General features: G+C 63.9%; 102 protein-coding genes and 3 pseudogenes (1 of these 105 running past the window's edge). 47 read left to right on the top strand and 58 right to left on the bottom strand.

From position 1 onward, the window contains the following. Both U873_RS0125010 and U873_RS0125005 read right to left on the bottom strand, forming a co-directional pair. Positions 1-26, bottom strand: the start of a protein-coding gene (locus tag U873_RS0125010) for a Mu transposase C-terminal domain-containing protein (RefSeq protein WP_025130854.1). The gene continues 1894 nt to the left of window position 1, outside the view; 26 of the gene's 1920 nt are visible here — the first part of the coding sequence; it begins with the start codon at positions 24-26; the stop codon falls past the left edge of the window. Next, on the bottom strand, positions 23-529 hold the full coding sequence (locus U873_RS0125005) for a TnsA endonuclease N-terminal domain-containing protein (RefSeq protein WP_371261349.1): 507 nt from the start codon (positions 527-529) through the stop codon (positions 23-25). The genes U873_RS0125010 and U873_RS0125005 overlap by 4 nt, the downstream gene beginning before the upstream one ends. Positions 530-806: 277 nt before the next feature. On the opposite strand from U873_RS0125005, the pseudogene U873_RS0125000 reads away from it, so the two are divergent. Then, a pseudogene (locus U873_RS0125000) lies at positions 807-1457 on the top strand (ATP-binding protein); the annotation flags it as partial. Between the two features lie 331 nt (positions 1458-1788). Here U873_RS0125000 and U873_RS0124990 read toward each other — a convergent pair. After that, complete coding sequence (locus U873_RS0124990; RefSeq protein ID WP_025130850.1) at positions 1789-2367, bottom strand: TetR/AcrR family transcriptional regulator; 579 nt, start codon at positions 2365-2367, stop codon at positions 1789-1791. A gap of 113 nt (positions 2368-2480) precedes the next feature. Between U873_RS0124990 and U873_RS0124985 the strand changes: the two genes are divergently transcribed. Continuing rightward, positions 2481-3407 carry an ABC transporter six-transmembrane domain-containing protein gene (locus U873_RS0124985; RefSeq protein WP_025130849.1) on the top strand — a complete coding sequence of 309 codons (927 nt, stop codon included), beginning with the start codon at positions 2481-2483 and terminating at the stop codon, positions 3405-3407. Between the two features lie 3 nt (positions 3408-3410). On the opposite strand, the gene U873_RS0124980 is transcribed toward U873_RS0124985, so the two are convergent. The 4 genes and pseudogenes from U873_RS0124980 to U873_RS0124970 all read right to left on the bottom strand — a co-directional run bounded on the left by U873_RS0124980 (position 3411) and on the right by U873_RS0124970 (position 7593). Then, positions 3411-4379 (bottom strand): Ca2+-dependent phosphoinositide-specific phospholipase C, encoded by a 969-nt coding sequence (locus tag U873_RS0124980; RefSeq protein ID WP_025130848.1) that lies wholly within the window; start codon positions 4377-4379, stop codon positions 3411-3413. Between the two features lie 122 nt (positions 4380-4501). Continuing rightward, on the bottom strand, positions 4502-5224 hold the full coding sequence (locus U873_RS37710) for a methyl-accepting chemotaxis protein (RefSeq protein WP_371261351.1): 723 nt from the start codon (positions 5222-5224) through the stop codon (positions 4502-4504). A 180-nt stretch (positions 5225-5404) separates the two neighbouring features. Beyond that, positions 5405-6478: pseudogene (locus U873_RS37705) on the bottom strand (Cache 3/Cache 2 fusion domain-containing protein); the annotation flags it as partial. A gap of 194 nt (positions 6479-6672) precedes the next feature. Then, positions 6673-7593 (bottom strand): LysR substrate-binding domain-containing protein, encoded by a 921-nt coding sequence (locus tag U873_RS0124970; protein ID WP_025130846.1) that lies wholly within the window; start codon positions 7591-7593, stop codon positions 6673-6675. A gap of 150 nt (positions 7594-7743) precedes the next feature. Here U873_RS0124970 and U873_RS0124965 point away from each other — a divergent pair, with 150 nt between their 5' ends. Then, the gene (locus U873_RS0124965; RefSeq protein WP_025130845.1) at positions 7744-9150 is read left to right on the top strand and encodes a NorM family multidrug efflux MATE transporter; all 1407 of its coding nucleotides are present in this window, start codon (positions 7744-7746) and stop codon (positions 9148-9150) included. Positions 9151-9214: 64 nt separating this feature from the next. On the opposite strand, the gene U873_RS0124960 is transcribed toward U873_RS0124965, so the two are convergent. After that, a complete protein-coding gene (locus U873_RS0124960; RefSeq protein ID WP_025130844.1) occupies positions 9215-10888 on the bottom strand; it encodes a bifunctional diguanylate cyclase/phosphodiesterase in 1674 nt (557 codons plus the stop codon). 268 nt (positions 10889-11156) lie between these two features. Between U873_RS0124960 and rep the strand changes: the two genes are divergently transcribed. Together rep and U873_RS0124950 are read left to right on the top strand one after the other, a co-directional pair. Beyond that, positions 11157-13166: a DNA helicase Rep gene (gene rep / locus U873_RS0124955; RefSeq protein ID WP_025130843.1), complete on the top strand. Its 2010-nt coding sequence runs from the start codon at positions 11157-11159 to the stop codon at positions 13164-13166. A 212-nt stretch (positions 13167-13378) separates the two neighbouring features. Further along, a complete protein-coding gene (locus tag U873_RS0124950) occupies positions 13379-13951 on the top strand; it encodes a xanthine phosphoribosyltransferase (protein WP_011064203.1) in 573 nt (190 codons plus the stop codon). Positions 13952-14112: 161 nt separating this feature from the next. Here the strand turns inward: U873_RS0124950 and U873_RS0124945 are convergent, their stop codons facing one another. The 6 genes from U873_RS0124945 to dadA form a co-directional block, all read right to left on the bottom strand. After that, entirely contained in the window at positions 14113-16044 is a 1932-nt protein-coding gene (locus U873_RS0124945) for an acetyl-CoA hydrolase/transferase C-terminal domain-containing protein (RefSeq protein WP_025130842.1), read from the bottom strand. Between the two features lie 136 nt (positions 16045-16180). Beyond that, the gene (locus U873_RS0124940; RefSeq protein WP_029978637.1) at positions 16181-16597 is read right to left on the bottom strand and encodes a cytochrome c5 family protein; all 417 of its coding nucleotides are present in this window, start codon (positions 16595-16597) and stop codon (positions 16181-16183) included. Positions 16598-16779: 182 nt separating this feature from the next. Continuing rightward, positions 16780-17328 carry a cupin domain-containing protein gene (locus U873_RS0124935; RefSeq protein ID WP_015637462.1) on the bottom strand — a complete coding sequence of 183 codons (549 nt, stop codon included), beginning with the start codon at positions 17326-17328 and terminating at the stop codon, positions 16780-16782. A gap of 131 nt (positions 17329-17459) precedes the next feature. Beyond that, the gene (gene alr, locus U873_RS0124930) at positions 17460-18533 is read right to left on the bottom strand and encodes an alanine racemase (RefSeq protein ID WP_025130840.1); all 1074 of its coding nucleotides are present in this window, start codon (positions 18531-18533) and stop codon (positions 17460-17462) included. A gap of 90 nt (positions 18534-18623) precedes the next feature. After that, the gene (locus U873_RS0124925) at positions 18624-18977 is read right to left on the bottom strand and encodes a RidA family protein (protein WP_025130839.1); all 354 of its coding nucleotides are present in this window, start codon (positions 18975-18977) and stop codon (positions 18624-18626) included. Next, positions 18949-20250, bottom strand: coding sequence for a D-amino acid dehydrogenase (gene dadA, locus U873_RS0124920; protein ID WP_025130838.1), 1302 nt, complete (start codon positions 20248-20250; stop codon positions 18949-18951). The genes U873_RS0124925 and dadA overlap by 29 nt, the downstream gene beginning before the upstream one ends. A gap of 157 nt (positions 20251-20407) precedes the next feature. On the opposite strand from dadA, the gene U873_RS0124915 reads away from it, so the two are divergent. After that, entirely contained in the window at positions 20408-20896 is a 489-nt protein-coding gene (locus tag U873_RS0124915) for an Lrp/AsnC ligand binding domain-containing protein (protein ID WP_011064210.1), read from the top strand. 49 nt (positions 20897-20945) lie between these two features. On the opposite strand, the gene U873_RS0124910 is transcribed toward U873_RS0124915, so the two are convergent. Next, a complete protein-coding gene (locus tag U873_RS0124910) occupies positions 20946-21299 on the bottom strand; it encodes a YkgJ family cysteine cluster protein (protein ID WP_025130837.1) in 354 nt (117 codons plus the stop codon). Between the two features lie 149 nt (positions 21300-21448). On the opposite strand from U873_RS0124910, the gene U873_RS0124905 reads away from it, so the two are divergent. Continuing rightward, complete coding sequence (locus tag U873_RS0124905) at positions 21449-22762, top strand: FAD-binding oxidoreductase (RefSeq protein WP_025130836.1); 1314 nt, start codon at positions 21449-21451, stop codon at positions 22760-22762. A 143-nt stretch (positions 22763-22905) separates the two neighbouring features. On the opposite strand, the gene U873_RS0124900 is transcribed toward U873_RS0124905, so the two are convergent. After that, entirely contained in the window at positions 22906-23145 is a 240-nt protein-coding gene (locus U873_RS0124900; RefSeq protein ID WP_025130835.1) for a DUF1127 domain-containing protein, read from the bottom strand. Positions 23146-23323: 178 nt separating this feature from the next. Here U873_RS0124900 and U873_RS0124895 point away from each other — a divergent pair, with 178 nt between their 5' ends. Together U873_RS0124895 and U873_RS0124890 are read left to right on the top strand one after the other, a co-directional pair. Continuing rightward, positions 23324-24748, top strand: coding sequence for a PLP-dependent aminotransferase family protein (locus tag U873_RS0124895; RefSeq protein ID WP_025130834.1), 1425 nt, complete (start codon positions 23324-23326; stop codon positions 24746-24748). A 68-nt stretch (positions 24749-24816) separates the two neighbouring features. Continuing rightward, positions 24817-26385 (top strand): phospholipase D family protein, encoded by a 1569-nt coding sequence (locus U873_RS0124890; protein WP_025130833.1) that lies wholly within the window; start codon positions 24817-24819, stop codon positions 26383-26385. Positions 26386-26400: 15 nt separating this feature from the next. On the opposite strand, the gene U873_RS0124885 is transcribed toward U873_RS0124890, so the two are convergent. Together U873_RS0124885 and U873_RS0124880 are read right to left on the bottom strand one after the other, a co-directional pair. Then, on the bottom strand, positions 26401-27549 hold the full coding sequence (locus U873_RS0124885; RefSeq protein ID WP_025130832.1) for an MFS transporter: 1149 nt from the start codon (positions 27547-27549) through the stop codon (positions 26401-26403). A gap of 146 nt (positions 27550-27695) precedes the next feature. Then, a complete protein-coding gene (locus U873_RS0124880; RefSeq protein ID WP_025130831.1) occupies positions 27696-29189 on the bottom strand; it encodes an aldehyde dehydrogenase in 1494 nt (497 codons plus the stop codon). A 238-nt stretch (positions 29190-29427) separates the two neighbouring features. On the opposite strand from U873_RS0124880, the gene U873_RS0124875 reads away from it, so the two are divergent. After that, positions 29428-29790, top strand: a complete 363-nt coding sequence (locus tag U873_RS0124875; RefSeq protein ID WP_025130830.1) for a cupin domain-containing protein — start codon at positions 29428-29430, stop codon at positions 29788-29790. Between the two features lie 58 nt (positions 29791-29848). Here the strand turns inward: U873_RS0124875 and rpmG are convergent, their stop codons facing one another. Together rpmG and rpmB are read right to left on the bottom strand one after the other, a co-directional pair. Beyond that, entirely contained in the window at positions 29849-30004 is a 156-nt protein-coding gene (gene rpmG, locus U873_RS0124870) for a 50S ribosomal protein L33 (protein ID WP_003177274.1), read from the bottom strand. An 11-nt stretch (positions 30005-30015) separates the two neighbouring features. Continuing rightward, positions 30016-30252 (bottom strand): 50S ribosomal protein L28, encoded by a 237-nt coding sequence (gene rpmB / locus U873_RS0124865; RefSeq protein WP_011064219.1) that lies wholly within the window; start codon positions 30250-30252, stop codon positions 30016-30018. A gap of 544 nt (positions 30253-30796) precedes the next feature. On the opposite strand from rpmB, the gene U873_RS0124860 reads away from it, so the two are divergent. Then, positions 30797-32380, top strand: coding sequence for an ABC transporter substrate-binding protein (locus tag U873_RS0124860; RefSeq protein WP_025130829.1), 1584 nt, complete (start codon positions 30797-30799; stop codon positions 32378-32380). Positions 32381-32442: 62 nt separating this feature from the next. Here U873_RS0124860 and radC read toward each other — a convergent pair whose 3' ends face one another. Then, positions 32443-33117 carry a DNA repair protein RadC gene (gene radC / locus U873_RS0124855; RefSeq protein ID WP_025130828.1) on the bottom strand — a complete coding sequence of 225 codons (675 nt, stop codon included), beginning with the start codon at positions 33115-33117 and terminating at the stop codon, positions 32443-32445. Between the two features lie 132 nt (positions 33118-33249). Between radC and coaBC the strand changes: the two genes are divergently transcribed. From coaBC to argB, 4 genes and pseudogenes are all read left to right on the top strand, one after another. Then, positions 33250-34458 (top strand): bifunctional phosphopantothenoylcysteine decarboxylase/phosphopantothenate--cysteine ligase CoaBC, encoded by a 1209-nt coding sequence (gene coaBC / locus U873_RS0124850; protein WP_025130827.1) that lies wholly within the window; start codon positions 33250-33252, stop codon positions 34456-34458. A 5-nt stretch (positions 34459-34463) separates the two neighbouring features. After that, positions 34464-34919: a dUTP diphosphatase gene (dut, locus tag U873_RS0124845; RefSeq protein WP_025130826.1), complete on the top strand. Its 456-nt coding sequence runs from the start codon at positions 34464-34466 to the stop codon at positions 34917-34919. Positions 34920-35180: 261 nt separating this feature from the next. After that, positions 35181-36581, top strand: a pseudogene (locus U873_RS0124835) (phosphomannomutase/phosphoglucomutase); the annotation flags it as partial. Between the two features lie 24 nt (positions 36582-36605). Then, positions 36606-37511, top strand: coding sequence for an acetylglutamate kinase (gene argB, locus U873_RS0124830; RefSeq protein WP_025130823.1), 906 nt, complete (start codon positions 36606-36608; stop codon positions 37509-37511). Positions 37512-37663: 152 nt separating this feature from the next. Here argB and pyrE read toward each other — a convergent pair whose 3' ends face one another. Beyond that, a complete protein-coding gene (gene pyrE / locus U873_RS0124825; protein WP_025130822.1) occupies positions 37664-38308 on the bottom strand; it encodes an orotate phosphoribosyltransferase in 645 nt (214 codons plus the stop codon). Between the two features lie 81 nt (positions 38309-38389). Here pyrE and U873_RS0124820 point away from each other — a divergent pair, with 81 nt between their 5' ends. Further along, complete coding sequence (locus U873_RS0124820; RefSeq protein ID WP_003176915.1) at positions 38390-39169, top strand: exodeoxyribonuclease III; 780 nt, start codon at positions 38390-38392, stop codon at positions 39167-39169. Between the two features lie 61 nt (positions 39170-39230). Here the strand turns inward: U873_RS0124820 and U873_RS0124815 are convergent, their stop codons facing one another. Both U873_RS0124815 and rph read right to left on the bottom strand, forming a co-directional pair. Continuing rightward, on the bottom strand, positions 39231-39599 hold the full coding sequence (locus tag U873_RS0124815) for a DUF4870 domain-containing protein (RefSeq protein ID WP_025130821.1): 369 nt from the start codon (positions 39597-39599) through the stop codon (positions 39231-39233). Between the two features lie 30 nt (positions 39600-39629). Next, positions 39630-40352, bottom strand: coding sequence for a ribonuclease PH (gene rph, locus U873_RS0124810; RefSeq protein WP_025130820.1), 723 nt, complete (start codon positions 40350-40352; stop codon positions 39630-39632). Positions 40353-40624: 272 nt separating this feature from the next. Between rph and U873_RS0124805 the strand changes: the two genes are divergently transcribed. The 6 genes from U873_RS0124805 to U873_RS0124780 all read left to right on the top strand — a co-directional run bounded on the left by U873_RS0124805 (position 40625) and on the right by U873_RS0124780 (position 45915). Next, complete coding sequence (locus U873_RS0124805; RefSeq protein WP_025130819.1) at positions 40625-41488, top strand: YicC/YloC family endoribonuclease; 864 nt, start codon at positions 40625-40627, stop codon at positions 41486-41488. Between the two features lie 10 nt (positions 41489-41498). Next, positions 41499-42119: a guanylate kinase gene (gene gmk / locus U873_RS0124800; RefSeq protein ID WP_025130818.1), complete on the top strand. Its 621-nt coding sequence runs from the start codon at positions 41499-41501 to the stop codon at positions 42117-42119. Between the two features lie 168 nt (positions 42120-42287). Continuing rightward, positions 42288-42551, top strand: a complete 264-nt coding sequence (gene rpoZ, locus U873_RS0124795; protein ID WP_025130817.1) for a DNA-directed RNA polymerase subunit omega — start codon at positions 42288-42290, stop codon at positions 42549-42551. Between the two features lie 57 nt (positions 42552-42608). Beyond that, positions 42609-44714: a bifunctional GTP diphosphokinase/guanosine-3',5'-bis pyrophosphate 3'-pyrophosphohydrolase gene (gene spoT, locus U873_RS0124790; RefSeq protein ID WP_025130816.1), complete on the top strand. Its 2106-nt coding sequence runs from the start codon at positions 42609-42611 to the stop codon at positions 44712-44714. Positions 44715-44738: 24 nt separating this feature from the next. Next, positions 44739-45119, top strand: coding sequence for a RidA family protein (locus U873_RS0124785; protein ID WP_025130815.1), 381 nt, complete (start codon positions 44739-44741; stop codon positions 45117-45119). Positions 45120-45174: 55 nt separating this feature from the next. Beyond that, on the top strand, positions 45175-45915 hold the full coding sequence (locus U873_RS0124780) for a hypothetical protein (RefSeq protein WP_025130814.1): 741 nt from the start codon (positions 45175-45177) through the stop codon (positions 45913-45915). Between the two features lie 46 nt (positions 45916-45961). Here the strand turns inward: U873_RS0124780 and U873_RS0124775 are convergent, their stop codons facing one another. Further along, complete coding sequence (locus U873_RS0124775; protein WP_025130813.1) at positions 45962-46819, bottom strand: NAD-dependent epimerase/dehydratase family protein; 858 nt, start codon at positions 46817-46819, stop codon at positions 45962-45964. A gap of 189 nt (positions 46820-47008) precedes the next feature. Here U873_RS0124775 and exbB point away from each other — a divergent pair, with 189 nt between their 5' ends. The 6 genes from exbB (at position 47009) to U873_RS0124745 (ending at position 53834) form a co-directional block, all read left to right on the top strand. Continuing rightward, positions 47009-48016, top strand: coding sequence for a tonB-system energizer ExbB (gene exbB / locus U873_RS0124770; protein WP_025130812.1), 1008 nt, complete (start codon positions 47009-47011; stop codon positions 48014-48016). Between the two features lie 6 nt (positions 48017-48022). Continuing rightward, a complete protein-coding gene (gene exbD, locus U873_RS0124765; protein ID WP_025130811.1) occupies positions 48023-48451 on the top strand; it encodes a TonB system transport protein ExbD in 429 nt (142 codons plus the stop codon). Further along, positions 48448-49200 carry an energy transducer TonB gene (locus U873_RS0124760; RefSeq protein ID WP_025130810.1) on the top strand — a complete coding sequence of 251 codons (753 nt, stop codon included), beginning with the start codon at positions 48448-48450 and terminating at the stop codon, positions 49198-49200. Before exbD ends, U873_RS0124760 begins: the two co-directional genes overlap by 4 nt. Positions 49201-49348: 148 nt before the next feature. After that, positions 49349-50269, top strand: a complete 921-nt coding sequence (locus U873_RS0124755) for a hydrogen peroxide-inducible genes activator (protein ID WP_025130809.1) — start codon at positions 49349-49351, stop codon at positions 50267-50269. A 9-nt stretch (positions 50270-50278) separates the two neighbouring features. Then, positions 50279-52354, top strand: a complete 2076-nt coding sequence (recG, locus tag U873_RS0124750; RefSeq protein ID WP_025130808.1) for an ATP-dependent DNA helicase RecG — start codon at positions 50279-50281, stop codon at positions 52352-52354. 79 nt (positions 52355-52433) lie between these two features. Further along, complete coding sequence (locus U873_RS0124745) at positions 52434-53834, top strand: aminoacyl-tRNA deacylase and HDOD domain-containing protein (protein ID WP_025130807.1); 1401 nt, start codon at positions 52434-52436, stop codon at positions 53832-53834. A gap of 173 nt (positions 53835-54007) precedes the next feature. Here the strand turns inward: U873_RS0124745 and U873_RS0124740 are convergent, their stop codons facing one another. The 13 genes from U873_RS0124740 to tagH all read right to left on the bottom strand — a co-directional run bounded on the left by U873_RS0124740 (position 54008) and on the right by tagH (position 71925). Next, positions 54008-54391, bottom strand: a complete 384-nt coding sequence (locus U873_RS0124740; protein WP_025130806.1) for a hypothetical protein — start codon at positions 54389-54391, stop codon at positions 54008-54010. A 140-nt stretch (positions 54392-54531) separates the two neighbouring features. Further along, complete coding sequence (gene tagQ / locus U873_RS0124735) at positions 54532-55464, bottom strand: type VI secretion system-associated lipoprotein TagQ (RefSeq protein ID WP_025130805.1); 933 nt, start codon at positions 55462-55464, stop codon at positions 54532-54534. 83 nt (positions 55465-55547) lie between these two features. After that, a complete protein-coding gene (locus U873_RS0124730; RefSeq protein WP_025130804.1) occupies positions 55548-57260 on the bottom strand; it encodes an SUMF1/EgtB/PvdO family nonheme iron enzyme in 1713 nt (570 codons plus the stop codon). After that, positions 57253-58455 (bottom strand): ABC transporter permease, encoded by a 1203-nt coding sequence (locus U873_RS0124725; protein WP_025130803.1) that lies wholly within the window; start codon positions 58453-58455, stop codon positions 57253-57255. Before U873_RS0124725 ends, U873_RS0124730 begins: the two co-directional genes overlap by 8 nt. Further along, entirely contained in the window at positions 58455-59171 is a 717-nt protein-coding gene (locus U873_RS0124720) for an ABC transporter ATP-binding protein (protein WP_025130802.1), read from the bottom strand. Before U873_RS0124720 ends, U873_RS0124725 begins: the two co-directional genes overlap by 1 nt. Then, complete coding sequence (locus U873_RS0124715; RefSeq protein WP_025130801.1) at positions 59171-62251, bottom strand: serine/threonine-protein kinase; 3081 nt, start codon at positions 62249-62251, stop codon at positions 59171-59173. Before U873_RS0124715 ends, U873_RS0124720 begins: the two co-directional genes overlap by 1 nt. Before the next feature lie 2 nt (positions 62252-62253). Continuing rightward, positions 62254-62988, bottom strand: coding sequence for a PP2C family serine/threonine-protein phosphatase (locus U873_RS0124710; RefSeq protein ID WP_025130800.1), 735 nt, complete (start codon positions 62986-62988; stop codon positions 62254-62256). Next, positions 62989-63642 (bottom strand): type VI secretion system-associated protein TagF, encoded by a 654-nt coding sequence (gene tagF / locus U873_RS0124705; protein ID WP_025130799.1) that lies wholly within the window; start codon positions 63640-63642, stop codon positions 62989-62991. Next, the gene (gene tssM, locus U873_RS0124700; RefSeq protein ID WP_025130798.1) at positions 63639-67145 is read right to left on the bottom strand and encodes a type VI secretion system membrane subunit TssM; all 3507 of its coding nucleotides are present in this window, start codon (positions 67143-67145) and stop codon (positions 63639-63641) included. The genes tagF and tssM overlap by 4 nt, the downstream gene beginning before the upstream one ends. After that, entirely contained in the window at positions 67142-68470 is a 1329-nt protein-coding gene (locus tag U873_RS0124695) for a DotU family type VI secretion system protein (protein ID WP_025130797.1), read from the bottom strand. The genes tssM and U873_RS0124695 overlap by 4 nt, the downstream gene beginning before the upstream one ends. Positions 68471-68476: 6 nt before the next feature. Further along, entirely contained in the window at positions 68477-69811 is a 1335-nt protein-coding gene (gene tssK, locus U873_RS0124690; protein WP_025130796.1) for a type VI secretion system baseplate subunit TssK, read from the bottom strand. A gap of 15 nt (positions 69812-69826) precedes the next feature. Continuing rightward, entirely contained in the window at positions 69827-70333 is a 507-nt protein-coding gene (gene tssJ, locus U873_RS0124685; protein ID WP_025130795.1) for a type VI secretion system lipoprotein TssJ, read from the bottom strand. 62 nt (positions 70334-70395) lie between these two features. Then, a complete protein-coding gene (gene tagH / locus U873_RS0124680; protein ID WP_025130794.1) occupies positions 70396-71925 on the bottom strand; it encodes a type VI secretion system-associated FHA domain protein TagH in 1530 nt (509 codons plus the stop codon). A gap of 393 nt (positions 71926-72318) precedes the next feature. Here tagH and tssA point away from each other — a divergent pair, with 393 nt between their 5' ends. The 12 genes from tssA (at position 72319) to U873_RS0124620 (ending at position 89884) form a co-directional block, all read left to right on the top strand. Then, positions 72319-73338, top strand: a complete 1020-nt coding sequence (gene tssA / locus U873_RS0124675; protein ID WP_025130793.1) for a type VI secretion system protein TssA — start codon at positions 72319-72321, stop codon at positions 73336-73338. An 81-nt stretch (positions 73339-73419) separates the two neighbouring features. After that, on the top strand, positions 73420-73935 hold the full coding sequence (tssB, locus tag U873_RS0124670; protein WP_025130792.1) for a type VI secretion system contractile sheath small subunit: 516 nt from the start codon (positions 73420-73422) through the stop codon (positions 73933-73935). Positions 73936-73950: 15 nt separating this feature from the next. Further along, positions 73951-75444: a type VI secretion system contractile sheath large subunit gene (gene tssC, locus U873_RS0124665; RefSeq protein WP_025130791.1), complete on the top strand. Its 1494-nt coding sequence runs from the start codon at positions 73951-73953 to the stop codon at positions 75442-75444. Positions 75445-75577: 133 nt separating this feature from the next. Next, positions 75578-76066: a type VI secretion system tube protein Hcp gene (locus U873_RS0124660; protein WP_011064257.1), complete on the top strand. Its 489-nt coding sequence runs from the start codon at positions 75578-75580 to the stop codon at positions 76064-76066. Positions 76067-76198: 132 nt separating this feature from the next. Beyond that, positions 76199-76714 carry a type VI secretion system baseplate subunit TssE gene (gene tssE, locus U873_RS0124655; protein WP_025130790.1) on the top strand — a complete coding sequence of 172 codons (516 nt, stop codon included), beginning with the start codon at positions 76199-76201 and terminating at the stop codon, positions 76712-76714. Beyond that, positions 76711-78570 carry a type VI secretion system baseplate subunit TssF gene (gene tssF / locus U873_RS0124650; protein ID WP_025130789.1) on the top strand — a complete coding sequence of 620 codons (1860 nt, stop codon included), beginning with the start codon at positions 76711-76713 and terminating at the stop codon, positions 78568-78570. Before tssE ends, tssF begins: the two co-directional genes overlap by 4 nt. Continuing rightward, positions 78534-79586: a type VI secretion system baseplate subunit TssG gene (gene tssG, locus U873_RS0124645; protein ID WP_025130788.1), complete on the top strand. Its 1053-nt coding sequence runs from the start codon at positions 78534-78536 to the stop codon at positions 79584-79586. The genes tssF and tssG overlap by 37 nt, the downstream gene beginning before the upstream one ends. Next, complete coding sequence (gene tssH / locus U873_RS0124640; protein WP_025130787.1) at positions 79579-82254, top strand: type VI secretion system ATPase TssH; 2676 nt, start codon at positions 79579-79581, stop codon at positions 82252-82254. Before tssG ends, tssH begins: the two co-directional genes overlap by 8 nt. A gap of 129 nt (positions 82255-82383) precedes the next feature. Beyond that, positions 82384-84324: a type VI secretion system Vgr family protein gene (locus tag U873_RS0124635; protein WP_025130786.1), complete on the top strand. Its 1941-nt coding sequence runs from the start codon at positions 82384-82386 to the stop codon at positions 84322-84324. A 15-nt stretch (positions 84325-84339) separates the two neighbouring features. Continuing rightward, positions 84340-84765, top strand: a complete 426-nt coding sequence (locus U873_RS0124630) for a DcrB-related protein (protein WP_025130785.1) — start codon at positions 84340-84342, stop codon at positions 84763-84765. A 3-nt stretch (positions 84766-84768) separates the two neighbouring features. Further along, on the top strand, positions 84769-89205 hold the full coding sequence (locus tag U873_RS0124625) for an RHS repeat-associated core domain-containing protein (protein WP_025130784.1): 4437 nt from the start codon (positions 84769-84771) through the stop codon (positions 89203-89205). Next, positions 89153-89884, top strand: a complete 732-nt coding sequence (locus tag U873_RS0124620; RefSeq protein ID WP_256244889.1) for a hypothetical protein — start codon at positions 89153-89155, stop codon at positions 89882-89884. The genes U873_RS0124625 and U873_RS0124620 overlap by 53 nt, the downstream gene beginning before the upstream one ends. Before the next feature lie 30 nt (positions 89885-89914). Here the strand turns inward: U873_RS0124620 and U873_RS0124615 are convergent, their stop codons facing one another. The 8 genes from U873_RS0124615 to U873_RS0124580 form a co-directional block, all read right to left on the bottom strand. Continuing rightward, a complete protein-coding gene (locus tag U873_RS0124615) occupies positions 89915-90178 on the bottom strand; it encodes a hypothetical protein (protein WP_025130782.1) in 264 nt (87 codons plus the stop codon). Positions 90179-90186: 8 nt separating this feature from the next. After that, positions 90187-91443, bottom strand: coding sequence for a PAAR domain-containing protein (locus tag U873_RS0124610; RefSeq protein ID WP_025130781.1), 1257 nt, complete (start codon positions 91441-91443; stop codon positions 90187-90189). Between the two features lie 23 nt (positions 91444-91466). Continuing rightward, positions 91467-91901 (bottom strand): DcrB-related protein, encoded by a 435-nt coding sequence (locus U873_RS0124605; protein WP_025130780.1) that lies wholly within the window; start codon positions 91899-91901, stop codon positions 91467-91469. Between the two features lie 154 nt (positions 91902-92055). Then, the gene (locus U873_RS0124600) at positions 92056-92427 is read right to left on the bottom strand and encodes a hypothetical protein (RefSeq protein ID WP_025130779.1); all 372 of its coding nucleotides are present in this window, start codon (positions 92425-92427) and stop codon (positions 92056-92058) included. After that, complete coding sequence (locus U873_RS0124595) at positions 92415-92939, bottom strand: hypothetical protein (protein WP_025130778.1); 525 nt, start codon at positions 92937-92939, stop codon at positions 92415-92417. Before U873_RS0124595 ends, U873_RS0124600 begins: the two co-directional genes overlap by 13 nt. Before the next feature lie 166 nt (positions 92940-93105). Further along, a complete protein-coding gene (locus U873_RS0124590; RefSeq protein WP_011064269.1) occupies positions 93106-93381 on the bottom strand; it encodes an HU family DNA-binding protein in 276 nt (91 codons plus the stop codon). 189 nt (positions 93382-93570) lie between these two features. Further along, positions 93571-94719 carry an NAD(P)/FAD-dependent oxidoreductase gene (locus U873_RS0124585; protein WP_025130777.1) on the bottom strand — a complete coding sequence of 383 codons (1149 nt, stop codon included), beginning with the start codon at positions 94717-94719 and terminating at the stop codon, positions 93571-93573. Positions 94720-94761: 42 nt separating this feature from the next. After that, the gene (locus U873_RS0124580) at positions 94762-94929 is read right to left on the bottom strand and encodes a rubredoxin (protein ID WP_025130776.1); all 168 of its coding nucleotides are present in this window, start codon (positions 94927-94929) and stop codon (positions 94762-94764) included. Between the two features lie 213 nt (positions 94930-95142). Between U873_RS0124580 and U873_RS0124575 the strand changes: the two genes are divergently transcribed. Both U873_RS0124575 and ubiA read left to right on the top strand, forming a co-directional pair. Further along, entirely contained in the window at positions 95143-95706 is a 564-nt protein-coding gene (locus tag U873_RS0124575; RefSeq protein WP_025130775.1) for a chorismate lyase, read from the top strand. Then, positions 95706-96596, top strand: a complete 891-nt coding sequence (ubiA, locus tag U873_RS0124570; protein ID WP_025130774.1) for a 4-hydroxybenzoate octaprenyltransferase — start codon at positions 95706-95708, stop codon at positions 96594-96596. The genes U873_RS0124575 and ubiA overlap by 1 nt, the downstream gene beginning before the upstream one ends. 62 nt (positions 96597-96658) lie before the next feature. Here ubiA and U873_RS0124565 read toward each other — a convergent pair whose 3' ends face one another. Further along, positions 96659-97042: a hypothetical protein gene (locus U873_RS0124565; protein ID WP_025130773.1), complete on the bottom strand. Its 384-nt coding sequence runs from the start codon at positions 97040-97042 to the stop codon at positions 96659-96661. 151 nt (positions 97043-97193) lie between these two features. Between U873_RS0124565 and phoB the strand changes: the two genes are divergently transcribed. The 3 genes from phoB (at position 97194) to U873_RS0124550 (ending at position 100810) form a co-directional block, all read left to right on the top strand. Further along, positions 97194-97883 carry a phosphate regulon transcriptional regulator PhoB gene (gene phoB, locus U873_RS0124560; protein ID WP_025130772.1) on the top strand — a complete coding sequence of 230 codons (690 nt, stop codon included), beginning with the start codon at positions 97194-97196 and terminating at the stop codon, positions 97881-97883. 132 nt (positions 97884-98015) lie between these two features. Continuing rightward, positions 98016-99308, top strand: a complete 1293-nt coding sequence (gene phoR / locus U873_RS0124555; RefSeq protein WP_371261350.1) for a phosphate regulon sensor histidine kinase PhoR — start codon at positions 98016-98018, stop codon at positions 99306-99308. A gap of 161 nt (positions 99309-99469) precedes the next feature. Beyond that, complete coding sequence (locus U873_RS0124550; RefSeq protein ID WP_025130770.1) at positions 99470-100810, top strand: hemolysin family protein; 1341 nt, start codon at positions 99470-99472, stop codon at positions 100808-100810. A gap of 191 nt (positions 100811-101001) precedes the next feature. Here U873_RS0124550 and U873_RS0124545 read toward each other — a convergent pair whose 3' ends face one another. The 10 genes from U873_RS0124545 to U873_RS0124500 all read right to left on the bottom strand — a co-directional run bounded on the left by U873_RS0124545 (position 101002) and on the right by U873_RS0124500 (position 112806). After that, on the bottom strand, positions 101002-101898 hold the full coding sequence (locus tag U873_RS0124545) for a M23 family metallopeptidase (protein WP_025130769.1): 897 nt from the start codon (positions 101896-101898) through the stop codon (positions 101002-101004). 61 nt (positions 101899-101959) lie between these two features. Next, entirely contained in the window at positions 101960-102274 is a 315-nt protein-coding gene (locus U873_RS0124540; protein WP_025130768.1) for a helix-turn-helix domain-containing protein, read from the bottom strand. After that, positions 102267-102602, bottom strand: a complete 336-nt coding sequence (locus tag U873_RS0124535) for a type II toxin-antitoxin system RelE/ParE family toxin (RefSeq protein WP_025130767.1) — start codon at positions 102600-102602, stop codon at positions 102267-102269. The genes U873_RS0124540 and U873_RS0124535 overlap by 8 nt, the downstream gene beginning before the upstream one ends. A 641-nt stretch (positions 102603-103243) precedes the next feature. Beyond that, positions 103244-104197 (bottom strand): response regulator, encoded by a 954-nt coding sequence (locus tag U873_RS0124530; RefSeq protein WP_025130766.1) that lies wholly within the window; start codon positions 104195-104197, stop codon positions 103244-103246. A gap of 166 nt (positions 104198-104363) precedes the next feature. Further along, positions 104364-105125, bottom strand: coding sequence for a phosphate signaling complex protein PhoU (gene phoU / locus U873_RS0124525; RefSeq protein WP_025130765.1), 762 nt, complete (start codon positions 105123-105125; stop codon positions 104364-104366). A 111-nt stretch (positions 105126-105236) separates the two neighbouring features. Beyond that, a complete protein-coding gene (pstB, locus tag U873_RS0124520) occupies positions 105237-106070 on the bottom strand; it encodes a phosphate ABC transporter ATP-binding protein PstB (RefSeq protein ID WP_025130764.1) in 834 nt (277 codons plus the stop codon). Between the two features lie 102 nt (positions 106071-106172). Then, entirely contained in the window at positions 106173-107843 is a 1671-nt protein-coding gene (gene pstA, locus U873_RS0124515; protein ID WP_025130763.1) for a phosphate ABC transporter permease PstA, read from the bottom strand. 15 nt (positions 107844-107858) lie between these two features. After that, the gene (locus U873_RS0124510) at positions 107859-109892 is read right to left on the bottom strand and encodes an ABC transporter permease subunit (protein WP_177330313.1); all 2034 of its coding nucleotides are present in this window, start codon (positions 109890-109892) and stop codon (positions 107859-107861) included. Positions 109893-110361: 469 nt separating this feature from the next. Further along, positions 110362-111345: a phosphate ABC transporter substrate-binding protein PstS gene (locus tag U873_RS0124505; protein WP_016964962.1), complete on the bottom strand. Its 984-nt coding sequence runs from the start codon at positions 111343-111345 to the stop codon at positions 110362-110364. Between the two features lie 162 nt (positions 111346-111507). Continuing rightward, positions 111508-112806, bottom strand: coding sequence for an MFS transporter (locus U873_RS0124500; RefSeq protein WP_025130761.1), 1299 nt, complete (start codon positions 112804-112806; stop codon positions 111508-111510). A gap of 394 nt (positions 112807-113200) precedes the next feature. On the opposite strand from U873_RS0124500, the gene U873_RS0124495 reads away from it, so the two are divergent. Continuing rightward, positions 113201-113605, top strand: a complete 405-nt coding sequence (locus tag U873_RS0124495; protein WP_003229628.1) for an acyl-CoA thioesterase — start codon at positions 113201-113203, stop codon at positions 113603-113605. 58 nt (positions 113606-113663) lie between these two features. Beyond that, positions 113664-114563 (top strand): D-hexose-6-phosphate mutarotase, encoded by a 900-nt coding sequence (locus tag U873_RS0124490; protein WP_025130760.1) that lies wholly within the window; start codon positions 113664-113666, stop codon positions 114561-114563. Between the two features lie 579 nt (positions 114564-115142). Here the strand turns inward: U873_RS0124490 and U873_RS0124485 are convergent. Next, positions 115143-115343 (bottom strand): DUF3299 domain-containing protein (locus tag U873_RS0124485; RefSeq protein ID WP_025130759.1); only part of this gene is annotated, 201 nt, incomplete at its 5' end.

Raw genomic sequence — 115343 nt, 5'->3', positions numbered from 1 at the left:
GGCTGTTCACTCACGAAATCATTCATTCGGCCACCATGACTTCTAGCGAATCGCTCAGAGGACCAGAAATATCGCAATCCAGCTGACGGGTTGCGATGAGATGAAGGATATGGGACTTGCCCAAGGCTTCAGCACCTTGAAAGTGCAGCGCCAAGAGATAGCTGATCGATGCAATGCCCTTGAATGCGACCGTACGAATGATGGCGTCCAGATCCTGGTTCGCGTAATCCGCGTTCTTGAATCGCTCCAGGTACTGGATGTTCTTCAGCGATTGGCCCCTGATCCGCGATTCATCGTAAATATGGAAACGCCACCCTCGCTCCTTGGCATATCGCAACGCTGCCTTCCATTTTGGTAACAGCTCGCGCCAGTTCTCACGCCAGTTCTCAGCGGGTTTGACTTCCACCAGCATGGGGCGCTGGTTGGTATGAGAATGGAAATGGACAAGATAATCAGGGGTATAGGTGTACGCCCGGCCGCTGCGAGCAACGAAATCCAGCTGCACCGGCTGCGAGATGACAGTCAGCACGTCCTTCCTGAAATCCATGCGACTGAGGAAGTCGCGCTCAAGCATTGACTCGAAGGCGACGCCCTGTCCGCGAAAAGCAAACACTCCAGAAAGGCTACGCGTCGTAGATTTTATGCGCCTCGCAACTGAGAACTGAGGCTGGTTGCAGCTATTGCTATCCATAATTTGGCCAGTTGCACCTATTGATAGGTTTAAGTTGCATAATATTCGGATAAATCATACGACAGAATGCGGGTTGCAGCGTAGCTGCGTTGCATCTATTCTCATATGTCACAGCGGCTCGAAACCCCAACCGGGAGAAATCACCCTGGCCCACCACGGCGTGCTGTTTCTCGACGAGTTGCCGGAGTTCGACCGCAAGGTCCTGGAGGTACTGCGCGAACCCATGGAGTCCGGGCAGATCGTCATTGCCCGGGCCCGCGACCGGGTGCAGTTCCCGGCGCGCTTCCAGTTGGTGGCCGCGATGAACCCCTGCCCCTGTGGATATCTGGGTGAGCCCAGCGGGCGCTGTCGCTGTACACCCGAGCAGATCCAGCGCTACCGCAACAAACTGTCTGGCCCGTTGCTCGATCGCATCGACCTGCACCTGACCGTAGCCCGTGAAGCCACGGCCCTGAGCCCCGAGCCACAGGCAGGCGAGAACAGCGCGAGTGCCGCCATCCACGTGGCCCAGGCCCGGGACCTGCAGCGGCACCGCCAGGGGCGTGCCAACGCCTTTCTCGACCTGCCCGGCTTGCGGCGGCACTGCCGTTTATCCACAGCCGACGAGCGCTGGCTCGAAGCCGCCTGCGAACGCCTGAACCTGTCGCTGCGTGCCGCCCACCGCCTGCTCAAGGTGGCGCGGACCCTGGCCGACCTGGAACAAGTGGCCGCCATCCATCGCGAACATTTGGCCGAAGCGCTGCAATATCGGCCCGGCACCGGTTGATGGCGCACTCCCTGAACGGCTCTGCCCGCAGAACTATCTGCGCGTCAGAGCCGCCCCAGGCCCATCAAAGGCGCACGATCATGATCCACTGGAGCCTTTGGCCTGCCGCCACTGCATGCACCCGCTCTATATCCAGGCACTGGCGGCGCTGCAAACCTCGACCAGCCAGCAGAAGATCTGCCCTGGGCCATTCCCTCATCGCGTTCAAAGCCCCCAGGCAGAAATACCCGCTCCTGCCAGCAGCCCCCTCGCCCCGTGCCTTGCTGGGCGAAGGGCATTCCTCGATAGAGTGCATCTCCACAGGTCGCGCAAGAGACAGGCATCCCCCGCATCAATCCTTGAACCCCAGCAACAGGCCCGCCACCTCCATGACCTCCTCCTGCGCCGCCTTGGCCGCCTCGGGCGAAGCCCGCAGCAACAGGTCGTCGGCATACCCCATGGTCTGGGCGAAGATCTGCCGGGCCGCACGCCCGGAATTGATACAGCGGAATACCCCCGCCTGCACGCCATCGTCGATGATCGCCGCCAGCAGCGCCTGCCACTGGCCGTTGATGCTCAAGTAGGCCTCGGCCAATTGCGGGTCATGCATGGCTTCGTCCCAGGCATCCAGCCACAACGCCCAGCCGGCGTCGCTGGAATCCGGCAGGCAATCACGGAGAAAACCCTGCAACGCCTGCAACGGCGCAGCATCGCGCAACGGCTCCTGCATCGCCTCCAGTTGCTCGTTGGCAAAGCGCACGAAGGCCTCGCGGCGCAGCTCCTTCCAGTCGCTGAAATAGTGATAGACGTGACTGCGGGACAGGCCCGCATGCTCGGCCAGATCACGGGTGGACACATCGGCGAAACCCTTGCTGCGAAACAGCTCCAGGGCTGCACCGAGGATCTGGTCTTTACGGTCGTTACGGGACATCGGCCATCGAACCTCTTGGCGCCAGGACAGACGGCGCTTGCATTTTGAGCGATCGCTCAAAGATAATTGAGCAGTCGCTCAATATTAACCGTTATCACACTTGCGGTGCAGTCATGTCTGTTGTCATTCCACCCGTTGCCGTGGATTCCACCCAAAAAATCGGCCAGCAGTCCGCCGGCCAGACCCTCAAGGCCATCGCCCGCGCCTACCCGGGAAAGCTGTTTTTCACCTTGTCCCTGGTCGCCCTGGAAAATGCCCTGCTGCTGGCGTACCCATTGTTCGCCGGATTCGCCGTGGACTCGATCCTGCGCGGGGACAGCGCCCATGCGCTGATCTACGCCATGGTGGTGCTGGGTTTCTGGGTGGTGGGCGCTGCGCGTCGGGCGGTGGATACCCGGACCTTCACACGCATTTATGCCGACCTTGCGGTGCCGGTGATTCTCAACCAGCGCCTGCAACAGCAAAACACTTCCACGGCGGCAGCCCGGGTGGTTCTGGCCCGGGAGTTCGTCGATTTCTTCGAAAAGCACGTGCCGACCATTACCACCGCCCTGGTATCGATTGTCGGTGCCGCAGTGATGCTGCTGGTGATCGAGCCCTGGATCGGTCTTGCCTGCCTGGGCGCGCTACTGCTGTGCGTCACCCTGCTGCCGCGCTTTGCCCGGCGCAACCAGCAGTTGCACGAGCGCCTGAACAACCGGCTGGAAAAGGAAGTCGGCATGGTTGCCAAGGTGGGCGCGGCGTCCCTGCAGCGTCACTACCGCCTGATATCGCGGCTGCGAGTCTGGCTTTCGGATCGGGAGGCCGTGGCCTATCTGTTTCTCGGCGCCGTGGCGGCCCTGCTGTTCGTCATCGCCATCAGCCAGCTGGCGCTGTCGCCCGAGGTCAAGGCCGGCCATGTGTACGCGGTAATGACCTACCTGTGGACCTTCGTCAGCAGCGTCGACGAGGCCCCGGGCATGGTCGACCAGTTGGCGCGCCTGCGGGACATCGGCAAGCGCGTGGACCCGGGGCTCGGAGAGCCGGCGGCCCCGCTGTGAACGTCAGAACGGCCGGATGCGGTAGCCGCCGGCGTTCTGCTCGGCAAACTTGTAGTAGGCCGACAGGTTGACCTTCTCGGTGATGTGCTGGGCGAACGACACACCGTCATCGCCCCAGACCCGACCGATATGGCTGTAGGCAAAAGCCTGCGCGGCCCACTTCTTGTCGCCCTTGGACATGTTGTTCATGGCCACGTAGCCGGAGGACTGGCTGGACATGCCACTGACCTTGCCACTGACGTCGTTCTGGCCATTGGTCACCGGTGAGATGAACACCTTGGCACTGGCAGTCCGGGCCTCGGCGTACTGCGAGAGTTTCTGGTTTTCCGAGTGGTTGAGCACCAGCAGCACCTTGCCCTGGAGCTGGCTGGCGGTGGGCCAGGACTTGCCCTTGAGGTTGCCTTGCAAGGCACCTGCGCCGCTGCCGATATGGCTCGCCAGGTCTTGCGGGGTGTACAGCTTGCCCTGGAAGATCCGGGCTACCAGCTCATCGAAATCCTTGGGGGTACGCCCCGAACTCTCCTTCGACCAACCCTGCTTCTTGTCCAGGATCACCGTGATGGGGAAGTGCCCCGGGTGATTGTCACTCCAGTTCTTGACGTCGTTCAGGCAGGCTTCCAGATCATTCTTGCCGGTGCCGTCGCCGGTGCAATTGTTGTCATTGCCGGACTGGAACAAGGAGCCGGGGTTGTGCCGCACGAACCAGTGGCGGGGCGAGCCGCCGGTGACGGCATCGCGCTGGTCCCAGAAATCCAGTTCCAGGGTGCGCACGCTGTCGAGCACACTGGTGAAGGTGTTGGCGTATTGCTTCTCGTAGCAGTTGTGGCACGCGACCTGGGCAATGCCGTTGAATGGAGTGCTCCAGGAGGCCGGGGCGATGAACCCAGGGCTTTCCTGGCTGAACGCCGTGTGGCTGAGCATCAGGGTCGATAGCGCGAGTACGCGAGGGGCAAAACGGGTGAGATGAGTCATGCCAGCTCCTGCCAAAAGGAATGTCCTTGAAGGGCAAATCACTGCTCATCTGTTTTAGTCGAACCCGGAGCCATTGCAACTTTCGCCCTCCGGCAAGGTGCCGGAGGGTGAGGCGGCGGCCATCAGCGGAAGCGGTCGACTTCCTGGCGCAGGTCCGCAGCCAGGGCTTCGAGCTCCCGGGCGGTGACCGCCAGGTTGGACACCACTTCACGCTGTTCGCTGTTGGCCTGGGCGATGCTCTGCAGGTTGCTGCTCAGCACCGTGGCGGTGCTGCTCTGCTCCTGGGTCGCGGTGGTGATGGCAGCGAACTGCTCGCCGGCGCTGCGGCTCTGTTCATCGATCAGGGCCAGGGCCGAGGCAACATCGGCATTGCGCGACAGGCCTTCCTGCATCAGGCGGTTGCCTTGCTCCATGGTCTGGATGGCATGCCCGGTTTCCTGCTGGATGCTGGTAATCATCTGGGAGATTTCATCCGTGGCTTCACGAGTGCGGGAGGCCAGATTGCGCACCTCATCGGCCACCACGGCAAAACCGCGGCCCTGTTCCCCGGCCCGGGCAGCCTCAATGGCAGCGTTCAGCGCCAGCAGGTTGGTCTGCTCGGCAATCGCGGTGATCACCCCGACGATCCCGCCGATCTCCTGGGAGCGCTGGCCCAGGGTATTGATCACCGTGGCGGTGCTGTCCAGGGCCCCGGCGATCTGCTCCAGGGACGACGAAGCCTGCGCCATGGACTCGCGCCCGATGTGAGTCTGCTGGGCATTCTCCTGGGCCAGGCGCTGCGTGCTGCCCATGTTGTCGGCGATGTTCAGCGAGGTGGCACTGAACTCCTCCACCGCCCCCGCCATGCTGGTGATCTCGCCGGACTGCTGCTCCATGCCTTCATAAGCGCCGCTGGACAGGCCGGACAACGCCTGGGCCCGGCCATTGACCTCGGCGGCGGAACGGCGAATGTGCTCGACCATGGTCGACAAGGCTTCGCCCATCTGGTTGAAGCTGCGGGCCAGTTGGCCGATTTCGTCCTGGCTGGAGACATCCAGCCGTGCGCTCAAATCACCACCGCCCAAAGCCTGGGCCTGGCGCACCAGGTCGCTCAGGGGGGCCAGCTTGCTGCGCAGCAGCCAGACCGTGGCCCCCACCGCCAGCAACATTGCTAGCAGGCTGCCGATCACCAGGCGAATGCCGACACTCCAGGTCACCGCACGGATCTCGGCCTTGGGCATGCTCGCCACCACCGACCAGGGGCCGCCCTCGAATGGCACCGCCAGGCTGTAGAAGTCCTCGCCCTGATCGCTCCAGAAGCGGCCCTTGCCAGGCTCCCCGGCCGCAGCCGTGATGACCTTCGCCGCGGCGTCCAGGCCCTGCACACCCGCCGGCGGTACCAGCCACTGGTGCTGCTCGTCGAGCAAGGCCAGGGAACCGCTCTGGCCGATGCGGAAACGCTTGAGGTTGGCGAACTGGGCATTCTGCGCATCGGTGTAATCGAAGCCGACAAACAGCACCGCGATGACCTTGCCGCTGCGGTCCAGTACCGGGGTGTACTGGGTCATGTAGAAGCGTTCGAAGAGCAAGGCGCGACCGACATAACCCTGGCCCGCCATGAGCTTCTGATAGGCCGGGTGGGCGTGGTCGAGCAAGGTGCCGATAGCACGACTGCCATCCTGCTTGCTCAGGGAGGTACTGACCCGCACGAAGTCATCGCCACTGCGTACGAACAGAGTCGCAACACCCGCAGTCATCTGCTTGAACTGGTCGACTTCGGCGAAGTTGTTGTTCAGCACCACATCCCCCAGATGCAGGCCGGGCGTCTGGACGCCGGCCACCGTCACCGGTTGCTCGGGATGCAGGCTCAAGCCGCTGCTGAAGCGGTTTTCGAACAGGCCGCTGAGGCGCTGGGTGCTCTCGCGCAAGCTGCCATGAAAGGTATTGAGCTGGTCGGCCAGCAGGCGCGCTTCACTGGCCAGGTGCTCTTCTCGGGTGTCGAGGTTGGCCAAATCCAGCGAACGCAGGGCAAACAGGGTGCTGCCACTGATCACTAGGGCGAGTATCAAGGCAAGGGCAAGCCCTAGCTGAGAGGCTATCCGGGCACGGGGTTGGGACATGATGGCTCCTGGCCGAGAAGGCGGATCATCCTGATCAAGTGGCACGCTCGGCGACAATATTTCCAAGGCATTTTAGTGAGTTAGGACCTTCCTGCACGCTGGTTCCATAACCCATGGATTCGGCGGCATCGGGCAATACTTGAGCGCGTTGCAAGGATATCTGCACGCCCCCGCCGGCCGGGTACTGCATCGTTTCAGCCCAGGCGCTCTACCTCAGGCAATTGCATGGCCTGGACCTCGCCCTGGAGAAAGTCGCTGAGACGCCGCAAACGTTCACCACCGGGCCGGGTCTTGGGCCATACCAGGTAGTAATTCAGGCCGCTGGCCACCGCCGTCGGCCAGGGCAGGCTCAAGCGCCCCTGGGCCACATCCTCGGCCACCATCAGCAAATCGCCCATGGACACCCCATAACCTCGCGCTGCGGCAATCATCCCCAGCTCCAGGGTGTCGAATACCTGCCCGCCCTTGAGGGAGACCTGATCGGTCAGGCCCATGTGTTCCAGCCAGCTGCGCCAGTCGCGGCGGTCCGGGGTCGGGTGCAGCAGTTCGGTGGCCGCCAGCCGCGCCACATCCCAGGGCAGGTCTTCGAGCAGGTTCGGCGCGCCCACCGGAATCAGCAATTCGGGAAACAGATAGCTGGCCTCCCAGTCCGGGGGGAAGTGCCCATTGCTGAGCAACACCGCACAGTCGAAGGGCTCCTGGTTGAAGTCCACCGAGTCCACGTCCATCCAGGCGCTGGTGAGCTGCACCTCGTTACCCGGCTGCAAATGGCGGAAACGGCTGAGCCGCGCCAGTAGCCAGCGCATGGTCAGGGTCGAAGGCGCCTTCATGCGCAGGATGTCGTCTTCGGCGCGCAGGGTGTTGCAGGCCCGCTCCAGGGCACCGAAGCCTTCACGGATGCCCGGCAACAGCAGCCGCGCGGCTTCGGTCAACTGCAGGTTGCGCCCGCTGCGCCGAAACAGCCGGCAGGCAAAATGCTCTTCCAGGGTCCGGATATGCCGGCTCACCGCGCTCTGGGTAATCGACAACTCTTCAGCGGCCCGGGTGAACGAGCTGTGCCGAGCCGCGGCTTCAAAAGCACGCAAGGCATAGAGAGGAGGAAGACGGCGGGACATGGGCGCTCTCCGGGACAGGATAGCGCCACGCTACCAGAAAGCCGCTCGCATGAGTTTTAATCATGCCAGCAATCATATTTATCCCTTTGTGCAATGGGCCAAGAGCGCCGAGAATCACCGCTCTCCCCGAATTCTCCGTCACCGAGCCTGATGACCATGCAGCATCCAGCACGTACCGAACTCTGGGCCATCCTGCGGCTGGCGGGGCCGTTGATCGCCTCGCAGCTGGCGCACATGCTGATGGTCCTCACCGACACCCTGATGATGGCCCGCCTCAGCCCCGAGGCCCTGGCCGGTGGCGGCCTGGGCGCGGCCAGCTACTCCTTCGTTTCGATCTTCTGCATCGGCGTGATTGCCGCGGTGGGCACCCTGGTGGCGATTCGTCAGGGTGCCGGCGATATCGAGGGCGCCGCGCGCCTGACCCAGGCCGGGCTCTGGCTGGCCTGGCTGATGGCTCTGGTGGCCGGCCTGCTGCTGTGGAACCTCAAGCCACTGCTGTTGCTGTTCGGCCAGACCGAGAGCAACGTGCAGGCCGCCGGCCAGTTCCTGCTGATCCTGCCGTTCGCCCTGCCCGGCTACCTGAGTTTCATGGCCCTGCGCGGCTTCACCAGCGCCATCGGCCGGGCAACTCCGGTGATGGTCATCAGCCTGGGCGGCACGGTGGCCAACTTCCTGCTCAACTACGCCCTGATCACCGGCATGTTCGGCCTGCCGAAGCTCGGGCTGGTAGGCATCGGCCTGGTCACGGCCATCGTCGCCAACTGCATGGCCGTGGCGCTGGCCTGGCACATCCAGCGTCATCCGGCCTATGCCGCCTACCCCCTGCGCCAGGGCCTGGCCCGCCTGAACACTCACTACCTGCGGGAACTCTGGCGCCTGGGCCTGCCCATCGGCGGCACCTATGCAGTGGAAGTCGGGTTGTTCGCCTTCGCCGCGCTGTGCATGGGCACCATGGGCAGCACCCAGTTGGGCGCGCACCAGATCGCCCTGCAGATCGTTTCGGTGGCTTTCATGGTGCCAGCGGGGATTTCCTACGCCATCACCATGCGCATCGGCCAGCACTACGGCGCCGGGCAACTGCTGGATGCACGCCTGGCAGGAAGGGTGGGGATTGGCTTCGGCGCGGTGGCGATGCTGGGGTTTGCCATGGTCTTCTGGCTGTGGCCGAACCAGTTGATCGGCCTGTTCCTGGACCATGACGACCCGGCCTTCGCCGAGGTGATCCGGCTGGCCGTGAGCCTGTTGGCGGTCGCCGCCTGGTTCGAATTGTTCGACGGCACCCAGACCATTGCCATGGGTGCAATCCGTGGCCTGAAAGACGCCAAGACCACCTTTCTGGTGGGTCTGGGTTGCTACTGGCTGATCGGCGCGCCTGCGGCCTGGCTGATGGCCTTTACCCTGGGCTGGGGACCAACCGGTGTCTGGTGGGGCCTGGCCCTGGGCCTGGCCTGCGCGGCCATCAGCCTGACCCTGGCGTTCGAATGGCGGATGCGGCGCATGATCAAGCGTGAGCCGGCGGTCCCGGTGATGAACTTGCACGCCGGCCAGACCGATTGAACCCCGTGGCGGCGCTCGAAGCCTGTGGCGCCGAACGCCCCCCACGGCAGCCGGCGGCAGGTCGTTAAACCGCGCCTTCCTGCAGCGACTGCTGGCTGCTGCCGAAGGTCAGGTAATCCATCAGTTCCGCCAGGGGCAGCGGCTTGCTGATCAAATAACCCTGGACCTGATCACAGCCAAAGCCCCGCAACAAGGCCAGCTGTTCAGCGGTCTCCACCCCTTCGGCGACCACATCCAGGTTGAGGTTGTGGGCCAGGTTGATCATGGCGTGAACCAGCTTGCGGTTTTCTTCACGCTGCTCCATGCCCCCGACAAAACTCTTGTCCACCTTGAGCAGGGTGATCGGCAGGCTGTTGAGGTGGACGAAGGAGGAAAACCCGGTGCCGAAGTCGTCCAGGGAGAATCGCACCCCCAGGCGCCCGAGGGCATCCATGGTCTGCTTCACCAGGTCGCTGCGGCGCATCACTGCGGTTTCAGTCAGTTCGAACTCCAGCCACTGCGCCTCGACTCCGCGCTCGCTGATCAAGCGGCTCAGGGTCGAGAGCAACTGGCTGTCCTGAAACTGCCGGAACGACAGGTTGACCGCCATGTGCAGCGGCGGCAGCCCGCGCTCGCGCAGGGCCTGCATGTCCCGCAGCGCACGGGAGATGACCCAGTAGCCCAGGGGCACGATCAGCCCGCTCTGTTCGGCCAGGGGCACGAACTCGCTGGGAGGCAGCAAGCCGCGTTCGCCATGGCGCCAGCGCACCAGGGCCTCAAGGCCTACGATCTTGCCGTCATGCAGGTTCAGCCGGGGCTGGTAGTGCAGCTCCAGCTCGTCCCGGCGCAAGGCTCGGCGCAACTCGCTTTCCAGGTCGGCGAGGCTGCGGGCATTGCGGTTGATCCGCTCGTTGAAGATATGAAAGGTGCAGCCTTGGGTGCTCTTGGCCTGCTGCATGGCGATGTGCGCATGCCACATCAACGGGTCGGCACCGGCATGGGCGCGGGCATGGGCGATCCCCAGGCTGCAACCGATCAACAGGCTTTCACCGTCGACCCAGTAGGGTTCGGCCATGGCTTCAGTGATGCGCTCGGCCATCCATTCGGCGCGCTGCGGTGCGCGGCGAGTATCGATCAGCAGGGCGAATTCGTCGCTGCCCAAACGGGCCAGTTGGTCACCGGCTTCCAGCTGGCTCTTGAGCCGCGAGACCACCTGCAGGATCAGCCGGTCACCGGCCTGATGGCCGAGGGCATCGTTGGCGTGACGAAAGTTGTCCAGGTCCAGGTGCCCGAGGGCCAGGCCACGCCCGTCATTTTCCGCCAGGCGCGCTGCCAGCAGGGTCTGAAAGCCCTGACGGTTGGCGATGCCGGTCAGCGGGTCCTGCTCGGCCAGGCGCTGCAGGGTGTTTTCCAGCACCCCGCGCTCGCGCACATGGCGCAGGCAACGGCGCAGGGCATCGGTGCTCAGGCAGGAACCCACCAGCCAATCGCTGACACCCACCGGGGGCGCCGGCGGTTCCTGATCCAGCAGCAGGACTGTGGGCAAGCTGCAACGCCCGGGCCCGGGCTGCAGGTGAGGAATGGTCAACAACACCGCATTGCGGTCGTCTTCGAACAATCGACTGACCGACTCCCAGGTAGGAGCACTGATCAATACCACCGAGTCTCCCAACGGAGCGACACACTCGCGCAACAACGCTGTCCACACCGGCTCTTCGGCCAGTAGCAGCAAACGCAAGGGTTCGACAGGCTTAGACAAGCTAGCTCCCTAGACTCTGCAAAATAAGTTGGCGGCGGGCATTATGGCGCGCAAATAAGCAATAACAATTGATATTGATTATCATACGCAATTTCTTGTACCGCTCTAACTCGAACATTAGCCGCATATTCAGCGCGCATCCTGAGGGAAAGTATCAAAACCGGCAAATTTAGATAGCGTTGTGCGTCACAAGTCGGAGAGAGGCGGCAGAATCTGTCCATCCTGTTAAAATGCCCGCCCTTTTCGTCACCGACCCCTTTTTAACGTCATGTCCCGACTCAATCCCCGGCAGCAAGAAGCCGTGAACTATGTCGGCGGCCCTCTTTTGGTGCTCGCCGGTGCAGGCTCCGGCAAGACCAGCGTGATCACCCGCAAGATCGCGCACCTGATCCAGAATTGCGGCATCCGCGCCCAGTACATTGTCGCCATGACCTTTACCAACAAGGCCGCGCGCGAGATGAAGGAGCGGGTCGGCACCCTGCTGCGCGGCGGCGAGGGGCGCGGCCTGACCGTGTCGACCTTCCACAACCTGGGGCTGAACATCATCCGCAAGGAGCATGTACGGCTGGGCTACAAGCCGGGCTTCTCGATCTTCGACGAGACCGACGTCAAGTCGCTGATGACCGACATCATGCAGAAGGAATACTCGGGCGACGACGGCGTCGACGAGATCAAGAACATGATCGGCTCGTGGAAGAACGACCTGATCCTGCCCGCCGAAGCCCTGGAAAATGCGCGCAACCCCAAGGAACAGACTGCCGCCATCGTCTACACCCACTACCAGCGCACGCTCAAGGCGTTCAACGCGGTGGACTTCGACGACCTGATCCTGCTGCCGGTGAAGCTGTTCGAAGAACACGCCGACATTCTCGAGAAATGGCAGAACAAGGTCCGCTACCTGCTGGTGGACGAATACCAGGACACCAACGCCAGCCAGTACCTGCTGGTGAAAATGCTGATCGGCAAGCGCAACCAGTTCACCGTGGTGGGCGACGACGACCAGTCGATCTACGCCTGGCGCGGCGCGCGCCCGGAAAACCTGATGCTGCTCAAGGACGACTACCCGTCCCTGAAAGTGGTGATGCTGGAGCAGAACTACCGCTCCACCAGCCGCATCCTGCGTTGTGCCAACGTGCTCATCTCCAACAACCCCCACGAGTTCGAAAAACAGTTGTGGAGCGAGATGGGCCACGGCGACGAGATCCGCGTGATCCGCTGTCGCAACGAGGACGCCGAGGCCGAGCGAGTGGCCATGGAGATCCTCAGCCTGCACCTGCGCACCGACCGCCCCTACAGCGACTTCGCCATTCTTTACCGGGGCAACTACCAGGCCAAGCTGATCGAATTGAAGCTGCAGCACCACCAGGTGCCCTATCGCCTGTCCGGCGGCAACAGCTTCTTCGGACGCCAGGAAGTAAAGGACCTGATGGCTTACTTCCGCCTGATTGTGAACCCGGACGACGACAACGCCTTCCTGCGGGTGATCAACGTGCCGCGCCGGGAAATCGGCTCCACGACCCTGGAAAAACTCGGCAACTACGCCACCGAACGCAAGATCTCGATGTACGCCGCTACCGATGAGATCGGGCTGGGCGAACATCTGGACAGCCGCTTCACCGACCGCCTGGCGCGCTTCAAGCGCTTCATGGATCGGGTCCGCGAGCAGTGCGCCGGCGAAGACCCGATCTCCGCCCTACGCAGCATGGTCATGGATATCGACTACGAGAACTGGCTGCGCACCAACAGTTCCAGCGACAAGGCCGCGGACTACCGGATGGGCAACGTCTGGTTCCTGATCGAGGCCTTGAAGAACACCCTGGAAAAAGACGAAGACGGCGAGATGACCGTCGAGGACGCCATCGGCAAGCTGGTCCTGCGCGACATGCTGGAACGTCAGCAGGAAGAGGAAGACGGCGCCGAAGGCGTGCAGATGATGACCTTGCATGCCTCCAAGGGGCTGGAGTTTCCCTACGTGTTCATCATGGGCATGGAAGAGGAAATCCTCCCGCACCGCTCCAGTATCGAAGCCGATACCATCGAGGAAGAACGGCGTCTGGCCTACGTGGGCATTACCCGCGCACGTCAGACCCTGGCCTTTACCTTTGCGGCCAAGCGCAAGCAGTACGGTGAAATCATCGACTGCGCGCCGAGCCGCTTCCTCGATGAGCTGCCCCCGGACGACCTGGCCTGGGAAGGCAACGACGACACCCCGACCGAAGTCAAGGCCGTTCGCGGCAATAGCGCTTTGGCGGATATACGCGCGATGTTAAAGCGTTAAAATCGACTATTTTTTAAACGACCTTTGGCGCACCAGGCAGGCGCTGTGGAAACCGAACAAGCGAAGGTCAGACAAGGCCGGAACAGGCAAGAGCACGACGTTCAGGATGCTGGATAGGCATTCCCGAACCCGCACCCAAATCTGTTTCTAGCGCGCAATGACCCAACGCAGTGGTTTGCACCGTGCCACCGGCGCCAGATAGAGGAAGCAACATGGAAGCACTGCACAAGAAAATTCGCGAAGAAGGCATCGTGCTTTCCGATCAAGTCCTGAAAGTCGACGCCTTTCTGAACCATCAGATCGACCCGCAGCTGATGAAGCTGATCGGCGACGAATTCGCCACGCTGTTCAAGGACTCGGGCATCACCAAGATCGTCACCATTGAAGCCTCGGGCATCGCCCCGGCGATCATGACCGGTCTGAACCTGGGGGTGCCAGTGATCTTCGCCCGCAAGCACCAGTCCCTGACCCTGACCGAGAACCTGTTGTCGGCCACCGTGTACTCCTTCACCAAGCAAGTGGAAAGCACCGTGGCCATCTCCCCACGGCACCTGACCAGCAGCGACCGGGTGCTGATCATCGATGACTTCCTGGCCAATGGTAAGGCGTCCCAGGCGCTGATCTCGATCATCAAGCAGGCCGGCGCTACCGTCGCCGGCCTGGGCATCGTGATCGAAAAATCGTTCCAGGGCGGGCGCGCCGAACTGGACTCCCAGGGCTACCGCGTGGAATCCCTGGCCCGGGTCAAGTCCCTGGCCGGCGGCGTGGTCACCTTCATCGAGTAACCCCACCCGCCAGGCCTGCGCAGCAACTGACTTGTGCGGGAGCTGCCCTGTGTAGGAGTTGCCCTGCGTAGGAGCTGGCTTGTGTAGGAGCTGGCTTGCCAGCGAAGACGCCCTCGAGAGCAGCGCAAGACTTGAAGGCCCATTCGCCGGCCAGCCGTCTCCTACGACACGGTGGGTGCCGTGGCCTGCAGACCAGCCAGCAAGAACCGCTGGTACAGGTCTTCACGCAGGCCTTCAGGCTTCTCCAGTTGCATGCGCTCAAGGTGCGCCGGAAATGCCTGCGGGTCCGGCGCGTCGAGTGCCGCCTTGCCCAATTCGAGGATTTCGCTGAGCTTGAACTTACTCTTGAGCCAGTTCAGGGCCCGCAGCAGGTCGCGCTCCTGGGCACTGAAATCACTGCCCAGCGGGTACTCCGGGAACAGATGGCGATGACGCGCCTGAATGTTCTCCAGACGTTGCGGGTTGTTGTCGGCAAAACGCGGATCCAGACGAAAATCCTTCGCCAGCTTGCCGGCTTTCTGCGCCTGCTCCATCAGGCCCGGCTGGAAGCGTGAATCGCTGATATTGAGCAGCGCCTCGATCACTTTCGCATCCGACTTACCTCGCAGGTCGGCAATACCGTACTCGGTGATGACGATGTCCCGCAGGTGGCGCGGGATGGTGCAGTGGCCATATTCCCAGACGATATTGGAACTGACCTCACCGCCGGACTCACGCCAGCTGCGCAGGATCAGCACCGAACGTGCATCCGCCAGGGCATGGCCCTGGGCGACGAAGTTGTACTGCCCGCCCACCCCGCTCAACACCCGCCCGCCCTGCAACTGGTCGGACACCGCAGCGCCCATCAGGGTCATGGTGAACGCACTGTTGATAAATCGCGCATCACGGCGTTGCAGGCGCTTGAGCGCTTCGTCGCCATACAGCTCGTTGATGTAGCTGATGGCGGTCATGTCGAATTCTGCCAGCCGGCTCCGGGGCAGCTCTCGCAGGCGCTGGTAGAAGCTGCGCGGCCCGAGGAAGAAACCGCCGTGGATCGAGACTCCGCCAGCGGCCGAAGCCGCGTCCAGGGTTCCGGCATTGGCCTGCTGCTGCAGGTCCAGGGTCGGGTAGACCTTGCGCCGCACGATTCCGGCATCGGCCAGGGCCAGCAGGCCGTTGACGAACATCTCGCTGCAACCATAGAGCCCCTGGGCAAAGGGCTCGACACCCCCTTCGCGATCGATCAGTGGTTGCCAGTGATTCACCTGCAAGTCCGCCAGCAAGGCGCGATAGCCCTCGTTATCGGCCTGGCGCGCCAACAGTGCGGCCGTCAATGCATCGCCCATCGAACCGATGCCGATCTGCAAGGTGCCGCCATCACGCACCAGGGTGCTGGCATGCAAGCCAATGCAATGGTCTTGCACCCCAACCGGCATGTTGGGCGTGGAAAACAACGTGCTGTGTTCTTCCTCATCGATCAGCAGGTCAAAGTCTGTAGCGGCGATCTCGGAGCTCCCCGGCATGTACGGCAGGTCACTGTGGACCTGGCCGAGGACCAGGATGGTTTCTCCCTGGGCGCGACGCTTGGCGATCATCGGCAGCATGTCCAGAGTGATGTCCGGGTTGCAGCTCAGGCTCAGGCGCTGGGGATGCTGGGGATCGCGCGCAACCATCTGCGCCACCAGGTTCAGGCCGGCGGCATTGATGTCCCGGGCCGCATGGCTGTAGTTGCTGCTGACGTAGTCCTGCTGCGCCGACGCGCTGTGCAAAAGGCTGCCGGGCTGCATGAAGAACTGCTCGACGCGGATGTTCGCCGGCAGGCTGTCGCGGTGCAGATCGGCGAGGTAATCCAGCTCGGGGTAGTCACCGAACACCCGCTCGACAAAGGGTTCGAGAAAGCGCCGCTGCAAGCCATCGCCCAGCGAAGGCCGGCCCAGGCTCAGAGCGGTGTAGATCGTCAGCTGGCGCTCGGGCAATTGAGCCACACGGCGATACAGGGCGTTGGCAAAGCGGTTGGGCTTGCCCAACCCCAGGGGCATGCCCATGTGAATGTGTGACGGCAAACGCGCGAGCACTTGGTCAACCGCATGCTCGATAGAACAGGATTGCAGCATCTGACCCTCCAGGGACCATCCATGAATTGAGGTTGGACCGAGCTTGCCGGGAGTTTGCTGCGTTGAACAGTATGGAGGCTGAATTACGCCCACAAAAAAGCCGCTCGTAAGCGGCTTTTTCGCTGAAGATGACGACTTATTTCAAGCCGGACATCTTCTGGATGGCACCCTTGAGCTCATCGTCGGAGCAATCAGCGCAAGTGCCTTTAGGCGGCATCGCGTTGAGACCGGTGATGGCCTTGGCCAGAAGACCATCGAGGCCGCCCTGGTGGTCGGCGCGCTCTTTCCAGGCCGCTGCATCACCAATCTTCGGTGCGCCCAACAGGCCAGTGCTGTGGCAAGCATTGCAGTGCTTGGCAATCACGTCATCCGGGGATTTCGCCCCGCCGCCACCGCCTGCAGTGGCAGCAACTTCCATTCCCTTGCACTCTTGCCCCTGGACGCACACCTGACCCACAGGCTCGAGGCGCTTGGCAATGTCATCATTAGTCGCAGCTTGAGCGCTGACTGCCCAAAGGGCCAATACGGTTGCTGGTGCGGCCAGCATTTTCATAATTAGGTTCACGCGTACACCCTCAATGGTGGCTAGTCACGCCTGCGGCCACGGTTTCGCAGGCGGGCGAAAGTATAACGGTTAGCCCGCCACACTGAAACAACCCCAAAGTCGAAGGGGTCTTATTCGCGGCGAAATGTCGCTGGGCAGCTCTCTGCAAGCCTTGCAGGACGCCTCTGGTTCTAGAAGTTCGCCGGAGTGGCTGCGCTGATTAGTCGCGCCGGAACATCGAACGGATTACGGAAACGGTGCGGCTTGGTACTCTCAAAGTAGTAGCTGTCACCGGCTTCGAGGACAAATGTTTCAAGCCCTACTACCAGTTCCAGACGACCTTCAAGCAAGATTCCGGTTTCCTCGCCGTCATGGGTGAGCATCTCTTCACCGGTGTCGGCACCTGGCGGGTAGATCTCGTTGAGGAAGGCAATGGCGCGACTCGGATGGGCCCGGCCCACCAGCTTCATGGTCACTGCACCATCGGAGATGTCGATCAGTTCGTGGGCTTTGTAGACGATCTGAGAAGGTGTTTCCTGGAGGATTTCCTCGGAAAAGAACTCGACCATGGACATCGGAATGCCGCCCAGCACCTTGCGCAACGAGCTGATCGAGGGGCTGACACTGTTCTTTTCGATCATTGAAATGGTGCTATTGGTGACGCCCGCACGCTTGGCGAGTTCACGCTGGGAAAGACCTTTCAGTTTACGGATGGATTGCAGTCGTTCACCGACGTCCAATACGGCAGCCTCCTAGGCGGGAATCAGGCGTTATTGTAATTGAGCGTTATCATGGCGACAGCGTTCAGTATTTACAACACTTGGTCCCGATTCCCCCAGGGGAGGCGACTTTCGGTGCGACCCGCGTAATCTCAGCCTTCGCTGTACTGCAGGGGCACCCGGCGCAGGTTGCAGAACAGCTGGTACGGAATAGTCCCGGCGGCCAGCGCCACGTCACTGGCGAGGATGTTCCTGCCCCACAACTCCACGGTCGACCCCAGCCCGGCCTGAGGCACGTCCGTCAGGTCGACGCACAGCATGTCCATTGACACCCGGCCCAGCAGGCGGCTGCGCTGGCCGGCCACCAGTACCGGCGTGCCGGTCGGTGCATGGCGCGGATAGCCGTCGGCATAGCCCATGGCAACCACGCCAATGCGCATCGGCCGGTCGGTGATGAACTTGGCGCCGTAGCCAACAGGCTCGCCGGCAGGCAGTTCACGCACACAGATCACCTTGGACTCCAGGGTCATGACCGGCTGCAGGCGCGCCGCCACGGAGTTGTTTTCTTCGAACGGCGTCGAGCCATAGAGCATGATGCCCGGGCGTACCCAATCGCTGGGAACGCTCGGCCAGCCCATGACCGCCGGCGAATTGCGCAGGCTGACTTCGGCGCCCAGGCCCTGCCGAGCGGCTTCGAATACCGCGACCTGTTCGCTGCTGCGCGGGCAATCCAGCTCGTCGGCGCGGGCGAAGTGACTCATCAGCACGATCTTCTCGACCTTGCCACTGGCCTGCAGGCGCTCATAGGCCGCGCGGTAATCCTTGGGATGCAGGCCAACCCGGTGCATGCCCGAGTCCAGCTTAAGCCAGACGGTCAGCGGCTTGGCAACGGCTGTCTGTTCAATGGCCTCGAGCTGCCACAGCGAATGCACCACGCACCAGAAATCATGCTCGACGATCAGCGCCAGTTCCGAGGCCTCGAAGAACCCCTCCAGCAACAGAATCGGCGCCCGGATACCGGCAGCACGCAGCTCCAGGGCTTCTTCGATACAGGCCACGGCAAAACCGTCGGCGCTGTCCTCCAGGGCCTGGGCGCAACGTACCGCGCCATGACCGTAGGCATCGGCCTTGATCACGGCGAGCGCGCGAACGCCCGCGACTTCACGGGCCAGTTGGTAGTTGTGACGCAGGGCTTGGAGATCGATCAGGGCACGGGCAGGACGCATGGCGGCAGACTTCTAGGCGGTCATGGGGAATAAAAACCGGTGCTGGATGATGGCGGACCACCACCGGCACCGGGAGAGGGATCTTGTGGCTTAAGGCAGGGCAGCCACGACCGACAGCTCGACGAGGATTTCCGGCTCGCAGAGCTTGGCCTGCACCGTGGCCCGGGCTGGCGCCACGCCTTTGGGCAACCACTGGTCCCAGACACTGTTCATGCCTGCGAAATCGGCATCGATGTCCTTCAGGTAGATGGTCACCGACAGCAGCTTGCTCTTGTCGGTCCCGGCCAGGTCCAGCAGGCGCTCGATGCTGGCCAGGGTTTCCCGGGTCTGCTGCTCAATCCCGGCCTGCATGTCGTCACCGACCTGCCCGGCCAGGTAGACCGTGCCGCCGTGAACAACGATCTGGCTCATGCGCTCATTGGTGAGCTGGCGCTGGATTGACATGTTTAGCTGACTCCTGGTGGTTACCGTAACGGGAAATATCGAGGCCTTCGGCGCTGATCTGCGGCTTTTTCTTCGCCATCAGGTCAGCCAGCAAGCGACCGGAGCCGCAGGCCATGGTCCAGCCGAGGGTGCCATGGCCGGTGTTCAAGTACAGGTTGCGGAACGGCGTGGCACCGACAATCGGCGTGCCGTCCGGGGTGGTGGGACGCAGCCCGGTCCAGAAACTGGCCTGGGACAGGTCGCCGCCCTGAGGATAGAGATCGTTGACGATCATCTCCAGCGTTTCACGCCGGCGCGGGTTCAGCGAGAGGTCAAAACCGGCTATTTCAGCCATGCCGCCGACCCGGATGCGGTTGTCGAAACGGGTGATCGCAACCTTGTAGGTCTCATCCAGGATGGTCGAGGTCGGAGCCATCGCCGGGTTGGTGATCGGCACAGTCAGGGAGTAGCCCTTGAGCGGGTACACCGGCGCCTTGATCCCCAGCGGCTTGAGCAATTGCGGCGAGTAGCTGCCCAGGGCCAGCACGTAGCGGTCGGCGGTTTCCAGCTTGCCGTCAATCCACACGCCATTGATCCGGTCGCCGGCGAAATCGAGGCGCTGGATATCCTGACCGAAGCGGAATTCCACACCCAGCTTGGTGGCCATTTCCGCCAGGCGGCTGGTGAAGATCTGGCAATCACCGGTCTGGTCGTTGGGCAGGCGCAAGGCACCGGCCAGAATGTCGGTGACATTGGCCAGGGCCGGCTCGACCCGGGCAATGCCTTCGCGGTCCAGCAGCTCGAACGGTACCCCGGACTCCTTGAGCACGGCGATGTCTTTCGCCGCGCCATCCAACTGCGCCTGGGTCCGGAACAACTGGGTGGTGCCCAGGCTGCGGCCCTCGTAGGCGATGCCGGTTTCGGCGCGCAGTTCGTCGAGGCAGTCACGGCTGTATTCGGACAGGCGCACCATGCGCTCTTTGTTCACTGCATAGCGGCTGGCGGTGCAGTTGCGCAGCATCTGCGCCATCCACAGGTATTGATCGATGTCGGCGGTGGCCTTGATCGCCAGTGGCGCGTGGCGTTGCAGCAGCCACTTGATGGCCTTGAGCGGCACGCCCGGGGCAGCCCAGGGCGAGGCATAGCCAGGGGACACCTGGCCGGCGTTGGCGAAGCTGGTTTCCATGGCTGCAGCCGGCTGGCGGTCCACCACTGTCACGTCAAACCCGGCCTGAGCCAGGTAGTAGGCACTGGTGGTTCCGATAACGCCACTGCCCAAGACCAGAACGCGCATTTTCATATCCCTCATCGCGGCTTGACCGCTGACGTTTGTTATTCAGAGCAAAGATGGGCGCAGTGTAAGAAACAATAGGCAGTGATTTTCACTATATAACCGCCTATATTTGGCGAGAATTCTCGGCAATATCGCTTTTCATGGAGGGGCATCCCCTATGCGTACCAACCATCAGACCCGTCGTGCCCTGGACAAGATAGATCGCAACATCCTGCGCATCCTGCAGGCCGACGGCCGTATCTCCTTCACCGAGCTGGGGGAACGGGTCGGCCTCTCCACCACGCCCTGCACCGAGCGTGTACGCCGCCTGGAGCGTGAAGGGATCATCATGGGCTACAACGCCCGGCTCAACCCGCAGCACCTCAAGGGCAGCCTGCTGGTGTTCGTCGAGATCAGCCTGGACTACAAGTCCGGCGACACCTTCGAGGAGTTCCGCCGCGCCGTGCTGAAGCTGCCGCATGTACTGGAATGTCACCTGGTGTCCGGCGACTTCGACTACCTGGTCAAGGCACGGATCTCGGAGATGGCCTCCTATCGCAAGCTGCTGGGGGACATCCTGCTCAAGCTGCCTCACGTGCGGGAGTCCAAGAGCTACATCGTGATGGAAGAGGTGAAGGAGAGCCTCAGCCTGCCGATCCCGGACTGAGCCGCAGCACGCGTCGAGGCCCGCCAGCCGCAGCCGGCAGTGGTCGCCCCTAGACCAGCACCTGGCGGGTGCTGGCCATGTATTCATGGATCTGTTTCTCGACCCGGGGATGAATCATCTCCACCGGGCGCCGGCCGTTGGGGCACGGCAGGCTCGGCGTGGTGCCGAACAGGCGACAGATCAGCGGCCGCTCGTCATACACCGTGCAGCCCTCGGGCCCGAGGTGCACACAGTTGAGCTCCTCCATGGCCGCGTCCTGCTCGGCAGCCGTCTTGCGCGGCAGGCGGGACATTTCCTCCGGCGAGGTGGTAACCGGCCCGCAGCAGTCGTGGCAGCCAGGAACACACTCGAAAGAGGGGATCTGCTGGCGCAGGCTACGGACTTTCTGACGGTTACAGCTCATGCCAACACTTACCGGGATCATGGAGAGCCGTGGATTCTGCCTCAAATGCCCCGCCGCAGACAGGGCCGACCGTCCTGCGGTTGCTCCGGCGGAAAGGCCCGGCTTATGCTCCGTCAATTTTTCCAGATGCCATGATCAGGACGCTTTCCATGCCCGCCAGCCTTCAGCAACCCGCCTCCAGCGACCGGCACGCTGCCTCTTACTACGCTGCCAGCAGCCTGCCCCAGCCTGACTATCCGGTGCTGGCGGGGGACCTGTCGGCAGATGTCTGTGTGGTCGGCGGCGGGTTTTCCGGGCTCAACACCGCCCTGGAACTGGCCGAGCGCGGACTCAGCGTGATCCTGCTGGAAGCCCGCAAGATCGGCTGGGGCGCCAGCGGGCGCAACGGCGGGCAACTGATTCGCGGAGTCGGTCATGGCCTGGACCAGTTCGCCAAGGTGATTGGCACCGACGGCGTGCGCCAGATGAAGCTGATGGGACTGGAGGCGGTGGAAATCGTCCGCCAGCGCATCGAGCGCTTCCAGATCCCCTGTGACCTGACCTGGGGCTACTGCGACCTGGCCAACAAGCCCGCCGACCTCGAAGGCTTCGCCGAGGATGCCGAGGAACTGCGCAGCCTCGGCTATCGCCACGAGACCCGCCTGTTACAGGCCAATGAAATGCACAGGGTAGTGGGCTCCAAGCGCTACGTGGGCGGCCTGATCGACATGGGCTCGGGCCATTTGCATCCGCTGAACCTGGCCCTGGGTGAAGCTCAGGCGGCGCAGCAGATGGGCGTTCAGCTGTTCGAGCACTCGGCGGTGACCCGCATCGACTACGGCCCCGAGGTCAAGGTCCACTGTGCCCGGGGCACGGTCCGCGCCAAGACCCTGGTCCTGGGCTGCAACGCCTACCTCAACGACCTCAACCCGGAACTGGGGGGCAAGGTCCTGCCGGCCGGCAGCTACATCATCGCCACCCAGCCCCTGAGCCAGAGCCAGGCCCAGGAGCTGCTGCCACAGAACATGGCGGTCTGCGACCAGCGCGTGGCCCTGGACTACTACCGGCTCTCGGCCGACCGCCGCCTGCTGTTCGGCGGTGCCTGCCATTATTCGGGACGCGACCCCAAGGACATCGCCGCCTACATGGGGCCGAAGATGCTGGAGGTGTTCCCCCAGCTGGCTGGGGTGAAGATCGACTACCAATGGGGCGGCATGATCGGCATCGGCGCCAACCGGCTGCCGCAGATCGGCCGGCTCAAGGACCAGCCCAATGTGTATTACGCCCAGGCCTACTCCGGCCACGGCTTGAATGCCACGCACCTGGCGGGCAAGTTGCTGGGTGAAGCCATCAGCGGCCAGCAGGGCGGCGGTTTCGACCTGTTCGCCAAGGTGCCTCACATCACCTTCCCCGGCGGCAAGCATCTGCGCTCACCGCTGTTGGCCCTGGGCATGCTCTGGCATCGCCTGAAGGAGCTGACCTGAGCCCTTTCCGCAGCCGCTGGCACAGGTGCGGACAAGTCCCCAAACACCCAAGACAGTTGCCCGTCTGCTCAGGCCCGCCGCCGCGGGCGATTGCAACCCGGGGATGGCTGTCGATCGTCATCCCCGGGCGTTGCGCAGCCGGCTCACAGGCGCCAGAAGGGCTTGAGGCCTTCGGCCCGCGCCTGCTCACGACTAAGGCCAACATCGCGCAATTGCTCGGCGGTCAGCCCAAGCAACGCCTTGCGAGTGTGCAAGCGATGCCAGTACAGCCCCCAGCGACCCAACCCGGTCGGCGCATTGCGCGGCAGGCTGGCTGCCTCTGCCTGCTGCGCCACCAGTTCCTGACTGCGTAACGACAGACGCACATCGCTCAAGCCGTTCATCTGCATTGCTCCTGTTTGCTGGGTTGCCATGAGCAAACATGATGCGCGGCCGACCAAAACCATTACAGACTCAATACAACGACATTACTTCCATACAGTTTTGCCAAAAAACCCGCTGAATCCTGTATTTTGGCCCCATCTGTACTGGTCCCTGTGACCACCACCACGAGCCAACACCATGACCCTCTATGTGAACCTCGCCGAACTCCTGGGCACCCGTATCGAACAAGGCTTCTACCGTCCGGGTGACAGGTTGCCCTCGGTACGCGCCCTGAGCGTCGAGCACGGGGTCAGCCTGAGCACCGTGCAGCAGGCTTACCGCCTGCTGGAAGACAACGGCCTGGCGATGCCCAAGCCCAAGTCCGGCTATTTCGTGCCGCCCAGCCGAGAGCTGCCGGCGCTGCCGGCGGTAGGCCGTCCGGCGCAACGTCCGGTGGAGATTTCACAATGGGACCAGGTGCTGGAACTGATACGCGCCGTGCCGCGCAAGGACGTGGTGCAACTGGGCCGGGGCATGCCGGACATCACCACGACGACCCTGAAGCCGCTGCTGCGGGCCCTCGCCCGGCTCAGCCGGCGCCAGGACATGCCCGGGCTGTACTACGACAACATCTACGGCGTACTGGAACTGCGCCAGCAGGTGGCGCGCCTGATGCTCGACTCCGGCTGCCAGCTCAGCGCCAGCGACCTGGTGATCACCACCGGCTGCCATGAGGCGCTGTCCACCAGCATTCGTGCCATCTGCGACCCCGGGGACATTGTCGCCGTGGACTCACCCAGCTTTCACGGGGCCATGCAGACCCTCAAGGGCCTGGGCATGAAAGCCCTGGAAATTCCCACCGATCCCATCACCGGCATCAGCCTGGAAGCCCTGGAGCTGGCCCTGGAGCAGTGGCCGATCAAGGCCATACAGTTGACCCCCAACTGCAACAATCCCCTGGGCTATATCATGCCGGAGCCGCGCAAGCGGGCGCTGCTGACCCTGGCCCAGCGCTTCGACGTGGCGATCATCGAGGACGACGTGTATGGCGAGCTGGCCTACACCTACCCACGCCCGCGGACCATCAAGTCCTTCGACGACGACGGCCGGGTGCTGCTGTGCAGTTCCTTCTCGAAGACCCTGGCCCCCGGCCTGCGCATCGGCTGGGTCGCCCCCGGGCGCTACCTGGAACGGGTGCTGCACATGAAGTACATCAGCACCGGCTCCACTGCACCGCAGCCCCAGGTGGCCATCGCCGAATTCCTCAAGGGGGGCCACTTCGAGCCCCACCTGCGCAAGATGCGCAGCCAATACCAGCGCAATCGTGACCTGATGCTCGATTGGGTCAGCCGCTACTTTCCCGCCGGCACCCGCGCCAGCCGGCCACAGGGCAGCTTCATGCTCTGGATCGAACTGCCCGAGGGTTTCGATGCTCTGAAGCTCAACCGGGAGCTGCTTGAGCAGGGGGTGCAGATCGCCGTGGGCAGTATCTTTTCCGCGTCAGGCAAGTACCGCAACTGCCTGCGGATGAATTACGCTGCCAAGCCCACTGCGCAGATCGAAGAGGCCGTGCGCAAAGTCGGCGCCGCGGCCATCAAGCTGCTCGGCGAAACCCAGGACTGACACCCCGAACCCTTGCCGGAAGCCAGCCGTCCCATGCCTATTCGTGCCGTGATGCGAGATGACCTGACTTGAGCCGTATAAGGGTGTTTACCTGGCTGGTGCTGCTGAGCCTCGGGCTGGCCGGTTGCGCCACCCTGGAGGTGCCGTACCAACCCAGCCAGGCCCTGCCCGCCAGCGACTCGCGCTTTGCCCAGTCGATCAGGGCCCAGGCAGCGCCCTATCAGGGGCGCTCGGGCTTTCGCCTGCTGCCCAACAGCACCGAAGCCTTCATGGCCCGCGCCGAGCTGATCCGCAACGCGCAAAGCAGCCTCGACTTGCAGTACTACATCGTCCACGACGGCATCAGCACCCGGATGCTGGTGGACGAGCTGCTCAAGGCCGCCGACCGAGGGGTGCGCATCCGCATTCTGCTCGATGACACCACCAGCGACGGCCTGGAGCAGATCATCGCCACCCTGGCGGCCCACCCGCAGATTCAGATTCGCCTGTTCAACCCGCTGCACCTGGGCCGCAGCACCGGCCTGACCCGGGCCATGGGCCGGCTGTTCAACCTGTCCCAGCAGCATCGGCGGATGCACAACAAGCTGTGGCTGGCGGACAACAGCGTGGCCATCGTCGGCGGGCGCAACCTCGGCGACGAGTACTTCGATGCCGAGCCCAACCTGAACTTCACCGACATCGACCTGTTCAGCGTCGGCCCGGTGGCCGAGCAGCTCGGCCACAGCTTCGACCAGTACTGGAACAGCGCCCTGAGCCGGCCCATCGGCGAGTTCCTGTCCTTCGTGCCGTCAGCCAAGGACCTGAACAACACCCGCCAGCGCCTTGAAGAGTCGCTGCAAGACAGCCGCCGGCAGAACCAGGCCCTGTACCGCCAGTTGATGACCTACCAGACCCGACCACGCATGGAGATCTGGCGCAAGGAGCTGATCTGGGCCTGGAACCAGGCGCTGTGGGACGCCCCGGCCAAGGTCCTGTCCAAGGGTGACCCCGATCCGCACCTGCTGCTGACCACCCAACTGGCCCCGGAGCTGAGCGGGGTCAGCCAGGAACTGATCATGATCTCGGCCTACTTCGTCCCCGGCCAGCCCGGCCTGGTCTACCTCACCGGCCGCGCCGATGCCGGGGTTTCCGTCAGCCTGCTGACCAACGCCCTGGAGGCGACCGACGTGCCCGTGGTGCATGGCGGCTATGCGCCCTATCGCAGGGCGCTGCTGGAACACGGGGTGAAACTCTACGAGCTGCGTCGCCAACCCGGCGAGCGTCGTGGCGGCAGTGGCCCGCACCTGTTCGGCGGCTCCCAGCACGGCTCCGACTCCAGCCTGCACAGCAAGGCCATGATTTTCGACCGGCAGAAGAGTTTTGTCGGCTCGTTCAATTTCGACCCGCGCTCGGTGCTCTGGAATACCGAAGTCGGGGTCCTGGTGGACAGTCCCGAACTGGCCGGCCACCTGCGCGCCCTGGCACAGCAAGGCATGGCTCCGGCCTTGAGCTATCAGGTGCAACTGGAGGACGGCCAGTTGGTCTGGGTCACCGAAGACCAGGGGCAGATCCACACCCTGCACCGCGAACCCGGTAGCTGGTGGCGCCGGATAAATGCATGGCTGAGCACCCGTATCGGCCTGGAACGCATGCTCTAAGCCACCACCAACGGGCTACAGCGGTTGGGCCTGGGCGTTGCCGAACGCGCCTTGGCGCAGCAGCAGGAGCAGCAGGCCAAACGCCCCGGCCGCCACCAGCAGCAGCATCGCATGGCCGCTCACCCACTGGCTGCCCGCCCCCGCCACCAGCGGTCCGATCAGGCAGCCAATGCCCCAGAGCTGCGCCACATGGGCATTGGCCCGGACCAGCGCATCATCACGATAGCGTTCGCCGATCAGGATCAACGACAAGGTAAACAGACCGCCTGCACTGGCGCCGAACAGCACCCACAACGGCCAGATCAGCACAGTGTCCAGCAACAGCGGGATGGCCAGGCTGGAGCACAGCAGGATCACCGCGCAGCCGGTGAACAATCCGCGTCGCGACACCCGGTCGGCCAAGGCACCGATCGGCAACTGCAACAGGGCATCGCCCACCACTACGGTGCTGACCATCGCCAGAGCAATGTCCTCGGTGAACCCCTGGCTCAGGCAATAGACCGGCAGCAAGGTCAGGATCAGCGCCTCGAAGGTCGCGAACAGGGCCACCGCCCAGCCAATTGCCGGCAGCGCCTGGCAGAAGCGCCAGAGATCGATCAGGGTCACGCTGCAGGCCTCGGTGCTCGGTGCCCCGCTGCGCCCCAGAAGCAGCAGGGGCGAGACCACCAGCAAGGCCACCGAGACCCAGAAACCGTAGTCCTGCTGAGTGCCCAGGACTCCCAGTATCAGCGGCCCGGCCAGTTGGCTCAGGGCATAGCTGCTGCCATACAAGGCCACCAGACGGCCTCGCCATTGCTCGACCACCAGCTGATTGATCCAGCTTTCACCCAGAATGAAAATAATGGTCAGGACCACGCCCAGTATCAGGCGCAGCACCAGCCATATCGGGTAACTGGGCAGCAGCGCCAGCAAGCCGATGGAGATGGCCCCGCCCCACAGGCACAGGCGCATCAGGTTGGCGGTCCCGAAGCGCGCGGCCAGGCGGCTGGAGATTTTCGCCCCGAGCAATACGCCAATGGCCGGCATCGCCGCCACCACGCCGATGGCGAAAGGACCGTAGCCCCAGCTCTCCAGGCGAAAGGACACCAGGGGCATGGTCATGCCCAGGGCCAGGCCCACACTCAAGACCGCAGCCAGAACGGCGAAATAGGTCGCCCAACGCATTTCCACACTCCTGTGGATCAGTGTTTCAGAAAGCACAGACAACACAGCCGGACTCCCCTTGCGGAAAGTCCGGCTGCGCTGCGGATCCGTCGGCCCTTGCCGGAGCAGGCGTCCTTACGGACGCCAGTCACTCCAGGCCTGAAGACTCAGAGCTTGATCCAGGTCGCTTTCAACTCGGTGTACTTGTCGAACGCGTGCAGCGACTTGTCGCGGCCATTGCCCGACTGCTTGAAGCCGCCGAACGGCGCCGTCATGTCGCCGCCATCGTACTGGTTGATCCAGACGCTGCCGGCACGCAGAGCCTTGGCGGTCTGGTGGGCCTTGGAAATGTTCGCGGTCCAGACGGCAGCTGCCAGGCCGTACGGGGTGTCGTTGGCAATCTGAATCGCCTCTTCCACGCTGTCGAAGGCGATCACCGACAACACCGGGCCGAAAATCTCTTCCTGGGCAATTTTCATCGCATTGCTGACGCCGTCGAAAATCGTCGGCTCGACGTAGGTACCGCCGGTTTCCTGCAGGGTACGCTTGCCACCTGCCACCAGCTTGGCGCCATCGGCGTGCCCGGCTTCGATGTAGGACAGCACAGTGTTCATCTGCTGGGTATCCACCAGGGCACCGACGTTGGTGGCCGGGTCCAGCGGGTTGCCCGGCTTCCAGCCTTTCAAGGCCTCGATCACCATGGGCAGGAATTTGTCCTTGATCGAACGCTCCACCAGCAAGCGCGAACCGGCGGTGCAGACTTCACCCTGGTTGAATGCGATGGCACCGGCGGCAGATTCGGCCGCGGCTTGCAGGTCCGGGGCGTCGGCGAAGACGATGTTCGGGCTCTTGCCGCCCGCCTCCAGCCAGACGCGCTTCATGTTGGACTCACCGGAATACACCAGCAGTTGCTTGGCGATCTTGGTCGAGCCGGTGAACACCAGGGTGTCCACGTCCATGTGCAGGGCCAGGGCCTTGCCGACAGTGTGGCCATAACCCGGCAGTACGTTGAGCACGCCCGCAGGGATACCGGCCTCCACCGCCAGGGCAGCGATGCGGATGGCGGTCAGCGGAGATTTTTCCGATGGCTTGAGGATCACCGAGTTGCCAGTGGACAGCGCCGGACCGAGTTTCCAGCAGGCCATCATCAGTGGGAAGTTCCAGGGCACGATGGCCGCGACCACGCCCACCGGCTCCCGGGTCACCAGACCCAATTGGTCATGGGGGGTGGCAGCCACTTCGTCGTAGATCTTGTCGATGGCCTCGCCGCTCCAGCTCAGGGCCTGCGCTGCACCGGGGACGTCGACGTCCAGGGAATCGCTGATCGGCTTGCCCATGTCCAGGGTTTCCAGGAGCGCGAGCTCTTCGGCGTGCTTTTTCAGCAGGCCGGCAAAACGAATCATGGTGGACTTGCGCTTGGCCGGCGCCAGGCGCGACCAGACGCCGGAGTCGAAGGTGGCGCGGGCATTGTCCACGGCACGCTGGGCATCGGCGGCGTCACAGCTGGCAATGGTCGCCAGCAGGCGGCCGTCTACCGGGCTGATGCACTCGAAGGTGTCATTGGAGACGGATGCGGTGTATTCGCCATTGATGTAGGCGCGGCCTTCGATTTTCAGGTCGCGGGCACGTTGTTCCCAGTCGGCACGGGTCAGGGTGGTCATACGAGTGTCCTCCTCTTATTTGTATACAAGCGCCATGCGAACGTTGCCGGCACTCCTGAAGAATTCTGCCCGGCCAGCCTGCTTTCGGCCAAAGGCACCCGCCACCCTAAACCAGCGACACCTGTACTTTCAATATATTTGACAAAGTCGCGGCAAACGCCATTGCTATGTGCATTTTAATAAACATAGACTTTGCCCTTCATAGCCACTCGCGCCGCAATCACGGGGGAATACAAGAATGAGCATCCACAACGTCGTCGACTTCAGCCAGGCCAATACCGAGGGCGAACGCTACCGTCCCGCGCCCGAGAAAGTACTCAAGGGCGACCCTGAACAAGCGGTGTTCAACCACTACGCCAGCCCATGCGCACAACTGAACGCCGGGATCTGGGAAGGCGCCGTCGGCCAGTGGACGGTGAACTTCACCGAGCACGAATATTGCGAGATTCTGCAGGGCGTGTCGGTACTGCGCGACCATGAAGGCAATGCCAAGACCTTGCGGGTCGGCGACCGCTTCGTGATCCCGGCCGGCTTCAAGGGCACCTGGGAAGTGCTGGAGCCCTGCCGCAAGGTCTACGTGGCCTTCGAACAGAAAGCCTGAATGCCAGGCACAAAAAAACCCGCTTGAAGGCGGGTTTTTTTGTCAGAAGAAAAATCAATTACTTGATTTTGCCTTCCTTGTAGATCACGTGCTTGCGAACAACCGGATCATATTTCTTGATCTCGATTTTGTCCGGAGTAGTACGCTTGTTCTTGTCGGTAGTGTAGAAGTGACCAGTACCGGCGCTCGAGATCAAACGAATCAATTCACGCATGATTAGCTCCCTTAAACCTTGCCGCCATCGCGACGGATTTCGGCCAGCACGACATCAATGCCGCGCTTGTCGATGATACGCATGCCTTTGGCAGATACGCGCAGACGCACAAAACGTTTCTCGGACTCAACCCAGAAGCGGTGATGCTGCAGGTTCGGCAGGAAACGACGACGGGTTTTGTTGTTTGCGTGGGAAATGTTATTCCCAGTCACCGGACCCTTACCGGTAACTTGACAGACTCTAGACATGCCTCAGCCCTCTAAAACCACATGCCCAACCCGGCATGGGTTGGCCGCTTAATCTCTCAGTCATTTGGCGCCAGGCGCCGCGTTTCTTTAAGGGTCTTACCGGCTACACCTACAAGCGAAGGAACCGGGCCCCTAGAAAAGAGCGCTGCTTTATACCAGAAAGACCCAATAGCAACAACAACCGCTGTGGTCTGAATGACGAAAAGTCCTGATTTTCTTGCGCCGAACGCCTGCGGCAAAGGCTACCGTGGAAATCTACCGCTCGTCGCAGAATATATTCCAGCCTCTGCCAAGCGTCCCTCCCCTGCAGGTAACAACCCCGCCCCCGGGCCGTGGACGCCGTTCCAACGGGATCAATCTGCAGAAAATGCGGCCCCAGATGACCCGCCCTCACCCACAGCGCCACAAGCGGATCGCGAGCCACACGCCAGGTTCTGGCGCAGGATGCAAAAGGGGATAGTCATTTTCCAGCAAGGCCACTAGGGTAAGGCATTTCCAGACTGCACTCGCAGATGGGCTTTCGATCTGCACAAGGAACCCGACCATGCGTCTCGCCGCCCTCCCGCTCCTGCTCGCCCCCTTTCTGAGCCCACTGGCTCAGGCTGCCGCGCTGAGCGTCTGCACCGAAGCCAGCCCGGAGGGCTTCGACGTGGTGCAGTACAACTCGCTGACCACCACCAACGCTTCCGCCGACGTATTGATGAACCGCCTGGTGGAGTTCGATGCCGCCAGCGGCAAGGTGGTCCCCAGCCTGGCCGACAGCTGGGAAGTGTCCAGCGATGGCCTGACCTATGAGTTCAAACTCCATCCCAAGGTCAAGTTCCACCGCACCGACTACTTCACTCCAAGCCGCGAGCTGAACGCCGAGGACGTGAAGTTCAGCTTCGAGCGCATGCTCGATCCGGTCCACCCATGGCACAAGATCGCCCAGAGCGGTTTCCCCCACGCCCAGTCCCTGCAGTTGCCCAGCCTGATCAAGAAGATCGATGCCCTGGACCCACTGACCGTGCGCTTCACCCTGGATCATGCCGACTCGACCTTCCTCGCCACCCTGAGCATGGGCTTTGCTTCGATCTACTCTGCCGAATACGCCGACCAGCTCCTCAAGGCCGGCACCCCGGAGAAGCTCAACAGCCAGCCGATCGGCAGCGGTCCGTTCATCTTCGGTCGCTTCCAGAAAGATGCCTCGATCCGCTACAAGGCCAACCGTGATTACTTTGCCGGCAAGCCGGCGGTGGACTCGCTGATCTTCGCCATCACCCCGGACGCCAACGTGCGCCTGCAGAAGCTGCGGCGCAATGAATGCCAGATCGCTCTTTCGCCCAAGCCCCTGGATGTTCAGGCCGCCAGCGGTGACCCTGCACTGAAGATCGAAAGCACCGCGGCCTTCATGACCGCCTTCGTTGCCATCAACAGCCAGCACCCACCCCTGGACAAACCGGAAGTGCGCCAGGCCATCAACCTGGCCTTCGACAAGGCTCATTACCTCAAGGCCGTGTTCGAAGGCACCGCCGAGGCCGCCAACGGGCCCTACCCGCCCAACACCTGGAGCTACGCCAAGGATTTGCCCGGCTACACGCACGACCCGGAAAAGGCTCGCCAACTGCTGGCCAAGGCGGGCCTGAAAAATGGCTTCGAAACCACCCTCTGGACCCGCCCTTCCGGCAGCCTGCTGAACCCCAACCCCAGCCTGGGCGCCCAACTGCTGCAGGCAGACCTGGCGCAAGTGGGAATCCAGGCCGAGATCCGGGTAATCGAATGGGGCGAGCTGATCCGCCGGGCCAAGGCCGGCGAGCACGACCTGCTATTCATGGGCTGGGCCGGTGACAACGGCGATCCGGATAACTTCCTCTCGCCGCAGTTCACCTGCGCCGCGGTCAAGTCCGGCACCAACTTCGCCCGTTATTGCGATCAGAACCTCGACAAACTGATCACCGCGGGCAAGACCACCACCGAGCAGGGCGTACGCAGCAAGCTTTATCAGCAGGCGCAGACCCAGATCCAGCAACAGGCACTGTGGTTGCCCCTGGCGCATCCCACCGCCTTTGCCCTGACCCGCAAGCAGGTCGAGGGCTATCAGGTGAGCCCCTTCGGGCGCCAGGACTACTCGAAGGTCAGTGTCCGGTAGGTCCGCGGCAAGCCTTCGGCGGCAAGTTTCAAGACCAGGCCGGTCCTGAACCTGCCGCCGATTCAGATCCAGCCGTACTCGGCCATCGACAACGGGTCGCCGTCGCCGACGATGAAGTGATCCAGCACCCGCACGTCAATCGACTCCAGCGCCTCCTGCAGGCGCCGGGTCACGACCCGGTCGGCCGGACTGGGCTCGGAGATGCCCGACGGATGGTTATGACAGAAGATGACCGCGGCCGCGTTATGCACCAGGGTGCGCTTGATGACCTGCCGCAGATACACCGTGGTGCTGTCGATGGAGCCTTGAAACAGCACCTCGAAAGCCAGCACACGGTGCTTGGTGTCCAGGAACAGGCAACCGAACACTTCGTGGGGCTCATGCCGAAGCATCGACTTCAGGTAATCGCGTACCACCAGCGGACTCTCCAGCGCGGACTGCCGCTGCAGCCGCTCTGCCAGATGACGGCGGGCCATTTCCAGCACCGCCTGTAACAGGGCATATTTGGCCGGCCCCAAGCCCGACTGCCGGGTGAAGGTCAACTGATCGGCCTCCAGCAACCTGCGCAAGCTGCCAAAGCGCTGCAACAGGTGCCGCGCCAGGTCCACCGCACTTTTGCCGGCCACTCCGGTGCGCAGGAAAATAGCCAGCAGTTCGGCGTCGGAAAGGCTTATCGCACCCTGCTCCAGAAGCCGCTCCCGCGGGCGCTCCGCCGCGGGCCAATCACGAATGCTCATCACACCTCCCTGTGCATGGCGCCGCTGTTCGACAGCGGTCGCTGTGCTATCTTAGCCCCCTCTTTTTTGCGTGGTATTTCACCTGGGGAGGGGGCATGCCACGCAGCAATCACTGAACGGAAAGACAGGCCTATGCAGCGGCTGTATCGGAAACGCATCGTGCTCGGCGTCGGCGGCGGCATTGCCGCCTACAAGAGCGCGGAACTGGTTCGCCGACTCCTCGACCAGGGCGCCGAAGTGCGCGTGGTCATGACCCGGGGCGGCAGTGAGTTCATTACCCCGCTGACGATGCAGGCGCTCTCCGGGCACCCGGTCCACCTCGATCTGCTGGACCCGGCGGCCGAAGCCGCCATGGGCCATATCGAGCTGGCCAAATGGGCCGACCTGGTACTGATCGCCCCGGCCACGGCCGACCTGATCGCCCGCCTGGCCCAGGGCATTGCCGACGACCTGCTGACCACCCTGGTCCTGGCGACCGACGCCACCGTGGCGATCGCCCCGGCGATGAACCAGGCCATGTGGCGCGACCCGGCCACCCAGGCCAACACCCAACTGCTGCAAAGCCGCGGCCTGCGCGTGTTTGGCCCTGCCTCCGGCAGCCAGGCCTGTGGCGACGTAGGCCTGGGCCGCATGCTGGAGGCCACGGACCTGGTGCAATGCGCCGCCGATTGCTTCCAGCATCTGGCACTGACCGGCAAGCACCTGCTGATTACCGCCGGGCCAACCCAGGAAAACATCGACCCGGTGCGCTACATCACCAACCATAGCTCAGGAAAAATGGGCTTCGCCCTGGCCGAGGCCGCCGTCGAGGCCGGCGCCCGGGTGACCCTGATCACAGGTCCTGTACACCTGCCAACACCCGACAGAGTCACGCGGATCGACGTTGTCAGCGCCCGCGACATGCTTGCGGCTTGCGAAGCGGCCATCCCATGCGACGTTTTCATCGCCTCTGCCGCGGTCGCGGACTACCGCCCAGAAGTCGTCGCCCCACAGAAATTAAAGAAAGACCCTACGAAAGGCGACGGCCTGCTACTACAGATGGTGCGCAATCCGGACATCCTGGCCACCATCGCCGGCCGCCCGGATCGCCCTTTCAGTGTCGGTTTCGCCGCCGAAACCGAACACCTGCTCGACTACGCTGCACGCAAATTGAAGGACAAGAACCTCGACCTGATCGTCGCCAACGACGTGGCCAACCCGAGCATTGGCTTCAACAGCGAGGAAAACGCCTGCAGCGTGATTGACCGGGAGTTGCACGCAACTCTCTTCGCCCAGACCAGCAAGGGCAAGATTGCCCGCCAACTGATCTCTTTTATCGCCGAACGGCTGAACCAGGTTTAACTCGCATGCACGCTTTACAAGCCAAGATCCTCGACCCACGCATCGGCAATGAATTCCCCCTGCCGCAGTACGCCACACCGGGCTCCGCCGGCCTGGACCTGCGGGCCATGCTCAAGGAAGACACTGTCCTGGAACCGGGCCAGACCCTGCTGATTCCCACCGGTCTGTCGGTCTACATCGGCGACCCGGGCCTGGCGGCGCTGATCCTGCCGCGCTCCGGCCTTGGCCACAAGCACGGTATCGTGCTGGGCAACCTGGTGGGCCTGATCGACTCGGACTACCAGGGCGAACTGATGGTGTCCTGCTGGAACCGTGGCCAGACGGCCTTCAATATTGCCGTGGGCGAGCGCATCGCCCAACTGGTACTGGTCCCGGTAGTCCAGGCGCATTTCGAAGTGGTCGAGGCATTCGACGAAAGCCAGCGCGGCGCAGGCGGTTTCGGTCACTCTGGCAGTCACTGATAGCACTTCCCCGGGCCAGGCTCCCTGCCTGGCCCGATCAATGGCGACGGGGATTTCAGGATGAATGACCACCGACACCCAAGCATTGCCACGCCCCCTTCAAACAGGGCTCTTGAGCGGTCACGGTCAGGTCTCCGCCCCTCAGATGGCACTTTCGCAGTACGAACTCTATGCTGAAAACGCCGTCATACCCTTCAGTTTGAGCCTGCCGGCCTGCCATTCCACGGCCGTACTGCACCCCCTTCAGATGGAGCACCCTCAGTGATGAGCAACGCAGCTAAAGTCGCCCCGAAATTCCCCGACAGCATCTTTCGCGCCTACGACATCCGCGGCGTTGTACCGGAAACCCTGACCGCAGAGACCGCCTACTGGATCGGCCGCGCCATTGGCGCCCAGAGCCTGGCCCAGGACGAGCCGAACGTTTCCGTAGGCCGCGATGGCCGCCTGTCCGGCCCGGAGCTGGTGGCACAACTGATTCAGGGCCTGTATGACAGCGGCTGCCACGTCAGCGATGTCGGCCTGGTGCCCACCCCGGCGCTGTACTACGCCGCCAATATCCTGGCCGGCAAGTCCGGGGTGATGCTCACCGGCAGCCACAACCCGTCGAACTACAACGGCTTCAAGATCGTCATTGCCGGTGACACCCTGGCCAACGAACAGATCCAGGCCCTGCACGAGCGCCTGAAGAGCAACAACCTGACCAGCACACCGGGCAGCATCACCCAGGTCGACATCCTGCCGCGCTATGCCGACGAGATCACCCGCGACGTCAAACTGGCCCGGCGCCTGAAGGTCGTGGTGGACTGTGGCAACGGCGCCGCCGGGGTCATCGCCCCACAACTGATCGAAGCCTTGAACTGCGAAGTCATCCCACTGTTCTGCGACGTCGACGGCAACTTCCCCAACCACCACCCGGACCCGGGCAAGCCCGAGAACCTCGAGGACCTGATCGCCAAGGTCAAGGAAACCGGCGCCGACCTGGGCCTGGCCTTCGACGGTGATGGCGACCGCGTCGGCGTAGTGACCAATACCGGCAGCATCGTCTTCCCCGATCGCCTGCTGATGCTGTTTGCCAAGGATGTGGTGGCACGCAATCCGGATGCGGAGATCATCTTCGACGTCAAATGCACTCGACGCCTGATCCCGCTGATCAAGGAGTACGGTGGTCGCCCGCTAATGTGGAAGACCGGTCATTCGTTGATCAAGAAGAAGATGAAGCAGACCGGCGCCCTGCTGGCCGGCGAAATGAGCGGACACGTGTTCTTCAAGGAGCGCTGGTTCGGCTTCGACGACGGCATCTACAGCGCTGCGCGCCTGCTGGAGATCCTCAGCAAGGAGAAATCCACCGCGCAAGAGCTGTTCGCCACCTTCCCGGACGATATTTCTACGCCGGAAATCAATATCCATGTGACCGAAGAGAGCAAATTCAGCATCATTGATGCCTTGCATGACGCGCAATGGGGCGAAGGCGCCGACCTGACCACCATTGACGGGGTGCGAGTCGACTATGCCAAGGGCTGGGGCCTGGTTCGCGCCTCCAACACCACCCCTGTGCTGGTGCTGCGCTTCGAGGCCGATGACGAGGCCGAACTGCAGCGAATTAAGGACGTTTTCCACGCCCAGCTGAAACGTGTTGCACCTGATCTCCAACTACCGTTTTGATTGTTTGAAGCACCGGAGCCCTGAATGACCCTCGAACGCGATGCCGCCGCCAATACCGCCAAGGTCCTATCCGAAGCGCTGCCTTATATTCGCCGCTACGTCGGCAAGACCCTGGTGATCAAGTACGGCGGCAACGCTATGGAGAGCGAGGAGCTGAAGACCGGCTTCGCCCGCGACATCGTGCTGATGAAGGCTGTCGGGATCAACCCGGTGGTGGTGCACGGTGGCGGCCCGCAGATCGGCGATCTGCTCAAGCGCCTGTCGATCGAGAGCCATTTCGTCGATGGCATGCGCGTCACTGACGCGCAGACCATGGACGTGGTGGAGATGGTCCTTGGCGGCCAGGTCAACAAAGACATCGTCAACCTGATCAACCGCCATGGCGGCAGCGCCATTGGCCTGACCGGCAAGGATGCCGAACTGATCCGGGCGAAGAAACTTACCGTGACTCGCCAGACACCGGAGATGACCACCCCGGAAATCATCGACATCGGCCATGTGGGCGAAGTGGTCGGGATCAACACCGACCTGCTCAACCTGCTGGTCAAGGGTGATTTCATTCCAGTGATCGCACCCATCGGCGTCGGCGCCAACGGCGAGTCCTACAACATCAACGCTGACCTGGTGGCCGGCAAGGTGGCCGAGGCGCTGAAAGCCGAGAAGCTCATGCTGCTGACCAACATCGCCGGCCTGATGGACAAGTCGGGCAAGGTCTTGACCGGCCTGAGCACCCAGCAGGTGGACGAGCTGATTGCCGATGGCACCATCTACGGCGGCATGCTGCCCAAGATCCGCTGCGCACTCGAAGCGGTGCAGGGCGGGGTTGGCAGCTCGCTGATCATCGACGGTCGCGTGCCCAACGCGATCCTGCTGGAGATCTTCACCGATACCGGTGTCGGCACCCTGATCAGCAACCGCAAGCGTCCTTAAGCACCAGGCACAAAAAAGCCCCCGCTCGGCCATGCCGGGCGGGGGCTTTTTTATCGACGCAATCTTTGTGGGAGCCGGCTTGCCGGCGAAGGCACTCTCGCGAGCAGCTCAAGGCCCAAAGGCCTCTTCGCCGGCAAGCCGGCTCCTACAGGTCAGATTCCGTACTGCGCGCGGTAGGCTTCCACCGCCGGCAGATGCTGCTTGAGCGCCGGATCGTCTGCCAGGAACTCGAGGACCTGGGTCAGGGACACGATGCTCACCACCGGAATGCCGAAGTCACGCTCGACTTCCTGGATCGCCGACAGCTCACCATTGCCACGCTCCTGGCGATTCAGGGCAATCAACACCCCGGCGGCCTTGGCGCCGTCCTGGGAGGCGATGATCTGCATCACCTCGCGAATGGCGGTACCGGCAGTGATCACGTCATCGATGATCAGTACATCACCGGTCAGCGGCGCGCCCACCAGGCTGCCACCTTCGCCGTGGGCCTTGGCTTCCTTGCGGTTGAAGCACCAGGGCAGGTCGCGCTGATGATGCTCGGCCAGGGCCACCGCGGTGGTCGCCGCCAAGGGAATACCCTTGTAGGCCGGGCCAAACAGCACATCGAAGGGAATGCCACTTTCAACGATCGCCGCAGCGTAGAAACGCCCCAGTTGCGCCAGGGCCGAACCGCTGTTGAACAGGCCGGCATTGAAGAAGTAAGGGCTGGTGCGCCCGGACTTCAGGGTGAACTCACCGAAGCGCAAAACCCCGCGATCGATGGCAAAACGAATGAAATCGCGCTGATACGCCTGCATGAAAAAACCCCAGATACCACGGATTTAGCTAATTAGGTAGAGCTCGGGTATCATACACGCACGTGATTTTTGGGGCCATTTATGCGGATCATCAGTGTGAACGTCAATGGTATTCAGGCGGCAGTCGAGCGTGGTTTGCTCAGTTGGCTGCAAGCACAGAATGCCGACGTCATCTGCCTGCAGGACACCCGCGCCTCTGCCTTTGAACTGGACGACCCAGCCTTCCAACTGGATGGCTACTTCCTTTATGCCTGCGATGCTGAAGTCCCTGCCCAAGGCGGTGTGGCTTTGTATTCGCGGTTGCAGCCGAAGGCGGTCATCAGCGGCCTCGGCTTCGAGACAGCCGATCGTTACGGGCGCTACCTGCAAGCCGATTTCGACAAGGTCAGCATCGCAACCTTGCTGCTTCCATCAGGGCAGAACGGCGATGAAGACTTGAACCAGAAGTTCAAGTTGATGGATGACTTCGCCCGCTATCTGGATAAACAGCGGCGCAAACGCCGCGAGTACATTTATTGTGGCTCGCTGTATGTGGCGCAACAGAAGCTGGATATCAAGAACTGGCGCGACAGCCAGCAATCTCCGGGCTTCCTGGCGCCTGAACGCGCCTGGATGGACGAGATCGTTGGCAACATGGGCTATGTCGATGCCTTGCGCGAAGTCAGCCGCGAAGGTGACCAGTACAGCTGGTGGCCGGACAACGAACAGGCCGAGATGCTCAACCTCGGCTGGCGTTTCGACTACCAGTTGCTGACTCCCGGGCTGCGCCGCTTCGTTCGCAGTGCACGCCTGCCGCGCCAGCCGCGCTTTTCGCAGCACGCTCCGCTGATCGTGGACTATGACTGGACGCTGACTATCTAAGCGTCTTTTCATCGCCACAAAAAAGCCGACAGTGATGTCGGCTTTTTTGTGCGTGCCCGTTCTATTTGATCAGGCGCCAGGTGAAGGGATAGCGATAAGCCACACCCTCTCCCGCCTTGACGCCGCCGATGATGGTCAGCACCAGCGCGCCGATGGCAAGCAGGCCAAATAGAATGAAGCCGATGAATACGAACATCAGCAGGAAGCACACCGCCGAGGCGATCGCCACCGTCAGCTGAAAATTCAGCGCTTCCTTGCCTTGGGCATCAATGAAGGGATCGGTCTCACGTTTGAGCTGCCAGAGAATCAACGGCCCGATCAAGGTGCCGAACGGCACCCAGATCCCCAGCAAGGCCGATAAATGGCAAAACATCGCCCACTGCCGAACCTCATGGCTCGGGGTAGGCAGCGGCAGTTGTTCATCGCTCATGGCGCTCTCCTTGCTGGGGACCGGCACTCATCAATCGGCGAGTGCAGCCTGTTGCAGTTGGAAGATCTCGGTCATGCCTTTCTGTGCCAGCGCCAGCATCGCGTTCAATTCCGCAGGCTGGAACGGTGCGCCCTCGGCGGTGCCCTGCACTTCGATGAAACCACCGGTGCTGGTCATCACTACGTTGAGATCGGTTTCGGCTGCCGAATCCTCCAGGTAATCCAGGTCAAGCACCGGCTCGCCCTGGTACATGCCCACGGACACCGCCGCGATCATCTGCTTGAGCGGATCGCCACCCTTCAGGCCGCCACGCTTCTTGATCACTTTCAAGGCATCGACCAGGGCAACCATGGCACCGGTGATCGAGGCGGTACGGGTGCCGCCGTCGGCCTGGATCACATCGCAATCGACATACAGGGTGACGTCGCCCAGCTTGGACATGTCCAGGGCTGCACGCAGGGAGCGACCGATCAGGCGCTGAATCTCCAGGGTACGACCGCCCTGCTTGCCACGGCTGGCCTCACGCTGATTGCGCTCACCGGTAGCGCGCGGCAGCATGCCGTACTCGGCGGTCAGCCAACCCTGGCCCTGGCCCTTAAGGAAACGCGGCACGCCGTTCTCGACGCTGACGGTGCAGATCACTTTGGTATCACCGAACTCGACCAGTACAGATCCCTCTGCGTGTTTGGTGTAGTTGCGGGTGATGCGGATCGAGCGGAGCTGATCGGCAGCGCGACCACTTGGACGTTTCATAGGGGAACACCTGTACGAGGACGGAAAACTGCCGAGCATTATAAAGCCCGCAACTGCACCAGGGCACGCCCAAAAAGGCCGAAAGCACATTTGTACCTCAGATCGGTCCTGTTGCGACGACCTGCCGTCCATTGCCGGCACCAAGGTTTGGGGCCGCCCACCGCACTGCGCTACAATCCTGCGCCTTCGCCGCCTGTCGGCTTTAATTCATCACTATCAGGCCCGTTCAACCCGCACGCGGTTGGCGCCGGCACTGAATCGGAGGTACCTCCATGGTGCATAGCATGACCGCCTTCGCCCGGGTCGAACGGGCCGGTACCCAGGGCACCCTGAGCTGGGAGCTGCGCTCGGTCAACAGCCGCTACCTGGAGCCGCACCTGCGCTTGCCGGAAGCCTTTCGCGATCTTGAAGGCGCCGTTCGCGAAGCCTTGCGCCAGGGCCTTTCACGGGGCAAGGTCGAGTGCACCCTGCGCTTCACTGAAGAAACCGCCGGCAAGCCCCTGCAGGTCGATCGTGAGCGTGCTGCGCAACTGGTCGCTGCCGCCGAGACCGTGGCCAGCCTGATCCAGCAGCCTGCGCCGCTCAACCCACTGGAAGTTTTGGCCTGGCCAGGGGTGCTGGTGGCCGACGCCAGCGACCCGCAAGCCTTGAACAGCGACGCCCTGGCCCTGTTCAACCAGGGCCTGAAGGAGCTGAAGAATGGCCGCGAGCGCGAAGGCGCCGAACTGGCGCGCCTGATCAACGAACGCCTGTCCTCCATAGAGGAAGACGTAGTGACCTTGCGCGAGCTGGTCCCGCAGATGCTCGCAGCCCAACGCCAGAAAGTCCTCGACCGCTTCGCCGACATGCAAGCCGAGCTGGATCCGACCCGCCTCGAACAGGAGATGGTCCTGCTGGCACAGAAAAGCGACGTCGCCGAAGAACTCGACCGCTTGAGCACCCACATCATTGAAGTCCGCCGCGTACTCAAGTCCGGCGGCGCTGCCGGCCGGCGCCTGGACTTTCTGATGCAGGAACTCAACCGTGAAGCCAATACCCTGGGCTCCAAGGCCTTCGACCCGCGCAGCACCCAGGCTGCGGTCAACCTCAAGGTGTTGATCGAGCAGATGCGCGAACAAGTGCAGAACATTGAGTAAGGCAACTGACATGACCCACAGCACCGGCACCCTCTACATCATTTCCGCCCCCTCGGGCGCAGGCAAGAGCAGCCTGGTCAAGGCCCTGACCGACGCCAACCCGGAGATCCGCGTGTCGGTCTCCCACACCACCCGCGCCATGCGCCCGGGCGAAGTGAATGGCGTGAACTACCACTTCGTCGAACGCAGCGAGTTCGTGAAGATGATCGAGCACGGCGACTTTCTCGAGCGCGCGGAAGTGTTTGGCAACCTCTATGGCACCTCGCAAAGCCACCTGCAGCAGACCCTGGATCAGGGCCACGACCTGATCCTGGAAATCGACTGGCAGGGCGCCGAGCAGGTGCGCAAGCTGATGCCCCAGGCGCGCTCGATCTTCATCCTGCCGCCATCATTGCAGGCCTTGCACCAGCGCCTGACCAACCGCGGCCAGGACAGCGACGAGGTCATCGAAGGACGGATGCGTGAAGCCGTCAGCGAAATGAGCCACTACGTCGACTACGACTACCTGATCATCAACGATGATTTCGCCCACGCGCTGGACGACCTGAAAGCGATTTTCCGCTCCAACCAGCTGCAACAGAAACGCCAGCAACAGCGCTTCGGCAAATTGCTGGCCGAACTGCTGGGTTAAAACAGCACTTCCCAAAACCGCTGCAAGCGCTTTACATTGGCACTTGCAGCGCGTTGAAGAGCTTGGTCAAAAAATCAGCGCTTCCCTAAACGCTGGTGATTTTTTAAACTGTTGAGTCCGCTCGCCCATCCGGGCAGCGCGCATATTGCATTTGCTACGAGGAAGACCATGGCCCGCGTAACCGTTGAAGACTGTCTAGAACACGTGGATAACCGCTTTGAGCTGGTCATGCTCTCTACCAAGCGTGCCCGTCAACTGGCCACCGGCGGCAAAGAGCCGAAAGTAGCATGGGAAAACGACAAGCCTACCGTTGTCGCCCTGCGCGAAATCGCTGAAGGCCTGATCGACTACGCAGCTATCGCCGAAGCCGAAATCGTTGAAGATGAACCGCTTTTTGCTGCTTTCGAGGACGAGTCCAACGAGACCGTCTGAGTCCATGCCTGGTCGACGTAGCACGGCGCGGGATCACAGCTTACGGCAGGAGATATCATGCCGAGCATAGACGCCCTCGCCGATCGCTTATCGACCTATCTCGGCACGGACCAGGTCAATCTGGTCCGCCGAGCGTATTTCTACGCCGAACAAGCCCATGACGGTCAACGCCGTCGCAGCGGCGAGGCGTACGTCACGCACCCCCTCGCGGTAGCGAACATTCTTGCCGACATGCACATGGACCATCAGAGCCTGATGGCCGCGATGCTGCATGACGTGATCGAAGACACCGGTATCGCCAAGGAAGCGCTGCAAGCGCAGTTTGGTGAAACCGTGGCCGAACTCGTGGACGGGGTCAGCAAACTGACCCAGATGAACTTCGAGACCAAGGCCGAAGCCCAAGCGGAAAACTTCCAGAAGATGGCCATGGCCATGGCCCGCGATATTCGCGTGATCCTGGTCAAACTGGCGGACCGCCTGCACAACATGCGCACCCTGGAAGTGCTGTCCGGCGAGAAGCGCCGCAGGATCGCCAAGGAAACCCTGGAGATCTACGCTCCCATCGCCAACCGCCTGGGCATGCACAGCGTCCGTATCGAATTCGAAGACCTGGGCTTCAAGGCGATGCACCCGATGCGTTCCGCGCGGATCTACCAGGCGGTCAAGCGCGCCCGGGGCAACCGCAAGGAAATCGTCAACAAGATCGAAGAATCCCTGAGCCACTGCCTGGCCATCGATGGCATCCAGGGCGAGGTCAGCGGTCGCCAGAAACACCTGTATGGCATCTACAAGAAGATGCGCGGCAAACGCCGGGCCTTCAACGAGATCATGGACGTCTATGCGTTCCGCATCATCGTCGACAAGGTAGACACCTGCTACCGCGTGCTCGGCGCTGTACATAATCTGTACAAGCCACTGCCGGGACGCTTCAAGGACTACATCGCCATTCCCAAGGCCAACGGCTACCAGTCACTGCACACCACGCTGTTCGGCATGCACGGGGTACCGATCGAGATCCAGATCCGCACCCGGGAAATGGAAGAAATGGCCAATAACGGCATCGCCGCCCACTGGCTGTACAAATCCAGTGGCGACGAACAGCCCAAAGGCACCCACGCCCGCGCCCGCCAGTGGGTCAAGGGCGTGCTGGAAATGCAGCAACGCGCCGGCAACTCCCTGGAATTCATCGAGAGCGTGAAGATCGACCTGTTCCCGGACGAGGTCTACGTGTTCACGCCCAAAGGCCGGATCATGGAGCTGCCCAAAGGCTCCACAGCGGTGGACTTCGCCTACGCGGTGCACACCGATGTCGGCAACAGTTGCATCGCCTGCCGGATCAACCGGCGCCTGGCGCCACTGTCCGAACCCCTGCAAAGCGGTTCCACGGTGGAAATCGTCAGCGCCCCGGGCGCACGCCCGAACCCGGCCTGGCTCAACTTCGTGGTCACCGGCAAGGCCCGCACCCACATTCGTCACGCCCTCAAGCTGCAGCGCCGTTCCGAGTCCATCAGCCTCGGCGAACGCCTGCTGAACAAGGTGCTCAACGGCTTCGACAGCTCTCTGGAAAAAATCCCGGCAGAACGGATCCAGGCCATCCTCCAGGAATACCGCCTGGAACTGATCGAAGACCTGCTGGAAGACATCGGCCTGGGCAACCGCATGGCCTATGTCGTGGCTCGCCGCCTGCTGGGCGAAGGCGAACAGCTGCCAAGCCCGGAAGGCCCGCTGGCGATCCGTGGCACTGAGGGCCTGGTCCTGAGCTACGCCAAATGCTGCACGCCGATCCCTGGCGACCCCATTGTCGGCCACCTGTCGGCCGGCAAAGGGATGGTGGTGCACCTGGACAACTGCCGCAATATCAGCGAAATCCGCCACAACCCGGAAAAATGCATCCAGCTCTCCTGGGCCAAGGATGTCACCGGCGAGTTCAACGTAGAGCTGCGGGTCGAGCTGGAGCATCAGCGCGGCCTGATCGCGCTGCTGGCCAGCAGCGTCAACGCTGCCGACGGCAATATCGAGAAAATCAGCATGGACGAACGCGATGGTCGCATCAGCGTGGTCCAACTGGTGGTCAGCGTGCACGACCGCGTGCACCTGGCCCGTGTGATCAAGAAACTGCGCGCCCTGACCGGGGTCATCCGCATCACCCGCATGCGTGCGTAGCCCGCCCATTACAAGGAGTCATTCATGACCAAGACTGTTATCACCAGCGACAAGGCCCCAGCCGCCATCGGTACCTACTCCCAGGCGATCAAGGCCGGCAACACTGTCTACATGTCGGGCCAGATCCCTCTCGATCCAAAGACCATGGAACTGGTGGAAGGCTTCGAAGCCCAGACCGTCCAGGTGTTCGAGAACCTCAAGTCGGTGGCCGAAGCCGCTGGCGGTTCGTTCAAGGACATCGTCAAGCTGAACATCTTCCTCACCGACCTGAGCCACTTCGCCAAGGTCAACGAGATCATGGGCAAGTACTTCGAACAGCCCTACCCAGCCCGCGCCGCCATTGGCGTGGCCGCCCTGCCAAAGGGCTCGCAGGTTGAAATGGATGCCATTCTGGTCATCGAGTAACACCCGCGGCGCAGCTCTTCAGGCTGCGCCGTTTTCGTTCTGAAAGGATTTCGTCATGCGCAAAGCGCTAGCTGTTTCGCTGCTCGCCGTATTGCTCGGCGGTTGTGCCAGCGACCCCGCCAAAAACGATGTTGGCGGCATCTGGATCAATCAGGTAGCGATCGACGCAGCCTCCAAAGGTGGCCCTTTGCGTGAAGCCCTCCAGGCTTACGGCCCGAACCTGGAGTGGGAACTCAACACCAAGGCTGGCCAGGCCCGCTACACCAATGGCTTCGAAACCGTCGAAGGCAAGATCATCGGCGACGGCGCAAGCCCGGCCAAGGTCGAGTTCTATGGCAGCGCCGCCACTGAACTCAAGCGCAACGGCAAGCAACTGCTGCAAGTGGCCAACGACAACGAACCCGAACAGGTCTTTGACCGGCCCAAGGAGCCCGCTCCCGAAGGTGCGCCACTGGGTGCCAACTTCGAGCGCGCCTTGTACTCGGCCTACCTGGGGGGCAAGTGGAAGATCGTCAACGGCCCAGGCCTTGGCAACGAAGTGCAGTTCCAGGCAAACGGTGCGGTCCAGGGCCTGCCCGGGGCTGATCGCTACGCCTTGTGCCTGGCTGGCGACTGCGCCTCCATGAGCGGCGGCAACGACAGCATCTGGCTGCAGCTCAATGGCCAGGGCAACTCATGGATCTTTGTGCGCAAGGATCAACAGCTGGAAATTTTCCAGGCAGTGAATACCGCCCTGGCCGACGAAGTACCTTCGTTGACCCCGGGCAGCCAGCAGTGGTTGCTGGAAAAGCGGTAAGCCTCCCGCAGCTACCGCATGCGGCAGCTGCGAACGGGCCGGCGAGTCAGCCCTGCCCTTCGAGAATCGCCGCATAACCCTCGCGATAACTCAGGTAGCGCGGCACCCAACCCAGTGCTCGCGCCCTGGCATTGCTGCAACGCTTGCTGCCCGTGCGACGAACGCTGGCATCTGCCGCCCACTCGGTCACCCCCAGGTATTCACGCAACCAGCCGACCACCTCGGCCAACGGCGCAGGCGAATCGTCGACGCCTATGTAGCAGTCATCCAATGCCGCACCACGCTGGTCGGCCTTGAGCAGAAACGCCAGCAGGCCTGCTGCATCGTCAGCGTGAATCCGGTTGCCGTACAGCGGCGGATCGGTCTCCACCCGATAGCCTCGCCGCACCTGAGTCAGTAGCCACTCACGGCCCGGACCGTAGATACCGGTAAGACGCACCCGGCTGGCGGGAATCCCGCTGTCCAGGGCCAACTGCTCCGCTTCCAGCATGACGCGACCTGAGTAGGCTTCCGCCTCGGCGGGAGAAGCCTCGTCGACCCACTCACCGTCCTTCTGCTCGTAGACGCTGCTGCTGGATACGAACAGCAGGCGCTTGGGCCGCTGTCCACGCTCCCTGAGCCAGCCCAGAACATGCTGCAAGCCCTCGACATAGGCGGCGCGATAACCGGCCTCGTCATGCTCGGTGGCCGCAGCGCAGTACACCAGATAGTCCGGGGCAGCATCGGGCCAGTCCGCCGGGCATTGCTTGCTGAACAGGTCACCCGCCACGGCCTTGACCCCCTGGGGCAGGCGCGCCACGTTGCGGCGCAAGCCATGAACCTGCCATTGCTCGGCCAGCAACTGAGTCGCCAGGCGACTCCCGACATCACCGCAGCCGGCGATCAAAACAGAGGGGGAGGACATCAGAAAACTCCTTTCATAAAGGCCAAGACTAGCCTCGGCGATGGACGAACGGCTAGCAATCGAGGAAAAAAAGATACTCTATTACTTCTGTTAACAAGAATTACTTGCAATAATGATCGCCCATTTTGTTCTCGGCCCTGCGAGGCCTAGAAGGACATCCAACCCTTTTCTCCTCTCAGGTCCGGCAGCATGACAAGCAATCAACTCTCCGCCTCGCCAACCACACGCCCAAGCCCGCTGCGCGCCATGAGCGCGGTTGCAGCGCTGCTGTGCAGCCTGCTGCTGGCACCGACCGCAGCCTTCGCCGATCAGCACGCCCCGGTCAGCGCACCTGCCGCACCTGCTGCCACGGCCCCCACCGCCGAACACCCGGCCACCGATCCTGCCGCTCCGGTGGTGACTCCGGTCGCCGGCGAGCCGACCCAGGCCGAAGGTCTGCCGGTAGCAGGCGAAGATGCTCCCGAGGTTCTCGAGGCCGACAACACCCTGGGCATGGCCCACGACCTGTCGCCCTGGGGCATGTACCAGAATGCCGACATCATCGTGAAACTGGTGATGATCGGCCTGGCCATTGCCTCGATCATCACCTGGACCATCTGGATCGCCAAAGGCTTCGAGCTGATGGGCGCCAAGCGTCGTCTGCGCAGCGAAATCGCCGCACTGAAAAAAGCCACCACCCTCAAGGAAGCCAGCGCCACTGCAACCAAGGAAGGCACCCTCGCCAATCTGCTGGTGCACGACGCCCTGGAAGAAATGCGCCTTTCGGCCAACAGCCGTGAGAAAGAAGGCATCAAGGAGCGCGTCAGCTTCCGCCTCGAACGCCTGGTAGCCGCCTGCGGCCGCAACATGAGCAGCGGCACCGGCGTGCTGGCCACCATCGGTTCCACTGCGCCGTTCGTCGGCCTGTTCGGCACCGTGTGGGGCATCATGAACAGCTTCATCGGCATCGCCAAGACCCAGACCACCAACCTCGCCGTGGTTGCCCCAGGCATCGCCGAAGCGCTGCTGGCCACCGCCCTGGGCCTGGTTGCCGCGATTCCGGCCGTAGTGATCTACAACGTCTTCGCCCGCTCCATCACCGGCTACAAGGCCCAGGTCACCGACGCCTCGGCCGAAGTCCTGCTGCTGGTCAGCCGTGACCTGGACCACCAGCCGCAAGAGCGCTCCGCACAACCGCACATGGTGAAAGTGGGGTAATCAGCCATGGGCTTGCATTTGAAAGAAGGCGCAGGCGACGACCTGGCCGAAAACCACGAGATCAACGTCACACCGTTCATCGACGTGATGCTGGTGCTGCTGATCATCTTCATGGTGGCTGCCCCCCTGGCCACCGTGGACATCAAGGTCGACCTGCCCGCCTCCAGCGCCAAGCCGGCGCCACGGCCAGAGAAGCCGGTGTTCCTCAGCGTCAAGGCCGATCAACGCCTGTTCCTGGGCGAAGATGAAGTCAAGGCCGAGACCCTGGGCGCCATTCTCGACGCCCGGACCGAGGGCAAGAAAGACACGACAATCTTCTTCCAGGCCGACAAGGGCGTGGACTACGGCGACCTGATGAGCGTCATGGACACCCTGCGGGCCGCCGGATACCTGAAAGTCGGCCTGGTCGGACTTGAGACGGCAGCCAAGAAATGATCACGACGCGCCAAAGACTGACGCGTTACAGCGGTAGCCTGGCGGTGGTGCTGGGCGTCCATGCGGTGGCGATCCTGCTCGCCCTCAACTGGTCCAAGCCACAGCCGATACCCGTTCCACCACAAGCCATGGTGGTCGAGTTGGCGCCTGCCCCTGTGCCGCCTCCACCGGCACCACCGAAAGTGGTGACCCCGCCGCAACCGCCCGCGCCGGTGGAGGAGCTGCCGCTGCCCAAGCTGGCCGAAGCCCCGAAACCGACTATTTCGGTACCCAAGCCGGTCAAGCAGAAACCCAAGCCCCAACCGCCCAAGCCGGTGGAGAAAATCGAGCCGCCCAAGGAAAAGCCTTCCGAGGAAAAGCCCAGCGACGCCCCGGTAACGCCTTCGCCGTCCAAGCAGCCTGCACCTGCAACCCCTGGCCCCTCCCCGGCCCAGGCAGCAGCCAAGGCCAACTGGCAGGGCGAACTGCAAGCTCACCTGGCGAAGTACAAGCGCTATCCGGGCGAGGCCCAGCGCCGTGGCAAGGAAGGCACCAACTCGCTGCGCTTCGTGGTGGATGCCGAAGGCAAGGTACTGTCCTATGAGCTGGTCAACCGCTCGGGCAACGCCGATCTGGACCGGGCCACCCTGGAAATGATCCGCCGCGCCCAGCCGCTGCCCAAACCACCCGCCGACATGCTCAACAATGGCAGCGTGGAGATCACCGCCTCGTACAACTACGAGATCGACAGGAGTCGCGGCCGCCGCTGACCACCGCAAGGGCACCTTCCAAGGTGCCCTTTGCACATCGGGAGACCGGCCGAGACATTGACGGGTTCCGCGCTCCACCCTCAGTCTGATAACGTGCGTCTATCGATTGCAGTCGGTATGCTTGGCCGCAACCTCATGGATGCCCGCTATGACCCTTACAGAATTGCGCTACATCGTTACCCTCGCCCAGGAGCAGCACTTCGGCCACGCGGCCGAGCGTTGCCATGTCAGCCAACCCACCCTGTCGGTCGGCGTGAAAAAGCTAGAAGACGAACTCGGTGTGCTGATTTTCGAGCGCAGCAAGAGCGCGGTGCGCCTGACACCGGTGGGTGAAACCATCGTCGCCCAGGCGCAGAAGGTCCTGGAACAGGCCCAGGGCATCCGTGAACTGGCCCAGGCCGGCAAGAACCAGCTGACCGCGCCCCTCAAGGTCGGAGCTATCTATACGGTCGGCCCCTACCTGTTTCCACACCTGATTCCCCAACTGCACCGGGTCGCCCCGCAGATGCCGTTGTACATCGAGGAAAACTTCACCCACGTGCTGCGGGACAAGCTGCGCAACGGCGAACTGGACGCGATCATCATCGCCCTGCCGTTCAATGAGTCCGATGTCCTCACCCTGCCGCTGTACGACGAGCCGTTCTACGTGCTGATGCCCAGCGGCCACTCCTGGACCAAGAAGGAAACCATCGACGCCAACCTGCTCAATGACAAGAGCCTGTTGCTGCTGGGCGAAGGCCATTGCTTCCGTGACCAGGTCCTGGAGGCCTGCCCGACCCTGACCAAGGGCAATGACGGCGCCAAGCACACCACCGTGGAATCCAGCTCCCTGGAAACCATCCGCCACATGGTCGCTTCCGGCCTGGGCATCTCGATCCTGCCGCTGTCGGCAGTGGACAGCCATCACTACGCTCCCGGGGTGATCGAGGTCCGTCCACTGACCCCTCCGGTGCCTTTTCGCACCGTGGCCATCGCCTGGCGTGCAAGCTTCCCGCGGCCCAAGGCCATCGAGATTCTCGCCGACTCGATCCGCCTGTGCTCGGTGGCCAAGCCGCCCGCCGCGACTTAAGCGGTCGCGATGACTGAGCTGTCGAAAGTGCCGGTCACGGCACTCAAGGGCGTTGGCGAAGCCATGGCCGAGAAACTGGCCAAGGTCGGCCTGGAAAACCTCCAGGACGTGCTGTTTCACCTGCCCCTGCGTTATCAGGATCGTACCCGCGTGGTGCCGATCGGTGCCTTGCGCCCCGGCCAGGACGCGGTCGTCGAAGGCACCGTCAGCGGCGCCGATGTGGTCATGGGCAAGCGCCGCAGCTTGCTGGTGCGCCTGCAGGATGGCACCGGTGGCCTGAGCCTGCGCTTCTACCATTTCAGCAATGCACAGAAAGACGGCCTGAAACGCGGCACCCGGGTGCGCTGCTACGGTGAAGCGCGCCCCGGCGCCTCGGGCCTGGAGATCTACCACCCGGAATACCGGGCCATCAGTGGCGATGAACCGCCGCCCGTGGACCAGACCCTGACACCGATCTACCCCCTTACCGAAGGCCTGACCCAGCAGCGCCTGCGCATGCTCTGCCAGCAGAGCCTGGCACTGCTTGGCCCTCGCAGCCTGCCCGACTGGCTGCCCCAGGAACTGGCCCGGGACTACCAACTGGCACCCCTGGACGACGCGATCCGCTACCTGCATCACCCGCCTGCGGACGCCGATGTCGACGAGCTGGCCCTGGGTCACCACTGGGCGCAGCACCGCCTGGCCTTCGAAGAGCTGCTGACTCACCAGTTGTCCCAGCAACGCCTGCGGGACAGCCTGCGCTCGCAACGCGCCCCGGTGCTGCCGGTGGCCAAGAAGCTGCCGGCCCAATACCTGAAGAACCTGGGCTTTGCCCCCACCGGCGCACAACAGCGGGTCGGCAACGAGATCGCCTACGACCTGAGCCAGCCGGAGCCGATGCTGCGGCTGATTCAGGGCGACGTCGGTGCCGGCAAGACCGTGGTCGCCGCCCTGGCGGCCCTGCAAGGGCTGGAGGCTGGCTATCAGGTGGCCTTGATGGCACCCACCGAGATCCTCGCCGAACAGCACTTCATCACCTTCAAGCGCTGGCTCGAGCCCCTGGGCCTGGAAGTCGCGTGGCTGGCCGGCAAGCTCAAGGGCAAGAACCGGGCCGCGGCGCTGGAGCAGATCGCCGCCGGCGCGCCGATGGTGGTCGGCACCCATGCGCTGTTCCAGGACGAAGTACGCTTCAAGAACCTGGCCCTGGTGATCATCGACGAACAGCACCGCTTCGGTGTCCAGCAGCGCCTGGCCCTGCGTCAGAAAGGCGTGGGCGGCCGCTTGTGCCCGCACCAGCTGATCATGACCGCGACCCCGATCCCGCGGACCCTGGCCATGAGCGCCTATGCCGACCTGGACACCTCGATCCTCGACGAACTGCCCCCCGGGCGCACGCCGGTGAACACCGTCCTGGTGACCGACAGCCGCCGCATCGAGGTGATCGAGCGGGTGCGCGCCGCCTGCGCCGAAGGGCGCCAGGCCTATTGGGTCTGCACCCTGATCGAAGAATCCGAAGAGCTCACGTGCCAGGCCGCCGAGACCACCTTCGAAGACCTCTCCAGCGCCCTGGGCGAACTGCGGGTGGGGCTGATCCACGGCCGTATGAAACCTGCGGAGAAAGCCGCGGTGATGGCCGAGTTCAAGGCCGGCAACCTGCAACTGCTGGTGGCCACCACGGTGATCGAGGTGGGGGTCGACGTGCCCAACGCCAGCCTGATGATCATCGAGAACCCGGAGCGCCTGGGCCTGGCGCAACTGCATCAGCTGCGCGGGCGGGTCGGACGCGGCAGCGCGGCCAGCCACTGCGTGCTGCTCTATCACCCGCCGCTGTCACAAATCGGCCGTCAACGCCTGGGCATCATGCGCGAAACCAATGACGGCTTCGTCATTGCCGAGAAGGACCTGGAGCTGCGTGGCCCCGGTGAAATGCTGGGCACCCGCCAGACCGGCCTGCTGCAGTTCAAGGTTGCCGACCTGATGCGCGACGCTGACCTGCTGCCCGCCGTGCGCGACGCCGCCCAGGTACTGCTGGAGCGCTGGCCGGACCATGTCAGCCCGCTGCTGGAACGCTGGCTGCGCCATGGCCAGCAATACGGCCAAGTGTGAACCAAGCCTCAGTTAATGGACCAATGGCATAACCAAGCTGGTTATACTCGTCAAATTGTAGAAAAGCGGATACCAGACCATGACAGAAGTTGCCCTCGCCACTGCAACCCCACACGCTCCGTCTGTTATCCGGTTGCTGCTCGGCAAACTGGCCATCAGCTACAACGAGGTGATCGACCAGCCAGGCCTTCCGGCGGCCCGTCGGGTCCAGGCGGTCTTGCTGGACGACGCCGTCGGCGCGCTGATGGTGCTGTTCCCGCAGAGCCAGTTGCTGGACCTCAATCGCCTTGCCGAGCTCACCGGCCGACGCCTGACGGCGGTGTCCACCGAGCGCCTGGAGCGCATGCTCGGCAAGCACAGCCTGAGCCTGCTGCCCGGCCTGCCGGCACTGACCAGCTCCCCCTGCCTGTATGAAGAAAGCCTGCTGCGCGAACCCAGCCTGCTGATCAATTCCGGCGAGCCAGGCGTGCTCCTGGAGATCACCCGCGAGGCCTTCAAGAGCATGCTCAGCAAGGCCAGCGCCGGCCACTTCGGCGAGCCGGTGACCAGCATCCGCCCCAACCTCGACCGCCCGGACGACGACCGCGAAGAGATCACCCAGGCGATGCAGGCCTTCACCGCGCGCCGCATCCAGCAGCGCCTGGAAGCCACCATCGAGATCCCGCCCCTGGCGGAAACCGCACAGAAGATCATCAAGCTGCGGGTCGACCCCAACGCCACCATCGACGACATCACCGGCGTGGTGGAGACCGACCCGGCCCTGGCCGCGCAAGTGGTCAGCTGGGCGGCGTCGCCGTACTACGCATCCCCGGGCAAGATCCGCTCGGTGGAGGACGCCATCGTCCGCGTGCTGGGTTTCGACCTGGTGATCAACCTGGCCCTGGGCCTGGCCCTGGGCAAGACCCTGAGCCTGCCCAAGGACCAGCCGCAACACGCCACGCCCTACTGGCAGCAGTCGATCTACACCGCCGCGGTGATCGAAGGCCTGACCCGCGCCATGCCCCGGGCCCAGCGTCCGGAAGCCGGGCTGACCTACCTCGCCGGCTTGCTGCACAACTTCGGCTACCTGCTGCTGGCCCACGTGTTCCCGCCGCACTTCTCGCTGATCTGCCGGCACCTGGAGGTCAACCCGCACCTGTGCCACAGCTATGTCGAGCAGCACCTGCTGGGCATCAGCCGCGAGCAGATCGGCTCCTGGCTGATGCGCTACTGGGACATGCCGGAGGAGCTCTCCACCGCCCTGCGCTTCCAGCACGACCCAAGCTACGACGGCGCCTACGCCGAATACCCGAACCTGGTGTGCCTGGCGGTGCGCCTGCTGCGCAGCCGGGGCATCGGCTCCGGCCCCCACGAAGAAATTCCCGACGCCCTGCTTGAACGCCTGGGGCTGAGCCGCGACAAGGCCGATGACGTGGTGAGCAAGGTGCTGGAAGCCGAAGTACTGCTGCGGGAACTGGCTTCGCAATTCAGCCAGGCCTGAAACACTGCGCCGCCTCGATAACGGGCGGCGCCAACGGTGTTATGAGTGCTGCCGCAGGCCGTGACCGGCCTGGCTCGGCAGGCGCCACTCTCGAAAGCCTCGCAAGCCCCCCTGCCCCCGTCCCGCTCGAATCTGTTCGCAGCCTGCGACAACCACTGCAAAGCCTTCGGGACTCAAGCCTTGGGCTTGGCCTTCTTCGGCTTCAGGTATTTGGTCAGGCCCTGGAACCAGATCACCAGCGCCGGGTTGCCCTTGATCTGGATCGACTTGTCCTGGATGCCAGTCATGAATGCCAGCTGCTTGTTCTTCGCCTGCAGGGTCTCGAAGCCGTAGGCGGCATCCTTGAAGGCAATGGCGAACGCAGGCTCGGGGTAGAAACCCGAACGACTGGTAACGCGCTGATCCTTGACGAAGAAGTGACGAGCAACCTTGCCGTCGAGCGTCTGCAGCTGGAACACCAGCTCCTTGTCACCCAACTGTTGCTGAAAGGCAGGATTGTTGCGGCTGGCTTTGCCCATCAACAGGCCAAGCACCCAGAGAAGAAAACGGAATTTCATGCGCGGCGCCTCAGTGGAATTATTGGATGGCCGGCGCAGTTTAACCTGTAACGCGAAGAGCGCCAGCCGATCTGTTCGATGGCTCGAAGATCGACTGGCGTTCAACGCTTATCGCGACATCTTGTCAGACAATCGCTGACTCAGACGTTAGGGCAAGGTACCGGCGCCCAGTCACCCAGGTCCGGGTTCTTGCACATGCTGTTGACCTGAGTCTGGCCGCTGGTCGCAACCTGGTTGCTCTCGGCCTGCTTGGTCTTGGCCTGCTGCATCGACTTCTCGGTGCTCACCGCTTCCGCTGGCACGGCAGGCAGCTTGGGTTGCTTCGGCGGCTGCTTGCCCTTCTGCTTGCCGCTGCCGGTGGTTACCCGAGTGGTGTCGGCGGTGGCCACTTTCACCACGTCGGTGCGCTGTACGCCCACTTGCTGCAGGTCCTGCTCGTAGGCCTGGTTGTACTTGCTCAGGTCTTCGCTGGCACGCCCATTGACCGCGGTGATCAGGTCGTTGGACTCTTTCAGGCCGCTGACGATTTCCGCCAGGCGCTTGCGCCCTTCCACGTCGTTGATGCTGTTGGCCTTGCGCGCACTGATCAGGCTGTCGAAGGCGCGCTGGTAGCAGGTCTGCGAGGCACGGGCGTAGGCCGTGCTGCGATCGATGTCGGCCGCGCTCTTGTTGACGTCGGTGGCATAGGAAGCGATGCGCTGATTGTCGTCGGCAATCTGCTTCTGACGCTCGGTGTAGTAACCGGCAGCGCCGCCGGCCAGGGCACCACCCGCGGCACCGATGGCCGCGTTGCGCCCACGGTTGTCGCCGCTGCCGGTCAGGGCACCGAGCAAGGCACCGCCGGCGGCGCCCAGGGCCGCACCGGTGACCACCGACTTGGTCATGTCCGAGTCAGTGGCGCGCAGGTGCTGCACCGGCTCGTAGCAGCTCGGGTAGTACTCGACCTTGGTGGTGGAGGCGACCTTGGACACCGGAGAGGTCGCGCAACCGGTCAATACGGTGCTGAACCCGGCGGCAACCAACAGCAGGTGACGCTTGGACGTTGAAGCAAATGGCTTGCGGGAAAATAGCATGTTGGTGATCTCGATTAAGTTTGACCCACTCGGTACGACACCACGTCGTCCGAGATCCTCCAGGCTCGACAGACAGCGGCCGGTCATGACTTCTGACCGGTCGAGGCGAGCAGTTCCTTCAAAATCGTCGCCGGGTCGGCTCGCCGTTGCTGGCGATAGTTCCCGACATGGCGAACGAATAACGTAGCGCGCGTCACCAGGCTCTTGCCGAGCACCGGCTTGCGATTGAGTTCTTCCTTGATCCGTTGAAATTGCGCCTGGATCACCGCGTCGGTGTAACGGGTGCCCGTGGCCAGGTTGTCGATGTAGATCGCCACCGCCCCATCCAGCGCGCTGCGGCCGTTGTCGATGGCTTCGGCGAACAGCTTGGCGCTGGGCTCGTCCTTGGCATCGATGGCCTGCTGCTGGCTCTTCTTCAGGTTGGTCAGGCGGATGTTGTAGTTATTGATGGTTTCGGCCACCAGGGCCGAGGACTGGATCAGGTTGCCGGCCGCCTCCTCACGCTGCTGGGCGATCAGCGAAACGTTGCGCTTGAGCTCTTCGTTGACCAGCCCCAGCTCGGCCTGCAGGCGCGGGTCGACGCTGGCGGCAATGATGGCGTCCAGGCGCTTGGTGGGGTCCTGGGCGTCGTCGATGGCGTCGGTCAGGGAGGCCAGGCGGCCCTCCTTCTGCCACTGGGCGAACAGCTCCTTGTAGCGCGAACGGGGTGCCGACAGCGCGCCGATGGCCACCCGGAAACCGGTGGTTTCGTTGCTCTGCTCGGTGCCGTCGGCGCCGAACAGCGGGTACTCGCGGCGCATCCCGGTAAACAGCGTGCCCTCGCCTTCCAGATAGTTGCCGCCCTTTACCACGAAGCCGCCGTAGGTGCCCTGGCGGCGCCCGGCGCGCACCAGCTGGAAGGATTCCTGGACCATCTCGGCGGCGTTGCCGATCACGTCGAACAGGCCGATGGGGTTGGGCAGCTTGGTGCCGATGGGCATCAGCCGCGCCGCCTGGCCGGTGCCACCGGCCACCTGGTTGAACACCGCCCAGTCCGCCAGCGGGCCATCCTCTTCACCGCCGTCCACCCGGCGCGGGAACAGCCGGCCTTCCAGCTCCTGGCGACTCACCGCCTGGCCGCCACGGGCGGCATATTCCCACTCCACCTCGGTGGGCAGGCGCACGAAGCCCAGGCCGCCGTCTTCCGAAGAGCTGCCACGGCCGCTGACCGGCAACAGGTCGCGGTGGTTCTTCATCAGCCAGGCGCTGTACACCGCAGCGAAGCGCTCGGCCTCGAAGCGCGACAGCTTGACCTTGGGCAGGCGCCCCTGCAGGCCGTCCGGCGCCTCGCAGGCCGGGGCCGGCTCGCCACTGGCCAGGGACTGGGCCTGGGCCATGACCTGGGCGTACTGGCGGGCAGTGACTTCGTACTTGCCGATGAAATACAGCATTGGCTTGAGGGGCACCCCGGCGCCGCTTTTCGGCAGCGCCGGGCCAATGGTCTTGCCCCAGGCGCTGGGCAGGTCCTTGAGGGTGAACTGGCCGTTGATGTAGTCCCGGCGGTAACCGGAAATGAACGACTGCTGGTAACCGCTCTCGCCTTCGCTGAAGGGGTAGCCGAGGTTCACCTCGCGATCGTCCAGGGTGCCCTGGGCCAGTACGTACACGTAGCGGAACACCATCTCGCCTTCGCAGGGCAACGGCAGGCTGACGTCATCCGGCAAGGGCTTGGGGTTGTCCATCTTGTTCGTCGGTTCTTCGGCCCACACCGCCCCGGCCAGAGTCAGGGCCAGCACGCTGCTGATCAACTTATACATCGCGAATTCCTTCACAGGCTTCTATGCGCGACACCCGCCAGCCGCCCAGCGCGGCGGCCACGGTGCTGACGCCCAGCGTCGCCAACAGGGCCAGCCCGTAATGGGCCGGCAGCAGGTGGCTGGCGTATTCGCCGGGCACCTGCATGAACAAATGGTTCAGCCCGGCCTGGGCCAGGCCATAGAGCGCGCCGCTCAGCAGCGCGGCGAAGCCGGCGCTGTACAGCGCCTGGGCCACCACGAACAGCAGCAGCGCCCCGGTGGAGAACCCCAGCAGGCGCAGCACCGACAGCTCCCGACGCTTGCGCTCCACCGCCGCCAGGGCCCCGGCGAAGATCGCCGCGAAGGCCCCCGCCAGGGCCAGCCCGGCGATCACCCAGAAGACGATGGCCAGGTTGCGGCTCAGGGACTGCACCTGGGCGATGGTCTGGGCCTGGGTCGACACCAGCAGCCCGCGCTCGGCGAAATACCGGCGCAACGGCTCGACGTCGCCCAGGTCCCGGGCATACAGGCGAAACGCCGGGTAGACCCGTTGCCCGCTCGCAGCCTGGGCCTCGCCAAGCCAGCCCAGGGCCAACACCGCGCGCCCGTCGCGGTAATCCTCGGCGGCCTCCAGCAGCGCCAGCGGGGCGAACAGCGCATCACGGGCAAAGGCCTCCAGGGGCAGGATGCCTTCCACCTGGACCCGGGTCCGCTGCACCTCACTGCGTCCCGCTACTTGCCGGCCAAAAGTGGCCTGCAACCAGTCTCCCGGCTGCACCCCGAGTTTCTCCGCGGCGGTACGGCTGAGCAGCACGCCGCTCAGGGCCCGGGGCGCGGGCAGGCGCCCGAGCAAAGGGTCGCCGGCGGCGGTGGGCAACATTTCCACGGTCAGGCCGATATCCCCCGTGCCCCGGGACAGATCCGCCGTGGCGGCGATCTGTCGGGTCCTGGGCAAGGCAAAGGCCACCTCCGGCCGCCGCCCCAGTTCGGCAATGAAGTCGGCACTGAAACGCCCGCCCCCCAGGGGGATGATCTCGCGCACCGCCGGGTCCTTCTCCAGGCGTTCGGTGAGGCTGCTGACCAAACCGAACTTGAGCCCGAACAGCACCAGCAACGGAGCGATCACCGCCACCAGGGCCAGCACCGAGCAGGCCGACAGCCAGCTGTCGGCCCGATAGTCCTGCCAGGCCAGTGCCGCGGTCAGGGACGCACGCATCAGCAGGCCTCCCCCAGGGTTGCGGTGACCCCGCCATCGGCATCGCGCTGGCAGGCGATACGCCGCACTTGCAAACCGTTGGCCCGGGCCAGGGGTTCATCGTGGGTGGCGATCACACTGCACACCCCCTGATCCCGCGACTGCTGTACCAGCAGTTGCATCACCCGCTGGGCGTTCAAGGGGTCCAGGGCTGCCGTCGGCTCATCCGCCAGCAATACCTGCGGACCGTGGGCCAGGGCCCGGGCGCAACTGACCCGCTGGCGCTGGCCCACCGACAAGGCGGCGGGCTTCTTGTGCAATTGATCAACGATCTCCAGGCGCTCGGCCAGGCGCCGGGGCACGCCCTCGTCGGCCAGCCCCAGCAACTGCCGAGGCAGGCTGATGTTGCCGCGCACATCGAGAAACCCCAGCAAGCCGCCGGTCTGCAGCACGTAGCCCAGGTGCCGGCTGCGCAATTGCGCCAGGGCACTGTGCCCCTGCGCCCGCCAGATCCCGGCAATGTCGATGGCCTCGCGCAGCGGGGCAAAGTCGAAGTGCCCGGCCGAATCGGGGGCCAGCACCAGCGCCAGCAGGTCGAGCAAGGTGCTCTTGCCGCAACCGCTGGGGCCGACCACCGCCAGTTGATCGCCGGCGCGCAACTGCAGCCGGGGGATCACCAGGCTGTAGCGCTGGTGCCCCTCGCCACGGCTTTTGCGCACGTCCGACAGGTCGAGCATCACGGCAGCGTCGACAACGGAACGCGGTACAGCGCGTCGCCCGGCTCGGCGTCGCCGAAGCGCACCCAGTTGGCCAGGTCGTTGTGGAAGGTTTCGTAGAGGCGGATCTTCGAATCCAGCTCGTCGATGAAATCTTCCTGTTCGGCCACGCTCAGGGACAGCCACAGGTCCTGGGTCATGTTCAGCGACTTGCTGCGGTACGGCAGGCCTTCCAGGTACTCCCCCAGCACCCCGCCGTCGGCCAGGTTGCCGCCCTTGCGCAGGGCGGAAGGGTCGCGGCTCATGTAGGCACTGGCGCTGGCAATTTCCTGGAAGAAGTCCTTGGGCGAGGTCTGAGTCTTGCGCGCGGCATCGACGATCAGTTTCAGCGACTGCTGCAAGTCGTTGAGCTGCAGCTTGGTGAGCATCACGCAGACCTGGAACGCCGGCAGCGCCGGATTGGTCAGGTCGCGGTCGGCGGTCCAAGCACTGACCAGCTGCGGCGCCTGGCTGGCCGACTTGTGCCCGAGAAAGTCCATGTGCATGGCATAGCCGATGGCCGCCGACTTCTGCGCCAGGCTTGGCGCTGCCGCCAGCACCGGCACCGCCTGGCTCTGGTTGCCGCGCACCTGGTGCACCAGGTCGGCGAACACCGTGCCGATCTCGTCGACCCGGGCGCCGAACTTGCCCACATCGCCACCGGGCACCGGAATGTACAGGTCGCCGATCTTCGGGTTGGCGTCGGCGGTCAGCACTCGGTACTGGGTTTCCGCCTGGGCGTGGTTCTTCTTGCCAGCGTCGGTGCGCAGGTGCAGGGCGTAGATCTTGATCTGCTTGCCCAGGGCTGCCTGGCGCACTTCCGCCTCGTTCATCTGGGTGCGGCTGTAGGGGTCGTTCTTGCGCAAGGCCCCGGCATCGCTGACCAGCAGGATCAGGCGGCCGCCGTAGCCCTTCCAGTCCATGCCTTCCACCGCCTGCATGATCCCGGCGAAGGCGTCTTCGTTGAACGAATGGCTGGACACGGTGGTGGCCTTGACCTGGCTCACCAGCTCCTGGAAACGCTGAGGGTCGCGGCCCTGATCCAGGGTCACCAGGGTCTTGGTCACGTACTCCAGGCCCGGGGTCTTGCTGGTGTTGTTGCGAAACCCCACCAGGCCGAAGCTGACGCTGTCCAGCTCGCCACGCTCGGCGATCTTGGCCTGCAACTCGCGCACTACGTCGCGTACCTGGTCGATGTACGGCTGCATCGACACCGAGGTGTCCACCACCAGAACCACGCCTGTGCGAAAGCCATCCCCAGCCTGGGGGGTAGTGGCCGGCAGGCTCTTGCCACTGCTGTCGCTGATGCTTTGCGGGGTGCTGCCCGGGTCGATGGAGGCGACATTCAGCAACTGCACCGGCTGGCCGTTCTCGTCGAAGCTCTCTTTGGAATCGAAGATCGGCAACAGGTAGAACTGGTCCTGGGGCACCGCGCTGGCATTGGGTTCCAGGGCCAGCACCTGCTGGTCGTCCTGAGGATTCTTCTGCGCCTTGAGCAACAGGTTCTTGGCCGCCGCCGGGTCCGCCAGCAGGCGTTCCAGTTCACTGGACTGGCGCACGAACATTACCGGCGCACGGCCGGAGCGCTCGGTGAACTTGAGCACCAGGCTCTGCTTCCAGTCACTGACCTGGTCCGCCGGCAGCCAGCCGGCGCTGCGCCCGTCACTGGCCGCGCCCAGGCGCAGCCAGGAGCGGCCGTCGACGTTCTTGCGCTGGTACACGTAGAGCACCGAGAACGCCGGCACTGCCTTGCCCGGTGTGGCCCCCGGCTCGCTGGAAAAGCTCGCCCCCGGCTTGCTCAGCACCCGCTGGAACAGGGTCTTCTTGCCTGGCATCAACAGCGGTCGCTGACCGCCGTCGACGTCGGCAGCCACCGGTTGATTCACCGCTGGCGCCACCACTGGCGGCGTGCTGTTGGACGCCACCGGCGGCTTGGGTTCAACCTCGGGGCTGTCGCCGGACAGCCACCAGTAACCAGCACCGGCAATGGCCAGGGCCACCGCCACGGCGACACCGGCCAGGGCCAGCACCGGGCCGCGACGCTGCCCGGAAGGCCCGGCAGAGGCAGGCGGCAGGTTGGAGGAACGTGGCGGTGGCGGTGGCGGCGGTGGAGGTGGCGACTGGCGATACTCCTGGGCCGACGCGGGCGGCGCCTGCCGGGGAATCTCGATGGAGATCGGGGTCAGCCCGGCCAGGTCATTGCCCAGGGGCAGTTCCTGGGGCGGCAGCGACAACGGTTGGATCAACGTCGCCTCGACCTCTTCGGCGGCAGCCGGCAGGTGGTCCAGGGCGGCGAGCAACGCGGCCGCGTCGGCGTAGCGTTCCGCCGGGTCCTTGGCCAGCAGCTTGCGCAGGATGTGCTGGTAGCGGCCATGGTGCAGCGGCAGCTCCGGCAGCGGCTCGGTGAGATGCGCCAGGGCCGTGGACAGGGCGTCCGTGCCGTTGTACGGCAGCTCGCCCACCAGGATTTCATACAGCACCACGCCCAGGGCGTAGAGGTCGGCACGACCGTCGATGTCCTGGCCCCGCGCCTGTTCCGGGCTCATGTAGCTGGGCGTACCGACGGCAAAGCCGGCCTGGGTGAACTGGGTACGGTCATCCAGGGACTTGGCGATGCCAAAGTCCGAGAGCACCGCCGTGCCGTCGGCGCGGAACAGAATGTTGGCCGGTTTCACGTCGCGGTGCACCAGCCCCTGGGCGTGGGCATAGCCCAGGGCCGAGGCGATCTGGCGGATGTAGGTCAGGCCCTGCTCCGGGGTCAGGCCGGCGGCGATGCGCTCTTTCAGCGTGCCGTTGGGCAGGTACTCCATGGCCATGTAGTACAGCTCGCCGACATTGCCGATGTCGTGGATGGTCACGGTGTGCGGGTGCGACAACCGCGCCAGGGTCTTGCCCTCACGCAGGAAGCGCTCGCAGAAACTCGGGTCGGCGGCCAGCGCCGCCGCCATTACCTTGAGCGCCACCTTGCGCTCCAGGGACCGCTGGGTCGCCAGGTACACCGAGGCCATGGCGCCTTCGCCGATCTCGCCTTCGATGTCGTAGCCGGGAATCAGAATGTCCATGGTCAGTGTCCTGCGGCCTTGATCACGATGGCAGTGATGTTGTCCGGAGCGCCCCGGGTCAGCCCCAGGTGGATCAGGCTGCGCACCACATCATTGGGCTCGCTGTGACTGAGCACGTCACGCAGTTCAAAGTCCTCGGCGGTCTTGTTCAGGCCGTCGCTGCACAGCAGGAAGGTGTCGCCGTCCTGCACCTGCAGGTCGACCTGGGACAGCTCCAGCTGCGCCTCGACGCCAATGGCCCGGGTGACGATATTGGCCCGCGGGTGCACCCGCGCCTCGGCCTCGCTGAGCAGGCCGCTGTCCTGCAGGTCCTGGACGTAGCTGTGGTCCCGGGAAAGGCTTTCCAGTTGCTCGTCGCGCAGCCGGTACAGGCGGCTGTCGCCAGCCCACAGGCACACCGCGCGGTCACCGCGGATCGCCAGCAGGACCACGGTGCTGCCCATCATGGTCACCCCACGGTTGGCGGTTTCCTCACGGACCGCAGCGTTGACGGCGGCCAGGCTGTTGCGCAGCGCGGCGACGTATTCGTCCAGGCTGTCGGCCGCCGGCACCTGGCGCAGGCTGTCGACGATCAGGCTGCTGACATAGTCCCCCGCAGCGTGCCCGCCCATGCCGTCGGCCACCAGCCACAGACCGCTTTCCGGTGCTTCGAGCCAGGCATCTTCGTTGATTTTCCGCACCATGCCGACGTGGCTGTAGCTGGCGGACTGGTAGGACAGCTGTGGCGCTGAACGCATTTAGACGGCACCTTCTTGTGCGAGCAGAAACTGCGCAAATTCACTGGCCGGCGGCAGCCCCTGGCAACGCAGCAACATCGGGCTGATGTACTGCGATCCCCGGCCCCACCAGACACTCGATCCCTCACAGGCCTGGGCCGCCAATACCGCGCCGCGGGCCTGTGGATCACTGACGTAGAAGCGCTGCAGGCCGGCATAGCGGCTGCCTTCGGCGCGGGGCGCCGGGCTCGGTTCACCCAATGCCTGCAAGCCCGCTTCCAGGGCTTCGAAGCTGGCGTCCTCGTCAAGGGTCGCCAGCAACAGTTCCTCTACCTGTTCGAACCACCGGTCCGGACCGTTCACCAGGGACCCCAGATCATCGTCATGCTCCAGCAGCGCCGCCACGGTCAGGGGGAAATAGCGCCCGACCCGGTCGATGCTCGGCATCACCACCCCCACCGCCGCCTGGGGCCCGCAGACTCCGGGGGCCAGGGCGAAACGCCACAGCGGGCTGACCAGGTAGGCATTCAGCCATTCGCCACCCAGGGCGGTCTGGCTGGCCAGCAGGCCAGCCGCCAGCCAGCTGTCCCAGGGGCCGATAAAACTCTGTGGCAGGCCGCGACTGACGAAATCGCCACGGCTGGCCAACTTGCCGTACAAGCCCATCACCGTCATAGCCGCTCCGGCAGGCTGAAGCCGCTGAGCACCCGGCTCTTGAATGGATTGAAGGCACTGCTGGCGCGCAACTCGTAGGAGATGCTCGCGCCATCCACCCGCAACCGCAGGTTGAAGCGATCCGGCGAATTGGTGGCGGTCAGGTCCGACTGCTCCAGCAGGCGGAACCAGGCCCAGGGTCCGTCCAGGGTGATCCCCGAGCGCCCGGTGGCCGACGGCGGCATGATCGACAGGCGCACCACGCCGATGCTCCCCGGGTTCGGCCACTGCATGGCCACCGGCCGGCTCGGGCCGTGGTCGTAGCTCAGTTGCTGGCCGTCCAGGTCGAGGAGGAACTGGCTGATGCTGGCGTCCATCGCCACCGGCTTGAGCTCGAAGCGCACGGCCGGCTGGGTCCCGCCACTGGAGCGGAAGAAGGCATCGCGAATGTTCGAAGCGCGCTGGAAAGTCTGCAGCACCCCAGGGGAAATCCCCAGTTTCTGCGCGGCGCCCGGCTGCCAGCTCCAGGTCGGGGTCGAGGTGTTGACGTAGGGCTGCAGGTACTTGCGGAAGTAGTTGTCCATCACCCCGCCGGTGCCGAAGAACTGGCCGAAGTCCTCCAGGGTCGCGTCCCGGGAACTGCCTGGCGACATCGGGTAGCGGCCACTCAGGGACTGGCGGTAGACATTCACCACTTCACTGACCCAGGCCGCGTTCAGTTGATTGCGCACCCCGCCCATCATGGTGTTGGTGGTGGAGCCGACCACCGACTTGACCAGGCCCTGGACCACCGCCGGTTGCCGCTCGGCGGTCAGGCTGACCCGCGCCGCAGCGGCGCTGGCCTGGTTCTTGGCCTCGCCCAGCAAGGCATCGCCACTGGCCCCGACCATGGCGCTGACCTGCACGTACAGGGCGTTCATGTCCGCCAGCAGGCCGTCGATGGCCGCCGGTTCGCCCTCGTTCTTGCTCACCAGGCTGTTGAGGTCGGCAAAGTGTTCGCTGACCGGGTCGTCCGCAGCCTGTACGGCACTCGGATTGGCCGCCTGCTCCTGGCCCAACAGGGACCCCAGGCGTTGCTTGAGCTGATCGACACCGCCCTCGACCTTCTGGCCCTGGGCCGCCAGCAACCGGTCTTCCTGTTGCAGGTCGGTTTCCTTGGCCACCGCCACCAGCAGCTTCTTCAGCGGCGAACTGGGCCCGGAGATGATCCGCAGCACATCCGCGGCCTGGGCCACGCTGGTGATGGGCACGAAGTCGATGTCGGCCAGCAGCGCGTCCCACTGGCGCAGATAGTCCTGGAAGTACAGGCGACGCACATCGGCGGCCAGGCTCACGACATTCTGCTGGTCGGCGCGATCGCGGCCCAGCACCCACTGCTCTTCGGCCAGGGTCCCGGCCTGGTCGAGGCTGGCCAGGAGGAAGCCCTGGCGATAGCCCTTGGCGGTGAACAGCCCGCTCAGGGGCTCGCTCAATGGCTTGCCGCTCTTGCGGGTGAACACCAGCGCCGCGTCGCGGCCACCGGCCTCGCTCAGGCGGAAGTCCGGCACCCCGGCCGGCAGCTTGGCGCGCTTGACCCGGTCATAGACCCGCTGGGCCACCGGCAATTGCTGCAACTGGCGACGCAGGTCGTCGATCAGGCGCTGGTCCAGGCGTGCGTTGGGCGGGTGTTTTTCAAACAGTGCCTGCAGGTGGCCGGTCAGGGCCTGGCGCTGTTCGGGCGCCAGGTCGCGGGACAGGCTCTGCTCCCAGTCCAGGGCGATCCAGGCCTTGATGAAGTCCGGGTCGTAATGCTCGCTGTCAGCCAGCATCAGGTAGGCCTTGAGGCCCTCGTAGAGGAAATCCGAACTGCCGCCACTGTGCAGTTGCTCCTCGATGCGAGTCATCAGGCGCGGGGCGAACACCGCCACCAGCAGCTTGCGATAGACGCTGGCCGACTCGGCTTCAAGCATGTCGCCCTGGTACAGGCCCAGGCCTTCGGCCCAGCCGGGCGCATCACCGGCCAGGTGGCGAGTGGCATTGAGCAGCGGCAGCACCGCCAGCACATCGCGCTGGGCCGGGCTGAGGTTCTGCACGCCCTGGCGCACCGGCACCACGCGCTGGTCGACCTGGGCGATGTAGGCCTGGTTGGCCCGATAGCTGATGATCCACAGGGTGCTGACCACCAGCACCAGGGCCACGGTGGCCGCCAGGGCGCCCCGGGCGATCCACTTGCGCCGCCGCTCGACCTTGGGGTTGACCCCCACCAGCCCGCGCTCGGCAAAGGCCACGGCGCTGAACAGTTTTTCGATGAAGTAGCTGCGGCCGGTGCCGGTCTGGCGCGCCAGGTGCTGGCGATCCAGGTTCATGCTCTGGGCCATGGCGCCGATCAGGCGGTCGATCGGGCTGCCTTCCTGGGTGCCGCTGGTGAAATACACTCCGCGTAGCAATACCCGCTCTTCGAAGGCGTTGGGCTTGAACACCCCTTCGAGGAAGCTCTGCAGGGATTCCTTGAGCGCCGCGAACTGCTGCGGGAAGCCGTAGATCAGGTCGCGCCGCGCCGGGTCGCGTTCCTGTTGCAGGCGTTCCACCAGCCGTTCGTTGAGCCGCTGCTCCAGGGCCGCCAGCTCTTCGGGCAGATGGGCCAGCGGGCTGTCGCTGCTCTTGCCGTCGTCCAGGGCGAAGGTCATGCCCCAGACCTGGGAACGCTCTTCCTTGCTCAGGGAGTCGAAGAACTCCATGAAGCCCGGCACCAGGTCGAGCTTGGTGAGCATCAGGTAGATCGGGAATCGCACCCCGAGCTGGGTATACAGCTCCTGGATCCGCAGACGGATCGCTGCCGCGTGGGCCGCCCGTTCCGTCTCGCTGCTCAGCAGCAGGTCGGAGAGGCTGATGGCCACGAAGGCACCGTCGATGGGGCGGCGCGAGCGCTGGGTTTTCAGCAGGTCGAGAAAGCCCAGCCAGGCCGCCTTGTCCACGGCCGCGTGGCTGTCCTGGGTGGTGTAGCGCCCGGCGGTATCGAGCAGCACCGCCTGATCGGTGAACCACCAGTCGCAGTTGCGGGTCCCGCCGACGCCGCGCACGGCACCGGCGCCCAGCTGCGCCGCAAGGGGAAAATGCAGGCCGGAATTGACCAGCGCGGTGGTCTTGCCGGAGCCCGGCGGACCAATGATCACGTACCACGGCAACTCATACAGGTTGCGCCTTTCGTCACCACCGAGCTTGGCTTTCTTGAGCAGCACCAGAGCTTCGTCCATGCGCTGGCGCAGGGCCGCCAGTTCCTCGGCGGTGGCCACGCTGTCCGGGTCCGGCGGGGTGTCGGCGGCCAGGCTCTGCAGAACCTTGGCCGCGTGCCGGCGGGCCTGGATGATGCGAAACACCCGGTAGCCGATCCACACCGCAAAGATCAGGATGATCAGCGCCCAACGCCGGCCTTCCGGAACCAGGAACTCCAGCAGCGGGCCAATGAACCAGATGATCAGGCTCAGGGCGATCAGCCCCAGCAGCGGGATCACCCAGCGAATCACAAAACTGAAAAACGCCTTCACTCGACCCCCTCCGCCAATACGCTGATTTCTACCCGACGATTGCGCGCCCGCCCTTCGGCGGTGGCATTGGTTGCCAATGGCTCGGTGTCACTGCGGCCTTCGGCACTGAAGCGCTCCGGTTGCCCAGTCTTCGCCGCGAGGATCTGCAGCACCGACTCGGCCCGGGCCTGGGACAGCTTCCAGTTGGATGGGAAGCGCAAGGTGGCGATCGGTCGATTGTCGCTGTGACCGGTGATGCGCACCTGGCCCTTGACCTTGCGCACCGCGTCGGCGATGCGCAGCATCAGCGGCTGGTAATCGTCGAGGATGCTGGCGCTGGCCGAGGCGAACAGTTCGTCGCCGCGGATGGTCACCACCGAACGGTCGACGGCGTCTTCCACCGCCACCCGCCCGGCCCGGATGTCGTCGGCGAGGAAACCCGCCAGGCGCGGCCGTTCCACCACCTTGGGCTGGATCGCCGGGCGGTCCAGGGTCTGCACCGGGATCTCGCCCAGGGCGTGGATGTTCTTGAACACCGGCTCGGCGTCTGCCGCCAGCTTCAGGCGCAGGCCGAACAGCAGGGCCAGGAGCAGCGCCACGCCAATGGCGATGCCGACCCAGGGCGGCATGAACTGGGCCAGGCGATCGCGGGCCACGGTGACCCCGCGCCAATGGGGCGAAAGCTCGCGCTCGTGTTCGCCACGGGCGCTGCGGATGGTCGCAGCCGTACGCTCGCGCAAGGCTTCAAGTTGGCTGCGGCCGTCGATCATCACCCGGTAGCGGCCTTCAAAACCCAGGCACATGCACAGGTACAGGAGCTCCAGCAGGTACAGGCGCTCCCGCGGGCTCTGCAGGCAGTGCTCCAGCAGCTGGAAGACCTTCTCCCCACCCCAGGCTTCGTTGTGCACGGTGATCAGCAGGCTCTGCTTGCCCCAGTCGCTGGTGCTGCCCCAGGGGGTGCTCAGCACCGCCTCGTCGAGGGCGGTGCACAGCGCGTAGCGGGCCAGCAGCACGTCGTTGCGTGGAACACCGGCGGCCTCGGCGCGCTCCTCGAACTGCCGCAGGTAGGCCAGCAGTTGCGCCCGCAGGCTGGCCGGCGCCGGGTGCGCCAGCGTGCTGCGCAAGCGGGTGAGCAGTGCCAGCAACGGGCCGGCCGCGCTTTCCAGCGGGTTCAGCCCATGGCCCTGGCCGCTGGGCAGCGGGGCCGCCGGCATTGCCAGGGACGGCGCCGGCGCTGCAGGAGCCGGACGCCCGGGCTCGGGCGCCCGGCCACCAGGGCGCGGCATGAATTGGGTGCGGTCATTGGCGGGGGACGGCTGCCCTGCCGAATCGTCGAAAGGATGCATCGCGACTTATCCTCGAATGGCCCAGAAGGCCAGATTCAACCCCGGGAACTCGCCCGCGACGTGGAACGCGAAGCCTCCGGAATGAGCCAGTTGTTTCCAGTGCTCGCTGCCACGGTCGAGCTCGTAGTAGGTCGAGCCGGCGTGGTACGGCAGTTGCCGTGGCGCCACCGGCAGCGGCAGCAGGCCAATGCCCGGCAATTGCAGGTTGACCAGGTCGCGGATGTGCTCCACCGAGCCCACCTTGCTCTGCTGGGCAAAGCGTCCGCGCAGGGTTTCTCCGGGCACGTCGGCGCGCACCACCAGGATGAAGCTGGCGTTCTCCAGCAGGGTACGGTCCGCCAGCATCGCCACGTGTACGCCGTAGGCCTTCTCGACGATGGGAATCGGCGTCGCCTTACTGTCGATCAGCATCGACAGCGCCTCACGCAGGGCCTGCATCACCGGGGCGAAGCTCAGGGCCAGTTCGTCGTGCTGGTACTGCGGGTATTGCGCCGGACGCCGGGTGCTGTTGGAGAAGGTCGAGAACTCGCCGGCCAGGCTCACCAGCTCGCTGTACAAGCGCTCCGGGTGCAGCGGGCTGAGCTGGTTCAGATGGCCCACCAGGGGCTGCGCCCGGTTCACCAGTTGCAGCAGCATGAAATCGGCGATCTCCGAAGCACCGCCAGCCCCCGAAGCCACCACCCGCCCGGCCAGGGCTTCGCCACGCTGGTGCAGCAGCCCCAGCAGCTCGCTGCGAAAGGCGCTCAGCGGCTTGGACGCAGCCACATCCAGCACCGGCGGGATATAGCTGTCGTCCAGTACCAGGGCCCGATCGGCGCGCTTTTCCTTGACCCGCACCACGCCGATGGCCGCGTAGTCATTCAGGCCGTCCGCCGCGGTGAGCAGGCGCAGGGCGCGGGAGCCGACCGCTACCGGGGCACGGTTTTCAAAAGGGGCATTGTCATCACGCACCTCACGCACCTGGCTCAGGTAGCGCGCCCCACCCAGTTCCTCGCCTTCGTCCACGGTGTCGCGGGCGCCGGCACGCTTGAGGGGCAGCGCCAGGTACACCAGGCCGTCGCGCAGGTTGTCGTCGATGCTCAGAGGGCTCGGCGCCAGGTCGTCATGGGGAATGTTGAACGGCGTACCGTCGGGCAGCAGGCCACGGGCGCTGACGATGGCCAGCTTGCCCTGGGCCAGCAGGCCCTGATCGATACGCAGCTCGGAGAACCCCCAGGCCCCGGCCGACAACGGGCGGCTGCGAGCGTCGATGAGGTTTTCCAGATAACGGTCATGCTGCTGGAAGTGCTGGGTTCCAATGAACATGCCTTCCGACCAGACCACGCGATTGTTCCAGGACATGGTTGCTCCGATTGCCTATTGGGCAGGGCTGGATGGGGATTCCACGAGTTCGGCGCTGACCGAGCGAACATCGAGGACGATCTGCGATCGGTTGAGCTTGTGCGGCACGGCGTAGACCCCGACCCGCCACAGCGCCTGGTCGACCTCGCGATAGCCCACCAGCAGGCCGAGGGTGCGAGTCGCCGGATCGAGGGTGCGCTTGAGGGTGAAGCGATCGCCAGGCCGCACCAGGACTTCATCCTGGTCGATCAGGTCCGGGCCCAGGGTCGCCTGCGCCCGCTCGGCCAGGGCGAAGTAGTCCGAACGCATGAAGGTCGCCGGGTTCTTCAGCTCGAAGAGCCGTACTCGCACTGGCGTAGCCTGACCGTCAGGTCCCGGGTTGAGCCCGGTCACGGCGAGAAAATCCAGCTCCACCGTGGTGGCTCCAGGCCCTTCCCTGGCGGCCTCGGCAGCGGGCGGTGCGTCCTTGGCACACGCCGCCAGTACCAGCATGGCGACCAATGTCAGCAATCGTTGAATCATCCTGCGTCCTCAATGACGTATTAGCTGTCCGTGTATCCGTGTGTCGGGGGTTCCAGGCGCGCTCAGGAACGGCGCAGCCGGTGGGTGTGCTCTTCATAGGCGCGACTGAACTCGCGGCCGAAGAGGTCCTGGAAATCATCCTGGGCCTCTTGGGAAATCTGCTTGTAGAGCGCGGTGAACTGCTGCCAGTTTTGTGCCTGGCGCGAACCACTGAACAGGTTCCCCAGGCCGCCGGGCTTGCTCATGCGGGCTTCCAGCTCGCCCGGTTCGAAGCGCCCCAGCAAATGCTTGATCGCGGCTTCCACACCGGCCATGACCGCCAACTGGTGGGCTCGCAAGTCATCGAAACTGTCCTGCACCGCCTGGTCCGGGGCCATGAACGCCTGATTGCTGTGGCGCAGCAGCAGGAGCATGGCTTCGTCGACGTTGGGGGCGAACTTCAGCGGATTGTTCTCCACCGGGCGGATCATCGTCTGCTGCATGCGGAACTCGCCCTTGAGACTGCTGCGGGCACGCAGGACGTCGATCAGGCCTTCGACCATCAGCCGGTAGCTGCGGCCCAGGCTCTCCATCTGGGCCTGGGCCTGCTGCGGGTCGATCCGCAGTTGGTCCAGCCCGGCCCCCCGAAGAAAGGCTTGCAGCAGATCAGGCTGGGCCGCCGTGGCTGGCGCAGCCACGGCAGCGACCGCAGCGGGAGCCGCGGGAGCCGCAGCCGGAGCCACTGGAGCCACTGGAGCCACTGGAGCGGAGGCGACCACGGCGACAGGAACCTCTGCAACCGCTACCGGTTCGGGCTGGGGCTGGGGTTGCGGTTGCGGTTGCAACATTTCGGCCGGGAACTGGGCCACCTCGGCCAGCGGCAGCGCAGCGCGAGGTGCGACAGGCGGCGCCTCGGGAAACGGCGCGGAACGGGGTGGCGTGTCGCCAAACAGGTCCCAGTCTTCCGGGATCACCGAGGCGGCAGGTGCCGCCAGCGGTTGCGGCGCAGGCTGGGGTACAGGCTGCGGCACCGCCGTCGGCGCCGGGGGACGGAAATCGTGCTGCTCGGCCGGCACGTGGTCTGGCTGGGTGGCCGGCGGGGTCGCGCTCGGTGCAAGAAAGTCGAACAGGTCGGGAAAAGTGTCCTGGGCCGAAGCCCCCTGAAAATGCGCCACGGGCGCCAGGGAGATCGGTTCGATCGGGGTCGGCGGCGCCGATTGACGCCCCATCAGCGCCTCGAAACTGTTGGCGCTGTCCCCGGAAAAGGCTTCAGCCTGCGCACGACTCAGATTGAAATCGATGCGCGCACTGATTTCATAATCGCCGATGCGAATAACCTCGCCATCTTCCAGCAGCTCGCTGTTACCCCGGCGCATGCGAATGCCGGCACGGACCAACTCCACACCATTAGTGCTGTTATCGGTCAAATAATAACGACCATCCCGGTATTGGATGACGCAATGACGAGCGGAAACTAAGCGCTCGGGATCAGGAAGTACCCAGTCATTATCGGAACTGCGGCCAATTGCCATCACTCCCTGATCCATTAGTTTCTCAGGGCACTGGCCGGGGGTAATCTTGTGATAACTAGTGATAGTCAGACACAGCGACATCGCGCCTCCTTGCTGTACTTCGCGTGCGAACCGGCGTCAGGAAAAAAGTTCCGCGTTCAACCGATAAATTCGCAAATAATCCTTTCAACGGCGCTGTTCACAGCATAATCGCTTAATTTAAACGATAAAAATGACAATCGCCTTGCGCCCCGCCTCAAGTCTGACTTCTCGGTCAGAGAGCTAACAAGACGACATTACACTGTCATGCGGGACGAATAGCTTACCTTGACAAGGCATAACTACTACACCAAAAATGCACAACTTCTTGAACACGGATGATGGCTTACTAATATCAGTGAGTCCATATAAACCAAGAAATGTGCGCGGGTTCACAAATCAACTAGCGCATTAATTGCCTGACTGTCCTGCAGGCCGATAGGGAGATCGAATCAGGTGGATGTACCGATGTTGCTCGCCGCCATTTCAGCAACTTCACCTTGTGGTGAAGACTTGGAGTATGACGCGGATTTCTTGCACTTGGAGCGGGCCGCACAAGGTCAGCCCGAGCGCAGCATGGGCGACTCGATCCTGCCGGCCGAGCCGCCGGACTGGCGCAGCATCCAGCAACTGAGCCTGGACTTGCTGGCCCGCAGCAAAGACCTGCGCATCACCCATTTCCTCCTGCAAAGCACCCTGGCCCTCGAAGGCCTGCCGGGCCTGGCCACCAGCCTCGAACTGATCGACGGCCTGCTCCGCGATTACTGGGCGGACCTGCATCCGCGCCTGGACGCCGACGACGACAACGACCCCACGGTGCGCATCAACGCCCTGGCCGGCCTGGTCTCCGACACCACCATCGGCCTGCTGCGCGAAGCCATCCTGACCCGTTCCCGAACCTTCGGCCCGGTCAGCCTGCGCGCGGCCCTGAACGCCGCCGGGCTGCAACACTTTTCCGGCGAGAGCCTGGGTTCCGACCACCTCGCCGGCGCCCTGCAAGACAGCGATCCCCAGCACCTGGAAGCCATTCGCACCGCCTTGAGCACCGCCCGCTCGGCAGCCGAATCCATCGAGAAACAGGTCAGCGAACAAGTGGGCTCGGCCAGCGGCGTCGACCTTGCGGCCCTCAAGCAGCCACTGCGCCTGGCGCTGCAGGTACTGGGCCAAGGCGCCTCCCAGGGGGCCGACATCCCCGCCGACGAGCACCACGAGACGCCGCCAGACGAAGCCCCAGGCACCCCTATGGCCCCGGCTGCGGTGCGGGTGTCCGGCGAGATCAACAGTCGCGACGACGTGCTGCGCAGCCTCGACCGGCTACTGGCCTACTACAGCCGGCACGAGCCTTCGAGCCCGCTGCCGGTATTGCTCAACCGGGCCAAGAACCTGGTCAACGCCGACTTCGCGGCCATCGTGCGCAACCTGATTCCCGACGGCATGTCCCAATTTGAAAACCTGCGCGGCCCCGAATCCGACTAACCCGGGACAGGCCGAACAGTATCGTCAGCGGCAACCACCGACCGACGCCAACATCGTCGCAGCAGCGACCAGGAGCACAACGTGGCGAAGCAAAGTTCTCAAAAGTTCATCGCGCGCAACCGCGCGCCCCGGGTGCAGATCGAGTACGACGTCGAACTCTACGGCGCCGAGAAAAAGGTCCAGCTGCCCTTCGTCATGGGCGTGATGGCCGATCTTGCCGGCAAGCCCGCCGAGCCCCTGGCGGCCGTGGCTGATCGCAAGTTCCTGGAAATCGACGTCGACAACTTCGACTCGCGCCTCAAGGCCATGCAGCCGCGAGTGGCCTTCCACGTGCCCAACGAACTGACCGGCGAAGGCAACCTGAGCCTGGACATCACCTTCGAAAGCATGGACGACTTCAGCCCGGCAGCCGTGGCGCGCAAGGTCGACTCGCTGAACCAGTTGCTGGAAGCCCGTACCCAGCTGGCCAACCTGCTGACCTACATGGACGGCAAGACCGGTGCTGAAGAAATCATCATGAAAGCCATCAAGGATCCGGCGTTGCTCCAGGCCCTGGCGAGTGCGCCAAAGCCTGTGGACTCCGAGCCCAACGCTTAATCAGGACCAACGATCATGACCGAATCGATGCGTGACAATCAGGCGCAACCCGCCGCCACCGAGCAGGCCAACGAGTTCGCCTCGCTGCTGCTGCAAGAATTCAAGCCCAAGACCGAGCGTGCCCGCGAAGCCGTGGAAACCGCGGTGCGTACCCTGGCCGAGCAGGCCCTGGCGCAGACCGACCTGGTGTCCAACGATGCGATCAAGTCGATCGAATCGATCATTGCCGCCATCGACGCCAAGCTCACCGCCCAGGTCAACCAGGTGATCCATCACCCGGAATTCCAGAAGCTGGAAAGCGCCTGGCGCGGCTTGCACTACCTGGTCAACAACACCGAGACCGACGAGCAGCTGAAGATCCGCGTACTGAACATCTCCAAGCCGGAGTTGCACAAGACCTTGAAGAAGTTCAAGGGCACGGCCTGGGACCAGAGCCCGATGTTCAAGAAGATGTACGAAGAGGAATACGGCCAGTTCGGCGGCGAGCCTTACGGCTGCCTGGTGGGCGACTACTACTTCGACCAGTCGCCACCGGATGTCGAGCTGCTGGGCGAGCTGTCGAAAGTCTGCGCCGCCATGCACTCCCCGTTCATCGCCGCGGCCTCGCCGACCGTGATGGGCATGGGCTCGTGGCAGGAGCTGTCCAACCCCCGCGACCTGACCAAGATCTTCACCACCCCGGAATACGCCGGCTGGCGCTCCCTGCGTGAATCGGAAGACTCGCGCTACATCGGCCTGACCATGCCGCGCTTCCTCGCGCGCCTGCCCTATGGCGCCAAGACCGACCCGGTGGAAGCCTTCGCCTTCGAAGAGAACACCGACGGCGCCGACAGCTCCAAGTACACCTGGGCCAACGCCGCCTACGCCATGGCGGTGAACATCAACCGCTCGTTCAAGCATTTCGGCTGGTGCTCGCGGATCCGCGGCGTGGAGTCCGGTGGCGAGGTGGAAAACCTCCCGGCCCACACCTTCCCCACCGACGACGGTGGCGTGGACATGAAGTGCCCGACCGAGATCGCCATCTCCGACCGCCGCGAAGCGGAACTGGCGAAGAACGGCTTCATGCCGCTGCTGCACAAGAAGAACACCGACTTCGCCGCCTTCATCGGTGCCCAGTCGCTGCAGAAGCCGGCCGAATACGACGACCCGGACGCCACCGCCAACGCCAACCTGGCCGCGCGCCTGCCGTACCTGTTCGCCACCTGCCGCTTCGCTCACTACTTGAAGTGCATCGTGCGCGACAAGATCGGCTCCTTCAAAGAGAAGGACGAAATGCAGCGCTGGCTGCAGGACTGGATCCTCAACTACGTCGACGGTGACCCGGCGCACTCCACCGAAACCACCAAGGCCCAGCACCCGCTGGCCGCGGCGGAGGTGGTGGTCGAGGAAGTCGAAGGCAACCCTGGCTACTACAACTCCAAGTTCTTCCTGCGTCCGCACTACCAGCTCGAAGGGCTGACCGTGTCGCTGCGGCTGGTCTCGAAGTTGCCGTCCGCCAAGGGCGTCTAACCCGCGTGGGAGCCGGCTTGCCGGCGATGCACTCAAGGGCGCCTGGCGCCATCGTTGACGACCATCGCCGGCAAGCCGGCTCCTACAGGTTCATATACGAAACATCGTGGCAAGGGCCACACAGGGAGAAAACATGGCTGTTGATATTTTCATCAAGATCGGTGACATCAAGGGCGAGTCCATGGACAAAGCCCACAAGGACGAAATCGACGTACTGAACTGGAGCTGGGGCATGTCCCAGTCCGGCAACATGCACGTTGGTGGTGGCGGCGGCGCGGGCAAGGTGAACATCCAGGACCTGTCGCTGACCAAGTACGTCGACAAGGCCTCGCCGAACCTGATGATGCATTGCTCCAGCGGCAAGCACATCGACAAGGTGCGCCTGACCGTGCGCAAGGCCGGCGGCGAAAGCCAGGTCGAGTACATGATCATCGACCTGGAAGAAGTACTGATCACCTCCCTGAGCACCGGCGGCTCGGGCAGCGATGATCGCCTGACCGAAAACATCACCCTGAACTTCGCTCAGGTGATGGTCGAGTACCAGCCGCAGAAAGCCGACGGCACCAAGGACGGCGGCCCGATCAAGTACGGCTGGAACATCCGCTCGAACACCAAGCGCTAATCCGCTGCGGTCGCGCCACAGACGGCACTCGCCGCCTGTGGCAGCGGCTACAGGTCTGAGCGTTGTCGAGTCTGTGGCAATGCCCCTTTTCCTGACGTCATGCCTGCGCAATCCGATCCTGGAGCGAACCCTTTGGTAACCGACATCGCCGCCCGCGATCGCTTGCAACCCTCTTTACTGGATCGTCTGACCGACGATGAACCCGGCAACCTGAAAGAAAGCCCGGACAAGCGCGTGCTCTCTCTGAGCCAGCTCAAGGCTTCAGTGCTGCGCGACCTGGCCTGGCTGCTGAACACCACGTCCTTGCTGGAAGCCGACGCCACCCTGCACACCCCCGCCGGCACCTCGGTGGTCAACTACGGCCTGCCGGCCCTGGCCGGGTACAGCGCCTCGAGCATCGATATCCCGGCCCTGGAAGCGCTGATCCACCAGGCCATCGCCACCTTCGAACCCCGAATCCTGCGCAGCAGCCTGCGGGTGCGTGCCCGCACCGCCCCCGGCGAAATGAACCACAACGCCCTGAGTTTCGAGATCGAGGGCGATCTGTGGGCCCAGCCGATGCCCCTGCGCCTGCTGCTGCAAACCGACATGGACCTGGAATCGGGCCATGTGCGAGTGGTCCATGCCGACTCCCGGAGGCGCTCATGAACCCGCGCCTCTTGGAGCTGTACAACCAGGAACTGCACCACGTGCGCGAGAGCGCCGCGGAGTTCGCCAAGGAATACCCGAAGATCGCCAGCCGCCTGACCCTGTCGGGCATGGATTGCGCCGACCCCTATGTCGAGCGCCTGCTGGAAGGCTTTGCCTACCTCACCGCGCGGGTGCAGCTCAAGCTCGACGCCGAGTACCCGACCTTCACCCATAACCTGCTGGAGATCGCCTACCCGCACTACCTGGCGCCGACCCCATCGATGACCGTGGTGCAGCTGCAGGCCGATCCCGACGAAGGCTCCCTGAGCAGCGGCTTCACTCTGGAGCGCGGCACCAGCCTGCGCGCCGCCCTGAGCCGCGACACCCAGACCTGCTGCGAGTACCGCACCGCCCACGCGGTGACGTTGTGGCCGCTGCAGGTCAGCCAGGCCGACTACTTCGGCAACCCGGCGGCCGTGCTCGGGCGCCTGGCCGCCAGCGAACCCAAGGCCAAGGCCGGGTTGCGCCTGACCTTGCGCACCGGCGCCGAGCTGCCATTCAACAGCCTGGCCCTGGATGAGTTGCCGCTGTACCTCAATGGCAACGACGAACAGCCGTTCCGCCTCTACGAGCAACTGCTGGGCAATGCCTGCGCGATCTTTGCCCGGGCCCCGGGCGGCGACTGGGTCGAACGCCTGCCCCTGGACGCCCTGCGCTCCCGGGGTTTCGACGATCGCGATGCGGCCCTGCCGGTGGTGCCCCAGGCTTTCCAGGGCTACCGCCTGCTGCAGGAATACTTCGCCCTGCCCAACCGTTTCCTGTTCGTCGAGTTCACCCAGCTGAGCCGTGCGGTACAGCGTTGCGCCGACCAGGAGCTGGAGCTGATCGTGCTCTTCGAGCGCTTCGAGCAGAGCCTGGAAAGCAGTGTCGCTGCGTCCCAGTTCGTGCCCTTTTGCACCCCGGCGATCAACCTGTTTCCCAAGCGCCTGGATCGCATCCACCTGTCCGACCGGGTCAACGAACACCATGTGATCGCCGACCGCACCCGGCCGATGGATTTCGAGGTGCATTCGCTGACCGCCATCAGCGGCCATGGCACCGGCCCCGAGCAACCGTTCCTGCCGTTCTACGCGGTACGCGATCCGTCGCGCTACGGCCGCGACCAGGCCTACCACATCGTCCGCCGCGAGCCACGGGTGCTGTCCAGCGACCAGCGGCGCAACGGTCCGCGCTCCACCTACATCGGCAGCGAATCCTTCGTCAGCCTGGTGGACAGCCAGCAGGCGCCCTATCGCCACGACCTGCGCCAGCTCGGGGTCAGCGCCCTGTGCACCAACCGCGACCTGCCGCTGTTCATGAACGTGGGCAACGGCAAGACCGACTTCACCCTGGCCGACAGCGCCCCGGTGCAGGCCATTCGCTGCCTGGCCGGCCCGAGCCGGCCGCGCCCCAGCCATGCCCACGACGGCAAGGCCTGGCGGCTGATCAGCCAGCTGTCGCTGAACTACCTGTCCCTGAGCGAACAGGGCCAGGGCGCGGCGGCCCTGCGCGAGCTGCTGCGGCTGTACGGCGACAGCAACGACGCGGCCCTGCAGCTGCAGATCGAAGGCCTGCGCGAAGTCAGCAGCAAGGCGGTGACCCGGCGCCTGCCAATGCCCGGGCCGATCGTCTTCGGCCGTGGCCTGGAGATCACCCTGGAATTCGATGAAAACGCGTTTCGCGGCACCGGGGTGTTCCTGCTCGGCGCCGTGTTCGAGCGCTTCCTGGCACGCTACGTGTCGATCAACAGTTTTACCGAGACGGTGATCCGTACCACCGAACGCGGCGAGATCATGCGATGGAAAGCCAAGCCCGGACGTCGTCCGACTCTTTGAATACGCTGGCGGCGATGCACGCCGAGCCCTGGGAGTACGACTTCTTCCAGGCCCTGCGGCGTATCGAATGCCTGTCGCCGCAACTGCCGCGCTTCGGGCACTCCCTGCGCCTGGCGGACGATCCCTTGCGCCTGGGGCAACAGGCCGACTGCACCTTCGCCCCCGCCACCCTGGCCTCGGTCACCCCCGGCAACGAGGGCGCCAGCACCCGCCTGGAGCAGTTCTTCTTCGGCCTCGGCGGGCCCAACGGACCGCTGCCGCTGCACCTCACCGAATACGTGCGCGAGCGCCAGCGCAACAACGCCGACAGCACCAGCAAGCGCTTTCTCGATGTCTTCCACCACCGCCTGCTGAGCCTGTTCTACCGGGCCTGGGCCGAGGCCCGGCCGACCGTCAGCCATGACCGCCCGGACGACGACTACTGGTCGGCGCGGCTGGCGGCCCTGAGTGGCCGAGGCATGCCCAGCCTGCTCAAGCAGGGGCTGATAGCCGACACCGCCAAGCTGCATTACAGCGGCCACCTCGCGGCCCAGACCCGCTACCCCGACGGCCTGCGGGCGATCATCAGCGAGTATTTCGGCCTGCCGGTAGCGATCGAGGAGTACGTCGGCCAGTGGCTGGAACTGCCGGAGCGCAGCCGGGTCGGGGTCCAGGCACACCAACTGGGGGTGGATTTCTGCCTGGGCAGCCACGTCTGGGACCGCCAGCACAAATTCCGCATCTGCCTGGGTCCGCTCAAGCTCGACGACTACCTGGGCATGCTGCCCGACGGTCAGCAGTTCAAGGAGCTGGTGGCCTGGGTCGCCGAATACCTGGGGCACGAACTGGACTGGGACCTGAACCTGGTCCTGCTCAAGGACGAAGTGCCCAGGCTGCAACTCAACGGCCGCCAGCGCCTGGGCTTCAACACCTGGCTCGGCCAACCCGGCAGTGATGCCAAGGATCTAATACTGGCCCGGCACTACGCCGATCAGGCCACTACCTCACGTACACCAAGGAGCACAGAGCATGGGTGAAATCAGTCGCGCGGCACTGTTCGGCAAGCTCAACAGCGTTGCCTACAAAGCCATCGAGGCCGCCACGGTCTTCTGCAAACTGCGGGGCAATCCCTATGTGGAACTGGCCCACTGGTTTCACCAGTTGCTGCAGCTGCAGGACTCTGACCTGCACCGCATCATCCGCCAGTTCAACCTGGAGCCGGCGCGCCTGGCCAAGGACCTGACCGAGGCCCTGGACCGCCTGCCCCGGGGCTCGACCTCGATCACCGACCTGTCGTCCCACGTCGAGGAAGCGGTGGAGCGCGGCTGGGTCTACGGCAGCCTGATGTTCGGCGAAAGCCAGGTGCGCACCGGCTACCTGGTGATCGGCCTCCTCAAGACCCCGAGCCTGCGCCACGCGCTGCTGGGCCTGTCCCGGGAGTTCGACAAGATCAAGGTCGAGGCCCTGAGCGAGCGCTTTGACGAATACGTCGGCGACTCGCCGGAAAACGCCCTGAGCGCCAGCGACGGCTTCAATGCCGGCGCAGTGCCCGGCGAAGCCAGCGGCGCCATGGCCCCCAGCGCCCTGGGCAAGCAGGAAGCCCTCAAGCGCTTCACCGTCGACCTCACCGAGCAGGCCCGCAGCGGCAAGCTCGACCCGATCGTCGGCCGCGACGAAGAGATCCGCCAGCTGGTCGACATCCTCATGCGCCGCCGGCAGAACAACCCGATCCTCACCGGTGAGGCCGGGGTGGGCAAGACCGCGGTGGTGGAAGGCTTCGCCCTGCGCATCGTCGCCGGCGACGTGCCGCCGGCGCTCAAGGACGTCGAACTGCGCAGCCTGGATGTCGGCCTGCTGCAGGCCGGCGCCAGCATGAAGGGCGAGTTCGAACAGCGCCTGCGCCAGGTCATCGAGGACGTCCAGGCTTCGCCCAAGCCGATCATCCTGTTCATCGACGAAGCCCACACCCTGGTGGGGGCCGGTGGCGCCGCCGGCACCGGCGACGCGGCCAACCTGCTCAAGCCGGCCCTGGCCCGTGGCACCCTGCGCACCGTGGCCGCCACCACCTGGGCCGAGTACAAGAAGCACATCGAGAAGGACCCAGCGCTGACCCGGCGCTTCCAGGTGGTGCAAGTGGCCGAGCCGTCGGAAGACAAGGCCCTGTTGATGATGCGCGGCGTGGCCTCGACCATGGAGCAGCACCACCAGGTGCAGATCCTCGACGAAGCCCTGGAAGCCTCGGTCAAGCTGTCCCACCGCTACATCCCGGCGCGCCAGTTGCCGGACAAGTCGGTGAGCCTGCTGGACACCGCCTGCGCCCGGGTCGCCATCAGCCTGCACGCAGTGCCGGCCGAAGTGGATGACAGCCGCCGACGCATCGAGGCCCTGGAAACCGAGCTGCAGATCATCGCCCGGGAACTGGCGATCGGCGTGGCCATCGGCAACCGCCAGGTCAACAGCGAGAACCTGCTGGCCGCCGAGCGCGAGCGCCTGGCCGAACTGGAAGACCGCTGGGCCCAGGAGAAGACCCTGGTGGACGAGCTGCTGGCCACCCGCGCCCAACTGCGCGAGCAGGTCGGCGTGGTGGACAGTGATGCCGGCGACGCCAGCCACGGCCTGCGGGAGAAACTGGTGGACCTGCAACAGCGCCTGAGCGCCCTGCAGGGTGAAAACCCGCTGATCCTGCCGACCGTGGACTACCAGGCGGTGGCCTCGGTGGTCGCCGACTGGACTGGCATCCCCGTGGGCCGCATGGCCCGCAACGAACTGGAAACAGTGCTCAACCTCGACCAGCACCTGAAGAAGCGCATCATCGGCCAGGACCACGCCCTGCAGATGATCGCCAAGCGCATCCAGACCTCCCGCGCCGGCCTCGACAACCCGAACAAGCCGATCGGCGTGTTCATGCTGGCGGGCACCTCCGGAGTGGGCAAGACCGAAACCGCCCTGGCCCTGGCCGAAGCCATGTATGGCGGTGAGCAGAACGTCATCACCATCAACATGAGCGAGTTCCAGGAAGCCCACACCGTGTCCACCCTCAAGGGCGCCCCGCCGGGCTACGTGGGTTATGGCGAAGGCGGCGTGCTCACCGAAGCGGTACGGCGCAAGCCCTACAGCGTGGTGCTGCTGGACGAGGTGGAAAAAGCCCACCCGGACGTGCACGAGATCTTCTTCCAGGTGTTCGACAAGGGCGTCATGGAAGACGGCGAAGGCCGTACGATCGACTTCAAGAACACCCTGATCCTGCTCACCACCAACGCCGGCACCGAGCTGATCGCCAACGTCTGCAAGAACCCCCAGGACGTGCCCGAGCCGGAAGAGATCGCCAAGGCCCTGCGCCAGCCATTGCTGGAGATCTTCCCACCGGCGCTGCTGGGGCGCCTGGTGACCATCCCTTACTACCCGCTGAGCGACGACATGCTCAAGGCCATTACCCGCCTGCAACTGGGGCGGATCAAGAAGCGCGTGGAAAGCACCCACAAGGTGGGTTTCGATTTCGATGACCAGGTAATCGACCTGATCGTGTCCCGTTGCACCGAGACCGAAAGCGGCGGCCGCATGATCGACACCATCCTCACCAACAGCCTGCTGCCGGACATGAGCCGCGAGTTCCTGACCCGCATGCTCGAAGGCCGTGCCCTGGCCGGGGTACGCATCAGCCAGCGCGACAATGAACTGCACTACGACTTCAGCGAGCCGACCTGACCCCGCGCCTCTGCAGGAGCCGGCTTGCCGGCGAAGCGCCCGCCACGGTGACGAACCTGGCGCCTTCGCGAGCAAGCTCGCTCCTACCGGGGGCCGGCCAGGCACACCACGCATTCAACGAGACTGATGATGTTATTTCAGCAATCCACACGACTGGCACAGGTCAACTGCCCCCTGGGACCTGACGTCCTGCTGCTCAAGAGCATGAGTGGCGGCGAGGAACTGGGACGCCTGTTCGACTACCAGCTGCAACTGACCTCCAGCGACGCCAACATCGACCTCAACCAGTTGCTGGGCAAGCCCATGGGCTTGAGCGTGCAGCTGGATGGCGGCGGCCAGCGCCATTTCCACGGCATCGTCGCCCGTTGCAGCCAGAACATCGACAGCGGCCAGTTCGCCAGCTATCAAGTGACGCTGCGGCCCTGGCTGTGGCTGCTGAGCCGCACCTCCGATTGCCGGATTTTCCAGAACCTGAGCATCCCGCAGATCATCAAGCAGGTGTTTCGCGACCTGGGGTTTTCCGACTTCGAAGATGCGCTGAGCCGCCCCTACCGCGAGTGGGAATACTGCGTGCAGTACCGCGAGACCAGCTTCGATTTCGTCAGCCGGTTGATGGAGCAGGAAGGCATCTACTACTTCTTCCGCCACGAAAAGGGCCGCCACGTGCTGGTGCTGGCCGACGCCTACGGTGCCCACAGCAGCGTGCCGGGCTACGCCTCGGTGCCCTACTACCCGCGGGACGAACAACAGCGCGAACGCGACCACATGTTCGACTGGCACCTGGCCCAGGAGGTGCAGCCCGGCTCTCTTGAACTCAACGACTACGACTTCCAGCGCCCCAGTGCGCGGATCGATGTGCGCTCGGCCATGCCGCGCCCGCACACCGCCGGCGACTACCCGTTGTACGACTACCCCGGCACCTACGTGCAGAGCAGCGACGGCGAGCACTATGCCCAGACCCGCATCCAAGCCCTGCAAAGCCTGCATGAGCGCATCGAGTTCAGCGGCAATGCCCGGGGCCTGGGGGTGGGCAACCTGTTTACCCTCAGTGGCTTCAGCCGTCAGGACCAGAACCGCGAATACCTGATCGTCGGCATCCGCTACTACCTGGTCCAGGAAAGCCTGGAAAGCGGCGCCGGCGGCGGTTCGGCGCAATTTGAAAGCAGCCTGACCTGCATCGACGCCCAGCAGAGCTTCCGGCCCCTGGCCAGCACCCACAAGCCCATGGTCCAGGGCCCACAGACCGCGCGGGTGGTAGGCCCGTCCGGCGAGGAAATCTGGACCGACCAGTACGGCCGGGTCAAGGTGCACTTCCACTGGGACCGCCACGACCAGTCCAACGAAAACAGCTCCTGCTGGATTCGCGTGTCCCAGGCCTGGGCCGGCAAGAACTGGGGCTCGATGCAGATTCCGCGCATCGGCCAGGAAGTCATCGTCAGCTTCCTGGAAGGCGATCCCGACCGCCCGATCATCACCGGCCGGGTGTACAACGCCGAGCAGAGCGTGCCCTACGACCTGCCGGCCAACGCCACCCAGAGCGGGATGAAGAGTCGCTCGAGCAAGGGCGGCAGCCCGGCCAACTTCAACGAAATCCGCATGGAGGACAAAAAGGGCGCGGAGCAACTGTACATCCACGCCGAGCGCAACCAGGACATCGTGGTCGAGGTCAACGAAAGCCATTCGGTGGGCAACAATCGCAACAAGAGTATCGGCCACGACGAGTACGTGACCATCGGCAACAAGCGCACGCGGATCGTCCAGCATGTGGATGAACTGCGGGTCGGCGAGAAGAAGCTCGACAGCGTCGGCCAGAGCTATGTGATCGAGGTCGGCGAACGCCTGCGCCTGGTGTGCGGGGCCAGCATCCTGGAGCTCAACGCCAGCGGCCAGATCAACCTGTGTGGGGTCAACATCAGTGTTCATGCCTCCAGCGACGCGCAGATCAACACCGGCGGCGTGCTGCACCTGAACAACGGCGGCGGTCCGGATACCACCACCGAGGGCCAGGGTGTACAGGGCGCCATCAGCGCCCAGGTGAAAGCCGCCTTCCCCACGGCCACAGGCCAGTAACCGGATGCTTGCACCATGACCTACCGCCTCAACGAAATGCACTTCCAACTGCCCGCCAGTGAATTGCAGGATGCCTCGATCAACATCCTCAAGTTCCCGGCACTGGGGACCTCGCTGATCGTCAGCCGCAGCCTGCTGGCCGACGGCGAGACCCTGGAAAGCAGCCTGGCCAGCCAGCTGCAGCGGCTCGAGCAACAAGTCCAGGAACTGCGCTACCAGGCACCGCAAGCTGTGCTGCTGGGCCCGGCCCGGGACATCCCCGGCCAGGAGTTGCGCAGCCAGTTCAGCAAGGGCAGCGAGCGGGTATTCCAGTACCAACTGGCCCTGGTGCTGCCCGGCACCCGGCAGATGCTCGCCATGAGCTACGTCAAGGCGCAGCAGCTCGGCGACGCCGAGGCCGCCCATTGGGCACAGATCAAGAACACCCTGGTCCTGGGTTGAGCCATGTCTGACGCCTTGTGGGCCGCTCGGCTGGGCGACGGGCTGGAACACACCTCGATGATGGCCGACATCCTCGGCGGTGTGCTCGAGGTGGCGGCCAACGTAGCCATCGGCGCCCTGGCGACCATGGCGGTGGCCGCGGCAGCCGGGATCACCGTGGCCACCGGTGGCCTTGGCGCCTGCGTGCTGGGGCTGGTGGTGGGCGTGGTGGTCGGCGTGGTGATGAGCAAGACCGGGGCCGACAAGAAACTCAGCGGATTATGCGAGGACATCGGCAACGCCCTGTTCCCGCCCTCGATCCAGGCCACCATCGCCAGTGGCTCGACCAAGGTCCTGACCAACCACAAACCGGCGGCCCGCGCCGCCGGCACTGCGCCGCCGTCGCGGATCAGCGGCGACGGCGCCGAGGAAGGCGAGGCGACTGACACGCCCTCGGCGACTCCACAGGAGGACGCGGGATTCCTCGACATGGCCAAGGCGTTCTTCTCGCAGATGTGGCGCCCCACCGTGGCCTCCCCGGCTCCGGGTTCCGAGCCCAAGGACCAGGACCTGGTGACCTGCACCAAGCACCCGCCGATGCCCTTGCAGTACCTGGCCGAGGGTTCGGAAAAGGTCAGCATCGAGGGCCAGCCCGCGGTGCGCAGCGGTGATCGCAGCACCTGCGACGCCAAGGTGGTGTCCGCCGGCCCGATCTCCCCCGACGTGACCATCGGCGGCGGCTCGGTGGTGGTGCGCGAGATCCGCAGCGGCAAGACCCCGGGGGTGGGCCTGGCGGTGAGCGTGCTGATGATGCTCAAGGGCGGCAAGGGCAAATTCCTCAGCAACCTGCCGTGCATGCTGATGGCGGGGGTCAACTCCTTTGTCGTGGGCCAGGCGACCAACGCCCTGACCCGGGCCATCGCCGGCTCGCCGAACCCGGTGCACGCGGCGACCGGGGCCAAGGTGCTGGGGGACGACGAGGACCTGGATTTCGTGCTCCCCGGCCTCCTGCCCATCGACTGGCAGCGTTTCTACAACAGCCATGACCTGCGCCGCGACGGGCTGTTCGGCGCGGGCTGGAGCGTGCCCTATGAAATCAGCGTGGAGATCGACACCCACGAGGGTACCCAGCGCCTGATCTACTGCGACGAGCAGGGCCGGCGTATCGACATGGGCTGGGTTGCCCCGGGCGCTGCCGTGTTCTGCCCGGGGGAAGGGCTGAGCGTGAAGCACAACGCCGATGGGCGCTTGCTGATCGAAAGCGAAGATGGCCTGTATCGCCTGTTCGAACCGAGCCCGGCCCAACCGTCGAGGTTGCGTCTCGGCTTGCTGGGGGACCGCAATGACAACCGCATCCATATCGACTACGACGAATCGGGGCGCATCAGCGGCCTGCACGATGCACACGAACTGACTCGGATCGCGCTGACCTACAGCGCCACGTGGCCACGGCGAGTGGCGTGCATCGAGCGCCTCTACGCCGACCAACAGCGCGAGCTACTGGTGCGCTACGACTACGATGCCCAGGGTGACTTGGCCGCGGTGCACGACGCCAATGCCCAGCTGCAACGGTGCTTCGCCTACGACGCTGGCCGGCGCATGACCGAACACCGGCTGCCCACCGGCCTGCGCTGCTTCTATGAATGGGCCTGCATCGACCAGCGCGAATGGCGGGTAGTCCGGCACTGGACCGATGACGGCGCCGACTACTGCTTCGACTATGACTTGCAGGCCGGTACCACGCGCATTCGCGACGGCTTGCAGCGCACCAGCCTGCGGCGCTGGAACGCCCAGCAGCAGATCACCGAATACATCGACAACCTGGGCCTGGCCTGGCAGTTCGAGTGGAACGACGAGCGCCAGCTGCTGAGCGCCACCGATCCCCAAGGCGGCCAATACCGGTTTGGCTATGACGAGACCGGCAACCTGTGCTCGGCCACCGACCCACTGGGTCGTGCCGAGACCACCCTGTGGCTGGAGCACTGGTCGCTGCCGCTGGTGCACACCGATGCGGCAGGCAGCAGCTGGAGCTACGCGTACGACCAACGGGGCAACCGCATCCGCGAAACCGACCCCCTGGGCCAGGTCACCCAATACCGCCATGACGCCCGGGGCCTGGTCGTGGAAGTGATCGACGCCAGCGGCAAGAGCAAACACCTGCACTGGAATGACGCCGGGCAGTTGGTCAAGCATGTCGACTGCTCGGGCCTACCCACCACCTTCGGCTACGACCGTCGCGGTTGCCTGCAAGTGGTGACCAATGCCCTGGGCGAGCGCCAGACCTACGAACACGATACCAATGGCTATCTGCTGCAAAGCCAACTGCCGGACGGCCGCATAGAACGCTTCCAGCGTGATGCCAGCGGCCAGTTGACCGCCTACATCGACCCCGCCGGCCATGCCACGGGCTACCAGTACAACACTCGCGGCCAGGTCCAGCAGCGTACCGACGCCCTGGGCCGGCGTGTCGGCTTCAGCTACGACAGCTACAGGCGCCTGCTGGCCCTGAGCAACGAAAACGACGAGAGCTATGGCTTTTCCTGGGATGCCGGCGATCGCCTGATCGCGCAACAGAACCTGGATGGCGGCGCCCGGCGTTACGCCTATGACCCGCTGGACAACCCGACCCGTATCGAGTTCGTGCCGACACCCCACAGCGACCACCGGCTGGCAGCGGAATCAACGCCTGCGGCGCCGATCATTCATCACTTGCAGCGCGACCCGGTAGGGCGCCTGATCGCCAAGATCACCGACGACGGGGTGACCCGATACCGCTACGACCCGCTGGACCAACTGACCGCCGTAGAATTCACCGACACCCTGGGGCGCCAGCAACAGTTGGGCTTCGCCTACGATGCCCTCGGCCGCCTGCTGGAAGAACGCAGCGCAGCGGGCAGTCTTGAGCATCACTACGACGAACTCGACAACCTGGTCCAGACCCGCCTGCCGGACGGCCGCCAACTGAACCGGCTGTATTACGGCAGTGGCCACCTGCACCAGATCAATCTTGACGGCCTGGTGATCAGTGATTTCGAGCGCGACCGCCTGCATCGCGAAGTGTTGCGCACCCAGGGGCAGATCAGCACCCACAGCGAATACGACCGTTGCGGTCGCTTGCGCTCACGGGTCAGGCGCCCGGCACAAACACTCGCGGCACTGCCACCCAGCGCCCAGCGCCACTTCGAATTCGACCCCGGCGACCAGCTGATCGGGCGTACCGACCGGCACGCCAACGGCCAGGATCAACACCTGCTGGGCTATGACGCCAGTGGGCGCATCATCGCCAGCCAGGGGCATCTGCACGGGCACAATGAAACCTTCGCCTACGACGCCGCCGCCAACCTGCTCGACGGCCCGCAGGCAGGTGCTGGGCGGGTGCGCCACAACCTGCTGCTGACCTATCAGGACAAGCGCTATCGCTACGATGCTTTCGGGCGCTTGAGTGAGAAGCGCAGCGGCAAGCGAGGCGTACAGCGCTTTAGCTACGATGCCGAACACCGTCTGGTGGAAGTTCAGAACCAGGGCCCCGGCGGTGAAACCCGGGTGCAGATGAGCTACGACCCACTGGGGCGACGCATCCTTAAAAGCGTCCATGATCCGCAGGGTTATCCCCTGGGCGACACCCGCTTCACCTGGGAAGGCATGCGCCTGCTGCAAGAGCACAAGCACTCCCAGAGCAGCCTGTATATCTACAGCGACGAGAACGAATACGAGCCCCTGGCCCGCGTTGACGGCGAGGCTGGCGCGCAAAAGGTCCGTTATTACCACAATGACCTCAACGGCCAACCCGAACAGCTGACCGAAGCCCAGGGTCACAGCGTCTGGCGCGCTCGCTACCACGTCTGGGGCAACACCGTGGAAGAGGTGCGCGAGCCCTACTACATCGAGGAACAGAACCTCAGGTTCCAAGGTCAGTACCTGGACCGGGAAACCGGCCTGCACTACAACACCCTGCGCTATTACGACCCCGACATCGGACGCTTCACCACCCCGGATCCAATTGGCCTGGGCGGTGGCATCAATGCCTATACCTACGCCGACAACCCTTTCGGCTGGATCGACCCGCTGGGCCTGGCACCTTGCGGCGCCGGCGGCAAAGTCCATGGCAACAGCAACTCGAGCACCAAGCCCAACCACGTGTATGTGATCGTCGATACCCGTACAGGGAAGATGATGAAACCGGGGATCAGCGGCCAGCCCCTGAACAAGAACGGCAGCTCCCCCCGGGCGAACACCCAGCTGGCCGCACTCAACAAACCCGTGCCGGGACGTTACAAGGCGGTGATCGTGGAGAAGAACAAGACCCGGGTCCAGGCCAAGGCCACCGAGCAGAAAATCACCGACAAATATGGTGCCCGCAACAGCGGTAAATCGCCCTCGAGCATCCACAAGAGGCCGGTGACGCAAGTTGACACTCGAGATGGCTACACGAAACTATACGGCACGCCAGACAACCGCTAGAACGCACAGCGAACACCCCATGACACTCAACATGCTGACCCTTCAAGAAAGTGATGCGGCCCCACGCACGGTAGGCACCCGCCTTCGCCAACTGAGCCACCCCCTCACTGAAATCTTCATGGCCTTGCTGCCGAAAATCGACGTCAACGGCAGCAGCAAGGTAACCATAGCGCTGGGACCGCAAGGAGATGAAGAGGCGTTCGACAACGTTCTGGGCGTCACCTGCGTGTTCATCGAGGATTTCGACTTCAAGCACTTCCTGGCCCAGGACCCTGCCACGCAGAACAACCAGTTGCTGGAGCTGCTGCGACAGAACCTGATCGCGATTGCCACCCGCAAAGGCGAGAATGCACAAGCGGTCGACGCGATCAACGCCACCGCCGACGCCGTCGCTCAGGCCCAGTTCCAGTTGACCCTGCCGATCAAGAAATTGAGCAAAAGCAGCAAGGACCGAAAAACCCGCTTCGACATTTTCCGACGCCTTGATTCAGCCGTCGGCGAAGCCTGGTACTGCGAGGTCACCCGGCCCGGCGCAGAGGCGGCGGAAAAGATCTGCATGAACGATCTGCCCGGGCTGATCGACCGCCGCGATTTCTTCAAGACGGCCGAAGTGACCGACAGCGGTTACAGCGTCAAGAACCGCTTTGGCAAGGTGGTTTTCCAGGCCCCGCTGGCCTGAGCCGGCGGCGCTGACGAGCCGGGCTTGAGCTCAGATCGCCGTGCCGCGATTATTGCCCGGCTTCATCATCAGCAATTGATCCAGCTCGCGCTTCCTGGCGCGGGTGACAAACTCCAGCGCCGCTTGCAGGTCCTGCTCAAACAACTCGAAGGTGGCCCGATCGATGGCGTAGTACTCTTCGTAGTCGACCATGCCGTTGCTGACCGGGAAGGAGACGTAGTACTGGCCGGAGACTTCCTCGATGCCCATCGAGAACATCTCTTCACGGTTTACAAACAGATCGTTGAATTTCATGTCGGTCCTTAGAATTTGAGTATTTTCCAATCCAGGTCACTGGTCTTGACCCCGCCGGCATCGATCACCGCTTCACTGGTGCCCTTGGGCAGCTTGCCGCCGGGGATCCAGAAATCGTTGGCCCCGGCCTCATTGCCCGAAGGAATGCGCAGGCCCATGTCCTTGGGTGCGGGGAGGTCGATGCGCACCAACTCGCCGGTCTCGAGGAATTTTTCCGGAAGGCCCAGGGCCTCCTCCAGCGCGCGGTTATTGCCCTTGGTGCGGGCCAGGAGCTGGTCAACCTCATGCTTGGGCATTATGAACGAAGTGCCATCCCTCTGAGCGATGCCGTACTTGTCCAGGTTACCTTTGGGCATCAATCGCGAGGCGCCCTTGTCGAACTGCGCCAGGTGCCGGGACATGTATTGCGGGGTCAGGTATTCCGACGGGTCCGGGCGCGAGCCCTTGGGAATGCCGAGGATGTCGGCCTCGCTGAAGCCCGGCTTGAACTTGGGCGGCTCGATTCTCTTGGCCATCTTCGGCCCCAGGCCCAGCATCGCCATGCCGGCCATGCCCTGGAGCAGGTCGCGATAACCCGGGCCGAGGCGATCGCCCAGTTGCCCGAGCAACTCCATGCCGCCCATCATCGCTCCGCCGATGGCAACGGCCCCGGCAAAGGCGGCAAAACCGGCCATGGCCGCCATCACCAGTGCAGCGCCTGCCGCGGCGATCCCCAGGGCCTCGAGCCCGGTGTGCATCCAGCCTTCGATATCCAGCACGAAGGCCACTTGCACCGTGGGGCCGCCGATGAAGGTGTTGTGGCTGCCGGTCTTGATATGGGCGCCGCAGACCATCTTGCTCTGCAACCGCGCAGCCGGCTTGCCGTTGATGGTGACCTTGGCGCTGCCCTCGGCGATCAGCACCGGGAATGGCCAGATCGGGTGGTTCAGCGGCAGGCCGCTGCACGAGGACGAGCTGTCCTGCCCTGCGCGCATGCCATTGCGCAGGTTGATATAGACGTTGAAGCTGCCCTCCACCAACACCCCCGTGCCGGGTTCGGGCAGGTTGAAGATGGTGCTCAGGCCCTTGGCGATCTGGAACATCGACAGGCCGCCCGCGGCCACCGAGCCCGCGATGATGGCGATTGCCACCCCACCGGTGGCCACCGTCGCGGCCACCACGGCGGCCCCGATCAGGGCGCCGACAACGGCCCCGGCCACCATCGCCGCGACACCAAAACCATGGGCGATCTCATCCCCCAGACGCGCTGCTGCCAACATATCCATGACGGGTTACTCAGCCGCGATGATCAGGCTACCGGGGGCTGAGGCACGAGGCTTTGCATGGCCTGCTTCCAGGCCGGCTCGTGGTGCACCAGATCATTGACCGTGGTGGTCAGGGTGGTAATCAGCACCGCCGGCTTACGCTCGATGAACACCTGGCGCAGCATCAGCTCGCGGCCTTCGCGTTTCCAGCTGTAGTCCAGCAGTACCGCGGCGTGGCCGTGCATGTCGAAGTCCCAGCGCTTGAGCAGGTTGAAGCCCGGCAGTTGCTGCTCGGCGCTGCTCAGTTGGGTGGCCACATAGTCGGCGAAGGGGGCATCGCCCTGGCTCGGGTCACGGCTGATGACGAAGCTGGCTTCCTGGGCACCGCCCACGGCCGGCAGCTTGAAGATGTTGATGCTCTGATCCTGCCAGGTGTCGGGGATATCGAGGTTGGCTTCTTGAATGCGGTAAGAGGACAAGAGGTTCGCGTTCCATGCAAAAAGGGGGAAATCGGACAGCGGCAAATCTTCAAGCAATGACCGGCAACAATCAAGGAACCTGTCGGCAACTCTGTGTAAAGAAAGCCGCGTTTCCCGGCGTGCCGCTACGTGCTCGAACGCGCCAGGCCAGGGCTCAGCGCGCCTTGAGGCAGGAGGCGTAGGCTCGGGCGAAACGAGGGTCGAACTTGAGCGCCTGGGGCTCTTCGGGATCGATGCTGACGTTCCACAACGCCTGCTCTGGCACGTCGTAACGAACCCAGCCAATGATGCCGCTGCCGGAGGTTTCATAGAACAGCTGCAGGCTCAGTTGCTCGCCATCATCGCGGTCGATCAGCAGCTTGAGCCGCTCCGGGGTGGTGAAGTCGCGGTAGGGAAAATCGCTGCTCCTGACCATCTCGGTGAGGTAGCCGTAGCAACCCTGGCCCGGAGCCGGTTCGTCGGCGTGGGCCGGTACAGCGATGCAGCCCATCAGCAAGCCGAGGCCCGCCAGGTTCAAGTTCCGCATGATTGCCCCTTGAGGGTCAGGGTTTCGACCTGATCGTTCATCTCGATCTTTGCCAGCACCTGGCGGTCGTGGGATTCCTGGTATTCGCTGAAATTGTTGCGCTTGAGGATGTCCAGGGTGACCCGGATAGCGGCACCGGCACTCTGGTATTCGCTGCGCTGGGGACTCTGGGCGGCACCGGTGAGCTCCACCAGCTTGCCGCCGGTCTTGAGGTAGAGGTAGCGCTCGTCCACCTCCACCAGCAGCCGTGGGGCCTTGGGCGCTACGCTGTAGTCCTCGTGGGCCAGGGAGTAGCCGCAAAGCCAGGCGCCGGAACTCTCGTACTTCTGGCTGTGGAACCAGGCCAGGGCCTCGCGGTAGCCGATCTGCTCGAGCCGCGAGTCGTTGCCGGCAGCGGCCGAGGACAAGCCAAGGCTGAACAGGCAGCCCACTATCAGGGCAGCTGTACCGGAGCGTCCCAGACCGTGCAGCAGTGCTGCCCATGAAAGGGGTCTGTCAGTGGGGCGGGTCATCCTTGGCCTTTGGATCAAACATCTAACGATCGCGCATCCTAGCCACGCCAAAGCGGCTTCGCAAGAACATCTGCGGGCAAACGGCAGGCAAAAAAATAGGCACCCGATGCGCTCGGCGTGCCTATTTTCCCCTGCGTGCCCCCGCTCACGGGAGCCCGCTCAATGCTTATGGGTTGACGCTGTCTTTCAGCGACTTGCCCGGTTTGAATGCCACGGTGTTGCTGGCCTTGATCTTCACCGGCTCGCCGGTTTGCGGGTTCTTGCCGGTGCGGGCACCACGGTGACGCTGCAGGAAGGTCCCGAAGCCAACGAGGGTGACGCTGTCCTTGCGATGCAGGGCCCCGGTGATTTCTTCGAGAATGGCGTTGAGCACACGATTGGCCTGCTCTTTGGTCAGGTCCGCTTTTTCAGCAATGGCTGCGGCGAGTTCTGGTTTACGCATAGTGTGAAGCCTCTTTGACGGTTTTTTGTTGTTATGTCCGTGCTGTTCACGGGAACAGCGCCCAAGGCGCCGCAGGCTCTACGCTGCGGCAGACGGGTGTGAGGATGGCACGCGCTTGAGAGTGGCGCCAGTCTCCCCGCGACCTTTGTGAGGGCTAGAACCGGTTTATTCCGACAGAACGACCGGTATTTAAGCCAGCAGGGCCGGAAGTTCCTTGTTCAGGGCCAGTTTCTCCATCACCGCCGCGCCGGTCAGGGCGTAGCCCAGCAGCTGCCCGCTGGCATCGCGGCACAGAACCTTGATGTCGGCCCCCTGCCCTTCGGTGCTCCAGACGCCCTCGGCACCCCGCGGCGGCGGCGAGACCACCAGCGGGCAGACCGGGGTCTTCACGGTGATCGGCATCGGCCCGTAGCTGACCGCCGTCGGATTGCCGGCCAGGGTCTGCGCCAGGGCCCGGGCGCAGCTCATCAGCGGCATCACGTACAGCAGGTTGAGGCCATCCACCTCGGCGCAATCGCCCAGGGCATAGATGTTGGCGTGGGAGGTCTTCAGCTCGCGGTCCACCACCACGCCGCGATTGACCATCAACCCCGCGGCGGCGGCCAGATCGATGCGCGGGCGCAGGCCGATGGCCGAGACCACCAGGTCGCAGGCAATCACCTGGCCATCGGACAGGTGTGCCTCCAGGCCATCGGCGCTGCGCTGCAGGCGGTTGAGCACCGGCCCCAGGTGGAACCGCGCACCGAGGCTTTCCAGGCCGGCCTGGACTGCCGCGGCGGCGGCCGGATGCAACAGGGTCGGCATCACCTGCTCGCAGGGTGCAACCAGGTCCACTTCATAGCCGCCCAGGATCAGGTCGTTGGCAAACTCGCAGCCAATCAGGCCGGCCCCCAGCAGCAGCACCCGGCGCTTGCCGGCCGCCGCAGCCCGAAAGCGCGCGTAGTCCTCCAGGTCGTTGATGGGAAACACCAGCTCGCTGGCGTCGCCCTGCACTGGCACGCGCACGGTTTCCGCACCCCAGGCCAGGATCAGGTCGCGGTAGGCCACGGCCTCCTCGCCAATCCACAGGCGCTTGTGCCCCGGGTCGATACCGCTGATGCGGGTGTGGGTGCGCACCTCGGCATTGAGCTGCTCGGCCATGGTGCCGGGCTCGGCCATGCTCAGGCCGTCGGCGTCCTTGTTCTTGCCAAAACCGGTGGAGAGCATCGGCTTGGAGTAGGAACGGCCGTCATCGGCGGTGATCAGCAACAGCGGCGTCTGGCCGTCGAGCTTGCGAAATTCCCGGGCCAGGTTGTAACCCGCCAGGCCTGTCCCCACGATCACTACCGGTGCGCTCATTCCCTGCTCCTTGTTATTGGTCATTGAATCCACAAAATTCGATCAAGCGATTTCGATCATCTCGAAATCCATCTTGCCTACGCCGCAGTCCGGGCACAGCCAGTCTTCGGGTACATCTTCCCAACGGGTACCCGGCAAAATACCGTCGTCCGGCCAGCCTTCCGCTTCGTTGTAAATCAGGCCGCAGACCACACATTGCCACTTTTTCATTGATGCATTTCCTCGGGAATTCAGGCTTTGCCGGTGGGGCGGTCGATGGGTCGACTCTGGGAGCCCTGCTGCTCAGCGCCCGGCACTGGGGTTTTTTACTGATCAGTACCGGCAGATGCAAGCACGTTCGTGCCGCCGGACGTCCTGGATCAATCAAAACAGCCGGTGCCATGCTAAGCTCGCCGCCTCATTTGCTGCCAATACTGACCCACTGTGCCGCACTCAATGCCCCCCGCGCCGGCCCCGAGCTGGCTGGCGCAAAACCGTCTGTCCCCTTTCCCCGGGACGCTCGTCGCGAACTGGCTGTTCGATGAAGGGTCGCTGACCCGACGCCTGTCCCGGCTTTCCCACGACGCCTTCAGCGTCACGCCGCTGGTGGAAGGGTGGCAGGCTCTGCGCAACGATGAATGCGCCGCCCTGGGGCTGCCCGAGCAGAGCGAAGGCTGGGTTCGCGAGGTCTACCTGCGCGGCCACGGTGAGGCCTGGGTGTTTGCCCGCAGCGTCGCCGCCCGCAGCGCCTTGCTCGATGGCGGCTTGAATATCGACGAACTGGGCAGCCGCTCCCTGGGCGAGCTGCTGTTCTGCGACGAAGCCTTTACCCGCCGCCCCATCGAAGTCTGCCGCTATCCACAGCAGTGGCTGCCGGCGGCCGTCTGCACCAGCGGCCTGTGGGGCCGTCGCTCGCGCTTCGACCGCGGGCCGCTGAGCCTGCTGGTGGCCGAAGTCTTCCTGCCCAGCCTATGGACCGCCATTGATGCCCGACCGGAGGCCTGCTGATGTACCTGCGCCTGCTCAAATCCCTGAACCGCCTGCATCCACGGGCCTGGGACTTCCTGCAACTGACCCGCATGGACAAGCCGATCGGCATCTACCTGTTGCTCTGGCCAACCCTGGTGGCGCTGTGGATCGCCGCCGAGGGCAAACCTTCCCTCAGCCACGTACTGATCTTCACCTTCGGCGTAGTGCTGACGCGGGCCGGCGGCTGCGCGATCAACGACTTCGCCGACCGCAAGGTCGACGGCCAGGTCAAGCGCACCGACCAGCGCCCACTGGCCACCGGCAAGGTCAGCGCCAAGGAGGCCCTGGTACTGTTCGCCGGGCTCATGGGCACAGCCTTCCTGCTGGTGCTGTGCACCAACGCCACCACGGTCTGGCTGTCGTTCGGCGCCCTGGCCCTGGCCGCCTGTTACCCCTTCATGAAGCGCTACACCTACTACCCGCAGGTGGTGCTGGGGGCCGCCTACTCCTGGGGCATCCTGATGACCTTCACCGCGCAGAACGGTGAACTGCCGGCCACGGCCTGGCTGCTGTACATCGCCAACCTGCTGTGGACCGTGGGCTACGACACCTACTACGCCATGACCGACCGCGACGACGACCTGAAGATCGGAGTCAAGTCCACGGCGATCCTGTTCGGCGATGCCGACCGGGTGATCATTCTCACCCTGCAGGGCCTGTCCCTGGGCTGCCTGCTGTTGGCCGGGGCGCGGTTCAATCTGGGGGGCTGGTTCCACCTGGGGCTGGCAGTGGCGGCGGCGTGTTTCGCCTGGGAGTTCTGGTACACCCGGGACCGCGACCGGCTGAAGTGCTTCAAGGCTTTCCTGCACAACCACTGGGCGGGGCTGGCGATCTTTATCGGCGTGGTCCTGGACTACACAGGGCGCTGAGCCAGGCCGGGCTCCGTGAAGGGTTCCCCGCAGCCGCGCCGCGGCTACGGGGCAGGCGGAGGTCAGTCGGACTTGGCGACCTTCCAGGCGCCGTCCATCTTGCCCTCACCGGTCATGTCGCCGGCTTTCTTGTCCATCACGAATCCGTACAGCGGCTTGCCGTCATAGGCCCATTGCATCTTGCCGTCGTCGCGCTTGATCACGCTCCACTTGCCCATCGCCTTGTCGCTGCCTTCGGCCATCAATGGCGGCCAGTTGGTCGCACACTTGTCGTTGCACATGGACTTGCCATCAGCGTCCTTGGCAAAGGTGTAGAGGGTCATGCCCTTGTGATCCACCAGCATGCCGTCCTTGCTCATTGCCGGCTCCGCGGCCAGGGCGAACGTCGGCAGGGCCAGGGCGGCACCCACCAGCAGAACTTTCAGAGATTGCTTGAACAGAGTCATGGAAACCTTCTTTTGTGGTTGTCAGGAATCGGACTCAAAGCTTAGTCGACGAAGCTGCAGCACGCTGCGCGACCTGAAATACTGTCACACGACTGCAATAATTCCGTTATCTAATGCGGCGCAAGACAGTTAAATGACAAGAGGTTCAAGCATGGTTGGCAGAAGCATTCTGATCGTTGACGACGAAGCGCCTATTCGCGAAATGATCGCCGTTGCGTTGGAAATGGCCGGCTATGACTGCATGGAGGCAGAGAACTCGCAGCAAGCCCATGCCATCATCGTCGATCGCAAGCCGGACCTGATCCTGCTGGACTGGATGCTGCCCGGCACCTCAGGCATCGAGCTGGCCCGGCGCCTCAAGCGCGACGAGCTGACCGGGGACATCCCGATCATCATGCTCACCGCCAAGGGCGAAGAGGACAACAAGATCCAGGGCCTGGAAGTCGGCGCCGACGACTACATCACCAAGCCGTTCTCCCCCCGCGAACTGGTGGCCCGCCTCAAGGCCGTACTGCGCCGCGCCGGCCCGTCCGATGGCGAAGCACCGATCGAAGTCGGCGGCCTGCTGCTGGACCCCATCAGCCACCGGGTGACCATCGACGGCAAGCCGGCGGAAATGGGCCCGACCGAATACCGCCTGCTGCAGTTCTTCATGACCCACCAGGAACGCGCCTACACCCGCGGCCAGCTGCTGGACCAGGTCTGGGGCGGCAATGTGTACGTCGAGGAGCGCACCGTGGATGTGCACATCCGCCGGCTGCGCAAGGCCCTGGGTGATGCCTACGAAAATCTGGTACAAACCGTGCGCGGCACCGGCTATCGTTTTTCCACCAAGGCCTAACAACAGCTGCAAGCGGTATGTCACAAGCGGCAAATCGATAACCGACCGCCTCTGGACTTGCAGCTTGCGGCTTACAGCATGGAGCTGCTCCTCAAAGTGAATCAAAACTGGCATGGCACCCTGATTCGCCACATGCTGCTGTTGGTCACCGCCTGCCTGCTGGTGGGCCTGATCAGTGGCTACTACGGCTGGAGCCTGGCCGCCGGGCTGGGTCTCTACCTGGCCTGGACCCTCAAGCAACTGCTGCGTCTGCACGAATGGCTGCGCCTGCACCAGCCCGATGAGGCCCCACCCGACGGCTATGGCCTGTGGGGCGAGGTGTTCGACAGCATCTATCACCTGCAACGTCGCGACCAGCGAGTGCGTGGGCGCCTGCAGGCGGTGATCGATCGGGTCCAGGAATCCACCGCCGCCTTGAAAGACGCGGTGATCATGCTCGACAGCGATGGCAACCTGGAATGGTGGAACCGCGCCGCCGAGACCCTGCTGGGCCTCAAGACCCCGCAAGACAGCGGCCAGCCGGTGACCAACCTGGTGCGCCACCCGCGCTTCAAGGAATACTTCGAACAGGACAGCTACGCCGAGCCGCTGGAGATCCCCTCCCCGGCCAACGACCGCGTGCGCATCCAGCTGTACATCACCCGCTATGGCAACAACGAGCACCTGATGCTGGTGCGCGACGTGACCCGCATCCACCAGCTGGAGCAGATGCGCAAGGACTTCATCGCCAACGTGTCCCACGAGCTGCGTACCCCGCTGACAGTGATCTGCGGCTACCTGGAGACCCTGCTGGATAACGTCGAGGAAGTGAACCCGCGCTGGAACCGCGCCCTGCAGCAGATGCAGCAGCAAGGCGGGCGCATGCAGACCCTGCTTAACGACCTTCTGCTGCTGGCCAAGCTGGAGGCCACCGACTACCCCTCGGACAACCAGCCGGTGCCCATCGACGCACTGCTGCAATCGATCAAGAGCGACGCCCAGGCGCTGTCCGGGGAGCGCAACCAGCACATCACCCTGGAAGCCGACGCCTCGGTGCAGCTCAAGGGCAGTGAGGCAGAGCTGCGCAGCGCCTTCTCCAACCTGGTGTTCAATGCAGTGAAATACACCCCCGCCGAAGGCAATATCCGCATTCGCTGGTGGGGCGACGAGCACGGCGCGCACCTGAGCGTGCAGGACTCGGGGATCGGCATCGACAACAAGCACCTGCCGCGCCTCACCGAACGCTTCTACCGGGTGGACTCCAGCCGCAACTCCAACACCGGCGGCACCGGCCTGGGCCTGGCCATCGTCAAGCACGTGCTGCTGCGCCACCGGGCCCGCCTGGAGATCAGCAGCGTGCTGGGCCACGGCAGTACCTTCACCTGCCATTTCGCACCGGCCCAGGTGAAAAAAAACCGCGCCAGCAGCCTCACCGACCAGCGCTGACAGCGCTCTGCACGGGGTTGCGGAGGTCTGGCAACAGGCCGTAAACGTCGACAACCCCTAGGCAATCGCCCTGTCAGCCGCTACATTGCGTGACTTGTGCCTGCCTTTCAGGCACTGCATTTCCTTCTTTTTCGAACACACGGAACCCGCAAAACTCCATCATGGACCCTTCCCCTGGTTTTACCCTCGCGTCTCTGTTCGCCGACTTCGGCATGATTCTTTTTGCTCTGATCCTGGTATTGCTCAACGGCTTTTTCGTTGCCGCCGAGTTCGCCATGGTCAAGCTGCGCTCGACCCGGGTCGAGGCCATCGCCCACAAGAACGGCTGGCGCGGGCAGATCCTGCGCACCGTGCATAACCAGCTCGATGCCTACCTCTCGGCCTGCCAGCTGGGCATCACCCTGGCCTCCCTGGGCCTGGGCTGGGTCGGTGAGCCGGCCTTCGCCCACCTGCTGGAACCGCTCTTGGGCGCAATCGGCGTGAGCTCTCCGGAAGTGATCCGCGGGGTGTCGTTCTTCACCGCGTTCTTCATCATTTCCTATCTGCACATCGTGGTCGGCGAGCTGGCGCCCAAGTCCTGGGCGATCCGCAAGCCCGAGCTGCTGTCGCTGTGGACGGCGGTGCCGCTGTACCTGTTCTACTGGCTGATGTACCCGGCGATCTACCTGCTCAACGCCAGCGCCAACACCATCCTGCGCATCGCCGGCCAGGGCGAGCCCGGCCCGCACCACGAACACCATTACAGCCGCGAGGAACTCAAGCTGATCCTGCACTCCAGCCGTGGCCAGGACCCCAGTGACCAGGGCATGCGCGTGCTGGCCTCGGCGGTGGAAATGGGCGAGCTGGAAGTGGTGGACTGGGCCAACTCCCGGGAAGACCTGATCAGCGTCGAATACAACGCGCCGCTCAAGGAGATCCTCGCCCTGTTCCGTCGCCACAAGTTCAGCCGCTACCCGGTCTACGACAGCGAGCGCAACGAATTCGTCGGCTTGCTGCACATCAAGGACCTGCTGCTGGAACTGGCGGCCCTGGATCACATTCCCGAGTCGTTCAACCTGGCCGAGCTGACCCGTCCGCTGGAGCGCGTCTCGCGCCACCTGCCGCTGTCGCAGTTGCTGGAGCAGTTCCGCAAGGGCGGTTCGCACTTCGCCCTGGTGGAAGAAGCCGACGGCAAGGTGATCGGCTACCTGACCATGGAAGACGTGCTGGAAGTGCTGGTGGGTGACATCCAGGACGAACACCGCAAGACCGAGCGCGGCATCCTCGCCTACCAGCCCGGCAAGCTGCTGGTGCGTGGTGACACGCCGCTGTTCAAGGTCGAACGCCTGCTGGGCATCGACCTGGACCATATCGAGGCCGAAACCCTCGCCGGCCTGGTCTACGAGACCCTGAAACGGGTGCCGGAAGAGGAAGAGGTGCTGGAAGTCGAAGGCCTGCGCATCATCATCAAGAAGATGAAGGGGCCGAAGATCATCCTGGCCAAGGTCCTGATGCTCGACTGAACACACCCTGCCGGCAGCCGCCCCGAGCGCCCCCTGCCGGCAAAGCCGTGCAACCCCGCTGATGCAGCCCACGGCGCCTGGCCCGGCCTGAAAACCGCGCTACGCGCCGCTCGCGGCTGGCGACGCGGCGGCGGGCAGCAACCCTGCCAGAGTCCCGATCCCCGTCAGCAGGCCTCGACACCCGCTCCTGTTCACTGCTTGCCCAAGGCGAAGTTCGGCAGGCTGCCCACCGGCTGATTGAACTGATACGGGATCGACACTAACCCCAGCCCGGTATTGCGCTGCACCACAAAATGCAGGTGCGGCCCGCTGCTGTTGCCCGTATTGCCCGACAACCCCAGGGCACTGCCCACCACCACTCGCTGCCCCTCACGCACGCTCACCGACCCTTGCTTGAGGTGCAGGTACACGCCCATGGTGCCGTCCTCGTGCAGCACCCGGACAAAGTTGCCCGCCGGGTTGTTGCCTCGCCCGCTCTGGGCGTTTTCAGTCTTCACCACGGTGCCGCTTCGAGCGGCGATGATCGGCGTGCCCTCAGGCATGGCGATATCCATGGCATAACGGCTCTTGGGGCTGAAATGGCTGTACTGGCCATTGGCACCCTGAGTCAGGCGGAACGGCCCACCACGCCAGGGCAGCGGATAGCGATAGGCCTGGGCGGCCCCTGCAGGGTCGCCCAGGGAATAACGGAACCTGGGGGCATAGCTGAAGGGCTGATCGCCGCGGGTCGCCGTGAGCAGCGCCAGGCGCAGTCTGCTGCGGGCCGGCAGAACCCGGCGGATCGGCTGCCCAGGCGCACCGCTGACATTGTTCAGCCCGGCAAAGCCCAGCTCGATCTCCACCGGCGCATACAGGTCATTGCGCACATAGACGCTGTCCACACCCCTGCCCTTCTGGATATCCAGGCGCACCTGGCGCTCCAGGTGCTCGACCATGCGATCGCGGAACACGAACTCCCGCGCTCCCGGCGAAGGCCGGTCGCTGTAGGACACCACACCGTTGGCGTCGGTGGACTTGTAGATAGTCATGGCCGCCAGCGAGGTGGCGACCAATGACAGTCCACAGAAAAACAGCAGGCGCACAAACATTCAGTAGCTTCTTGGCAGGGGGTGAAAGCAAGCTAACAGCCTGATATGGAGCTTGTATGAATCAGGCCGGCGCCAGGGGTTCCGGACCTGGCCCTTCAAAGCTGATCTCCAGTCCCAGGTGGGCGGCTTCGGACAGGTTGACCAGCGCGTCGAGGGAAAACTTGTTGATCTTACCGCTAAGCACATCGTTGAGCCGCGGCTGAGTGATATTGAGGCGCTTGGCCGCTTCCTTCTGCGAGACGCCCCAGGCCTGCACGGTCTTGCCCAGTTCCAGCATCAGCCTGGCCCGCAGGCGCATGTTGGCGGCTTCCTGGGGGGTCGCCTCAAGGGCATCCCAGACACTGGCGAACCGCTGTGTCACGAGTGAGTCAGTCATGGTGTGAACCTGTTTCCTGAAATCTGGCGCGAGCCAGCTCGATATCCCGCGCTTCGGTCTTGCGGGTAGTCTTGCGCACCGCATGCAGCACATAGATCGCCGCCGCTCGCCTGACCACATAAAACACCCGAAACGCCCCTGAGTCCTCATTGATGCGGATCTCGAATACCCCCGGCCCGATGGTTTTCACTGATCGGCAGTCATAGGGCTGCTCGCCCTGCTGCAACAGATCCAGTTGATAACCTGCCGCCCTGCGAGCCTCCAGGGGGAACGCCCTGAGATCCCGGAGCGCGCTCCCGACAAACACCACATCCTTGTGCCTTGGCATTGAACTTCTCCTGTGACTGACCAGGAGGAAGGCTAATCAAGACCGTCCAGACAAACCGCGCCGGGTTGTTTCAAGGCGTGGCCGAAGGTGATGAATGAGGTGAAGCACCCCCTGCAATTTATATCTAAATAGATATAAAGCAAGCCTAAGGAAATCAATCGGACGTACGGCGCCAACAGCCGGGCGCTGCGCCCAAGACCTTGCCGCTGGCGGCTTCCGGTCCTTGCTAGCGCTTGTCCGTCGAGCGCTGCGGGGCTTGGGCAATGCGCCGCTGACCGCGCTCATTTCTGCGCCAGGGCGGCCGGCAGGAAAGTGTTTTCAGCAGGTTTCCGGCCGCACCCTCATGGGCACTCGCATTGATCGGCAAGTCGGCGCGTAGCGTTCAGGGTGATCGGCAGGACCCAGGGCCTGCCGGGGTGGATTCTGGTCACGGCCAATGGAGCAATGATTCACGGCACACCTTGGCAAGCGTGCCATGACCCAGGGCCTTGAGGGGACCGGATGGCCCGAGCGCCAACGGCCTAGATCGGCCTGATGGCCCCTGGCATGACAGGGACCACTTCCAAGCCGCGCCCCTGCGCAGCGACCAAGCACTCTTGCACGCCCCAGGCTCCGGTTCAGCCATCAGGGCAAGGAAAGCCTCAGGCCCCTGGAACGAAGTGCTTCTGCGCCGTGCCGCGAGCGATCAGCCGCGAGATGTAGTCCAGTTTCTGCGCATCCTGATCGACAAAGCGGAACGTCAGTTGCAGCCACTCGCTGTCGGGCTTGGGCTCGAAGGCCACCACCGCATGCAGGTAGCCGTTCAACCGTGCCACTTCGGCGTTGTCGCCCTGCTCCAGGTCCAGCACCGCGCTCTCCAGCACCTGCGGCAGGTTCTCGCTGCGTTTGACCACCAACAGCGCCTCCTTGATGCTCAAGGCCTTGATCACGCACTGCTGATTGCCACTCGACAGGCGCAGTTGGCCCTGGCCACGACCGCCACCGGCGGCCGCTGCAGGAGCCGCTGCCTTGACCGGTGGGCTGTTGAGCAGGCCACGGGCCGGAGCCGCGGCGCTGGGGGCCGGGGCTGGAGCCGCTGCCGGCTTGGCAAACGGGTTGGCGGCGGGCGGGGTGCCGACCACCGTTGCCTTGCCGCCGGTCAGGGCATTGAGGGAGTCATTGCCGAAGGCCGAATTCATCTTGGTCGGCGCGCTGTTCATCAGGGTGTCGAGCTTGCCGACCTTGTTCAGCGCCTGCTTGACCTTGGTCAGCAGCTGCTCGTTGGTGAAGGGCTTGCTGACATAACCGGACACCCCGGCCTGGATCGCCTGCACCACGTTTTCCTTGTCGCCCCGGCTGGTGACCATGACGAACGGCATGGTTTTCAGGGCCTCTTGCCCGCGGCACCAAGTCAGCAGTTCGAGGCCGGACATTTCCGGCATTTCCCAGTCGCACAGGACCAGGTCGAACGCTTCCCGGGCCAGCATCGCCTGGGCCTTCTTGCCATTGATTGCGTCTTCGATCTTGATGCCAGGGAAGTAGTTGCGCAGGCACTTCTTCACCAGGTCACGAATGAACGAAGCGTCATCCACCACCAACACACTTACCTTACTCATCGACCACCCCTTTAAAAATCCCGGCAAGCATAACGCTGGCTGATGGCACTTTGCCAAAACTCTTCAGTCACGCCGGGACTTTTCGTTCGCGGGTGCTGCTTTTCGAATTCGAGGAGCACAAACAAAAACGCCCGGCCAAAAGGCCGGGCGCTCTTCTCGGGCACTCTTACTTATCGTCAGCTTGATCCGGAACATTAGCGGATTCGCCACTTGTGCCTTCAACTTCTTCCTTCATGCGCTTGAGCCCCAGATGGCGCACGTCGGTGCCGCGCACCAGGTAAATCACCAGCTCGGAAATATTGCGCGCGTGGTCGCCGATCCGCTCCAACGAGCGCAGCACCCAGATAATGCTCAGAACCCGCGAGATAGAGCGTGGGTCTTCCATCATGTAGGTGGCCAGCTCACGCAGTGCAGTCTTGTATTCGCGGTCGATGATCTTGTCGTACTGGGCCACGGAAAGTGCCAGGTCGGCATCGAAGCGGGCAAAAGCGTCCAGGGCGTCACGCACCATGTTGCGCACCTGATCGCCAATATGCCGCACTTCCACGTAGCCGCGCGGTGCCTCGCCCTCTTCACAGAGCTGGATGGCCCGGCGGGCGATCTTGGTGGCTTCGTCGCCGATACGCTCCAGGTCGATCACCGACTTGGAGATGCTGATGATCAACCGCAGGTCGGACGCCGCCGGCTGACGACGGGCGAGAATGCGCAGGCATTCCTCGTCGATGTTGCGCTCCATCTGGTTGATCTGGTCATCGATCTCGCGCACCTGCTGGGCCAGCCCGGAGTCGGCCTCGATCAGCGCGGTGACCGCGTCATTGACCTGTTTCTCCACCAATCCGCCCATGGCCAGCAGGTGGCTGCGCACTTCCTCAAGCTCGGCGTTGAACTGAGCGGAAATGTGATGGGTTAAACCTTCCTTCGATATCATGGTTTGCTCCGCAAAAGCTGTGAGCTGCAAGCTACAAGCTGCAAGCTATCTATGTCGTTACCCTGAACCGCTCTCACTTGCCGCTTGAAGCTTGCGGCTTGCAGCTGCTTTCTAGCCATAGCGGCCGGTGATGTAGTCTTCGGTCTGCTTCTTGGCCGGGTTGGTGAACAGGGTATCGGTATCGCCGAACTCCACCAGTTTGCCCATGTACATGAACGCCGTGTAGTCGGACACCCGGGCAGCCTGTTGCATGTTGTGGGTGACGATGACGATGGTGAACTTGGATTTCAGTTCGTAGATCAGCTCTTCGACCTTCAGGGTCGAGATCGGGTCCAGGGCCGAGCAGGGTTCATCCAGCAGCAGCACCTCAGGTTCCACGGCGATGGTCCGGGCAATCACCAGACGCTGTTGCTGACCGCCGGACAGGCCCAGGGCCGAGTCATGCAGGCGGTCCTTGACTTCATCCCACAGCGCCGCGCCCTTGAGCGCCCATTCCACGGCCTCGTCGAGCACGCGCTTCTTGTTGATGCCCTGGATGCGCAGACCGTAGACCACGTTTTCATAGATGGTCTTGGGGAACGGGTTGGGCTTCTGGAACACCATGCCGACCCGGCGACGCAGCTCGGCCACGTCCTCGCCCTTGCGGTAGATGTTGCTGCCGTAGAGGTTGATGGCGCCTTCCACACGGCAGCCGTCCACCAGGTCGTTCATGCGGTTGAAGGTCCGCAGCAGGGTCGACTTGCCGCAGCCGGACGGGCCGATGAAGGCGGTCACGCGCTGCTTGGGGATGTTCATGCTGACGTCGAACAGCGCTTGTTTCTCACCGTAGAACAGGCTCAGGCCGGGCACTTCGATGGCCACGGTTTCCTGCTCCAGGCTCAGGCTCTGCTTGTCGCGGCCCAGGGCGGACATGTTGATGCCATGAGTGTGGGTTTCGTGTTGCATGGTCTCACTCCGTTCGTAGCTGCAAGCTTCTAGCTGCAAGCCGCAAGTTAGGGCAAAGCGGCACTCTGCTTGGAGCTTGCCGCTTGTGGCTTAAAGCTTTCGTTAGCTGTCCAGCGCTTTGTATTTTTCCCGCAGGTGGTTACGGATCCACACCGCCGACAGGTTGAGCGTCGCAATCACCAGTACCAGCAGCAGCGCGGTGGCGTACACCAGCGGCCGCGCGGCCTCGACGTTGGGGCTCTGGAAGCCGACGTCGTAGATGTGGAAGCCCAGGTGCATGATCTTCTGGTCCAGGTGCAGGTACGGGTAGTTGCCGTCCAGCGGCAGCGACGGGGCCAGTTTCACCACGCCCACCAGCATCAGCGGCGCCACTTCACCGGCGGCGCGGGCCACCGCGAGGATCATGCCGGTCATCATCGCCGGGCTGGCCATGGGCAGCACGATCTTCCACAGGGTCTCGGCCTTGGTCGCGCCCAGGGCCAGGGAGCCCTCGCGCACGGTACGGGGAATCCGCGCCAGGCCTTCCTCGGTGGCCACGATCACCACCGGCACCGCCAGCAGCGCCAGGGTCAGGGAGGCCCAGAGCAGGCCTGGGGTGCCGAAGGTCGGCGCCGGCAGGGCTTCGGGGAAGAACAGACGGTCCACCGAACCACCCAGCACATAGACGAAGAAGCCCAGGCCGAACACGCCGTAGACGATGGCCGGAACCCCCGCCAGGTTGTTCACGGCGATGCGGATCACCCGGGTCAGGGCGTTCTGCTTGGCGTATTCACGCAGGTACACCGCCGCCAGCACGCCAAACGGGGTGACGATCATGGCCATGATCAGGGTCATCATCACGGTGCCGAAGATGGCCGGGAAAATCCCGCCTTCAGTGTTGGCTTCTCGTGGGTCGTCGCTGAGGAATTCCCAGACCTTGCTGAAGTAGAAACCGATCTTGGTGAAGGTGCCCATGGCATTCGGCTGGTAGGCGTGAACCACCTTGCCCAGGCCGATCTCCACTTCCTTGCCGTTGGCATCGCGGGCGGTCAGGCTGTCGCGGTTGAACTGGGCGTGCAGGTCGCTCAGGCGTGCCTCGACGTCCTGATAGCGGGCATTGAGTTCGGCGCGCCCAGAGTCCATGTCGGCTTGCGCCGCAGCGTCCAACTTGCCGTCCAGTTCCAGCTTGCGACCGTGCAGGCGGATGCGCTCCAGGCCGGCGTTGATTGCACCGATGTCGGATTTCTCCAGGCTCTTGAGCTGGGCCGCCAGCTTGTTCACCCGTTCGATCCGCGCCTGCAATTCGGGCCAGGCAGCCTCGCCCTCGGCGACGACCTTGCCGTTTTCCTTGACGTTGACCAGGTAGCCGTAGAAGTTGCCCCACTCACGGCGCTCGATGGCCATCAGTTCCTTGGGGTAGCTCTGGTTGGTCAGCCACTCGCCGACGATCCACGTGAAGTCGTTGCCGTTCAGGTCACGGTTGCCGACCTTGATCAGCTCCCGAGTCATGAACTCCGGGCCCTGGTCGGGCACCGGCAAGCCGGCGCTCTTCAACCGGGCGCGGGGCACTTCTTCCTTCTGCACCACTTCACCGATAACCAGATGGTTGGCCTGGCCCGGCACGTCGTAGTTGGCATGCACCAGGTCCGCCGGCCAGAAGTGGCCAAGGCCGCGCACAGCGATCACGGCCAGCAGGCCGATGGTCATGATGACCGCGATGGACACCGCGCCACCGCTGATCCAGACGCCGGGGGCGCCGCTTTTGAACCAGCCGTTTAGGGAGTTCTGTTTCACAGACTTCTACCTTTGTTAAAGCGACGAATATTTCTTGCGCAGACGCTGACGAATCAGCTCGGCGAGGGTGTTCATGACGAAGGTGAACAACAGCAGCACCAGCGCCGAGAGGAACAGCACGCGGTAGTGGCTGCCGCCGACCTCCGACTCGGGCATTTCCACCGCGACGTTGGCAGCCAGGGTGCGCAGACCTTCGAACAGGTTCATCTCCATGACCGGGGTGTTGCCGGTGGCCATCAGTACGATCATGGTCTCGCCCACGGCGCGGCCCATGCCGATCATCAGCGCCGAGAAGATCCCCGGGCTGGCGGTGAGGATCACCACTCGGGTCATGGTCTGCCACGGCGTGGCGCCCAGGGCCAGGGAGCCCAGGGTCAGGCCGCGCGGTACGCTGAACACGGCGTCTTCGGCGATCGAGTAGATGTTCGGGATCACCGCAAAACCCATGGCCAGGCCAACCACCAGGGCGTTGCGCTGGTCGTAGGTGATGCCCAGGTCGTGGGAGATCCACATGCGCATGTCGCCGCCGAAGAACCAGTTCTCCATGAACGGGCTCATGTACAGCGAGAGGAAGCCGACGAAGATGATCACCGGGATCAGAATCGCGCTTTCCCAGCCGTCCGGCACCCGCAGGCGCAGGGACTCGGGCAGGCGGCTCCAGGCAAAACCGGCCACCAGGATGCCCACCGGCAGCAGGATCAGCAGGCTGAAGATGCCCGGCAGGTGGCCTTCGACATAAGGCGCGAGGAACAGACCGGCGAAGAAACCGAGGATCACCGTCGGCATCGCTTCCATCAGCTCGATCACCGGCTTGACCTTGCGGCGCATGCCCGGGGCCATGAAGTAGGCGGTGTAGATCGCCGCGGCCACCGCCAGCGGCGCTGCCAGCAGCATGGCGTAGAACGCCGCCTTCAGGGTGCCGAAGGTCAGGGGCGAGAGGCTCAGCTTGGGTTCGAAATCGGTGTTGGCCGCGGTGGATTGCCAGACGTACTTAGGCTCGTCGTAGTTCTCGTACCAGACCTTGCTCCACAGCGCGCTCCAGGAGACTTCCGGGTGCGGGTTGTCCAGCAGCAGCGGTTGCAGCTTGCCGCCAGCCTCGACGATTACCCGGTTGGCCCGTGGCGACAGGCCGAAAATGCCTTGGCCGTCCACCACCTGGTCCACCAGCAGGGTGCGGTGGGCGGTGCTGTGGAACACCCCGAGCTTGCCGGCGGCGTCCAGGGCAACGAAGCCCTTGCGGCGCTCTTCGGCGGTGATTTCAACGATCGGCGCGGTGCCCATCTGGAAGGTGCGGATCTGCTTCAGGCGCAGCTCACCATCCGGGTCGCGGGCCATGAACCACTGGGCCAGGCCGCCCTTGGAGGTACCGATGATCAGCGAGATGCCGCCCACCAGCTGGGTGCTGGCGGTGACTTCGGTATCGGCGTCTTCCAGCAGTTTGTAGCGCCCGTTGAGGCTCTTGTCCCGCAGGCTGAACACGTCGGCCTGGGCGCGCCCGTTGATCACATACAGCCATTGCTGGCGCGGATCGATGTACATCGCCTTGACCGGCTCGGTCATCTGCGGCAGCTCGATGCGGCTCTGCTCGCTGGTGACTTCACCGGTCATCATGTTTTCTTCGCGGGTCAGCTTCAACACGTGCAGCTGCGAGCCATTGGAGCCGGCCAGGACCAGCGACGAATCAGTGGCGTTGAGGTTGACGTGCTCCAGCGCGCCGCCCTGTTCGTTCAGGGTGATCGGGGCTTCGCCGTAGGGGTATTCGATGGCCGGCGAGATGGTCTTCTTGCCGTCCGGGTAGCTGACCTTGTAGGTGTGACGGAACACCAGGGCCTGACCGTTGGACAGGCCGACCACCACCAGCGGGTTGCCGGGCTGGTCCTTGCCGATGGAGGTGACGCTGGCACCCGCCGGGATCGGCAGGTCGACCTTGCGCAGCTCGGCGCCGCTGTCGATGTCGAAGAACAGCGCCTGGCCCTTGTCGGAGACGCGCATGCCGACCTGGTTCTGCTCTTCCAGGGAGAACATCAGCGGCTTGCCGGCGTCCTGCATCCAGGCCGGGGTCAAGGGGTCCTTGGCGGTCAGATCGGCACCCTGGAACAGGGGCGCGACCACGTAGGCGAGGAAGAAGAAAATCAGGGTGATCGCGCCCAGCACGGCAAGGCCGCCTACCAGGACGTACCAGCGAGTCAGACGGTCTTTCAGCGCGCGGATGCGGCGCTTGCGTTGCAGTTCAGGCGTATTGAAATCAATGCGCTTAGGGGGAGAAGTCGTAGTCATGGTGGAATTGGCCAGATCATTCATGCGCACACCCTAGCGATCCTGTATGACAGAAAGATGACAATGCAGTGACGCAGCAAATCCGCCGCGTAGCAGAGCTGGCAGCGGACAGAAAATGAGGTTGTAGGAGCCGGCTTGCCGGCGAACAGGGCCTTGAGCCTGAGTGCCCTTTGGGGCGCTTTCGCTGGCAAGCCAGCTCCTACGAGGAAGGGTCCGGGGAGCCGGACCCTTCTGCGGCGGCTTATGCGCCTTCTTTCAGACCCAGGTCAGCCAGGGCCTTGGCGGCAACCTTGGCTGGCAGTGGGATGTAGCCGTCTTTCACAACCACTTCCTGGCCTTGCTTGGACAGGACCAGCTTCACGAACTCGGCTTCCAGCGGGGCCAGAGGCTTGTTCGGGGCCTTGTTGACGTAAACGTAGAGGAAGCGCGACAGCGGGTACTTGCCGTTCAGGGCGTTTTCTTCGGTGTCTTCGATGAAGTCGCTGCTGCCTTTCTTGGCCAGGGCCACGGTCTTCACGCTGGCGGTCTTGTAACCGATGCCCGAGTAGCCGATACCGTTCAGCGAGGAGCTGATGGACTGCACCACGGAAGCCGAACCTGGCTGCTCGTTGACGTTAGGCTTGTAGTCGCCTTTGCACAGGGCTTCTTCCTTGAAGTAGCCGTAGGTGCCGGATACCGAGTTGCGACCGAACAGCTGCACTGGCTTGTTGGCCAGGTCGCCTTTCACGCCCAGGTCACCCCAGGTCTTCACTTCTTCCTTGGCGCCGCACAGACGCGTCGAGGAGAAGATCGCATCGACCTGTTCCATGGTCAGGTGCTGGATCGGGTTGTCCTTGTGCACGAACACCGCCAGGGCGTCCACGGCCACCGGGATAGCGGTTGGCTTGTAGCCGTACTTCTGCTCGAAAGCCGCCAGTTCGGTGTCCTTCATCTTGCGGCTCATCGGGCCCAGGTTGGAGGTGCCTTCGGTCAGCGCGGGTGGCGCGGTGGCGGAGCCAGCGGCCTGAATCTGGATGTTGACGTTCGGGTATTCCTTTTTGTAGTTCTCGGCCCACAGGGTCATCAGGTTCGCCAAGGTATCGGAACCGACGCTGGACAGGTTGCCCGACACACCAGTGGTCTTGGTGTAGCTCGGGATAGCAGGGTCAACAGCGGCAACCGCGTGGGCAGTCGCAACGCCAGCGGCGACAAAGGTCATTGCCGCCATCAAACGCTTCAGTTTCATGCCTTACTCCTAGCAGATAGGGGGTGTTAAGTCGGGGCCAAGTATCTGTAGGCCGTGTGAACACTCTATGTCTGGAATATGACAATTAGATGAAAGGCCAGCATTCCTGAACGGAAGCTGGCCTTTCTTTAATAAGCGCGGGAAATGGGCTTGGCGGGGAACTCAGCGGCCCTTGGCCCAGAGGTACAGGCCCACCAGCAGGCCGATGCCGCAAATAATTGCAACATAATAGGCCGGGCCCATGGGGCTTTCCTTGAGCAGCCAGGTGACCACCATCGGCGTCAGGCCACCGAAGATCGCGTAGGCCAGGTTGTAGGAAAACGACAGGCCACTGAAGCGCACCACCGCCGGGAACGCCTTGACCATCACATAGGGCACCGCGCCGATGGTGCCGACGAACAGGCCAGTCAGGGCATACAGCGGGAACAGCCACTGCGGGTTGTCCAAAAGGCCGTGATAGAAGGTCCAGGAAGTGGCCAGCAGCAGGGCGCTGCCGAACACGAACACCTTGCCGGCGCCGAAACGGTCCGCCAGGGCGCCGGAGGCCACGCAGCCCAGGCTGAGGAAGACGATGGCCAGGCTGTTGGCTTCCAGGGCGGTGATGGCGGGGAATTTGTACACGGTCTGCAACACGGTGGGGGTCATCAGGATCACCACGATGATCCCGGCAGACAGCAGCCAGGTCAGCAGCATGGAAATCACGATGGCGCCGCGGTGATCGCGCAGCACCGCCCGCAGCGGCAGCTCTTCGGCCAGGGCCTTGCGCTGTTGCAGCTCGGCGAATACCGGGGTTTCGTGGAGCAGGCGACGCAGGTACACCGAGAACAGGCCGAACACACCCCCCATCAGGAACGGGATACGCCAGGCGTACGCCGCCACCTCTTCCGGGGTGTAGAGACTGTTGATCGCGGTGGCCACCAGCGAGCCCAGGAGAATCCCGGCGGTCAGGCCCGAGGTCAGGGTGCCGCAGGCATAGCCGATGTGCCGCTGGGGCACGTGTTCGGAAACGAACACCCAGGCCCCGGGGACCTCACCGCCGATGGCCGCGCCCTGGATCACCCGCATCAGCAGCAACAGGATCGGCGCCCACAGGCCGATCTGCGCGTAGGTGGGCAACAGGCCCATGATCAGGGTCGGCACCGCCATCATGAAGATGCTCAGGGTGAACATCTTCTTGCGCCCCAGCAGGTCGCCGAAGTGGGCCATGACGATCCCGCCCAGGGGCCGCGCCAGGTAGCCGGCGGCGAAGATGCCGAAAGTCTGCATCAGGCGCAGCCACTCGGGCATGTCCGCCGGGAAGAACAGCTTGCCGACCACGGTGGCAAAGAACACGAAAATGATGAAGTCGTAGAACTCCAGCGCACCGCCCAGGGCAGACAGCGAAAGGGTCTTGTAGTCACTACGAGTCAAGGGACGGGCGGGCTGCGCTGGCTGCGCGGCGCTGGAGGGCACAGTGGTCATGGCAAGGGCTTCTCTTATTAGTCGGTTCTGCAAGCCGCAACAGCGCTGGCTAGGGCCTGGCAGGTTCGGCACGATAGCAAATTGTTCGAATGCGTACACAGCGGCGCACAAATGACTCACAAATTTGCGAACTGGACGGGTCGTCGCGGAGTCTATCGACCGATATACTCGCAGACCTCGGAGCGCAAAGCCGCTCCTGGCAAGGGTTGCTGTGCGAAAACGCTGCTGCGCGCCCCTGGCCCTGGCCAGCGCCAGTCGATTTCGCAGAGTTTCCCTTTAGCACGCCTTAGAAAGAACGTGACGAACGTAGTATGTTCGGGCTGAATCGTTTTTCCTGAAGACGGCTATTCACCTGAAGTACCCATGAAGCGTCACGGGTCAGAGGCCCCCCGGCATGATAGAGCTCGAACAAGAAGATCCAATCCCGCAAGGCGACCTGGCCCTGCAAATCACCGCCCTGCCCCGTGAAACCAACGGTTTTGGCGATATCTTTGGTGGCTGGCTGGTAGCGCAGATGGACCTGGCAGGCACCGCCATGGCCAGCCGCGTCGCCGGTGGCCGGGTGGCCACGGTGGCCATCGATCGCATGGCCTTCCTGGTGCCGGTGGCGGTGGGCGCGCAGCTGTCCTTCTATACCCAGACCCTGGAGATCGGCCGCAGCTCGATCCAGATGATGGTGGAAGTGTGGAGCGACGACCCGCTCTCCAGCGAATGGCGCAAGGTCACCGAGGCGGTATTCGTGTTCGTCGCCATCGACGGCAGCGGCCGCACCCGTTCGGTTCCGCCCCGCGCGCGTTAAACCTGGAGGCTGTTATGCGGTCCATAACAGCCCAAACCTTGCGAACGAGATCAGCAGCATGCCTACGCCCCACGTTGAAACAGTGAAACTCGATGAGCTGAACTGCTGGCGCATCCGCCACGGTGACGCCGAGCTGCTGGTAGCCCAGCAGGGCGCGCACATCCTCAGTTATCAAGTGGCCGGGCAACAGCCGCTGATCTGGCTCAACGACGAGGCCGTGTTCAAGCGCGGCAAGAGCATCCGCGCCGGGGTGCCGGTGTGCTGGCCCTGGTTCGGCAACTTCGCCCGCAACCCGCAAGCCGTGCAGGCCATGCGCCAAAGCGCCGAGCCGGCACCGGCCCACGGCCTGGTGCGGGCCACCGACTGGGAACTGCAAGGCATCGAGAGTGAAGGCGACAGCTTGCTGGTGCGCCTGCGCCTGCCCTGCCCCGAAGGCGGCTTTCCCGGCTGGCCCCATCAAGTGGAGCCAAGCCTGAGCATCCGTCTCGACCAGCAACTGCACATCAGCCTCAGCAGCCACAACCTGGGCACTGAAAGCGTCAGCATCAGCCAGGCGCTGCACAGCTACTTCGCGGTCAGTGATGTGCGCAAGGTGCATGTCGAAGGCGTGGACGGGCTGAACTACATCGAGACCCTGGAAGACTGGAAGACCAAGGTCCAGAACGGCGACCTGCACTTCACCGGGGAAACCGACCGCATCTACCTGGATGTTCCAGAGCAGTTGGAGATCGTCGACCCGGACTGGCAACGGCGAATTCGCCTGACCAGCGCAGGCTCGCGCACCGCCGTGATCTGGAACCCCTGGATCGACCGCGCCGCGGCCTTCAGCGACATGGCCGACGACGGCTGGCAGCGCATGCTGTGCATCGAAACCGCCAACGTGATGGACGACATCGTCACCCTGGCCCCCGGTGCCAGCCACACCCTGAGCCTGAGCATCAGCAGCGCCCCCCTCTGACCCCACATTGTTTGTAGGAGCCGGCTTGCCGGCGAAGAGGCCCTCAAGTGCGTCTGCGCCCTCAGGGCCGCCTTCGCCGGCAAGCCGGCTCCTACAGTTCAGGGGCCTGACTCCGAGGGCCAGTTCAGTAGCGCCGGTTCAGAGGTCCGGTTCCAAGGGCCCGGTTCAGCAGCGCCGGTTCAGAGGTCCGGTTCCAAGGGCCAGTTCAACAGCGCCGGTTCAGAGGCCCGATTCCAAGAGCCAGTTCAACAGCGCCGGTTCAGAGGTCCGATTCCAAGAGCCAGTTCAACAGCGCCGGTTCAGAGGTCCGGTTCCAATGGCCAATTCAGCAGCGCCGGTTCAAAGGTCCGATTCCAAGAGCCAGTTCAACAGCGCCGGCTCAAAGGCCCGACTCCAAGTGCCAGTTCAACAGCGCCGGTTCAGAGGTCCGGTTCCAATGGCCAATTCAGCAGCGCCGGTTCAGAGGTCCGATTCCAAGAGCCAGTTCAACAGCGCCGGCTCAAAGGCCCGATTCCAAGAGCCAGTTCAATAGCGCCGGTTAAAAGGCCCGGTTCCAATGGCCAATTCAGCAGCGCCGATTCAGAGATCCGACTCCTTGACCACCCGCACCTTCGCCGCCTCCAGGGCGTAGGCGGCATCGGCCAGGTCATTGCTGACCTTTTCGATCTTCAGGGTGCCGGTCACCCACAGCGGCGTGTAGATGTCGTCCAGCTTCAAGCCCTTGGGAAAGCGCACCAGCACCAGCTGGTTGGGCGGCGGTGGCGGCACGTGGATGCAGGC

The organism is Pseudomonas sp. PH1b (genome assembly GCF_000633395.1).
Classification (GTDB): Bacteria; Pseudomonadota; Gammaproteobacteria; order Pseudomonadales; family Pseudomonadaceae; genus Aquipseudomonas.
The sequence above is the reverse complement of the archived record's forward strand: the minus strand, read 5'-3'. Positions and strand labels throughout refer to the sequence as shown.

What these genes read in the sequence shown, in the direction of transcription:
- U873_RS0124530 (WP_025130766.1), bottom strand. Translation starts at nt 104,197, where the DNA reads ATGAGTAAGGTAAGTGTGTTGGTGGTGGATGACGCTTCGTTCATTCGT.
- U873_RS0124785 (WP_025130815.1), top strand. Translation starts at nt 44,739, where the DNA reads ATGACCAAGACTGTTATCACCAGCGACAAGGCCCCAGCCGCCATCGGT.
- U873_RS0124815 (WP_025130821.1), bottom strand. Translation starts at nt 39,599, where the DNA reads ATGAGCGATGAACAACTGCCGCTGCCTACCCCGAGCCATGAGGTTCGG.
- U873_RS0124745 (WP_025130807.1), top strand. Translation starts at nt 52,434, where the DNA reads ATGACAGAAGTTGCCCTCGCCACTGCAACCCCACACGCTCCGTCTGTT.
- pstB (WP_025130764.1), bottom strand. Translation starts at nt 106,070, where the DNA reads ATGCAACACGAAACCCACACTCATGGCATCAACATGTCCGCCCTGGGC.
- U873_RS0124780 (WP_025130814.1), top strand. Translation starts at nt 45,175, where the DNA reads ATGCGCAAAGCGCTAGCTGTTTCGCTGCTCGCCGTATTGCTCGGCGGT.
- pyrE (WP_025130822.1), bottom strand. Translation starts at nt 38,308, where the DNA reads ATGCAGGCGTATCAGCGCGATTTCATTCGTTTTGCCATCGATCGCGGG.
- U873_RS0124755 (WP_025130809.1), top strand. Translation starts at nt 49,349, where the DNA reads ATGACCCTTACAGAATTGCGCTACATCGTTACCCTCGCCCAGGAGCAG.
- tssF (WP_025130789.1), top strand. Translation starts at nt 76,711, where the DNA reads ATGAACCCGCGCCTCTTGGAGCTGTACAACCAGGAACTGCACCACGTG.
- spoT (WP_025130816.1), top strand. Translation starts at nt 42,609, where the DNA reads ATGCCGAGCATAGACGCCCTCGCCGATCGCTTATCGACCTATCTCGGC.
- U873_RS0124725 (WP_025130803.1), bottom strand. Translation starts at nt 58,455, where the DNA reads ATGCGTGCGTCCCTGACCGCGGCACTGGCCTGGCAGGACTATCGGGCC.
- U873_RS0124775 (WP_025130813.1), bottom strand. Translation starts at nt 46,819, where the DNA reads ATGTCCTCCCCCTCTGTTTTGATCGCCGGCTGCGGTGATGTCGGGAGT.
- U873_RS0124615 (WP_025130782.1), bottom strand. Translation starts at nt 90,178, where the DNA reads ATGAAATTCAACGATCTGTTTGTAAACCGTGAAGAGATGTTCTCGATG.
- U873_RS0124505 (WP_016964962.1), bottom strand. Translation starts at nt 111,345, where the DNA reads ATGAAACTGAAGCGTTTGATGGCGGCAATGACCTTTGTCGCCGCTGGC.
- U873_RS0124805 (WP_025130819.1), top strand. Translation starts at nt 40,625, where the DNA reads ATGGTGCATAGCATGACCGCCTTCGCCCGGGTCGAACGGGCCGGTACC.
- U873_RS0124945 (WP_025130842.1), bottom strand. Translation starts at nt 16,044, where the DNA reads ATGCTGCAATCCTGTTCTATCGAGCATGCGGTTGACCAAGTGCTCGCG.
- U873_RS0124970 (WP_025130846.1), bottom strand. Translation starts at nt 7,593, where the DNA reads ATGTCCCGCCGTCTTCCTCCTCTCTATGCCTTGCGTGCTTTTGAAGCC.
- gmk (WP_025130818.1), top strand. Translation starts at nt 41,499, where the DNA reads ATGACCCACAGCACCGGCACCCTCTACATCATTTCCGCCCCCTCGGGC.
- tssC (WP_025130791.1), top strand. Translation starts at nt 73,951, where the DNA reads ATGACCGAATCGATGCGTGACAATCAGGCGCAACCCGCCGCCACCGAG.
- U873_RS0124585 (WP_025130777.1), bottom strand. Translation starts at nt 94,719, where the DNA reads ATGAGCGCACCGGTAGTGATCGTGGGGACAGGCCTGGCGGGTTACAAC.
- U873_RS0124545 (WP_025130769.1), bottom strand. Translation starts at nt 101,898, where the DNA reads ATGTTTGTGCGCCTGCTGTTTTTCTGTGGACTGTCATTGGTCGCCACC.
- U873_RS0124550 (WP_025130770.1), top strand. Translation starts at nt 99,470, where the DNA reads ATGGACCCTTCCCCTGGTTTTACCCTCGCGTCTCTGTTCGCCGACTTC.
- U873_RS0124495 (WP_003229628.1), top strand. Translation starts at nt 113,201, where the DNA reads ATGATAGAGCTCGAACAAGAAGATCCAATCCCGCAAGGCGACCTGGCC.
- U873_RS0124990 (WP_025130850.1), bottom strand. Translation starts at nt 2,367, where the DNA reads ATGTCCCGTAACGACCGTAAAGACCAGATCCTCGGTGCAGCCCTGGAG.
- U873_RS0124740 (WP_025130806.1), bottom strand. Translation starts at nt 54,391, where the DNA reads ATGAAATTCCGTTTTCTTCTCTGGGTGCTTGGCCTGTTGATGGGCAAA.
- U873_RS0124820 (WP_003176915.1), top strand. Translation starts at nt 38,390, where the DNA reads ATGCGGATCATCAGTGTGAACGTCAATGGTATTCAGGCGGCAGTCGAG.
- U873_RS0124510 (WP_177330313.1), bottom strand. Translation starts at nt 109,892, where the DNA reads ATGCAGGACGCCGGCAAGCCGCTGATGTTCTCCCTGGAAGAGCAGAAC.
- U873_RS0124590 (WP_011064269.1), bottom strand. Translation starts at nt 93,381, where the DNA reads ATGCGTAAACCAGAACTCGCCGCAGCCATTGCTGAAAAAGCGGACCTG.
- U873_RS0124925 (WP_025130839.1), bottom strand. Translation starts at nt 18,977, where the DNA reads ATGTCAATCCAGCGCCAGCTCACCAATGAGCGCATGAGCCAGATCGTT.
- rpmB (WP_011064219.1), bottom strand. Translation starts at nt 30,252, where the DNA reads ATGTCTAGAGTCTGTCAAGTTACCGGTAAGGGTCCGGTGACTGGGAAT.
- U873_RS0124965 (WP_025130845.1), top strand. Translation starts at nt 7,744, where the DNA reads ATGACCATGCAGCATCCAGCACGTACCGAACTCTGGGCCATCCTGCGG.
- U873_RS0124885 (WP_025130832.1), bottom strand. Translation starts at nt 27,549, where the DNA reads ATGCGTTGGGCGACCTATTTCGCCGTTCTGGCTGCGGTCTTGAGTGTG.
- U873_RS0124540 (WP_025130768.1), bottom strand. Translation starts at nt 102,274, where the DNA reads ATGACTGACTCACTCGTGACACAGCGGTTCGCCAGTGTCTGGGATGCC.
- U873_RS0124860 (WP_025130829.1), top strand. Translation starts at nt 30,797, where the DNA reads ATGCGTCTCGCCGCCCTCCCGCTCCTGCTCGCCCCCTTTCTGAGCCCA.
- tagQ (WP_025130805.1), bottom strand. Translation starts at nt 55,464, where the DNA reads ATGCTATTTTCCCGCAAGCCATTTGCTTCAACGTCCAAGCGTCACCTG.
- U873_RS0124490 (WP_025130760.1), top strand. Translation starts at nt 113,664, where the DNA reads ATGCCTACGCCCCACGTTGAAACAGTGAAACTCGATGAGCTGAACTGC.
- ubiA (WP_025130774.1), top strand. Translation starts at nt 95,706, where the DNA reads ATGTACCTGCGCCTGCTCAAATCCCTGAACCGCCTGCATCCACGGGCC.
- U873_RS0124580 (WP_025130776.1), bottom strand. Translation starts at nt 94,929, where the DNA reads ATGAAAAAGTGGCAATGTGTGGTCTGCGGCCTGATTTACAACGAAGCG.
- U873_RS0124610 (WP_025130781.1), bottom strand. Translation starts at nt 91,443, where the DNA reads ATGGATATGTTGGCAGCAGCGCGTCTGGGGGATGAGATCGCCCATGGT.
- U873_RS37710 (WP_371261351.1), bottom strand. Translation starts at nt 5,224, where the DNA reads ATGGCGGGGGCGGTGGAGGAGTTCAGTGCCACCTCGCTGAACATCGCC.
- rep (WP_025130843.1), top strand. Translation starts at nt 11,157, where the DNA reads ATGTCCCGACTCAATCCCCGGCAGCAAGAAGCCGTGAACTATGTCGGC.
- phoR (WP_371261350.1), top strand. Translation starts at nt 98,016, where the DNA reads ATGCTGCTGTTGGTCACCGCCTGCCTGCTGGTGGGCCTGATCAGTGGC.
- exbB (WP_025130812.1), top strand. Translation starts at nt 47,009, where the DNA reads ATGACAAGCAATCAACTCTCCGCCTCGCCAACCACACGCCCAAGCCCG.
- tssG (WP_025130788.1), top strand. Translation starts at nt 78,534, where the DNA reads ATGGAAAGCCAAGCCCGGACGTCGTCCGACTCTTTGAATACGCTGGCG.
- U873_RS0124940 (WP_029978637.1), bottom strand. Translation starts at nt 16,597, where the DNA reads ATGAAAATGCTGGCCGCACCAGCAACCGTATTGGCCCTTTGGGCAGTC.
- U873_RS0124710 (WP_025130800.1), bottom strand. Translation starts at nt 62,988, where the DNA reads ATGCGTTCAGCGCCACAGCTGTCCTACCAGTCCGCCAGCTACAGCCAC.
- U873_RS0124695 (WP_025130797.1), bottom strand. Translation starts at nt 68,470, where the DNA reads ATGCATCCTTTCGACGATTCGGCAGGGCAGCCGTCCCCCGCCAATGAC.
- U873_RS0124905 (WP_025130836.1), top strand. Translation starts at nt 21,449, where the DNA reads ATGCCCGCCAGCCTTCAGCAACCCGCCTCCAGCGACCGGCACGCTGCC.
- U873_RS0124985 (WP_025130849.1), top strand. Translation starts at nt 2,481, where the DNA reads ATGTCTGTTGTCATTCCACCCGTTGCCGTGGATTCCACCCAAAAAATC.
- tagH (WP_025130794.1), bottom strand. Translation starts at nt 71,925, where the DNA reads ATGTCGCTGTGTCTGACTATCACTAGTTATCACAAGATTACCCCCGGC.
- U873_RS0124880 (WP_025130831.1), bottom strand. Translation starts at nt 29,189, where the DNA reads ATGACCACCCTGACCCGTGCCGACTGGGAACAACGTGCCCGCGACCTG.
- U873_RS0124980 (WP_025130848.1), bottom strand. Translation starts at nt 4,379, where the DNA reads ATGACTCATCTCACCCGTTTTGCCCCTCGCGTACTCGCGCTATCGACC.
- rpoZ (WP_025130817.1), top strand. Translation starts at nt 42,288, where the DNA reads ATGGCCCGCGTAACCGTTGAAGACTGTCTAGAACACGTGGATAACCGC.
- U873_RS0124760 (WP_025130810.1), top strand. Translation starts at nt 48,448, where the DNA reads ATGATCACGACGCGCCAAAGACTGACGCGTTACAGCGGTAGCCTGGCG.
- U873_RS0124535 (WP_025130767.1), bottom strand. Translation starts at nt 102,602, where the DNA reads ATGCCAAGGCACAAGGATGTGGTGTTTGTCGGGAGCGCGCTCCGGGAT.
- exbD (WP_025130811.1), top strand. Translation starts at nt 48,023, where the DNA reads ATGGGCTTGCATTTGAAAGAAGGCGCAGGCGACGACCTGGCCGAAAAC.
- tagF (WP_025130799.1), bottom strand. Translation starts at nt 63,642, where the DNA reads ATGACGGTGATGGGCTTGTACGGCAAGTTGGCCAGCCGTGGCGATTTC.
- U873_RS0124895 (WP_025130834.1), top strand. Translation starts at nt 23,324, where the DNA reads ATGACCCTCTATGTGAACCTCGCCGAACTCCTGGGCACCCGTATCGAA.
- U873_RS0124595 (WP_025130778.1), bottom strand. Translation starts at nt 92,939, where the DNA reads ATGACCCGCCCCACTGACAGACCCCTTTCATGGGCAGCACTGCTGCAC.
- U873_RS0124875 (WP_025130830.1), top strand. Translation starts at nt 29,428, where the DNA reads ATGAGCATCCACAACGTCGTCGACTTCAGCCAGGCCAATACCGAGGGC.
- radC (WP_025130828.1), bottom strand. Translation starts at nt 33,117, where the DNA reads ATGAGCATTCGTGATTGGCCCGCGGCGGAGCGCCCGCGGGAGCGGCTT.
- U873_RS0124630 (WP_025130785.1), top strand. Translation starts at nt 84,340, where the DNA reads ATGACCTACCGCCTCAACGAAATGCACTTCCAACTGCCCGCCAGTGAA.
- U873_RS0124910 (WP_025130837.1), bottom strand. Translation starts at nt 21,299, where the DNA reads ATGAGCTGTAACCGTCAGAAAGTCCGTAGCCTGCGCCAGCAGATCCCC.
- U873_RS0124715 (WP_025130801.1), bottom strand. Translation starts at nt 62,251, where the DNA reads ATGGACATTCTGATTCCCGGCTACGACATCGAAGGCGAGATCGGCGAA.
- rph (WP_025130820.1), bottom strand. Translation starts at nt 40,352, where the DNA reads ATGAAACGTCCAAGTGGTCGCGCTGCCGATCAGCTCCGCTCGATCCGC.
- U873_RS0124950 (WP_011064203.1), top strand. Translation starts at nt 13,379, where the DNA reads ATGGAAGCACTGCACAAGAAAATTCGCGAAGAAGGCATCGTGCTTTCC.
- U873_RS0124625 (WP_025130784.1), top strand. Translation starts at nt 84,769, where the DNA reads ATGTCTGACGCCTTGTGGGCCGCTCGGCTGGGCGACGGGCTGGAACAC.
- phoB (WP_025130772.1), top strand. Translation starts at nt 97,194, where the DNA reads ATGGTTGGCAGAAGCATTCTGATCGTTGACGACGAAGCGCCTATTCGC.
- tssH (WP_025130787.1), top strand. Translation starts at nt 79,579, where the DNA reads ATGGGTGAAATCAGTCGCGCGGCACTGTTCGGCAAGCTCAACAGCGTT.
- tssJ (WP_025130795.1), bottom strand. Translation starts at nt 70,333, where the DNA reads ATGATTCAACGATTGCTGACATTGGTCGCCATGCTGGTACTGGCGGCG.
- recG (WP_025130808.1), top strand. Translation starts at nt 50,279, where the DNA reads ATGACTGAGCTGTCGAAAGTGCCGGTCACGGCACTCAAGGGCGTTGGC.
- coaBC (WP_025130827.1), top strand. Translation starts at nt 33,250, where the DNA reads ATGCAGCGGCTGTATCGGAAACGCATCGTGCTCGGCGTCGGCGGCGGC.
- tssK (WP_025130796.1), bottom strand. Translation starts at nt 69,811, where the DNA reads ATGTCCTGGAACAATCGCGTGGTCTGGTCGGAAGGCATGTTCATTGGA.
- U873_RS0124500 (WP_025130761.1), bottom strand. Translation starts at nt 112,806, where the DNA reads ATGACCACTGTGCCCTCCAGCGCCGCGCAGCCAGCGCAGCCCGCCCGT.
- dadA (WP_025130838.1), bottom strand. Translation starts at nt 20,250, where the DNA reads ATGCGCGTTCTGGTCTTGGGCAGTGGCGTTATCGGAACCACCAGTGCC.
- U873_RS0124660 (WP_011064257.1), top strand. Translation starts at nt 75,578, where the DNA reads ATGGCTGTTGATATTTTCATCAAGATCGGTGACATCAAGGGCGAGTCC.
- U873_RS0124730 (WP_025130804.1), bottom strand. Translation starts at nt 57,260, where the DNA reads ATGTATAAGTTGATCAGCAGCGTGCTGGCCCTGACTCTGGCCGGGGCG.
- U873_RS0124720 (WP_025130802.1), bottom strand. Translation starts at nt 59,171, where the DNA reads ATGCTCGACCTGTCGGACGTGCGCAAAAGCCGTGGCGAGGGGCACCAG.
- alr (WP_025130840.1), bottom strand. Translation starts at nt 18,533, where the DNA reads ATGCGTCCTGCCCGTGCCCTGATCGATCTCCAAGCCCTGCGTCACAAC.
- rpmG (WP_003177274.1), bottom strand. Translation starts at nt 30,004, where the DNA reads ATGCGTGAATTGATTCGTTTGATCTCGAGCGCCGGTACTGGTCACTTC.
- U873_RS0124635 (WP_025130786.1), top strand. Translation starts at nt 82,384, where the DNA reads ATGTTATTTCAGCAATCCACACGACTGGCACAGGTCAACTGCCCCCTG.
- phoU (WP_025130765.1), bottom strand. Translation starts at nt 105,125, where the DNA reads ATGATATCGAAGGAAGGTTTAACCCATCACATTTCCGCTCAGTTCAAC.
- U873_RS0124600 (WP_025130779.1), bottom strand. Translation starts at nt 92,427, where the DNA reads ATGCGGAACTTGAACCTGGCGGGCCTCGGCTTGCTGATGGGCTGCATC.
- U873_RS0124900 (WP_025130835.1), bottom strand. Translation starts at nt 23,145, where the DNA reads ATGAACGGCTTGAGCGATGTGCGTCTGTCGTTACGCAGTCAGGAACTG.
- argB (WP_025130823.1), top strand. Translation starts at nt 36,606, where the DNA reads ATGACCCTCGAACGCGATGCCGCCGCCAATACCGCCAAGGTCCTATCC.
- U873_RS0124915 (WP_011064210.1), top strand. Translation starts at nt 20,408, where the DNA reads ATGCGTACCAACCATCAGACCCGTCGTGCCCTGGACAAGATAGATCGC.
- dut (WP_025130826.1), top strand. Translation starts at nt 34,464, where the DNA reads ATGCACGCTTTACAAGCCAAGATCCTCGACCCACGCATCGGCAATGAA.
- U873_RS0124565 (WP_025130773.1), bottom strand. Translation starts at nt 97,042, where the DNA reads ATGACTCTGTTCAAGCAATCTCTGAAAGTTCTGCTGGTGGGTGCCGCC.